The 115,343-nt window shown below is 43.3% G+C and carries 91 protein-coding genes (2 of these 91 running past the window's edge); 44 read left to right on the top strand and 47 right to left on the bottom strand.

Features of this window, described 5'->3' with window-relative positions:
* From ACXAFM_RS17335 to ACXAFM_RS17325, 3 genes are all read right to left on the bottom strand, one after another.
* Positions 1-1,314, bottom strand: partial view of a Na+/H+ antiporter NhaC family protein gene (locus tag ACXAFM_RS17335; protein ID WP_474835516.1) — the 5' portion only. Its footprint begins 33 nt before the window's first position; only the first 1,314 of its 1,347 coding nucleotides appear in the window; it begins with the start codon at positions 1,312-1,314; its stop codon lies off the left edge, out of view.
* 461 nt (positions 1,315-1,775) lie between these two features.
* Positions 1,776-3,092, bottom strand: coding sequence for a helix-turn-helix domain-containing protein (locus tag ACXAFM_RS17330; protein ID WP_474835515.1), 1,317 nt, complete (start codon positions 3,090-3,092; stop codon positions 1,776-1,778).
* A 62-nt stretch (positions 3,093-3,154) separates the two neighbouring features.
* Positions 3,155-4,066, bottom strand: coding sequence for a diguanylate cyclase domain-containing protein (locus ACXAFM_RS17325; protein ID WP_474835514.1), 912 nt, complete (start codon positions 4,064-4,066; stop codon positions 3,155-3,157).
* Between the two features lie 374 nt (positions 4,067-4,440).
* On the opposite strand from ACXAFM_RS17325, the gene ACXAFM_RS17320 reads away from it, so the two are divergent.
* From ACXAFM_RS17320 to ACXAFM_RS17310, 3 genes are all read left to right on the top strand, one after another.
* Positions 4,441-7,146 carry a TonB-dependent receptor gene (locus ACXAFM_RS17320; RefSeq protein ID WP_474831232.1) on the top strand — a complete coding sequence of 902 codons (2,706 nt, stop codon included), beginning with the start codon at positions 4,441-4,443 and terminating at the stop codon, positions 7,144-7,146.
* Between the two features lie 81 nt (positions 7,147-7,227).
* The gene (locus tag ACXAFM_RS17315; protein ID WP_474835513.1) at positions 7,228-8,343 is read left to right on the top strand and encodes a metallophosphoesterase; all 1,116 of its coding nucleotides are present in this window, start codon (positions 7,228-7,230) and stop codon (positions 8,341-8,343) included.
* An 8-nt stretch (positions 8,344-8,351) separates the two neighbouring features.
* Positions 8,352-10,583 (top strand): phytase, encoded by a 2,232-nt coding sequence (locus ACXAFM_RS17310; RefSeq protein WP_474835511.1) that lies wholly within the window; start codon positions 8,352-8,354, stop codon positions 10,581-10,583.
* 227 nt (positions 10,584-10,810) lie between these two features.
* On the opposite strand, the gene ACXAFM_RS17305 is transcribed toward ACXAFM_RS17310, so the two are convergent.
* The 3 genes from ACXAFM_RS17305 to ACXAFM_RS17295 form a co-directional block, all read right to left on the bottom strand.
* Positions 10,811-11,230 (bottom strand): CBS domain-containing protein, encoded by a 420-nt coding sequence (locus tag ACXAFM_RS17305; protein ID WP_474807327.1) that lies wholly within the window; start codon positions 11,228-11,230, stop codon positions 10,811-10,813.
* Between the two features lie 181 nt (positions 11,231-11,411).
* Positions 11,412-12,476 carry an isoaspartyl peptidase/L-asparaginase family protein gene (locus ACXAFM_RS17300; RefSeq protein WP_474835509.1) on the bottom strand — a complete coding sequence of 355 codons (1,065 nt, stop codon included), beginning with the start codon at positions 12,474-12,476 and terminating at the stop codon, positions 11,412-11,414.
* A 124-nt stretch (positions 12,477-12,600) separates the two neighbouring features.
* A complete protein-coding gene (locus ACXAFM_RS17295; RefSeq protein ID WP_474835507.1) occupies positions 12,601-16,362 on the bottom strand; it encodes an ATP-binding protein in 3,762 nt (1,253 codons plus the stop codon).
* 233 nt (positions 16,363-16,595) lie between these two features.
* Here ACXAFM_RS17295 and sbcB point away from each other — a divergent pair, with 233 nt between their 5' ends.
* Both sbcB and ACXAFM_RS17285 read left to right on the top strand, forming a co-directional pair.
* Positions 16,596-18,026, top strand: coding sequence for an exodeoxyribonuclease I (gene sbcB, locus ACXAFM_RS17290; protein WP_474835505.1), 1,431 nt, complete (start codon positions 16,596-16,598; stop codon positions 18,024-18,026).
* A gap of 125 nt (positions 18,027-18,151) precedes the next feature.
* On the top strand, positions 18,152-19,807 hold the full coding sequence (locus tag ACXAFM_RS17285) for a FapA family protein (RefSeq protein ID WP_474835503.1): 1,656 nt from the start codon (positions 18,152-18,154) through the stop codon (positions 19,805-19,807).
* 78 nt (positions 19,808-19,885) lie between these two features.
* On the opposite strand, the gene ACXAFM_RS17280 is transcribed toward ACXAFM_RS17285, so the two are convergent.
* From ACXAFM_RS17280 to ACXAFM_RS17265, 4 genes are all read right to left on the bottom strand, one after another.
* Entirely contained in the window at positions 19,886-21,319 is a 1,434-nt protein-coding gene (locus ACXAFM_RS17280) for a diguanylate cyclase (RefSeq protein ID WP_474835501.1), read from the bottom strand.
* Positions 21,320-21,422: 103 nt separating this feature from the next.
* The gene (gene kynU, locus ACXAFM_RS17275; protein WP_474835499.1) at positions 21,423-22,658 is read right to left on the bottom strand and encodes a kynureninase; all 1,236 of its coding nucleotides are present in this window, start codon (positions 22,656-22,658) and stop codon (positions 21,423-21,425) included.
* Positions 22,648-23,808: an alpha/beta hydrolase family protein gene (locus ACXAFM_RS17270; protein ID WP_474835497.1), complete on the bottom strand. Its 1,161-nt coding sequence runs from the start codon at positions 23,806-23,808 to the stop codon at positions 22,648-22,650. The genes kynU and ACXAFM_RS17270 overlap by 11 nt, the downstream gene beginning before the upstream one ends.
* A 93-nt stretch (positions 23,809-23,901) precedes the next feature.
* On the bottom strand, positions 23,902-25,077 hold the full coding sequence (locus tag ACXAFM_RS17265; RefSeq protein ID WP_474835495.1) for a thiolase family protein: 1,176 nt from the start codon (positions 25,075-25,077) through the stop codon (positions 23,902-23,904).
* 351 nt (positions 25,078-25,428) lie between these two features.
* Between ACXAFM_RS17265 and ACXAFM_RS17260 the strand changes: the two genes are divergently transcribed.
* The 7 genes from ACXAFM_RS17260 (at position 25,429) to ACXAFM_RS17230 (ending at position 33,879) form a co-directional block, all read left to right on the top strand.
* Entirely contained in the window at positions 25,429-25,836 is a 408-nt protein-coding gene (locus tag ACXAFM_RS17260; RefSeq protein WP_179983106.1) for a MerR family transcriptional regulator, read from the top strand.
* On the top strand, positions 25,833-27,002 hold the full coding sequence (locus ACXAFM_RS17255) for an isovaleryl-CoA dehydrogenase (RefSeq protein ID WP_474831217.1): 1,170 nt from the start codon (positions 25,833-25,835) through the stop codon (positions 27,000-27,002). Before ACXAFM_RS17260 ends, ACXAFM_RS17255 begins: the two co-directional genes overlap by 4 nt.
* Positions 27,003-27,255: 253 nt before the next feature.
* Positions 27,256-28,863: a carboxyl transferase domain-containing protein gene (locus ACXAFM_RS17250; RefSeq protein WP_474831215.1), complete on the top strand. Its 1,608-nt coding sequence runs from the start codon at positions 27,256-27,258 to the stop codon at positions 28,861-28,863.
* Between the two features lie 11 nt (positions 28,864-28,874).
* Positions 28,875-29,675, top strand: coding sequence for an enoyl-CoA hydratase/isomerase family protein (locus tag ACXAFM_RS17245; protein WP_474835493.1), 801 nt, complete (start codon positions 28,875-28,877; stop codon positions 29,673-29,675).
* Positions 29,665-31,671 carry an acetyl/propionyl/methylcrotonyl-CoA carboxylase subunit alpha gene (locus ACXAFM_RS17240; protein ID WP_474835491.1) on the top strand — a complete coding sequence of 669 codons (2,007 nt, stop codon included), beginning with the start codon at positions 29,665-29,667 and terminating at the stop codon, positions 31,669-31,671. The genes ACXAFM_RS17245 and ACXAFM_RS17240 overlap by 11 nt, the downstream gene beginning before the upstream one ends.
* Positions 31,619-32,572 carry a hydroxymethylglutaryl-CoA lyase gene (locus ACXAFM_RS17235; protein ID WP_474835489.1) on the top strand — a complete coding sequence of 318 codons (954 nt, stop codon included), beginning with the start codon at positions 31,619-31,621 and terminating at the stop codon, positions 32,570-32,572. Before ACXAFM_RS17240 ends, ACXAFM_RS17235 begins: the two co-directional genes overlap by 53 nt.
* Before the next feature lie 293 nt (positions 32,573-32,865).
* Complete coding sequence (locus ACXAFM_RS17230) at positions 32,866-33,879, top strand: transposase (RefSeq protein ID WP_474831286.1); 1,014 nt, start codon at positions 32,866-32,868, stop codon at positions 33,877-33,879.
* Here the strand turns inward: ACXAFM_RS17230 and ACXAFM_RS17225 are convergent.
* A complete protein-coding gene (locus tag ACXAFM_RS17225; protein ID WP_474831207.1) occupies positions 33,848-35,002 on the bottom strand; it encodes an MFS transporter in 1,155 nt (384 codons plus the stop codon). The two genes, ACXAFM_RS17230 and ACXAFM_RS17225, sit on opposite strands and share 32 nt — an antisense overlap.
* 74 nt (positions 35,003-35,076) lie before the next feature.
* On the bottom strand, positions 35,077-35,610 hold the full coding sequence (locus tag ACXAFM_RS17220) for an SRPBCC family protein (protein ID WP_474831205.1): 534 nt from the start codon (positions 35,608-35,610) through the stop codon (positions 35,077-35,079).
* Positions 35,611-36,258: 648 nt separating this feature from the next.
* On the opposite strand from ACXAFM_RS17220, the gene glgC reads away from it, so the two are divergent.
* Positions 36,259-37,545 carry a glucose-1-phosphate adenylyltransferase gene (gene glgC, locus ACXAFM_RS17215; RefSeq protein ID WP_474831203.1) on the top strand — a complete coding sequence of 429 codons (1,287 nt, stop codon included), beginning with the start codon at positions 36,259-36,261 and terminating at the stop codon, positions 37,543-37,545.
* Positions 37,546-37,668: 123 nt separating this feature from the next.
* On the opposite strand, the gene ACXAFM_RS17210 is transcribed toward glgC, so the two are convergent.
* Both ACXAFM_RS17210 and ACXAFM_RS17205 read right to left on the bottom strand, forming a co-directional pair.
* Positions 37,669-38,481: an alpha/beta fold hydrolase gene (locus ACXAFM_RS17210; RefSeq protein ID WP_474831201.1), complete on the bottom strand. Its 813-nt coding sequence runs from the start codon at positions 38,479-38,481 to the stop codon at positions 37,669-37,671.
* Between the two features lie 71 nt (positions 38,482-38,552).
* Positions 38,553-39,875, bottom strand: coding sequence for a spinster family MFS transporter (locus ACXAFM_RS17205; protein ID WP_474835487.1), 1,323 nt, complete (start codon positions 39,873-39,875; stop codon positions 38,553-38,555).
* Between the two features lie 169 nt (positions 39,876-40,044).
* On the opposite strand from ACXAFM_RS17205, the gene ACXAFM_RS17200 reads away from it, so the two are divergent.
* A complete protein-coding gene (locus ACXAFM_RS17200; protein ID WP_474835485.1) occupies positions 40,045-40,860 on the top strand; it encodes an acyl-CoA thioesterase in 816 nt (271 codons plus the stop codon).
* A 37-nt stretch (positions 40,861-40,897) separates the two neighbouring features.
* On the opposite strand, the gene ACXAFM_RS17195 is transcribed toward ACXAFM_RS17200, so the two are convergent.
* Positions 40,898-41,743, bottom strand: a complete 846-nt coding sequence (locus ACXAFM_RS17195) for an HDOD domain-containing protein (protein ID WP_474835483.1) — start codon at positions 41,741-41,743, stop codon at positions 40,898-40,900.
* A gap of 490 nt (positions 41,744-42,233) precedes the next feature.
* Between ACXAFM_RS17195 and ACXAFM_RS17190 the strand changes: the two genes are divergently transcribed.
* Positions 42,234-43,532 carry a glycosyltransferase gene (locus tag ACXAFM_RS17190; RefSeq protein ID WP_474831194.1) on the top strand — a complete coding sequence of 433 codons (1,299 nt, stop codon included), beginning with the start codon at positions 42,234-42,236 and terminating at the stop codon, positions 43,530-43,532.
* Positions 43,533-43,551: 19 nt separating this feature from the next.
* Here ACXAFM_RS17190 and ACXAFM_RS17185 read toward each other — a convergent pair whose 3' ends face one another.
* Together ACXAFM_RS17185 and ACXAFM_RS17180 are read right to left on the bottom strand one after the other, a co-directional pair.
* Positions 43,552-43,944 (bottom strand): SufE family protein, encoded by a 393-nt coding sequence (locus ACXAFM_RS17185; RefSeq protein ID WP_474831192.1) that lies wholly within the window; start codon positions 43,942-43,944, stop codon positions 43,552-43,554.
* A gap of 16 nt (positions 43,945-43,960) precedes the next feature.
* The gene (locus tag ACXAFM_RS17180; RefSeq protein ID WP_474831190.1) at positions 43,961-44,356 is read right to left on the bottom strand and encodes a DUF2750 domain-containing protein; all 396 of its coding nucleotides are present in this window, start codon (positions 44,354-44,356) and stop codon (positions 43,961-43,963) included.
* Between the two features lie 274 nt (positions 44,357-44,630).
* Here ACXAFM_RS17180 and ACXAFM_RS17175 point away from each other — a divergent pair, with 274 nt between their 5' ends.
* The 5 genes from ACXAFM_RS17175 (at position 44,631) to ACXAFM_RS17155 (ending at position 49,753) form a co-directional block, all read left to right on the top strand.
* Complete coding sequence (locus ACXAFM_RS17175; RefSeq protein WP_474831188.1) at positions 44,631-45,311, top strand: heme oxygenase-like domain-containing protein; 681 nt, start codon at positions 44,631-44,633, stop codon at positions 45,309-45,311.
* Between the two features lie 230 nt (positions 45,312-45,541).
* Positions 45,542-46,351: an exodeoxyribonuclease III gene (xthA, locus tag ACXAFM_RS17170; protein ID WP_474835481.1), complete on the top strand. Its 810-nt coding sequence runs from the start codon at positions 45,542-45,544 to the stop codon at positions 46,349-46,351.
* A gap of 42 nt (positions 46,352-46,393) precedes the next feature.
* Positions 46,394-47,035, top strand: a complete 642-nt coding sequence (locus tag ACXAFM_RS17165) for an energy-coupling factor ABC transporter permease (RefSeq protein ID WP_474835479.1) — start codon at positions 46,394-46,396, stop codon at positions 47,033-47,035.
* Positions 47,036-47,138: 103 nt separating this feature from the next.
* Complete coding sequence (locus tag ACXAFM_RS17160; protein ID WP_474835477.1) at positions 47,139-48,314, top strand: FIST signal transduction protein; 1,176 nt, start codon at positions 47,139-47,141, stop codon at positions 48,312-48,314.
* Positions 48,311-49,753: an ATP-binding protein gene (locus ACXAFM_RS17155; RefSeq protein ID WP_474831181.1), complete on the top strand. Its 1,443-nt coding sequence runs from the start codon at positions 48,311-48,313 to the stop codon at positions 49,751-49,753. The genes ACXAFM_RS17160 and ACXAFM_RS17155 overlap by 4 nt, the downstream gene beginning before the upstream one ends.
* A 23-nt stretch (positions 49,754-49,776) precedes the next feature.
* Here ACXAFM_RS17155 and ACXAFM_RS17150 read toward each other — a convergent pair whose 3' ends face one another.
* Positions 49,777-50,340: a phosphoribosyltransferase gene (locus tag ACXAFM_RS17150; RefSeq protein ID WP_118489551.1), complete on the bottom strand. Its 564-nt coding sequence runs from the start codon at positions 50,338-50,340 to the stop codon at positions 49,777-49,779.
* 77 nt (positions 50,341-50,417) lie between these two features.
* Positions 50,418-51,740: an FtsX-like permease family protein gene (locus tag ACXAFM_RS17145; RefSeq protein WP_474835475.1), complete on the bottom strand. Its 1,323-nt coding sequence runs from the start codon at positions 51,738-51,740 to the stop codon at positions 50,418-50,420.
* 192 nt (positions 51,741-51,932) lie between these two features.
* Here ACXAFM_RS17145 and ACXAFM_RS17140 point away from each other — a divergent pair, with 192 nt between their 5' ends.
* The 4 genes from ACXAFM_RS17140 to ACXAFM_RS17125 all read left to right on the top strand — a co-directional run bounded on the left by ACXAFM_RS17140 (position 51,933) and on the right by ACXAFM_RS17125 (position 58,550).
* Positions 51,933-52,535, top strand: coding sequence for a PilZ domain-containing protein (locus ACXAFM_RS17140; RefSeq protein ID WP_474835473.1), 603 nt, complete (start codon positions 51,933-51,935; stop codon positions 52,533-52,535).
* A 58-nt stretch (positions 52,536-52,593) separates the two neighbouring features.
* Positions 52,594-56,091: a transcription-repair coupling factor gene (gene mfd / locus ACXAFM_RS17135; protein ID WP_474835471.1), complete on the top strand. Its 3,498-nt coding sequence runs from the start codon at positions 52,594-52,596 to the stop codon at positions 56,089-56,091.
* 1 nt (position 56,092) lies between these two features.
* Positions 56,093-57,853 (top strand): CsiV family protein, encoded by a 1,761-nt coding sequence (locus ACXAFM_RS17130; protein WP_474835469.1) that lies wholly within the window; start codon positions 56,093-56,095, stop codon positions 57,851-57,853.
* A 181-nt stretch (positions 57,854-58,034) separates the two neighbouring features.
* Positions 58,035-58,550 carry a cob(I)yrinic acid a,c-diamide adenosyltransferase gene (locus tag ACXAFM_RS17125; protein WP_474835467.1) on the top strand — a complete coding sequence of 172 codons (516 nt, stop codon included), beginning with the start codon at positions 58,035-58,037 and terminating at the stop codon, positions 58,548-58,550.
* A gap of 130 nt (positions 58,551-58,680) precedes the next feature.
* On the opposite strand, the gene nagZ is transcribed toward ACXAFM_RS17125, so the two are convergent.
* A complete protein-coding gene (gene nagZ, locus ACXAFM_RS17120; RefSeq protein WP_474835572.1) occupies positions 58,681-59,691 on the bottom strand; it encodes a beta-N-acetylhexosaminidase in 1,011 nt (336 codons plus the stop codon).
* A gap of 98 nt (positions 59,692-59,789) precedes the next feature.
* Here nagZ and ACXAFM_RS17115 point away from each other — a divergent pair, with 98 nt between their 5' ends.
* Together ACXAFM_RS17115 and ybaK are read left to right on the top strand one after the other, a co-directional pair.
* Positions 59,790-62,267 carry a penicillin acylase family protein gene (locus ACXAFM_RS17115; RefSeq protein ID WP_474835466.1) on the top strand — a complete coding sequence of 826 codons (2,478 nt, stop codon included), beginning with the start codon at positions 59,790-59,792 and terminating at the stop codon, positions 62,265-62,267.
* Positions 62,264-62,734: a Cys-tRNA(Pro) deacylase gene (ybaK, locus tag ACXAFM_RS17110; protein WP_474831174.1), complete on the top strand. Its 471-nt coding sequence runs from the start codon at positions 62,264-62,266 to the stop codon at positions 62,732-62,734. Before ACXAFM_RS17115 ends, ybaK begins: the two co-directional genes overlap by 4 nt.
* Before the next feature lie 60 nt (positions 62,735-62,794).
* On the opposite strand, the gene ACXAFM_RS17105 is transcribed toward ybaK, so the two are convergent.
* The 5 genes from ACXAFM_RS17105 to pheS form a co-directional block, all read right to left on the bottom strand.
* Entirely contained in the window at positions 62,795-63,388 is a 594-nt protein-coding gene (locus ACXAFM_RS17105; RefSeq protein ID WP_474835464.1) for a hypothetical protein, read from the bottom strand.
* A gap of 473 nt (positions 63,389-63,861) precedes the next feature.
* Positions 63,862-64,407 (bottom strand): hypothetical protein, encoded by a 546-nt coding sequence (locus ACXAFM_RS17100; protein WP_474835462.1) that lies wholly within the window; start codon positions 64,405-64,407, stop codon positions 63,862-63,864.
* A 114-nt stretch (positions 64,408-64,521) separates the two neighbouring features.
* Complete coding sequence (gene ihfA / locus ACXAFM_RS17095; protein WP_012518129.1) at positions 64,522-64,821, bottom strand: integration host factor subunit alpha; 300 nt, start codon at positions 64,819-64,821, stop codon at positions 64,522-64,524.
* Between the two features lie 3 nt (positions 64,822-64,824).
* Complete coding sequence (pheT, locus tag ACXAFM_RS17090; RefSeq protein WP_474835460.1) at positions 64,825-67,212, bottom strand: phenylalanine--tRNA ligase subunit beta; 2,388 nt, start codon at positions 67,210-67,212, stop codon at positions 64,825-64,827.
* A gap of 14 nt (positions 67,213-67,226) precedes the next feature.
* Positions 67,227-68,207 carry a phenylalanine--tRNA ligase subunit alpha gene (pheS, locus tag ACXAFM_RS17085; RefSeq protein WP_015066912.1) on the bottom strand — a complete coding sequence of 327 codons (981 nt, stop codon included), beginning with the start codon at positions 68,205-68,207 and terminating at the stop codon, positions 67,227-67,229.
* Positions 68,208-68,445: 238 nt separating this feature from the next.
* On the opposite strand from pheS, the gene ACXAFM_RS17080 reads away from it, so the two are divergent.
* Together ACXAFM_RS17080 and ACXAFM_RS17075 are read left to right on the top strand one after the other, a co-directional pair.
* On the top strand, positions 68,446-70,488 hold the full coding sequence (locus ACXAFM_RS17080; protein WP_474835458.1) for an acyltransferase family protein: 2,043 nt from the start codon (positions 68,446-68,448) through the stop codon (positions 70,486-70,488).
* Between the two features lie 11 nt (positions 70,489-70,499).
* A complete protein-coding gene (locus ACXAFM_RS17075; RefSeq protein WP_474835456.1) occupies positions 70,500-71,633 on the top strand; it encodes a glycosyltransferase in 1,134 nt (377 codons plus the stop codon).
* Here ACXAFM_RS17075 and ACXAFM_RS17070 read toward each other — a convergent pair.
* Positions 71,619-72,731 (bottom strand): glycosyltransferase family 4 protein, encoded by a 1,113-nt coding sequence (locus ACXAFM_RS17070; RefSeq protein ID WP_474835454.1) that lies wholly within the window; start codon positions 72,729-72,731, stop codon positions 71,619-71,621. The genes ACXAFM_RS17075 and ACXAFM_RS17070 overlap by 15 nt on opposite strands.
* A 211-nt stretch (positions 72,732-72,942) precedes the next feature.
* Between ACXAFM_RS17070 and ACXAFM_RS17065 the strand changes: the two genes are divergently transcribed.
* Positions 72,943-75,039 carry a right-handed parallel beta-helix repeat-containing protein gene (locus tag ACXAFM_RS17065; RefSeq protein ID WP_474835452.1) on the top strand — a complete coding sequence of 699 codons (2,097 nt, stop codon included), beginning with the start codon at positions 72,943-72,945 and terminating at the stop codon, positions 75,037-75,039.
* An 88-nt stretch (positions 75,040-75,127) separates the two neighbouring features.
* Here the strand turns inward: ACXAFM_RS17065 and ACXAFM_RS17060 are convergent, their stop codons facing one another.
* The 10 genes from ACXAFM_RS17060 to ACXAFM_RS17015 form a co-directional block, all read right to left on the bottom strand.
* Complete coding sequence (locus ACXAFM_RS17060) at positions 75,128-76,246, bottom strand: sulfotransferase family protein (protein ID WP_474835451.1); 1,119 nt, start codon at positions 76,244-76,246, stop codon at positions 75,128-75,130.
* Between the two features lie 475 nt (positions 76,247-76,721).
* On the bottom strand, positions 76,722-77,378 hold the full coding sequence (locus ACXAFM_RS17055; RefSeq protein WP_474831166.1) for a hypothetical protein: 657 nt from the start codon (positions 77,376-77,378) through the stop codon (positions 76,722-76,724).
* A 189-nt stretch (positions 77,379-77,567) separates the two neighbouring features.
* Positions 77,568-79,034: an oligosaccharide flippase family protein gene (locus tag ACXAFM_RS17050; RefSeq protein WP_474835449.1), complete on the bottom strand. Its 1,467-nt coding sequence runs from the start codon at positions 79,032-79,034 to the stop codon at positions 77,568-77,570.
* Between the two features lie 137 nt (positions 79,035-79,171).
* On the bottom strand, positions 79,172-80,128 hold the full coding sequence (locus tag ACXAFM_RS17045; RefSeq protein ID WP_474835447.1) for a hypothetical protein: 957 nt from the start codon (positions 80,126-80,128) through the stop codon (positions 79,172-79,174).
* Between the two features lie 70 nt (positions 80,129-80,198).
* Positions 80,199-81,032, bottom strand: a complete 834-nt coding sequence (locus ACXAFM_RS17040; protein ID WP_474831162.1) for a glycosyltransferase family 2 protein — start codon at positions 81,030-81,032, stop codon at positions 80,199-80,201.
* A gap of 5 nt (positions 81,033-81,037) precedes the next feature.
* Positions 81,038-81,919 (bottom strand): sulfotransferase family protein, encoded by an 882-nt coding sequence (locus ACXAFM_RS17035; protein WP_474835445.1) that lies wholly within the window; start codon positions 81,917-81,919, stop codon positions 81,038-81,040.
* The gene (locus ACXAFM_RS17030; protein ID WP_474831158.1) at positions 81,912-83,024 is read right to left on the bottom strand and encodes a glycosyltransferase family 4 protein; all 1,113 of its coding nucleotides are present in this window, start codon (positions 83,022-83,024) and stop codon (positions 81,912-81,914) included. The genes ACXAFM_RS17035 and ACXAFM_RS17030 overlap by 8 nt, the downstream gene beginning before the upstream one ends.
* Positions 83,025-83,591 (bottom strand): serine O-acetyltransferase, encoded by a 567-nt coding sequence (locus ACXAFM_RS17025; protein ID WP_474835443.1) that lies wholly within the window; start codon positions 83,589-83,591, stop codon positions 83,025-83,027. It lies immediately after the preceding gene.
* Positions 83,581-84,900 carry an O-antigen ligase family protein gene (locus ACXAFM_RS17020; protein ID WP_474831154.1) on the bottom strand — a complete coding sequence of 440 codons (1,320 nt, stop codon included), beginning with the start codon at positions 84,898-84,900 and terminating at the stop codon, positions 83,581-83,583. The genes ACXAFM_RS17025 and ACXAFM_RS17020 overlap by 11 nt, the downstream gene beginning before the upstream one ends.
* A 2-nt stretch (positions 84,901-84,902) precedes the next feature.
* A complete protein-coding gene (locus ACXAFM_RS17015; protein WP_474831152.1) occupies positions 84,903-86,042 on the bottom strand; it encodes a glycosyltransferase in 1,140 nt (379 codons plus the stop codon).
* A 393-nt stretch (positions 86,043-86,435) separates the two neighbouring features.
* Between ACXAFM_RS17015 and ACXAFM_RS17010 the strand changes: the two genes are divergently transcribed.
* The 5 genes from ACXAFM_RS17010 (at position 86,436) to ACXAFM_RS16990 (ending at position 91,618) form a co-directional block, all read left to right on the top strand.
* The gene (locus tag ACXAFM_RS17010) at positions 86,436-87,095 is read left to right on the top strand and encodes a transglutaminase-like cysteine peptidase (protein ID WP_474831150.1); all 660 of its coding nucleotides are present in this window, start codon (positions 86,436-86,438) and stop codon (positions 87,093-87,095) included.
* Positions 87,095-89,029, top strand: coding sequence for a bifunctional diguanylate cyclase/phosphodiesterase (locus ACXAFM_RS17005; protein ID WP_474835441.1), 1,935 nt, complete (start codon positions 87,095-87,097; stop codon positions 89,027-89,029). The genes ACXAFM_RS17010 and ACXAFM_RS17005 overlap by 1 nt, the downstream gene beginning before the upstream one ends.
* A 121-nt stretch (positions 89,030-89,150) precedes the next feature.
* A complete protein-coding gene (locus ACXAFM_RS17000) occupies positions 89,151-89,720 on the top strand; it encodes a hypothetical protein (RefSeq protein ID WP_474835440.1) in 570 nt (189 codons plus the stop codon).
* Between the two features lie 38 nt (positions 89,721-89,758).
* A complete protein-coding gene (locus ACXAFM_RS16995) occupies positions 89,759-91,177 on the top strand; it encodes an O-antigen ligase family protein (protein WP_474835438.1) in 1,419 nt (472 codons plus the stop codon).
* Between the two features lie 30 nt (positions 91,178-91,207).
* Positions 91,208-91,618, top strand: a complete 411-nt coding sequence (locus ACXAFM_RS16990; RefSeq protein WP_474835436.1) for a 3-phosphoshikimate 1-carboxyvinyltransferase — start codon at positions 91,208-91,210, stop codon at positions 91,616-91,618.
* 78 nt (positions 91,619-91,696) lie between these two features.
* On the opposite strand, the gene ACXAFM_RS16985 is transcribed toward ACXAFM_RS16990, so the two are convergent.
* From ACXAFM_RS16985 to ACXAFM_RS16965, 5 genes are all read right to left on the bottom strand, one after another.
* Positions 91,697-92,410, bottom strand: a complete 714-nt coding sequence (locus ACXAFM_RS16985) for a VpsP family polysaccharide biosynthesis protein (protein WP_474835434.1) — start codon at positions 92,408-92,410, stop codon at positions 91,697-91,699.
* 45 nt (positions 92,411-92,455) lie between these two features.
* Positions 92,456-93,184, bottom strand: coding sequence for a tyrosine-protein phosphatase (locus ACXAFM_RS16980; protein WP_474831137.1), 729 nt, complete (start codon positions 93,182-93,184; stop codon positions 92,456-92,458).
* 9 nt (positions 93,185-93,193) lie between these two features.
* On the bottom strand, positions 93,194-95,410 hold the full coding sequence (locus ACXAFM_RS16975) for a GumC family protein (RefSeq protein WP_474835432.1): 2,217 nt from the start codon (positions 95,408-95,410) through the stop codon (positions 93,194-93,196).
* Positions 95,411-95,436: 26 nt separating this feature from the next.
* Complete coding sequence (locus tag ACXAFM_RS16970; protein ID WP_474831133.1) at positions 95,437-95,898, bottom strand: polysaccharide biosynthesis/export family protein; 462 nt, start codon at positions 95,896-95,898, stop codon at positions 95,437-95,439.
* A gap of 83 nt (positions 95,899-95,981) precedes the next feature.
* On the bottom strand, positions 95,982-97,187 hold the full coding sequence (locus tag ACXAFM_RS16965) for an outer membrane beta-barrel protein (RefSeq protein ID WP_474835431.1): 1,206 nt from the start codon (positions 97,185-97,187) through the stop codon (positions 95,982-95,984).
* A 680-nt stretch (positions 97,188-97,867) separates the two neighbouring features.
* Here ACXAFM_RS16965 and ACXAFM_RS16960 point away from each other — a divergent pair.
* Positions 97,868-99,322 carry an undecaprenyl-phosphate glucose phosphotransferase gene (locus ACXAFM_RS16960; RefSeq protein WP_474835429.1) on the top strand — a complete coding sequence of 485 codons (1,455 nt, stop codon included), beginning with the start codon at positions 97,868-97,870 and terminating at the stop codon, positions 99,320-99,322.
* A 412-nt stretch (positions 99,323-99,734) separates the two neighbouring features.
* Complete coding sequence (locus tag ACXAFM_RS16955; protein ID WP_474835427.1) at positions 99,735-100,106, top strand: glutathione S-transferase N-terminal domain-containing protein; 372 nt, start codon at positions 99,735-99,737, stop codon at positions 100,104-100,106.
* Positions 100,107-100,257: 151 nt separating this feature from the next.
* Here the strand turns inward: ACXAFM_RS16955 and rplT are convergent, their stop codons facing one another.
* The 4 genes from rplT to thrS all read right to left on the bottom strand — a co-directional run bounded on the left by rplT (position 100,258) and on the right by thrS (position 103,517).
* A complete protein-coding gene (rplT, locus tag ACXAFM_RS16950; protein WP_012518092.1) occupies positions 100,258-100,614 on the bottom strand; it encodes a 50S ribosomal protein L20 in 357 nt (118 codons plus the stop codon).
* A gap of 18 nt (positions 100,615-100,632) precedes the next feature.
* Positions 100,633-100,830 (bottom strand): 50S ribosomal protein L35, encoded by a 198-nt coding sequence (rpmI, locus tag ACXAFM_RS16945; RefSeq protein WP_012518091.1) that lies wholly within the window; start codon positions 100,828-100,830, stop codon positions 100,633-100,635.
* A gap of 118 nt (positions 100,831-100,948) precedes the next feature.
* Positions 100,949-101,488 carry a translation initiation factor IF-3 gene (infC, locus tag ACXAFM_RS16940; RefSeq protein ID WP_179985174.1) on the bottom strand — a complete coding sequence of 180 codons (540 nt, stop codon included), beginning with the start codon at positions 101,486-101,488 and terminating at the stop codon, positions 100,949-100,951.
* Between the two features lie 112 nt (positions 101,489-101,600).
* Complete coding sequence (gene thrS / locus ACXAFM_RS16935) at positions 101,601-103,517, bottom strand: threonine--tRNA ligase (protein WP_474835425.1); 1,917 nt, start codon at positions 103,515-103,517, stop codon at positions 101,601-101,603.
* Positions 103,518-103,988: 471 nt separating this feature from the next.
* On the opposite strand from thrS, the gene ACXAFM_RS16930 reads away from it, so the two are divergent.
* The 3 genes from ACXAFM_RS16930 to ACXAFM_RS16920 all read left to right on the top strand — a co-directional run bounded on the left by ACXAFM_RS16930 (position 103,989) and on the right by ACXAFM_RS16920 (position 107,064).
* Complete coding sequence (locus tag ACXAFM_RS16930; RefSeq protein ID WP_474835423.1) at positions 103,989-104,873, top strand: fructosamine kinase family protein; 885 nt, start codon at positions 103,989-103,991, stop codon at positions 104,871-104,873.
* Between the two features lie 62 nt (positions 104,874-104,935).
* Positions 104,936-105,697: a pteridine reductase gene (locus ACXAFM_RS16925; protein WP_474835422.1), complete on the top strand. Its 762-nt coding sequence runs from the start codon at positions 104,936-104,938 to the stop codon at positions 105,695-105,697.
* 101 nt (positions 105,698-105,798) lie between these two features.
* Positions 105,799-107,064: a DUF3080 family protein gene (locus tag ACXAFM_RS16920; RefSeq protein ID WP_474835570.1), complete on the top strand. Its 1,266-nt coding sequence runs from the start codon at positions 105,799-105,801 to the stop codon at positions 107,062-107,064.
* Positions 107,065-107,110: 46 nt separating this feature from the next.
* Here the strand turns inward: ACXAFM_RS16920 and ACXAFM_RS16915 are convergent, their stop codons facing one another.
* The gene (locus ACXAFM_RS16915; RefSeq protein WP_474835421.1) at positions 107,111-108,589 is read right to left on the bottom strand and encodes a mechanosensitive ion channel family protein; all 1,479 of its coding nucleotides are present in this window, start codon (positions 108,587-108,589) and stop codon (positions 107,111-107,113) included.
* 47 nt (positions 108,590-108,636) lie between these two features.
* Positions 108,637-109,263, bottom strand: a complete 627-nt coding sequence (locus ACXAFM_RS16910; RefSeq protein WP_474831116.1) for a CPBP family intramembrane glutamic endopeptidase — start codon at positions 109,261-109,263, stop codon at positions 108,637-108,639.
* Positions 109,264-109,690: 427 nt separating this feature from the next.
* Between ACXAFM_RS16910 and ACXAFM_RS16905 the strand changes: the two genes are divergently transcribed.
* From ACXAFM_RS16905 to ACXAFM_RS16885, 5 genes are all read left to right on the top strand, one after another.
* On the top strand, positions 109,691-110,524 hold the full coding sequence (locus tag ACXAFM_RS16905; RefSeq protein WP_474835419.1) for a MurR/RpiR family transcriptional regulator: 834 nt from the start codon (positions 109,691-109,693) through the stop codon (positions 110,522-110,524).
* Positions 110,525-110,677: 153 nt separating this feature from the next.
* The gene (locus ACXAFM_RS16900; RefSeq protein ID WP_474835417.1) at positions 110,678-111,241 is read left to right on the top strand and encodes a DUF924 family protein; all 564 of its coding nucleotides are present in this window, start codon (positions 110,678-110,680) and stop codon (positions 111,239-111,241) included.
* A 274-nt stretch (positions 111,242-111,515) separates the two neighbouring features.
* The gene (locus ACXAFM_RS16895) at positions 111,516-112,799 is read left to right on the top strand and encodes an amidase (RefSeq protein ID WP_474835416.1); all 1,284 of its coding nucleotides are present in this window, start codon (positions 111,516-111,518) and stop codon (positions 112,797-112,799) included.
* Positions 112,800-112,991: 192 nt separating this feature from the next.
* Complete coding sequence (locus tag ACXAFM_RS16890) at positions 112,992-114,569, top strand: gamma-glutamyltransferase family protein (RefSeq protein WP_474835414.1); 1,578 nt, start codon at positions 112,992-112,994, stop codon at positions 114,567-114,569.
* Positions 114,570-114,765: 196 nt separating this feature from the next.
* On the top strand, positions 114,766-115,343 hold the 5' portion of the coding sequence (locus ACXAFM_RS16885) for a sulfite exporter TauE/SafE family protein (RefSeq protein ID WP_474835412.1). Its footprint extends 241 nt past the window's final position; 578 of the gene's 819 nt are visible here — the first part of the coding sequence; it begins with the start codon at positions 114,766-114,768; its stop codon lies beyond the right edge, outside the window.

Genomic DNA, 115,343 nt, shown 5'->3' with positions numbered 1-115,343 from the left:
CGTTTTAAAACGGGGAAAACCAAACCAAATGGCCGCCACACCAAACACAAAAATAAGCATGGGGTACCAGCAATAAGGCGTAATGGCCAAAGGTGAAATGCCCACTACGGCCGCTGCACTCAAAAGCTGCGCACCGTAAGGTACCAAGCCTTGAAAGCTGCACGAAAAGATATCCAAAAGTGATGCGGTACGGCGTGGGTCTACGCCGTATTTTTCGTTCAGGTCTTTAGCAATTGGGCCTGCGGTAACAATCGCAATAGTATTGTTTGCTGTCGTAATGTCTAGAAAGCTGACCAAGCCAGCAATACTAAATTCCGCGCCTTTCTTAGACGTGACTTTACGGGTTAAGCGTTCGATTAACCAAGTTATACCGCCGTTAGCGTGCATTAATGCCACAATGCCGCCTATGGTTATGGCAATCATCGCCAAGTCCTGCATCCAGCCCATCCCTTTTTGAATGCTTTGCATCATAGAAAGTGGCGTAAAGCTACCCTGAACCAGACCGACTACGCAGGCACTGGCAATACCCACTGCAAGTACGCTAATGACGTTAAACCCTGTAAGCGCGAAAGCAATAATGCACAAGTACGGCACTATGCGCCAAAAATCGTAACTGCCGCCTTCAACAATGCCAGAAGTATCAACATCGACCATAAGCAGTAATGCCATGGTTACGATGCAGGCTGGCACGGCCACCATTAAGTTTGCCTTGAACTTGTCTTTAAGCTGTACACCTTGGGTACGTGTTGCTGCAATGGTGGTGTCTGAAACAAACGAGAGGTTATCACCAAACATAGCGCCGCCCACGACAATACCCAGCGCCATTTCCACCGGCAGCCCTAAATTTGTGGCAAGGCCTGCACCTATGGGCGAGAGCGCGGTAATAGTGCCCATGGACGTGCCCATTGAAAATGATATGAAACAGCAAATCAAAAACAGGCCTGGCAAAATAAGTGCAGAAGGCACAAATTGTAGCGCCATGTTAACCGTGGCATCTCGTGCACCAATATCAATAGTCACGGCATAGAATGCACCGGCTAACAGGAATATCAGCACTAAGAGAATAATGTTCTTGTCGCCACCACCTTTACAAAAGGTTTGTACCTTTTCAGAAAAGCTGACCTTTTTACCTTTCGGATTTAAATATAGTCCATACCCAGCGCTGATAAAAAACGCCACCAAAATAGGCATCGCAGTAATATCGTTTGTGGTAATGCCTGTCACTACAACAAGAATTACAAAAAGCAAAATAGGCGTTAAACCTAACGGATTGGGTACGATAGAATTTGGTGCAGTGTCGTTATTTTCGTGCACAGAAAACTCTCTTTTGGTTTTAATTGCGTAACAGCAAAAGTTTAAAGGCTACGCTGAACAGCCACCTTGAGGGTGCGAGTGCGTAAAACAAGCTTCAACAAGACCATATCTTTTTGGTCTTTGACGATGCAAAGCTAAAGCTACAAAGGATAAAAGGTTTTAAGGATATTGAAAAGACATTTACTTTCCAATGACTATGTCATATCAGGCCTAACAGATTATTACCCTCTCAATGAGACTTACAAAGTTTGTAATTGCTTCGTATTACGGCAGGTACAGTAGTTCTACGTTAAGCTGACGCGACAAAGAGTATTGCGTTGTTTAAAGTGAGACTACAGCCATCTTGTTGTTAAGGGCCAGCGTCACATAATTATATCGTAGGATTAATAGTGCACTGAGATGTCAATTACAGAGGTCTTATGCTCGACAAATAAGGGGTGAACACGCTTTACAGTTTCTGATCAACTTCTAAGTTCGCTAGGGGTTTTCCCTGTTAGTCGTTTTACCGTACGACGAAAGTTGGGCAAATCGTTAATACCCATTGCGTTGGCCGCAGCCTCGTTACTCACCTTGTGCACCGATAAAAGTAAAAGCGCGTGATTGCGCTGAACTTCTTCGGACAGAGCGCGATAGCTAGTGCCGTACTCTTTTAATTTACGTTTTAGCGTAGCTACGCTGACGTCTAGGGTTTCCGCCAATTCAGGCAACCCGATATTTGGCGACTGCGTATTGGTGGATGTACAAACGTAACGCCTCACAAAATCAGGTAAAGACAAACGGTTTTGCTGTTCAATAGACGGCCGTTTCTTCGTTTGCGTTGCGCTGTTACTCAATAAACTTTCTAAAGAAACGTGCGGTTTAACAGAGTCTGTAGGCCGAGCCGTCAGCCCTAAGGGTTGGCTTACTACACCTTTTTCAATGCAAATACTGTTGAAACGGCTATTAAACGATAATTTAAGCCCAAGGTGCGTTTCATAATCAGCAATATTTTTCGGTCGACTGCCTGTGAAGGTAAAAGACAAAGCTATTCGCTTATTCGCAATATTTTTAATGAGCGCCACCAGCGTTGCAAATGCCACTTCGAGAGTGAACTGAAGCTGTTTGCTACTTGTGCCTGTAAACTGAGGCACTAATATTATTTTGTCGGTACTTTCAAACCGCTGAAACTGACATAGCGGTAAGCTACACCACCTAAATGTTTGGCGTTGAGTAAGGTGTAAAAGTAGCTGCTCAATATTTTCACATGTTTTAAGCACATGTAGCGGACTAGTAAGCCACTGCGAAGCGAAAGCACCACCCAGTAAAAAACTGACATCGTTACCTTTGGTTTGGCTGTGAACATTGGCTAACAGCGATGAATATTGGTTTATGCTTACTAACGAATTGTGTTGTAACGACTCCTCAAAAATACCTGTACCGCGCAAGAGCTTATTCTTATTACCGCCACGAGAGAGCGCTACATTGAGTACTGCCTGTACCAGCCAATACCCAGCGATCACTTTATCTTGGCTAGACATCACTACATGATAGCTACCAGCACTATCACTACCGGTGACATCCATGCTAAGCCCATCAGCATCACCATTTACAGAGACACCCACCGCTAACTCACCAACATCACCATTTACAGAGACACCCACCGCTAAATCATCAACATCACCTTTTGCAGAGACACCCACGCTAGATACACGTGTTGAGTGACACCGCTCAGCACCTACAACTGTATCTTCGTTTGCAGAATCTCGTAGTGCGTTGATTCGTGGTAACGTTAAATCCATTAGATATTCACCGCAGGTATCTTCGTGCAAATACACCAACTAGTCTCACCAAACTGTCCAAACTACGCTGCACTGTCATGAGAACGCTCAAGCTCTAACAGCATGGTGTTAAGCACAGTCGCAAGGCGCTGATTAGGTAACAGCGTCACTTGAGCACTGCGTGCGGTGGTGTAAATAGCGTTGGCATTGAGGCTATGTCTAAAAGACAAATGCTGAATACTTACTTTGATATCATTCAGAATAACATCGGCCTGCATGGGCGAGACGTCTGGCATCAAAATAGCAAACCTATCACCAGCGTAACGGCACGCTAGATCTTGCTGGCGCAAATTCATGATCACCAATTGCGCAATGTCGTGCAGATACCTGTCGCCTTCTGTATACCCGTGCTTTTGGTTAAACAAAGAGAAGTTATTGATATCGATGATGGCAATTACAGCCGACTTCCCGGATTGCTGTAATTTATTTATTTGTGCTTTCCAATACTCTGCACGGTAAAGTTGAGTAATAGGATCGATAGCATCGTGATCCCGAACGTCCCATTCACGACGTCGCAATTGCAAATTTAACGCACGCTGCTCTAGGTGCCATTGATAAAGTGCCGCGGTCATCACTACCATCCCCACCGCAGCAGGGTAAGACTCAATCATACTTATCCAGTAAGCGGATTCGGGGTAATGAAAAAATTCGTCTAAAAAATCTAAACTGACAGAAAACAAGAAACAGCCTAGCCCTATAATAAGAAGGCTAGTTACTTTTCCAGGAGGACGGCTAGCGAGCGCTGCTAGCATCCACGCAAGCGTTAAAAAGGCGATGCTCCCCTCCCCCACAATATCTAGGCCAGATATCACGGTGCTTTCTTTTGCATTGCCAAATATAAAAGCTAGGCAAACCGCCAAAGTTACCACGCACAACGTAAATACCAACCAAAGCTTGTGATGTCTAAACTGCGTTGAATTTGTAAAGGTAAACATAATGCTCTCTTTGGATATCTCTAATATTGAATACATCACGCGCCAGTCCAGCGGCTTCCAGCGCTTAAAACAAAACGAGAGTCTTGCCCAAATTTGATGAAACTGTCGAGGGTCAGTTTGGCTCATCAATGTGACATATTGATGGCAACCTAATCAAAGAACGCAAAAAAACAAGCAAAAACCATACAAAATCATAAACTTAAGCCAGGGTCAATTTAGCTCACCGATTTGAGAATTAGCGACATTTGCCGTAAGTAAGCCCCATGTTCCACTCAATCGTCATATAACTGTCATGGAGCATTCTTAGGGTACTTAGTCATTAACTTAGCACTTACTTCACACTCCTATTGACTGCTTAATTGATTGGAAAATAAATGAAAATTAAAACCGCGTACTCTTCTCTTACACTTGCCTGCGTAGCGGCGCTAGGCCTTAGCGTTGCGTCGCCTGCTTTAGCGGCGGATGGTGTCATTATTGGTTCAGTAAAAGACGCCGCCAAAGCACGCAGCTATACAGGCGCACAAATTAGAATTGTCGAGCTAGGACTTGTGACCGAAGCTGGCAGAGACGGCACGTTTCGCTTCCCTTCTATTCCTGAAGGCACTTATACCTTAGAAATCTCTTATCTTGGTGAAGATACCGTCACGCAAACGATTAACGTGACAGATAATGGTATTGCCCGCGCTGCCGTCGAATTTGGTAGCGGCGATACCATCGATGAGATTCTGGTGCGCGGCCAACGAAGCGGACAGGCAAGCGCCATTAACCAGCAACGCGTATCTGACCGTATCTCGTCTATTGTTTCGGCAGACGCTATTGGTCAATTTCCTGATCAGAATGCTGCGGAATCGCTACAACGTTTGCCCGGCCTTTCTATAGAACGTGACCAAGGCGAAGGTCGCTTTGTGGGAATTCGCGGTATCGATCCAAACCTTAATAACGTAACCATTAACGGGCTTAATATTCCCTCGCCGGAGTCAGGCGTGCGCTCTGTTGCCCTTGACGTTATTCCCTCAGAACTTATTCAAACATTAGAAGTATCGAAATCTGTAACCCCAGATATGGATGGCGACGCCATTGGTGGCTCGGTGGCGGTAAAAAGCGTAAGTGCCTTTGACAAAGCCCGTGATACAGCAAGCGTTACCGTACAAGCAAGTCAGAATGATTTAGTGGATAAAACCAGTCCTAAACTGTCTGGCACCTTTACTAAAAAGCTTTCATCTGAATGGGGCGTGGCCGGTGCTATCTCTTACTTTGACAGAGACTTTGGTTCAGATAACGTTGAAAGTAACGGAGATGATGAGCTTGAGCAACGTGACTACACAATTACTCGCGAACGTTTAGGTAGTGCGCTGAATATTGATTTTCGCCCCGACTTCAACAACCAGTATTTCCTTCGCACACTTTACAGCGAATTTTCTGATGACGAATACCGTCAAGGCAACATTTTCACTTTCGACGGTGAAGACTCGGAAATAGAAAGAGAAAGTAAAGATCGTTACGAAAGCCAAAGCATCTTTACTGTGGCACTAGGTGGTGAGCACCAGTTAGAAACGTGGAGAGCAAACTGGCAACTTGGTTATGCAAAGTCTGATGAAGACGAACCAGACGCTTTGTATTATGTATTTAAAACAGAAAACGACAGCATTGATGCTGATCTAAACACCATGCGCCCAACGGTTTCGCAAAACGCTGATGCCATGGACTTATCTACCTACGAGGTAGATGAAATTAGCTTTGAAGATAACTACACGAAAGATACCGAAACCAGTATTAAATTTGACGCATCACGACCTATAAACCTGGGTGGGTACATTGGTGAATTCAAATTCGGTTCAAAATACCGCAGCCGAGAAAAAGACAGAGACAGCAGCATCACGATTTTTGATGGTGACTTTGACGGGCTAGATGCCTCTCAGTTTGGTACTGCTAGCCCAGAGTATGCACTCGGTGACTTCGGTCCAGGGCTTAATCGCGGCGTAATGCGCAGCTACTTTAACGATAACCGCTCAAGCCTTGAAGTAGACAGCCTTAATTCAGAAGTTGAATCTCGCGGTGCCACATATGTAAACGAAGAAGATATTTTTGCGGCCTACGTAATGGGCAGCGTTGATATTGAAAAGCTTCACTTGGTCGCCGGTGTTCGCTATGAGCGCACCGACTTTTCAACGTCAGGCATGCGCGTCGAGCTAGTTGAAAACGAACAAACTGATGTAGAAGAAGTGGTCAACACACCATGGGAAGCTGAGCGTGATTATGACTACTGGCTACCGAGTGTAAACGCCAGATATACGTTTTCTGACAAGCTACAGCTTCGTGCCGCCTACACGCAAACCATTTCACGTCCAAAATTTGAAGATGTGGCTGCGTTTCAAATTATCGAAAGTAAAACCGAAGAAGACGACGGCGTATTTGTAACTGAACGTGAGGCAGAAGTGGGCAACCCAGAGCTTCAACCTTATGAAGCGCAAAACGTTGATTTGTCAGTTGAATACTACCCTGGTGACATTGGCGTAATTTCAGCAGGATTGTTCTATAAGAATATCGACAACTTTGTTGTGTATGCAGATGTTGCAGGTACCACTGGCTGGGAAGGTTTTGAAGAAGTTATTCAGCCAATAAATGGTGACTCTGCTGATTTGACGGGCTTAGAACTGTCTTGGGTCAAAGCCTTTAACAACGGGTTTATTGTATCTGCGAACGCAACGTTCACGGACTCTGAAGCCACCACATTCTTAGACGGCGAAACTTTCGAAACTCAGTTACCTAACCAGTCAGATCGCATTGGCAACTTAACCATTGGTTACGAAGCGAATGATTTCAGTGTACGACTTGCTACCACGTATAAAAGTGAAAACTTCGAAGAAATTGACGGTGACATGCTGAGGTTTGAAGATGACCATGTACAAATTGATTTCATGGCCCGTTATTACATTAACGACAGCATGCAGGTGTATTTTAACGGCATAAACCTAGGTGACGAGCCTTTCTATAACTACTTTGATACGCGCAGTCAAAACGCGCAGTACGAAGAGTATGGCCGTACTTTCGAGCTAGGTTTTACTTGGCAGCTAAATTAATCACTTTTATTTGTTGTTAATGTTCAGATGTTCGCAAGCTTCTAAAATGGGGCTTGCGTCATCTGCTTTTGAGAGTCTTTCATGCACGGTTTACCCAAACTCGCCCCAACCACAAAGCCAACATTCGCAACCTTGTTTGCGGTTGCGTTTTGTTTCACCTGCTGCCTTACCTCAGATTTTGTAAAGGCAGAGCAAACAAGCCCCGCTTACTCCGCGGCAAAAACTAACGTAGCTATTGAAAATGCGAAGGCTACCAACGAGCAGTATTCACATAGTTACTATGCGCACACCACGATTGAAGGTTTATCGGTACCGGATGACGCGGTTTCTTTTTTAACGTTAGGTGATTGGGGCCGCAACGGTCACTTTTATCAAAAACACGTTGCTAAATGGCTAGATATTGCAAGTTACCAACTAGACGCAGAATTTATCGCAACCACCGGCGATAACTTCTACGACAATGGTGTTGCCTCAGTTGACGACCCTTACTGGCTGTCTTCTTACGAAAACATTTATCATCAACCTCATTTATTCATCGACTGGTACCCTGTGTTGGGAAACCATGACTATCGAGGAAACTGGCAGGCGCAAATAGATTACAGCACTAAGAGTCGACGTTGGGAAATGCCGGCGCAGTATTACAGTAAGACGTTAAAGCTTGACGATGGAAGCTCAGCTCTCTTGTTGTTTATCGATACGTCTCCGCTAAACCCCGACTATGCAGGCGAAGCTAAATACCAAGAAGCTTACTCACAAGGAGCATCTAAACAGCTTGATTGGATAAATACTATGTTAGGCAACGATCAACACACCTGGAAAGTTGTCGTAGGCCATCATCCACTTTATTCAAGTGGTAAACGCTACGGTAAAACAGACGCTATCAAAGACGTGTTAGAACCCCTTTTCCACGAACATGGCGTGAACCTTTACATTGCCGGACACGAGCACGATCTTCAACACAACCAATTACCCGGGGATGACCTAGTGCACGTAGTGTCCGGTGGCGGCTCAGAAGTGCGCCCTGTTAGTAACTACGACTTTACACAATTCGCAAAATCGACCGGCGGCTTTGTCAGTGTGAGCATGACAGCTAAAAACATCTTCCTTAATTACATCGATCACAATGGGAAGACGATTTACACCCACACAATGAATAACGCCCGCACAGTATCTTCGCCGACCACGATTCAGGATTAATGATGACAATGAATAACCAAAAAACAAAAGGGCTACACCGAGCAGTAGCAAAGACCGTCGTTTTTACCGGTGCTCTAGCCACACTCTTTAGCTGTGCAGCTCAAAATGCAACAGCCTCAAAAACCCAATTCGAGCCCACAGCCACTGTACTTACGCTTACACACCTTAAAAAAGGTTTTGAACAAACGCTTTATTACCAAAACATTGATCAAGCTAACGCTTACAAAGACACCCATGCTAACAGCGCAAAAAACACAGCGCTTACAAAGACACCCATGCCAGCAGCGTCTTACAATGACACCCATGGCAATCATACGCTCAAGGTAGCGTCGTCAAAGAAAAGTCACTCTTACGAAGACACCCATGCTATTGACCTTCAAATAAACGAGCATAAAGGCATTTCACTTACTAACAGCCAAGGTACAACTCAATTTATTGAAGGCAGCTACGCGTTTGCCCACGCTGAAGTAGCTAACGCTACGAACAAACAATGGGTGTCTTTGGTAGTGTTTAATAACAACACGCAATATATTGAAGCGTATCGCATATCTGTTGACACCCTGGCAGTGCAACAGCAGCTTAGCCAACCCGCCAAAGGCTCTGAGGCCATTTGCGCAGCAATGAGTGCGCAAGGACACCCTCACATTATCAATGTGGATGCCACAGGCACCCTTAATCAATATGAACTGCACCATGATCAGTTTTTATCACTACGCAGTTTCGCCATAGGCCCTGGCATCAAAAGTTGCAGTGTTGACCTCGATACACAAAACATCTATTTGGCGGACGAGTTCGCCGGGGTATGGAAGATTAACGCCCATATAGAAAGTGAGTTAGAGAAAACGCTTATCTTTCATGACGCAGATACACCAGTAGAAGGCGTGAGCGTCTTACCCTCTACAACCCTAAATTCAAATAGCAGCCTTGTCGGTTGGGTAAGCCCAGATAAAAGCGGCGTATGGCTTCAAAGTCAATGTCATGCTGAGTTCGTAACTTTGTTGCGCGATGAAGATGGGACCGCAGAAAGCATAGAACCTGAATTTATTCAGTTAGCTACTTTTGCAAATAAAGAAGGGCAAGGAATCTCTGTGGTAGTAGATGATGATGCATCGGGCAGGGTTTATTCTGTAGAACTGCCGGCTAGTTTGGCCGCCGCATATTTTAACGATGGGTGTCTTGCTAAAAAAGACGATGATGCTCAAAACGGTTCCGATACTTCTGCCCAACATAAGGTGGCCACTGTTTTACCCTTAGCGCAAACTCAGCCTGTGCAAAACTATGGTGATGCAGCTGACGACCCTGCTATTTGGGTTAACTCACAGGCCCCTTCAGAAAGTCGCATAGTTGGCACCGACAAAAAAGGCGCATTGAATACCTACGATCTTACCGGCAAGCAACTTCAGAGCCTGCCGATAGGAAGAGTCAACAACGTTGATGTTGGGTACCGGGTTGCGGTAAACACTGTGAACATTGGCAGTAAAAATGAGTTTACTGATATTGCCGTTGCTTCAAACCGAACACATAACAGCTTGTCTGTTTTGGAAATAGATCATAACGGTAACCTCGCCCATTTAGGTGAGATTAAAACAACGCTTAGCGACATTTATGGTATGTGCCTTTTTGTCAATAACGGTATAGCTCATGTATTTGCGAACGATACCAGTGGTCGTTTCGAGCGATATGAATTATCAATCAACCAAGGCAAAGCAGTTGAAGGAAAGTTGAGTCAGAGCTTCTCTCTTCCCTCACAGCCAGAAGGCTGCGTGGTAGACACCCACACAAATACCGCTTACCTTGGTGAAGAGGCCACAGGCATCTGGGCGCTGGATATCAGCTCTACTGATAATACACCTACATTTATCTCAGCAATAACAACGCCCGTTGAAGCTGATGTAGAGGGCTTGGCACTATTTACCGTTGATGGCAAGAAATACCTCATTGCATCAAGTCAGGGCAATAACAGCTACGCCATCTATTTCATACATGAAGAAAACCCTGAAACGTTAACACTTATGGGGCTAATTAAAATTGCCGCTGACAACGCAAAGCAAATTGACGGGGTATCGGAAACTGACGGGCTAGAAGCAACAAATGCCAACCTTGGCGGGGCTTTTACTGAAGGACTGTGGGTAGTGCAAGATGGCCGAAACGTAATGCCAAGCCAAAAGCAAAACTTTAAACTTGTAGCAGGTACGACGCTCAAAAACGCAATAAGAGATTTAGTAAACAGACAAGGTTAAAGGCACATGGTGTGAGTAACCATCAACACCCACGCCGATAATAGAGAAAGGGGGAAGTTTAAAGCTTAACCTCTCCCTTTACTCTCAAAACTTGCTGACTTATCGCTGTAGTTTAATTGCGCTTAAGGTTGCATTACCTTAAACATTACAAATACCACCTTAGATTTTGTAGACAGCCTTAGGTTTTGCAAACAAACTTACATAGGCAGCGCAAAATCTAATGTCAACTAGCCTGCTCGCTGATAGCCATCATTTAATTGAACGTCAATGGCGCGAAGCACAGCCGTTCGGTTAATTGAGCCCAAAAGAACACCATCATCATCTACTACCGGGTAAACCCGCGGCTTCTCTTTAAGCAGCAATTGCGCTAGCTCTATCACCGACATATAGGGCTTCACGGAAACCACGGGCGTTTTCATGATTTCCCCTACCCTACAAATTTGTTCGCGATAGTAGCTTGACGCAATCATTTGAGCGATACAGTCTTGCTCGGATAAAAAGCCCACGACCTTTCCCTTTACATCAAGCACTGGCCCACCACTTTGCCCACTGGCTAACAACGCTTCGACAGCCTGCGCAACGGGCATATCGACATTAAGCTTCACTGGGTGAGTATTCATATAATCACTGACTTGCAACGATTCCATTTTCAATTCTCCAGCCGTGGCGCCTAATGTGACCGATACTGCGACTTATTGGGCGTTACGGCACTTCAATTATTATTAACCACATGTGAAAGCAATTTTCCCCCACACTTTAAGATTAGACCTTTCGTTGCCTACAAGCCAGCACATTTAACATTAAAATAACAATTAGATTTTACAGTGGTTAATCTTTGTAAATTGCCACTTTCACATTACCATTTACATCGATGCTAGCGCGGTACATACCCGCTGAATTAAACGGCATTGCAACGTTACCTTTTGCGTCAATAGCAATTACACCGCCATCACCACCAGCTTCAACTAACACATCGTTCACCACTGTATTTGCAGCGTCGTTTAGTGTTAACCCTTGATACTTCATCCGCGCGCAGATATCTGCTGCTACGTTGTATCGTATAAAATACTCACCATGTCCGGTCGCCGATACAGCACAGCTTTCATTGTCGGCATAGGTGCCAGCACCAATCACCGGTGAATCACCAATACGCCCATATCGTTTAGCCGTCATTCCGCCGGTGGATGTTCCGGCCACAATGTTGCCCTCGCCATCTAGTACCACTGCCCCTACGGTTCCAAAACGCTCGTTGCCCTGCTGTAAACCATAACCATTTGAAGCCTGCTCCATACGGGCTTTCGCTTTATCTAAAGCCTGCTTACGAAACTCAGTATCGAAAACCGAATTGTCCACTTGATCAAGGCCGTTTTGTTTTGCGTAGTCTTCCGCTCCTTTACCGGAAAGCATAACGTGTGGAGATTCGTTCATTACCAGCAGCGCTGCCTCTATCGGGCTTCGAATTGTCTTAACACCCGCAACCGCACCTGCGTTTTTACTTCCGCCATGCATAATAGACGCGTCGAGTTCATGCTCTCCGTCAAAGGTATACACGGCGCCAATGCCCGCGTTAAACAAAGGTGAGTTTTCAAGAACTTTAATGGTTTCTACCACCGCGACTTCACCTTTTACACCGTCTTGCAGCAAGGTATAACCGTGCTGTACTGCTTGCGTTAACACCTTTTTATACGCCGCCTCTTTTTCAGCCGTCATCGAAGACTTTAAAATAGTGCCGGCTCCGCCATGAATGGCGATGGCAACCCGTGAGCTTTCTTGGTGAGTATCAGCCGCTGATGCGTTAGCACTAACGAGCGTTAGCGAGGCTACTAAGGCACTGATTACACATAAGGTATTTCGAACTTTATTGGACTGACGAAAAATGCGAGGAAGGTTCAAACGGTTAACTCCTTTAAAAGTTATAAAACACCGCTTAGTTCCGTGGCAGATGAAACCAACACAAACGAGCGATGTGATTATCGTATTTATAGCGAATTAAGATGACACACTAAAAGATGATAATCTAGGCCACTTCAAGAAGTTCTAAAAAGGTATTAAGATCGTCGCCGATAGATGGAAGCAACGCTTTTACTTTCTCCCAATCAGCTACTTTTGATAACTCCCAAAGTGATTCAAAATCTTTTTGTAGCTGCACGGCACCTATATCAGCAGACATTCCTTTGAGTTTAAGCGACAGAATTTGTATTTGTGAAAAGTCTTGGTTCTCTACAGCCCTTTCTAAAAGTTTAAATTTTTCAGGTGCGCTTTGAGAATAGAGCTCACAAACCCGAGAGAATAAAGCTTTATCACCCATAATTCGTGCTATAGCATCCTCTTTTTCCCAACAGCCGTCACTTACTGTATTCGTTTTCTCGATAGAAATAACTTCAGGCTGACCTAATGCGTCGGTAGCCTCAGAGTGAACAAGAGTATTAGCGCTTTCCTGTGAATCGATTATTTCATTCATAGACTCAGTACTTTGTTCTAAATCTCTATCAATAGCGCCAAGCAAGCTGTCTACTAAGGGGGGCAACGACGCGCTATTACTTGTGCTATTGGCGGGTTCTGCATAAGAAGTTTTGGTGCGCTCAGCGCTTTGTGAATCAATATCTGAATTTTCAAGCTCGGTGCCAGCCACCTTGGTAACTTGATTTACTAGCCACTGCCTGACTTTTGGGATAAGTACATCTGCAATAACCGGTTTAGTGGCAAAGTCGTCCATCCCTGCTCCTAAGCACTTTTCCTTCTCGCCCAGCATAGCGTTTGCTGTCATGGCTATAATGGGAACATCGGCATGCATTGCTCCAGCTTTTCCCTCGCGAATAGCACGAGTCGCCTCGTAACCATTCATTTTAGGCATCTGGCAATCCATTAAAATACTATGAATACGACGGCCTTTTTCATCGCATTTACGCAGAAAAGCAACGACTTCTTCACCGTCTGCGCAGGTATATAATTTACAAGGTAAACACTCTAGTACGCCCTTAGCCACTTCCCTATTTATCATATTGTCATCAACGATAAGTAAGCGAGTATTATCAATTGAAATGTGTGATTTAATTTGGTCTTCAGCCCAATTTTTTTCGGCTTCTGGTGCACTATTATGGCTGTCTTCAGTGATGACTTTTTTAATCAAACCACCATATTTAACAACATCTAACCCTTGCTTTACCGTTATAAACGTAGAGCGGAAAAGGGGTTTAGGTAGGTACAGAGGCGTCAAATGCGTAAACGCATAGGGTGCTCCCTCTAGCTTTTGAAGAATATAAACCACGGGCATTTTGCTATCCTTTCCGCCCTTTTCACTTCGCTCCCATTCTCTGTCTATGTCACCAATTAAAGCGCTGGATTCATCAAGTAAAAGTACATTGTAATCTTGCCACTGAATAGCACTAGCGGGCCCATCTAAGACTTCAGGAGTAGCGCCTACGTATAACGCAAGTTTGCAAATATGCGTTTGTAGCGGTAAATAAGCAGATGAAACGCCAACTTTAACCTTACTAAGAAGTGACTTCTCGTCTTGTTCAATTTTGTCAAAACTTGCTTCATTGTCCGATGTAGTATCGGGAAGTGAAATGTAAAACGAAAACTTACTCCCCGTTCCTAACTCCGACTCAAAGGTAATATCCCCACCTAATAATTGGCATAACTGCTTGCAAATAGATAGTCCTAGCCCTGTACCGCCGTATTGTGTCGCCACTGAGGCATCGGCCTGGGTGAACGCAGAAAAAAGCTTGGGCTGATTGTCTTTTGCTATCCCAACACCTGTATCTTCAACACTGAAATGTAACTGCAGAACGTCAGACACCGATTCGCTTAAAAACAGAGTAAGTTTAACGTGCCCTGTTTTGGTAAACTTAATCGCATTGTTAAGTAGGTTACTCAATACTTGGTTAATTCTGTGAGGATCTGAGTTAATTTCTATCCTGGGTACTTCTGAGGTATCCACCAGTAACTCTAGTCCTTTGCTTGCCGCTTTAATAGCGAACACTTTAGCAATAGACTCGATAAGAGAGAGTATTTCGAAATTTTGCTGGTTAATATCTAGTTTACCCGCCTCTATTTTTGAAAGATCTAGTACATCATTTATAAGCACGTTTAAGTTGTTACAGCTGATTTCCATCATGGAAACCAGCTGCTCTGCCTTCTCGTTAAGCGGTTGGCGTTTTAATAAAGCTAAAGAGCCAACTACCCCGTTGAGGGGCGTGCGCATTTCATGACTGATATTAGAAATGAATGAACTCTTCACCTTACTTGCTTTACGCGCTTCTTGTGTTGCCTCAACCAACTCTTTTGTTCTACTTACCACTTTCTCTTCAAGTTTTAAGTTGACTCGCTCAATGGCATCTTTCGCTTTTTGTTCATCCGTAATGTCTCTAATTACTACAGCTACGCCAGAAAACTGTGAATGCTCGCCCCATATCGTTGAGGTAGTTATCAATAGCGAATGCTCATTTTTATCATCATCGACATAAGGAGTGGTGAAAGTAACTTGCTTACCACCTTTAACAAGCTCATCCTCTAACCCTGATAAGGATAGTGGTTCGAAAGACGAGTAATGTTGATTGAGGATTATTTGGGAGGGGATCCCAAAAAGTGACTCCGCAGCTTTGTTCCAACTTTTGACAATACCCGTAGAGTCCACACTAAAAATGGCATCTTTTGAAATATCGACAATAGCGGCTGATTCACCACGCACTTTGGCTAACTCAATATTCTTTTTATTACTGCGATATACAAAAAGTAGAATGCTTACAAAGATAATAGAGATGACACCAATCACGCTGTAAACGCTCAGCCGTTTTTCATTTATCAGCGCACTCACTTGAGATTGCGGTAGTAATATGTGCAAGTAAAAGCCTGAGCCCTGACCTTTCGCTCCTAGTGTGAATGCCCTTGAAACAGCGTAATGTACGTCCTGGCTTTCATTTTTGGCTGTAATCTTGTCGCGCCCGTTGAATTGAGATACTGAGAATTCGCTTTGCCATGTTACAGACGGGTTTAAGTCTTTAGAAAAGGACTTTTGGCTATCGGGATGTACTACAAAATAGCCATCACGGTCAGTGACGTAGAGCGAATGGTTGCTCGTTAAGGATTGGGTCATTTGAGAAAGCATGTACTGCGCGTTAACGTTCATAATTAACATTCCGTAACGCTCGCCACTTTCACTAAAGATTGGTAAGGAAAGCCGAATGACGCTTTTGTAGGGGTATTCTAATTTTCCATATTCCCGATTCAAGTTGATATTAGATATGTAAAATTGTCCTTTATTACTTTTAGCGCTTTCAATGAAATAATTTCGTGTTGCTTTGGTCTGTAAATCAGTATTGCTGGCGATTAAAACACTCCCACCTTCGCGCTCGACCCTTAAGAACTCGTTCCCTTCTTCATCCGCCTTAATGACTCTTAACTGATCGATTTCGCTGTTATTTTCGATAAAAGCAACGAATATAGTTTCTAAGCGGTGCTTCCACTGATCAAGCGTAGTGCCATCTTTAGGATCTAAATTATTGTTCTGCGTAGCTCTAACTATTCCGCTTATCGGCGGCGTTTGGTGCAAAAAATTAAGGGCGTTGAGATGTTTGACTAGCTGTGTTTCGGCGACATTTTCCGCGCTTAAGGCGCTTTTCTCTAAGGCCTCAAACGCCTGACTCTCCGCCGTCGCTTTTATGTTGCTTTCAAACAAACTAACAACCAACACAATCAGTAAGGTAGCAAGCACAATAGCCAATATAAACGTACTTTTAGCTTCGTTAAACGCAGGTTTAGATGGAAGGACTGACAAGCCAATAATTTCCGTATAACTTGTAATAACCTAAAACTAGTCAGAGATGGTTTGTTTAGCAAGTTTACAGTTTAAAAATTTCATATAAAAAACAAACAATAAAACCGTAAGTTACAACGTCACGCCAGCCTTTCAAGTGGCTGAATTATTGGGCATAAAACCAACAGCATTTGGTATTAAAATTATCGCAGTGTACACTGCGTGCAAGGTTTTTCTATTAAGCAATGGTGGTTATGCACGCACCTACATTTTTGTGGCACGATTTTGAAACGTTTGGCACCAGCCCACAAAAAGATCTTCCCTGCCAATTTGCCGCGGTCAGAACAGATATGGATTTAAATGTTGTTGGAAAACCCATCAACATTATGAGCGCCATTGCTAATGATTATCTACCTCACCCAGAGGCATGCTTGGTTACCGGCATTACGCCACAGCAAACCATAAGAGATGGTTCGAACGAGGCAGATTTTGCAGCGCGAATTTACCAAGAGATGTCTACCCCAAACACCTGTAGTGTAGGGTTTAACAGTATTCGCTTTGACGATGAAGTGTCGCGCTATTTGTTTTACCGTAATTTTTACGACCCCTATTCACGGGAGTGGCGAAACGGGAACAGCCGCTGGGATATTATTGATGTAGCAAGAGCGTGTTATGCGCTTAGACCGGAAGGAATCAATTGGCCAGAACGAGAAGATGGTACGCCTAGCTTCAAATTAGAATCGCTCACTGCAGCTAATAACATTGGCCATGAAAATGCACACGATGCGCTTAGCGATGTCTACGCAACCATTGCTTTGGCAAAGCTTATTAAAGAAAAGCAGCCTCGTTTATTTGAGTATGCATTGTCGCTTCGCAATAAACATACGGTTATGCAGCAAATTGACCTAAGCAAACCTTCGGTACTTTTGCATATATCTTCTAAATTACCTGCCTCTCAGGGGTGTTGCACATGGGTAATGCCCATTGCTAAACATCCAACCAATTCGAATGCGTTTATAGCGATAGATTTATCCCATGATATAGAGAGCGTGGTAAACGACTCAGCCGAAGAAATAAGACAGGCGCTTTACGCGCCAGCGGATACGTATTCAGATACAAAAGAACGACCTGGTCTTAAACTTATCCACATTAATCGCTCCCCTTTTATTACCAAAGCAAAAGCAATGACTGAGGAAAACGCCGCTAGGTTAGGTCTTGATCGCGAACGTTGCCTAGACAATTACAAAACACTCGCAAGCACTAACGAACTCGCGGCTAAACTTGTGGACGTATATGATGAAGAACGTGAAAGTACAGAGCATGACGTAGACCACGCCTTGTATAGCGGTGGTTTCTTAAATGACGAAGATAGACGTTGGTGTGAGCGTGTTATTGATGCAGCCCCTGATGACCTTGCCACCTTGGCCGATGAAACACAGCATGAAAGATTGCGCAAACAACTGTTTCGTTATCGTGCGCGCAACTACCCCAATACACTTACCGCTGATGAGATGACGAAATGGCAGTATCACCGTCAGGCTCGACTAACAGACTCCGCATTTGGCGGCTCGATTACACTAGAAAATTACATGATGAGGCTTGAAGCGTTAGCTCACGAGCACAGCGACAACCCCGACAAGCAGGCCATACTGCGCGCCCTGTATCAGTATGCTAAAAACCTTTGACGGAGGTTTTATAACATCATAAATTAATGATAGTTGAACTAAGGCGGTAAAGGATAAAACGTAGTCAAGGAATTGATAACCTCCGCCGATAATAACAATACACGCGCGTAAGGGAATAAGTAGTCATGAATGGCGTTACAATAAACTTCGACAAATCAAGAACCTATATAAACATTATGCTCAATCCTTCTGAATTTACATCAGAGGTGGATATTCGTGATGTTAGACAGCAGTTGGAAAGTGGCGAAACCAAGCGTCTGTATGTGTCAGAAAAAGCGTTAAAATCAGCCTGTGAAACGGCCAACCATTACTTTAAAACAGGTGATGGTACTGTGGTTCAAGAACGCATTGGCGAACGCAAAAACGCCGAAGTTGAATTTCGGGTGCCTGAAGACGGCATGATTGCGAATTTGGTCCTTACTACCCCCTATGGCGGTAAACTCCCATCCCTTGCGACAGTTAAATCATTAGCAGTCAAAAATAGAGTGATTCGAGGTGTTAGCGCTAAAAAAATAGACGCCATGCTAAAAGCCGCAAGAAATGTGGCGCCTGGCACTGTATTAGAGGAAACCATAGCTAAAGGGCTTCCTGCTCGAAATGGGAAAAACTCTAAATTTATTCCCCTTGTTCCGAACGCACTTGAACGAATACTAAGACCGCAAACGAACGAAGGTGAACGCGTTGACATGCGCAACTTAGGCGACGTGATATGCGTGAAAATAAATACGCCTGTTTTGCGCCGTACTCCACCTACAAAAGGTCGTTCTGGCTTTGACGTGAAAGGAAACACGATCTCAGCCGCTCCAGGTGAATGGGTAGACTTTAAAATGGGATCAGGAACGATGGTGTCTGACAGCGACGCAAACCTATTAATGTCTTCCATTTCAGGAATGCCTAAATACCGTGACCAAGTTATGAATATAGATGATACCTTTATTTGTAATGGCGTTAACGTTGGGTCAGGGCATGTAAATTATGAAGGCGCTGTATTGGTCAATGGCGATGTCACCGAGAAAATGCAAATTAAAGCGGCCGGAGACGTTACTATTAACGGTTTCGTAGAGTCGGCTTACATTGAGTCGGGCGGCGACATCATTATCACTGAAGGTGCAATGGGCAAGGTAAACGATAAGCAAGGTGACTACCAATGCAAACTCGTTGCCGCAGGAAGTATTCACGTACAGCATGGCCAAGGCATCGATATCCAGTGCGCTGGGAATATAACTGTCGGTAGACAGCTTGCATACAGTCGTCTGCGCTGCGGTGGAGCTGTGATTGTAGGGCAAATTGATAAGCCAATGGGCAATTTGTTTGCTTGTGACATTATCAGTCAAGATAGGGTTGAAGCAGGAACGCTTGGCGCTGTTTCTGGAAGTACGTTGAAAGTTGATTTCAGCCCTGGTTTTAATCAGTTGCTAGAACGCAAAGATTCCCTTGATGAGTTATTAAGGCAAATTCGCGAAAATAACTTAAAGCACAAAGAAAAAATCGACCTTATTCAGGGTAAAAAAATTCCTAAAGAGCTACAGCGCAAGGCTGCAGAAGCGCTTGAGCTTTTTAACAACGAAAGCGCCCTTCTAGAGTGGTTAGAGAATAAAGCTAACGACGTCAAAGCCGCAAAAGAAAACTATCAAACAGATATAAAACTTATTGCAAATAAAAGGCTCTATCCGGGCGTATCTGCCAAATTAAATAATCGAAACTGGCGTTCTGAGCGGGAGTATGATCGCGCTCAAATCCACTACGACTCACACCAATGGCATTACGAACCAATTATTTAGATGATGTTAAGGCTAGCGAAGCCGGCATTTCAGGCTTCGCACATCTGCCTTTCTATTTAGCTGCAGGATAATCCAATTTTACTGAGCAATTGTCACATTGCCGTAGCCTTGCCGCTTAGACTGATAAAGTGCCTTTATAGTGCGCTCAAGCCAATCAGGGAACTCTTCTGAGTCTCGCAATTCAGCCATGCCAATAGCAATTTTAAACTTATCGCTTAGCAGATAGTGAGAACCCATGCACTCTAACAGCCTATCTGCGAGAATCTTCGCTGAGTCTAATTGAGTCTGTGGACAAAGGACAATAAACTGCTCTTTGTTGAATCTTGAAACAATGTCAACCTCTCTTACAGTATTAAGGCAGTTTTGGGCTGCGGTCTTTAGCACCTCTTCTCGACTAGAGGGGTCGTGAGAAAATAAATCTTCATCAACAGGTGTTAGGTCTATAGCGATCAATGTGGCGGAAGTATGAAACCGATGGAAGCGTGATATCTCTTCTTCCGCTCTCTGTATTATGTGGTTGCGGTTGTATAGGCCCGTGATTGTATCGTAAGCCGAAAGAAATCCTAATGTTTTGTTTTTCTCTAACAAATTGGCCTGTAGCGCATTTATCTCTTCATTTTTTTGTTGGATTATACGCTTGTAGCCCCCCACATGTCGGTTTTTCGAAATAAGCCATAGCAACATTATCAATACAATAACCGAACTCAGTATCATTACAGTGTAATTGCGACTATAGCGGATTTGCACGTTATTCCACTGCTTGTAGATTTCTACTTTCTTTGCCTCTGGAATACGCTCTATTGCAACATTGAGTTTTTCTACTAAATGGCTGTACGACTTATTAACACCAAATGCGAGAGAATCAAACGGTTCGGCGTAACCAACAATGTGTAAATCTTCGAGTTCAAGGTTATTGATGTGCATATTCACACTCATTAGTGAACCTACCATTACGTCAAATTCACCATTTGCGAGTTGCTTAAGGCCCTCTTCCTCAGATGGGATGAGTTCTAGACGCAACCCTGGGTAATGACGAGAGATATATTCGACTTGGCGGTACCCCTGCACAATACCTACTGTACGATTGCCAATACCTGAATAGCCCTGCAGCATGGGCGTTCCCGTTCGGGCAACCAATACATTAGGCGCCTCAAAATACGGCACACTAAAATCTAAAAACTGCTTGCGATAATCAGACGTGTTCATCATGGGAATGACTTGGCACTTACCTTGTTGAACAAACTCTAGACTTTCCTGCCAGCTCTGTGTAGAAACAAGCTTGAACTTAAGCTCGCTGAGTTCAGCAATAAGCTGCATGTACTGAGCTGAAATACCCACGTGGATGCCATTTCTTATCGCTTCATAAGGCGCCCAATTGGGGTCGATACAATAGGTTACTTCAATTGAATTTTGAGATGCTAATGGTTGCTCAGGCGCCGCTTGCAACAACGCGCTAAAAGCGGATCCTACAAACAACACTGTGCAAAGCAGGCCTTTTCTTATTTTTCTCAACTGCACACCCAAAAGAATAGTTACATCAATAACAAGTCAACCGCGAAGTATTAAGGTTAAACGCAAAAAATGCAATAAATTCGACTATTTAGTCACTATTTAGCTATGTGACACTCTGCTGTTGCTTGAATTCTTCGCGGTCATAGCGCTTTTCACTTATGATAGCAGTCAATGCTGCTACCGCTTTTTCAATATCGGCAAAGCTCAAATACAGCGGCGCAAAGCCAACACGAAGTATGTTTGGAGCACGAAAATCAGCAATGACGCCTTCAGCTATCCACGCTTGGCAAATGGCATAAGCATCATCGTGTGCGAAAGCGATCTGGCTACCTCGATTATCTAGAGAAGGGCTTACCACCTTAAGCTCGTCTAATAACCCAGCCCTTTTAGCTTCAGCGATAAAATAGGCTTGAAGCTTTTTAGATTTTTCATCAATGGCTCTAATTGAAACGCCTTCGAACACATCAAGGGCAGCATCTAGAATGCTCATGCCAATAATGCCTGGCGTACCGCACAAGTTTTGTTTTACTGAGGTATCAGGGGTGTAGTCGGGTGAGAATGAAAATGGCGAGCTATGGCCCATCCAACCTGATAGAGGCTGTTTATAAGCGTCTTGATGTCGTCGGGCAACATAAATAAATGCAGGAGCACCTGGGCCGCCGTTTAAGTATTTATAAGTACAACCCACAGCGAAGTCTACATTGCACTCATCTAGGTCAACGGGAAACGCGCCCGCACTGTGCGCCAAATCCCATAACGTGAGAATTCCTTTATTGTGCGCCTGCTCAGTAATGCTCTTCATGTCGAGCTTAAGGCCGCTTCTGAAGTTTACCTGCGTCAGCATGAGCACAGCGATATCTTCATCAAGCTGGGCACCAACACTATTTTCATCTATGTACCGAATACTGTATTCATTGCCCAGCAAACCGAGTAAACCTTGAACCATATAAATGTCGGTGGGGAAATTGTTTCTTGTTGTGGCGATGACTTTTCTTTCAGGGTGCATTTTTAAGGCAGCACTAAGCACCTTAAACAAATTGATTGATATCGAGTCGCAGCATATTACTTGGCCTTGCTTTGCGCCGATAATGGTACCAATTTTGTCGCCTACCTGCTGTGGAAGTGAAATCCACTGATGCTTGTTCCAGCTTGTAATAAGGCCCTCGCCCCACTGTTTTTTTACGACCTCCCTAGCACGCTCTTCCGCTTTCTTGGGTAAGGGGCCAAGAGAGTTACCGTCAAGATAGATAGTATTGTTTGGCAACGAGAATTCGCCCGCCTTGCTAAAAAGCGGATCTTTTTCATCAAGTTGCTCAGCAGAAAAAACCTTATTCATCATGTTGACTCATAACCTCAAGTAAAGCATCAAAGGACGTTGATTCTGGATGTAGCCAGTCGAAATGACCACCGTTTGTTATTATTCTACTTTTTGCGCCGGGCATTGTAGCGTGGTGTTCGGGTACAATACTATCTTCGTTGCCTTGTATTAATATTACCGAGGGCTTGATTTTAGCTGCGTCTGGCGTAGCCATTTGGTATTCACGTTCGTTTTCAGCTGGCATGCCACCCATAAACTGTGGCGTGGCTGACTGACAGCTATTTTCACCAAGGGCATAACTTTGCACATTTGTTATAGCGGCAAGGCCTATTACTTGTTTAATGCCTGTACCTACATCGCTACTCGATAGTTGCTGTGCGGCAAGTAAGCCAAGGTGCCCGCCTGCAGAGTGACCTACCAAATATATGTTGCCATTATCGCCTGTAGCTTCAATATTCTCGATCGATGCTTTCACAGCACTTATTACATCTTCCAAACTACCAGGCCAGCCTCCACCTTCATCACCAACACGCCTATATTCCATTGCATAGACACCCATCCCAAGCTCTGCCAAGGCATGATAAAACCCTTTAGCATGGTCGTAGCCGTATGCGTTAAGCCAACACCCACCATGAACGAAGATGAATGCGTCCCCAGCAAACTCATTTTCATCCCCACCGCGGCCATGCCATAAATACACAGTCTGAAGCGGGTCATTCCCATAGCTGAATTGACTATCATGCTCTGACGTTGGCAAGACACCCAACGCAGAATATGGCACTTGGGTTAGTGTGCGAGAGTACTCATTAGAATGGGCGTTTACATTAATATTTGCATGGGTGTCATTCGAAGCGTTTTTCGGGAAAAGGTTCGGTACGTTATCGTGGGTGTCTTTGTAATTCGGCGTTGATCGGGTGACACCCATCGTTAAAGATAACTCTTGCGAGTCTGCATGAAACTTCGAGTTCGCATGGGTGTCATTCGAAGGCACCCTCGAAGCGGCATTAGATGCTAAATGTCGTTCATTCGCATGGGTGTCATCGTAAGTTACATTGTTATTTACAACATTACCTTCATTCGGAAGTGAAGTCGCTTGAGTATTTACAGCGGGCAACAGCGTCGCTAATACAGCTAATGTGATTGGAGAGATACCTTTGATAGAAGATTTCATATTAATAGTTTTTATTTCAATTAAATCATAGAGTACCAAGTAAATGGTGGCACTCTATGATTAATTTTTTGACATATTATCGCCGGGCTCTGCTTAGATTATTTCAACAGCCAGTGCTACGCCTTCGCCACCGCCTATACATAAAGATGCAATACCTTTTTTCCCGCCACGTTGCTTAAGCGCATGCAGCAGAGTTACCAAAATACGTGCGCCTGATGCACCGATTGGGTGGCCCAATGCACATGCACCACCTTTCACGTTCACTTTACTTTCATCAAGCCCAAGTTTCTTGACTGCCAGCATAGTTACCATTGCAAAAGCTTCATTAATCTCAAACAAATCAACTTCTTCTTTTGTCCAGCCTGCTTTATCCAACACTTTTTCCATTGCCCCTACAGGTGCCACAGTGAAGTTTTCAGGTTCAATAGAATTTGTAGCGTGAGCAACCACGCGCGCAAGCGGTGCGAGACCCAGCTCTTTTGCTTTGCTTTCGCTCATTACAACCAGTGCCGCTGCACCATCTGAAATCGAGCTTGAGTTAGCTGCCGTGACCGAACCGTCTTTTTTAAAAGCAGGTCTTAGTGTTGGTATTTTTTCAGGGCGAGAGGAACCTGGGCCTTCATCGGTATCAACAACAGTATCGCCCTTACGAGAAGAAACTGTAACAGGTACTATTTCATCAACGAATGTACCGCTATTTATTGCTTCATGTGCCTTTGAAAGCGAACTTAATGCAAATTCATCCATTTCGCCGCGAGATATATTTTCTTCATCGGCAGTATCTTGCGCAAAACATCCCATTGCTTTCCCATCATAAGCATTTTCTAGCCCGTCTAGCATCATGTGATCTAGCACTTGACCATGGCCCATGCGATAACCCGTTCTTGCTTTAGGCAGCATGTAGGGGGCATTACTCATGCTTTCCATTCCACCCGCTACAACTGCTGTCGCACTGCCAGCTTTGATTAAGTCATGCGCCATCATTACCGCTTTTAAGCCCGAGCCACATACTTTATTAATGGTTGTTACTCCCGCACTTAACGGAAGCCCCGCCCCCAGTGAAGCTTGTCGTGCAGGTGATTGACCAAGGCCAGCGGGTAATACACACCCCATAATGACTTCATCAATTACAGAGACATCCACCGCTTCACAGGCTGCTTTAATCGCAACTTCGCCGAGTTTGGTCGCAGCTAGTGAAGACAAATTACCGTTAAATCCACCCATTGGTGTGCGCTTGGCAGCGACAACAACCACTGATTCTTTACTCATAACTGTGCCCTTAAAATTTATTTAAATCATAATGTTAAGTGAAAAGTACTACACAGATGTATACAAAAGTAAACACCTCAAATAGCGCCTAAGCTTTACCTTCACCGTGAAAAATTGACGTTAGCAAAATGTTACTTTACCTTAACGTAAAATGTAATTAACGTTAACGTAAACCTGTACCAAGTGTGTGTCAACCTAACACTACGCTTTAGCATAGTGGTGTAAAAAACACACGGCTCCAAGTCAATAGTGCAATTACAAAGACATCCACCGAGTACAGCAAACTTAATTACAAAGACACCCAAGCTAAGATAAAGGGTGTTAAACAGCGCTAAAAACAAGGTACGTGTAATGAGCAAGTACGAAGACGAAACAACATATGCTATAGGTGAACTCGCGCGAGAGTTTGACATTACTCCTCGTTCAATTCGTTTTTATGAAGAGCAAGGGCTAATGTCGCCGTCCAGAACTGGGCAGAATCGTGTTTATTTAAACAAAGACAGAGTGCGCTTAAAGCTTATCTTGCGGGGTAAACGCTTAGGTTTTTCCCTTGCTGAAGTCAAAACACTGTTCGACATGTACGACACTAACCCCAACTCGGCCATTCAGCTAGAGGCTATGCTTGAAATGACTGAGCAAAAAAGAGCAGTGCTTAAACAACAATTAGAAGATATCCAGATGTTAATGACAGAGCTGGACGATGTTGAAGCACGTTGCCGTGAAGAACTCGCAGAATTGAAACGAGGAAATATCGCATGAACACCTCCTACCCTACTTTGAATTTTGGACTTGGTGAAGACATCGAGATGTTACGTGACCAGGTCTACCAATTTGCACAGAATGAGATTGCACCTCTGGCTGAACAAGCAGACGCAGATAACCAATTCCCAAATCAACTGTGGACTAAGCTTGGTGATATGGGCCTATTGGGTGTGACCGTGTCAGAGCAGTACGGTGGTTCTGATATGGGCTATCTCGCCCACACTATTGCGATGGAAGAAGTTAGCCGCGCTTCAGGTGGTATCGGATTAAGCTACGGCGCTCACTCAAACCTTTGCGTTAATCAAATCTTCAAAAACGGTAACGACGCACAACGTGAAAAGTACTTGCCTAAGCTAGTAAGCGGTGAACACATCGGCGCGTTAGCAATGAGTGAGCCTAACGCAGGTTCTGACGTCGTTAGCATGAAATTAAAAGCTGAAAAGCGCGGCGATAAATACATCCTTAATGGAAACAAGATGTGGATCACAAACGGTCCTGATGCACATACTTTTGTTATCTACGCTAAGACTGACCCTAACGCAGGGCCTAGAGGGATCACAGCGTTTATCGTAGAGCGCGATTTCCCTGGCTTTAGCCGCGCACAGAAACTCGACAAACTTGGTATGCGCTCATCTAATACCTGTGAGTTAGTTTTTGAAGATTGCGAAGTACCTGCGGAGAATATTCTTGGCAATGAAGGCGAAGGCGTTCGTGTACTAATGAGCGGCTTAGATTACGAGCGTCTTGTTTTATCCGGCGGCCCACTCGGCATCATGCAGTCGTGCATGGATATTGTTGTTCCTTATATTCACGACCGCCAGCAGTTTGGTCAATCAATTGGTCAATTCCAACTGATACAGGGCAAAGTCGCTGACATGTACACGCAAATGAATGCTGCACGCGCGTATGTTTACACCGTTGCACAGTCGTGCGATCGCGGTGAAACAACGCGAAAAGATGCTGCTGGCGCCATTCTTTACTCAGCAGAACTGGCAACCAAAATGGCGTTAGATGCCATTCAGCTGTTAGGTGGTAATGGTTACATCAACGAATACCCAACAGGTCGCCTATTACGTGATGCCAAGCTATACGAAATTGGCGCGGGAACGTCTGAAATTCGCCGAATGCTAATAGGCCGCGAGCTATTCAACGAATCGAAGTAAATCGGGATTACGGGTGGAAGGCTAATTCTACTGAACAATGAAAGATTAAACGCTGTTTGTTTTATAGAAATTAGCAAGACACCCACCCTAAGATTTATTAGGACATTTACGAAAGCTGAACTTTATTTACAGGCCAATGAATTACAAAGACACCCATCGCAACGAAAATGCTTGGCATGGGTGTCTTGCTAATCGTCATGCTAACTAGTGGCTCAGCGACAGCCGTCGCCAATGCCCAATACAAGGAGGGGTTATGCCCGTTCTTCGCTCAAGTATAAACACGAAATCTGAAACATTTATCTCAAACGCCGAGCACATGCAGGCTCAGGTAAATGATCTAGTCGAAAAAATAGAACAAATTTGCCAAGGTGGCGGCGAGAAAGCGGCTGAGCGCCACGTGTCACGGGGAAAACTTCTACCTCGTGACCGAATCAATGCACTGATTGACCCAGACACGCCTTTTCTAGAAATAGGCCAGTTGGCTGCATGGGAAGTGTATGAAGACTATGTACCTTGTGCAGGGGTAGTTGCCGGTATAGGTATTGTAGCTGGCATCGAGTGCATGATTGTAGCTAATGATGCTACTGTCAAAGGCGGGACTTACTACCCTCTTACGGTAAAAAAGCACCTTCGCGCTCAAACCATTGCAGAACAGAATAACTTACCTTGTATTTATCTTGTAGATTCAGGTGGTGCTAACTTGCCACGCCAAGATGATGTATTCCCCGACAGAGAACATTTCGGCCGTATATTTTTCAACCAGGCAAATATGTCTGCTAAGAATATCCCTCAAATTGCTGTAGTAATGGGTTCCTGTACAGCTGGGGGGGCTTATGTTCCCGCCATGGCTGATGAAAGCATTATCGTTAAAGAACAAGCGACTATTTTTCTGGGCGGACCACCACTTGTTAAGGCTGCAACAGGTGAAGTGGTAACTGCAGAAGAGCTCGGTGGCGGTGATGTCCATACTCGTATTTCCGGGGTCGCTGATCATCTTGCCAACAATGACCATCATGCACTTTCTCTAGCTCGAAATGCTATCTCTAGGCTAAACCGAAAGAAACCTGAAGACTTAGACGTTGCTGAGGTGAAACCACCGCGCTACGACACCAAAGAAATTTACGGCATTGTGCCTGCCGATAGTCGCCAGACTTACGATGTAAGAGAAATCATTGCGCGTATTGTGGATGATTCAGATTTTGACGAATTCAAACCCCTCTATGGCACTACTCTTGTCTGTGGTTTTGCGCGCATTTTCGGCTTCCCAATCGGCATTGTTGCGAACAACGGCATACTTTTCGGTGAAAGTGCGCTCAAAGGTGCTCATTTTGTCGAGCTTTGCGCCATGCGAAAAATCCCTATCGTGTTTTTGCAAAACATCACAGGCTTTATGGTCGGTAAGCAATACGAGCACGGCGGTATCGCAAAACACGGAGCAAAAATGGTAACCGCTGTAGCATGCGCGAATGTTCCAAAACTCACTGTGCTTATCGGTGGAAGTTTTGGTGCGGGTAACTACGGCATGTGCGGCAGAGCCTATGACCCACGGTTTCTTTTCATGTGGCCAAATGCTCGCATCTCTGTGATGGGCGGTGAGCAAGCAGCAGGTGTTCTCGCACAGGTTAAACGCGACCAAAAAGAGCGTTCTGGAGAATCTTGGAGCGCAGAAGAAGAGAAAGCATTTAAACAACCCGTTATTGATACCTACGAAAAGCAAGGACATCCATACTATGCATCTGCGAGGCTTTGGGACGATGGCGTTATCGACCCAGCGGATACACGTTTAGTGCTCGGGCTATCGCTTTCAGCGGCGCTTAACAAGCCTATTGAAGACACCCAATTTGGCATATTTAGAATGTAGGAGTTCGGGTTATGGAAAAATCAGTTATTTACAGCGTAGATGAAAGAAACATTGCCACTGTCACCTTAAACAGGGCTGATAAACATAATGCCTTCAACGACGAAATGATAATCGAGCTGACTCGTTTGTTTAAAAAAGCGGGCGAAGACGAGAATGTGCGCGCGCTTATTTTGAGGGCAGAAGGTAAAAGCTTCAGCGCTGGCGCCGATCTTAACTGGATGAAAAAGATGGCCAGTTATACCGAAGCGCAAAATGAAAGTGACGCTCTTGCATTAGCAACCATGCTGCAGACGCTTTATAAAATGCCAAAGCCCACAATAGCGAGAGTACAAGGCGCAGCTTTTGGGGGCGCAGTCGGTTTAATTGCCTGTTGCGATATTGCTATTGGAAGCAAGCTCAGCAAGTTTTGCTTAAGCGAAGTAAAAATAGGCCTTATTCCAGCGACGATCAGCCCTTACGTTGTTGAGGCAATGGGGGCACGTGTATGCCGACGCTACTTTCAAACAGCTGAAGTGTTTTCTGCGCGTAGAGCACGACGACTAGGTTTATTAAGCGAATCTGTTACCGAAGATGAGCTAGACAGCACGATAGATGACATTGTATCAAACATACTGAAAAACGGCCCCCAAGCAGTGGCGAAAGCTAAAGACTTGGTGCAATGGGTGTCTACGCAAGAAATTGATGATGTCCTTCTCACACAAACGAGCAAACTTATTGCACAAGTTAGGACTTCTGATGAAGGTCAAGAAGGTTTGTCAGCCTTTTTAGAAAAGCGCAGTGCGTCATGGGTGGAGGTACAAAATGATAAATAAATTACTAATTGCAAACCGTGGCGAAATAGCCTGCCGCGTTATAAAGACAGCCAACGCACAAGGTATAAAAACCGTAGCTGTTTATTCAGACGCAGATGAGAATGCACTTCACGTGCAAATGGCTGACGAAGCAGTTTATTTAGGGCCATCTCCGTCAAAAGAAAGTTATTTACGTGGTGAAATCATTATTGAGAAATCGAAAGAGCTTGGTGTGGATGCTATCCACCCGGGTTACGGCTTTCTCTCTGAAAATGCAGAATTTGCAAATCTGTGCGCAGAAAACAACATTATTTTTGTAGGTCCACCCGCATCTGCAATAGAAGCGATGGGTTCAAAATCTGCCGCTAAGCATATCATGGAAAAAGCAGGCGTTCCATTGGTTCCAGGCTATCATGGTGACGAACAAAGTGAAGCGGTGTTGAAAGGTGCTGCCGATGAGATGGGCTACCCGGTGCTTTTGAAAGCCGCAGCTGGTGGCGGCGGTAAAGGCATGCGCCAAGTGTGGAGCGAGAAAGAATTTTCTCAGGCTTTAAACGCCGCTAAACGTGAATCTATGGCCAGCTTTGGTGACGACCATATGCTGGTTGAAAAGTACCTAACTCGCCCTCGTCATGTTGAAATACAAGTTTTCTGTGACACCCACGATAACGGTGTATACCTTTTCGAGCGTGATTGCTCGGTTCAACGCCGTCACCAAAAGATTATTGAAGAAGCACCAGCGCCTAATATGTCTCAGTCAGTGAGAGAAAAAATGGGCGAAGCGGCGATACTGGCGGCGAAAGCAATTAATTACGTAGGTGCAGGAACTGTAGAGTTCTTACTTGATGAAGACGATTCATTTTACTTTATGGAAATGAATACGCGCTTGCAGGTTGAACACCCTGTTACAGAAATGATTACCCGAGAAGATTTGGTTCACTGGCAATTAATTATTGCTGAAGGTAAGCCCCTACCTAAGCAACAAAAGGAACTAACGTTAGCAGGACACGCATTCGAAGCTCGTATTTATGCTGAAGATCCTAACAACGAGTTTCTACCTTCCACCGGCACGCTGTGCCTGTTACGCACACCAAAAGAAAATGACGTAGTTCGCGTTGATACTGGCGTTGTCGAAGGCGATGAGGTAAGCGTATTTTACGACCCTATGATTGCCAAACTTGTGGTTTGGGGAGAGAACCGGGAGGTAGCCCTCAAGCGCCTAATTAGTGCATTGGGCGATTACTATATTGACGGTGTAAGCACAAATATTGACTTCCTAAAGCGCGTCGCTACCCACCCGGCATTCGGTGCTGCTGAGTTGACAACTACATTTGTTGAAAAGCATAACGATTCGTTGTTTAACCATGTAGCTAGCGAAGACACCCATTCTAATATCCCGGTAATGGCATTACTTTCCCTAGTAAGTAGAAAAGTTACCTTGAGTAATCGCACACCTGAAGTATGGTCCACTGCGGGTGCGTGGCGGTCTAATGGAAATCACCAAGAAACTCTAACGTTGCTTTGCGGCCAAGAAGAGGTCGGTGTTGAGGTAAAACATCTACTACACGGGAATCAGCCTGTCTGGGAGCTTACGGTAGCTAACGAAAGCTTCGAAGTAAGTGGCAAGATCATAAATAACACGCTGAAAGCGACAATCAATGGATACAAATCAACTTTTCCGTTTTCAGACAATGATGGGGTGTTTACTCTTTTTAACAAAGACACCCATGCTAAGTTTAGTGTAGTTTCGCCCTCGTTAGGTGCTGATAACAGTGATAGTGATGATGCCAATTTAAGTGCTCCTATGAATGGAACAATAGTCGCGCATTTAGTTGAGAAAGGTCAGCAGGTTAAGAAAGGTGCTCCAATTTTAGTCATGGAGGCGATGAAGATGGAGCACAGTATTATTGCTCCACATGACGGCTCAGTAGAAGAATTCTTCTTCAACCCAGGTGAATTAGTGGATGGTGGGGCTACGCTATTGGCGTTTTCGACTAAAGAAGCAACCGAGGTTTAATGTGACGTTTCCTAAAGAAGTAAGCATTGTCGAAGTCGGCCCTCGAGACGGCCTTCAGAATGAAAAACATACCTTAAGTGTCGAACAAAAGGTAGAGCTTATAAAGCTTCTATCAGAAACTGGTCTCAACCGTATAGAGGCTGGTAGCTTTGTTTCGCCCAAATGGGTGCCTCAAATGGCGAATTCAGGTGAGGTTATTAAAGCGCTAAATTCAAAGGAGAATATCCGTTATTCTGCGTTGACACCCAACCTTAAGGGGCTAGAAGCGGCCGTAGAGTCAGGAGTGAAAGAGGTTGCTGTATTTGGTGCAGCCTCTGAGTCTTTTTCACAAAAGAATATCAACTGCTCAATTGGCGAAAGTTTAAAGCGTTTCGAAGGCGTGTTTAAACTAGCCAACCACCATAATATAAAAGTGAGAGGTTATGTTTCATGTGTAATGGGCTGCCCCTATGAAGGTAATATCTCTCCTAATGCCGTTACACAAGTAAGTAAGGAACTGATTGACATGGGATGTTACGAAGTTTCACTAGGCGATACCATTGGAGTGGGCACACCAAAAGCTACCAGCTTGTTGCTTGATGAAGTACTAAAGGAAATTAGTGTTAGCAAGGTTGCAGCCCACTTTCATGATACTTATGGACAAGCACTAGTTAATTTGTACACGGCGCTAGGATATGGTGTTTCTATCATAGATTCGGCTGTTGCAGGACTAGGAGGTTGCCCTTATGCCAAAGGGGCCAGCGGTAACGTCTCAACTGAAGATGTCCTGTATATGTTGAATGGCATGGACATTTCCACAGAAGTGGACATGAACAAGCTGCTTGTAGCCTCGTCGTACATTTCTGACGTTTTGGGTCGCTTGCCCGTATCGAAATCAGCCAACGCACTTTTGGGTAAATAGCCTTCAGTTACGGGCCCATGGATTCATGTATCCGTTTTATGAAGACACCCACCCTAAAGACCAAAAATTTTTTAAGGTGGGTGTCTCTACAAGCTCTCGCTATACAAAGCTCTGTAGAATGGATGTCACTACTAGCTGCTACTTCTTTAGGATGGATGTCTTTGTATGCTTCTTTGTAAGCTGTCCCACCATTATTGACACGTAATCATAAAAACCGCGCTATTGTTCAGGTCACAGAGCAACACCTCAGGTGTTAAGGTTTGATCAAGTAATATGATTTGCCGGATGAAAAAGTGGCGCAAAGCAGAAAATCCCTTATTAGTCTTCAAGACACGCCCTATTATCACTGTATATCTCGATGCGTAAGACGTAGCTACCTTTGCGGGTACGATCGACATAATAATGTTAGTTACGAGCATAGAAAATCTTGGGTAGAGAAAAGGCTTCTATTTTTAGGTAAAGTTTTCTCCATAGACATTTGTGCTTATGCGGTTATGAGCAACCATGTCCATGTCGTTTTATCAGTAAATAAAAATGTTGCCCTCGCTTGGTCAGTAGACACTGTTTTAAGGCAATGGCATAAAATGCACAAAGGCACCCTACTCACTCAAAAATATTTGAAGGGCGAATTACTTAGCGATAATGAATTAGATGCGGTCAAAGCTACGGCTGAAGTTTATAGAAAACGTCTGTTTGATATTAGTTGGTTTATGAGAAACTTGAATGAGTTTATCGCGAGGAAAGCCAATGAAGAAGATAACTGTACTGGCAGATTCTGGGAAGGCCGATTTCGTTCACAGGCTTTATTGACTGAGAAGGCACTATTTTCCTGTATGGCCTATGTTGATTTAAACCCTATTCGAGCGAGATCAGCTACGAATCTAAAAGACTCGTTGTATACAAGCATGTATACCAGGCTGGCCTCACGCGCATTGAATAATCAACCTGTCAATGGATTAATGCCGTTTAAAACTAATAGAATAAATGACTGCCACCGCTGCTTAAATCTCACTCTAAGCGACTATTGCGAACTTCTTAATAACTCTATTAAGTTACTTCTTGATGGCAGTGCACAAGCGGCTAAGCAAGAAAATTGTAGCAATGTAAATTTAATTGGCCTCGGAGAAGCTCAATGGCTCAAGGTTATCAATGATTTTGAGAACATTTTTTCCTTTGCTGCTGGAGACAAAACATCTATGCAAAAATTCAAAGAGCGCACTAATAGAAAGCGAATGGCTAAACAGAGATCAGCATCGCTCTGCTTCGACCTTAAATCTACTTCTCAGAAGGTAGAATTACAGTCATAGCAACTGCGATCAAAAGCACTGCTGCCATGATATACACCACAGAAAACGGTAAAACAGGCGTTAGCGCAGCGTAGAGAGCGCCAAACGCTAGCAAAATTACTCCTATCGCAGTGTTAGAAAAACCGACTAACTCAGTTCGCTCTTGGCCATCTTTAACATCTAAACTATATGTCTTTCTTCCTGTTCTTACGCCTGTATGAGCTATTGATAGCAAGAAGAACAGAAAAGCTGATGTGGCAATTGAGGCTGATTGCCAATAAAGAAGCCCTCCACACGCGCACAGCGCGAGCAGACCTGATAGTTGCAGCGTTAACTTCGCACTTTTATCAGCAAGCCTCCCCCAAACGATCGAAGATAAAAGCGCAGCCGAAGCCTCAGCACCTATATATATCGGTAGCAACTCTTGCGCATCACCATTATTTTCGATCATAAAATAGGGAGCAACAAGCGCCGAATGCACAAAAAGCCCCCTTACAAAAATAAATTTATAAATGGTAGGATCAAAGTTAATACTAAACGCTTTTCCGTCGTCGCTGCCAGTGTCCACACTTGTCTTGATGGGCCACACACATACCAAAGTCAAAATAAAAGAAAGCAAACTTCCACTTAAAATTAGCAAAAGTACATTTGAAGAAAGGTTGTCATCTATAATGACCAGGGGTATTGAAATTACGAGTGTAACCACCCCAGATATAGTAGATGCCAATCCTATCAAATTGCCACGCTCTCCTTTATCGGCGACATCTGCTTCCATATCTTTAACAGTTAACGAACACGCAGAACGGCCCAAACTAAGAAGCATAAGAGAGATAAGTAGTAGAGTTCCTGCTGTGAAGCTAGAAAAGAATATCACCGAAAACAGCATGCCAAGCACAGCAAATGCTTGTATTGCCATGCCAATGCGCCATACGATATGCCGCTGCGAATGTTTTCGAAGATAAATACTAATGAGTACTTGAGGAAGAAGTGCACCCGACTCTCGGATAGGAACTAACCACCCCACCATCCAAACTGGAGCACCGACACTCAGAAGAACTGCCGTTAGAGTTGTCTTAGCTGATATCAACAGGTCGGCAAGCTTATTAAGCGAAAGGCCAGCGATGAGGAGTTTTTTTTCTTTCATGGTCGATGGCATGTACCGTATAAAATCCGGTATATACGGCACTTATATGTTTTAAGATCAGAAAGTTGCGCATATTACCTGTTGTTTTCAACCAACACCTTTAGGTTTTCAAGGCCCATTTCAAAATCGGGTCCAATCATACCATCCACCATTAATGCAAAATATTTGTTGATTGGATTATTATCTACTGTTCCTTCATCTCTCCAAATGACCAAAGAGCCGTCGACCGTAGGTACAATTTCAACTACGCCTGAAGAGCCTACGTCAAACTCAGGGAAATACAGTTGATAGAGAACTCGCTTGTTGTGTTCTAGTTGCGTTATTTCCATTTCGCCATTCCCTTCCGTCTCACTTATCCACTCCGAACGCATTCCAATCGCCCTGTCAGGGCCAGAATAGTCAAGCTTCATTTTCGGGTCGCGTTTGAACCACACCCCCCACTTTTGCCATTCCTTTAGGTCAACAACATAAGGATATATCTCAGATGGCTTAGCATCGATACTGACTCTTCTTTCCACGCTATACTTATTTGGAATAAAAAAGCTCATACCGACAAACAATAAAATTATTATGCCAACCACAACTAAAAGTTTTTTCAGCGCTTCCATCTAAGACTCCATAAAATGACCAGTCGCTCAAATATAACATCTAATTAACAAATGTCACTTATTGGTGTGGTTACCACTTTTCCGGAATTTGCGTTAGATAGACACCCATCGAATCATTTTTAACGGAATTAAAAACGTTTCGATGAGCTAACATCTTTAATAACTTGGTCGTTTAGCTGGGTGTCTTCATAAATAGTTCGATAAAAACTGCAAACCTATCGTTTTATGAGTGAAGTGGATGTCTTTTCAAGATGCGATCGAAAAACTTATGCTGGATGTCTTTCTTCACCTATCTACACCTTGTGATAATGAGTGCGTCGACTATTGTTTATAGGTATGCGTTTTATGAGTGGGTGTCTTTCTTAGCTCTTTCAATGAAAAGTTCGATGTTACGTTGGGTGTCTTGCTTAGAATCTTGCTTAGAAAAATCGCAAAATAACATGATTTTTAAAAATTTAACCATTTCATCACAAAGCAAGAAAATCGCACTGTTATTCTAAATTATCTTGTGTAATATGGGTTTAGGTTATCAGCAAAGCCTGTTCACTTGGGCGGCTCACGGATAGCGCAGCAAATCGCAACACCTCGTTTTCTCTTTATATTTCTATTGATACACGGTTATCGCTTTTTTACAGGAGTTTTTAGAAAATGGCAGATCAAAGTTCTCGTTACATCAGTAACCTCACCCGCGATACATATGCGCTTATCTTAGCTGGGGGAAAAGGTTCAAGACTACACGAGCTCACTACTTGGCGAGCCAAACCCGCGCTTTATTTCGGCGGTAAATTTAGAATCATCGACTTTCCCCTATCAAATTGTGTTAACTCAGGCATTCGAAGAATTGGCGTTGTCACTCAGTACAAGTCTCACTCCTTAATTCGCCACTTGGTCAGAGGTTGGGGGCACTTCAAGAAAGAACTCGGCGAATCAGTTGAAATTCTTCCGGCGTCTCAGCGCTTCTCCGACAGTTGGTATGAAGGCACCGCCGATGCTGTTTTTCAAAACATCGACATCATCCGTGATGAACTGCCCAAATACGTAATGATCCTATCAGGTGACCATATCTATCGTATGGACTACGGTGATTTGCTCGCTAAGCACAAAGAGTCTGGTGCCAAGATGACAGTATCTTGTATGTCAGTTCCATTAGAAGAAGCAGCGGGTGCTTTTGGTGTGATGTCCGTAGATGAAAACTACCGTATTAATGGTTTTGAAGAAAAACCTGCCAACCCTACCCCGCTTCCGAACGACCCCACGCGCTGCCTAGCCTCTATGGGCAATTATGTATTCGACACCGAGTTTTTATTTGAACAACTGCGAGTAGACTCTGAAAATATGGGGTCTCAGCGTGATTTTGGTAAAGATATTATTCCATCGATAATTGCTGACCACCCGGTATATGCCTACCCATTTGAGAAAAGTGGCGGAGATAACGCTTACTGGCGTGACGTAGGTACAATTGATTCGTTCTGGGAAGCCAATATGGAGATGGTAGCGCCAGTACCTCAGCTTAATTTATACGATAGAAAATGGCCTATTTGGACGTACCAAGAACAACTACCGCCTGCTAAGTTTGTATGGGAAGATCACGACAGACGTGGTGAAGCTATTAACTCTGTTGTATCCGGTGGCTGCATCATCTCTGGCTCTACCCTTCGCTCTTCTATTTGTTTTTCTAACGTACGTGTACATTCATACGGGTTAATAGAAGATGCCGTCATCCTTCCAGACGTTGAAATTAAACGCCATTGTAAGTTGAAAAAGGTGATTATTGATCGCGGCTGCGTTATACCGGAAGGAACGACCATTGGTTACGACCACGAACAAGATACAGCACGAGGCTTCCGTGTCTCAGAAAAAGGTGTGGTACTTGTAACACGTGAAATGCTAGGCCAACCTGTGGGTGGGCTAAGCGCCTCGAGCAAACAGAATTAATAAAGGTTTTAAACGTCTAAAAGATTGATTTTGGCGCCTACGGTCAAAATCAATCTCAGATAAACCGGCTAAACCTTTAATAACTTAGCCCAATTTATGTAACCAACAAGCGAAACCACCCGCTTACTCCGCCTCGTTGCTCCACCTTATAAGGGTTTGCTCAATAAAGCTCGCTACCGCTTCAGGATGCTCTAACGGGAACATATGACCACCATCTAATACCACATGTTCAATTGCATTATGCTTCATTAGTCGCGAGTACATTTCAGGCTTACATACATTACTGCTGCTCCCCGTCGCCAATACTGCAGGGCACTTAAGCTTTCCTTTGTATTTCCCGAGGTTATGAGGCACGTTACGGAATAAATCAGCTTCCACGTCCGCCCGAAATGTAAGTGAGATATTGCCTCCTTTACTCTCTGTAACAGACTTCACGTAGTCACGTACGCATCGTTTATCCATATCTCTAAAAAGTGCTTTGCCATGAAAGTACGCAACCATATCGGTATTGCTTGGCCAACGTGTATTACGCGTTTGTGCGAGTTTTGCAGGCGTTAGCTTATTAATTAAAGGCGTATGTTTCGCAAATTTAAAGAAATAACTCAGTGGGCCAACCACTAGCGGAGGGTCGAATAAAATAACGCCCCGAAATAGCTCAGGCGCCTCACACGCCGCCATGTAGGTAATGACGGCGCCAAACGAATGCCCTACACCGTAAACACCGCGTGGATCTTTGTTTTCTTTCTTAATATGTTTGATGAGTTCTTGAACCTGATTTCGCCAGTTGCCATTTACGGGGAGCTGAGGGTCGTGCCCGAATCGCTCAACGTGCAAACGGTTGAAGTGGCTGGGTAACGCCGAAAACATGGCATTATAGCTTCCTGCAGGAAACCCGTTTGCATGGGCAAAATGAAAACTCAACTCTGACGACGACACCAATACACTCCTTCACATTCAAACAATAAAGGGGCCTATAATCAGCCCCTTACAATGGAATATCGATAATACTACAAGCCCCTAGATTCTGCCATTTCCCAATCTTTTACAATCTTCGTGCTTGTCCATAAGAACACAGCAATTGAGATGGCGTAAGGAACTACTAGGTAAATCAAAGCTTGCCTTAATGCCTCAGTCTCGCCTAAAGACGGCACCAGCGCTTGGCTTATAATACCGGTAAGTGTAGGCCCGCCGCCTAGCGCAATTATATTTAAAACAAAGAAGAAGAGTGCCGTCGACATTGCCCTTACGTTTAGTGGTGCAAGGGTTTGTGCCATCGCAAAACTAGGCCCTAAGTAAGAGCCACTTGTAAATAACAGCAGCGCCATAAGCCCAACCGACAACCACAAATCTTGAACTTGTAGCGATGCATAAAAGGCAGGCACCCCGATAATAAGCGCGATAGCAGGTAGTAATGCATAAGCTTTCTTATTGTGCTTGCCCCACCTGTCAGCTACATAGCCACCTAACCACACACCCAATGCATACGCAGTACCGTTGATGATGCCAAATACAATAAGAAGTTGTGTAATATCTAGCCCTGCAAATGCTCGCACGTAGTAATCTATGACCCAAGTCGATATTGCATAGTTACCGAACGAACCAAATGAAATACCCAATGCCATTCCCCACCACGTAGGTATTTTTAGCAGCATTTTCAATGACGATTTAACACTTGGCTTATTCGCGTCATCTGCACTTGGCGGAGAAACTGTTCTAGCAGGCTCTTTTACCGTCAACTTCAGCAAAATAGCCAGTATTACTCCAGGTATACCCACGCTGTACATTACCGTACGCCAGTCGGCAGATCCGCCCTGTAAAAAGAACGCTGAGGCAAAAAACGCCAGCATTACACCAAATGGAATGCCTAAAGAATAAATAGCCAGAGCTCCAGCGCGTTTTTCTTTAGGAAAAAGGTCAGAAATTATACTGTGCGATGGTGGGCTGCCCCCAGCCTCACCTATACCTACACCAATACGAGCAATAGCGAGTTGCATATAATTGGCTGCTAAGCCTGATGCCGCAGTAAAGCCACTCCACAGCGTTAGTGATATTGCAATAATGTTAACTCGGCTATAACGGTCTGCAAGCCAAGCAATTGGAATACCCATTACGGTATAAAGTAGCGCGAAGTAGATGCCTTTAAGCCACCCCAACTGGGCGTCATCTAACCCCAGATCGGCTTTAATGAAAGGCGATAATATTCCGATAATTTGCCTATCTATAAAGTTAAAGGCATACACTAAGGTTAATATGAACAGAACGTAATTGCGGTAACTTCTAGATGTTCCAGCTTCGTTAGCGGGAATACCTTCAACGTGCGTATGGGCCATAACAGTCCTTTTGAGTGACGATATCCCAGTCTACGCAGCTGGTAAAAAAATACACAACTAATTGTTACTTATTTGTTAACATAACGAAAATTTCTAACTCAGGCTTTTCGTTCCGCAGCGCTTAATGTACGATGACTCCCACTTAACTCATCAGACCAGACAAGCCAATATGACAGTAGATGAATTGCTCAATATTCCCCAACTATCACAAACATCAGAAAATACTTGGAAAGTTGACGGGCTAGTTATTCCTCAAACTTGGGGTCAAGGACGAACGGCGTTTGGCGGCATCTCTGCCGGCATGCTATATAGCGCTGTGAAGCAACAAGTAACTGATAGTCGCGTGTTACGCTCTTTTACTACTAACTTTGTTGGTCCGTTGTCCCTCGAAGCCCCCTTCTCTATCGAAGTTACCCTATTAAGAACGGGTAAAAATGTTTCGCAGTATACCGCGCATGCCATTCAAGACGGCAAAAGCTGCGTTTTTTCCCAAGCTTGCTTTGGGGTTGCTAGAGAATCTGGCATTAAGGTAGAGAATACCGAAAAACATGATATGCCTTTGCCTAATAAGGCGAAATTCATCCCACAAATACCTAAAGTTACGCCAAAGTTTTTACGTTACTTTGACTTAGCCATTGAAGATGGCGGTATTCCTTTTACGCGCAGAAAAACAAGCCACTACCACGGTTTCATGCGGTTTAAACAAGCTCCTGCGGCGATAACTGATGCACACATTATTACCATGATTGATGCCTGGCCGCCTACACTATTGCAAATGATGAAATTGCCGGCACCGGCTAGCACGGTTAGCTGGAATTTAGAATTTATCCACCCGCATAAGCCGGTAAGCCCAACTGATTGGTTCGGCTATAAAGCCCATACTAGACAGGCAGCTGACGGTTATGGACATACGGAAGCGACAATTTGGGATAAAGATAACGAAGTCATTGCAATAAGCAGACAAACCGTAGCGATTTTTGACTAATCCCTACGGCATTAGCTATGTCTGAAGGCGTTTAGCCTTAATAGAGCATAAACGCGTTAGGATTAAACAAGGAAATAACCGAAATACATTGAAGGTTAGTTATATCTAGCGCGTCTTCCAAATCCTCGCGATTAAGCGACAACGCCTCGTGCATTTCAGGTTTTAAATTGTGATAGCTTGGATAAATTTCTGGGTTTACGTTATCTAGTGCTAACACGTAAGAAAGCTGTAGAATTTTATCTTCTACATTTGTCTCTACATCTTCGCCTTTGTGAATACTGGCAATAGGCGTATAAATTGAACTAGGGATTTCCCATTTTTCAATCAGTCTTGCCGACAGATCTGCGTAAGTAAATCCTAATACGCCAAATTGAAGCTCTGCTGGGCTTACCTGTGCATTAAACGCCTGACAACGGGTTGCCGACTCAGGCAAAAGCGAAACGGTAACTAGCTCTCCAATATTGTGAAGCAGCCCGGAAACGAAAAGTCTTTCGGGCTCTCTAATATTGCGCATATCGGCAAAATACTTGGCCAATAACCCGCAAGAAACGCTTTGTTCCCAGAACTTGTCTAAGTCTATAGCTTGGCCATTTACTTCACTAAATGCCTGACTTACACCATAGGCCAACGCTAAGTCGTAGGTAGAACGGGTTCCCACAACCTGAATAGCCCGTGTTATCGTGTCAATTTTATTGGGAAAACGATAGAGTGCTGAGTTTGCCACTCTAAGTAGCTGGGTAGCCAATGACGGGTCGAAAGCAATGATATCGCCAATATCGTCAATGCTTGAAGCTTCATCGTCCATACAAGCTTTAAGTCGCGTTACCGAGTCTGGTAAAACAAAGAGGTCTTCCGCTTTCGAAACTAATTCATCTAAATTCATTCGTGCACTCTCTTCAATGCAGTCTTTGTCATTATCGTGTTCAAGGCACCTCCATTCGCCATGAGCCTCATTAAGGTATAGGCGTTAAACCTAAATAGGTCAATTAATATCGCCTAGTAAGAAAGTATGATTTCTTTACTAATCAGGTAGTTAAAAAACTCTTAAAAGAGTAATTATTAATTGATGTTCTTTTGTAAGTATAAGCTGTTTTTCCAACCCTGAGCATTATCAATTTTGGTAATACGCTAGACTACAATACACCTCTGTAGTTCCTCGAACATGCCGGAACGTCGTGTATTATAACGAGCAGCTTGTTTTTACAAACCTAAAATTCTTTTTCAAAGAAAAACTTAGGGTAATTACCTATAAGAATTAGAATTTCTAAGGCAGAGCCCCTTTAATTAATGACGTGCGCAGTTTTGTGATAGCATCTGCCGCAAAATAACCGTGCAGTTCAGGCACAATTTAAATAAGAGTTGTAATTCGTACCATGTTAAATGTTGTTGTAGTCGGCTATGTATGGCCCGAGCCTAATTCCTCAGCAGCGGGGCAGAACATGCTCTCTATTATTGAGCGTTGCTTAGCCGCTAACTTCAACGTGACTTTTTTAACAGCCGCCACCGATAGCGAGCACAAAGCCGATCTTCTAGCCATGGGGGTAAATGTTCAGCCTGTGGCGCTAAACTGCAGTTCATTTAACACTCTTATTGCAGACATAGCTCCAGACGTGGTTATTTTTGATCGCTACATGACCGAAGAACAGTTTTCCTGGCGAGTAAAAGAAGTTTGCCCGAATGCGCTAAGAGTGCTTAATACTGAAGATTTACATAGCCTTCGCCAAGCGCGACATGAAGCGGTAAAAAAGCATGGCGATGCAAAACTAGCGCATCTACATAGCGAACTGGCCCAAAGAGAAATTGCCTCGATTATTCGAAGCGATCTAACCTTGGTTATTTCAAAAAAAGAAATGGCCTTATTGACTGAACACTACGGTGTACCTTCAGCGCAACTTCAGTATCATCCTCTTATAGTTGGCCGTTCTATTAGCCATACCCCATCTTTTGAGCAACGCTCGCATTTTATCCATATTGGTAACTTTCGCCATGCGCCAAATTGGGACGCTGTTTTGCAGTTAAAGCAGCATCTGTGGCCTTCAATCAAAAAAGCATTGCCTCATGCTGAATTGCATATTTACGGCGCTTACCCACCTAAGAAAGCAACGCAACTTCACAACGAGAAACAAGGCTTCTTAGTAAAGGGCTGGGCCAACGATGTTGAGTCTGTAATGATGAATGCTAAAGCTCTTATTGCTCCCTTGCGATTCGGCGCGGGGATAAAAGGAAAATTGCTGGATGCAATGCGCTGCGGTACGCCTAGTATCACGACCTGGATTGGCGCAGAAGGTATTATTGAAGATAGCGTTGATGTAAATAGCGAGATGAGCGCCAAAGTCGAACACGAGGTTAAAAATCTGCAATCGGCACAATGGCCTGGTGCTCTATGCGGTGCCGATACTTCTAATGCGGCCGTTATTCAAGACTACGTTGAAAAGGCTGTAGCGCTGTATGAAGATGAGAAGATATGGAGTTTAGCCAATAATCACGCAGTTAGCTTGCTAAACGTATTTAAACAGCAGCAGCCAGAAGTGCCGTTTATTGAAAGAATAAGTGAGTTAAAACAAGGGCTAGATAAACATAGAGATGCTTTGTTTATGCAAAGTTTGTTGTGGCATCAAACGCTTGCAGCAAGTAAATATATGAGTCAGTGGATTGAAGCAAAAAACAAGTAGAGGGGCGAGAAAGAAGCGCCTATACGCACTTCAACTTTGTTATCACCGACTTTATTCCGTTGCCTCGCGACTGGCTTAGATAACGCTCTAACTGGCAGCGAGACAAGTAACTTTCGAAGTCAAAACTTTCACGCTGCGCTTCGGACAAGGTATTGGCTTTTTCAAGTAATACTGCAAGTACACCCCGAATCACCTTACTTGGTGAGTACGCCATTATGCCGCCTTGTTCCGTTGAATATGCCATCCACACAGGGCTCTCACACCCTTCAACTGCTGTGTCTGAAGTACGTTCGTCTAAAGGGAGTGGCGTTAAAGATTTACCCGCTAACATAAGTGTGCGAGTGAAATCATCCCACCCTTTCGAAGCGGCAAGCGATGAAGCTAAAGGAAGCAAAGTTTCATCCGAATTCATCTGCTATAAGCCCAGTTCAGTTGCCGTTTAGTTCGGCAGCTAAATCTTCTGCGGTCATAACTAAGTTTTCAACGTCGCTTGTTGTTGGAAACATAACCAGTTCCACACCATTTTTTGTGAGACCAGGCAACCAAGTTTCTGTAAATTCAGCCAATTCAACGCTTACGCATTGGCCTTCTATTTCATTTATTTCTACGAACTTTTGCGCCAAGTCGCGATGTGGGAATACGGGTAATTGAACACTCTCGCCGCCTTCGAACATAACAAAGCCTTCACTGCCCTGTATCATCCATATTTCTTTTGCTTTCGCTATATAGCTAACAACAAGTTCTTGTCGTTCTTCAGCACTTAGCTTCATTGCCTGCTCAATGACCGCATCGTTCAACTTGTCTGCAATTGTTTCTGGAAACACGCTTATTCACCTATCTCAAAATTTGTGGCAAGTATACCCGCACCAGCAAAAGGCGCAATGCAATAGTCACCAAAACCTCTCTTACAAAGACACCCACGCTAAAGGCAGCATAACCATCCTTACAAAGACACCCATGCTAAAAGCAGCATAACCATCCTTACAAAGACACCCACCCAAACCAACAATCAACCAAGCTCATTTGAAATTATTTAGCTTTTCTTCAATTCACTACCGGTTACAGAGACACCCATGCTAAAGTAAAGCCCAATCGATAATGACTACTCAGCAACAACGCCAAGACACTTATACCATGCGCAACCTTTTCACTGCTCTTAAGCAAGACACCCATGCAAACCACGATATTTTGGAAAACACCTTCCCATTTTCTATCTATCACAAAGACAGTTTGTTCGATGAAAAGGCATACCTCGCTATTTTAAAGATCATGAGTAAGTTCCACCAAGTAGCGGCAAACGCTGTTCAGCAAGCTGAATTCAAAGTTCCTGCCCTTGAAACAGTGGCTTCGATGATAAACAGTGGCGTAATTCAAGATGCGCTAAATCAAGACATTGTTGCGCTTACCAAAGATTCACTTAACAAAGACACCCACCACAACAGACCATCTATGCCATTCAGCAGCTCGCCCACCAGCCAAGCTATTTCAGCTATATACGTATGGTTAGGCTCATCGATGGGAGCGAATATTATTGTTCGTAGGTTAAATGCCATGGAGCGCGACATACCTACAAACTATTACCAAGCAATGGCTGGGTGTGCGAAAGCATGGGTGTCATTCAAACAAGAAGTCGAAAAGTTACTCCCTGAACTCGATTTAGAAAGTGAAAGCTTTGTTGCAGATGCAGTAAAAGATGCGAATGCATGGTTTGAATATTTGATTTCATTAGCTGATGCTGAAATGCACAACAGCATAAGTCAGGCTGCTGGAGCTAGCTAGCATAGCGCTTTTAAATACAAAGACTACTTCCGCAATAAGTAAATATCGCGCGGTAATTAGTTTCAATCACACCCACCGGCATCACCGGGCGGCACGCAAGCTTCATAGCTATAAATAAACTTAATCCATCCAATCGACTGGATGCATTAATATAACGGCAGTTCTTCGTTAAGCGCTTGCTTAGTTTCTGATAGACTTAACGCAACGTTGAAACAACAAAAAACATAAACATGAAAGTAATCTCATTTAATATAAACGGTATACGCGCCCGCTTGCATCAACTACAAGCGGTTATAGACGCTCACCAACCTGACATTATTGGTTTGCAAGAAATTAAGGTCCACAACGAACAGTTTCCATTAGAAGCCGTTGAAGCCATGGGCTATCACGTTTATTTCCACGGGCAGAAAAGTCACTACGGCGTAGCGTTTTTAGCAAAGAAAGAACCCCTTTCTGTAGCGAAGGGGTTTCCTACCGACGAGGAAGATGCCCAGCGTAGAATGATCATCTTGAAAACCACTGATGAATCTGGCGAACCGGTAACTATCCTCAACGGCTACTTTCCACAAGGTGAGAACGAAAAGCACGAAACAAAATACCCTGCTAAGCGCAAGTTTTATAAAGATTTAATGACGTATTTGAACGAGAACCACACGCCAGATGAGAACGTTATAGTGATGGGCGATGTAAACATCTCCCATACAGATTTAGATATTGGCATTGGTGAAGAAAACAAAAAGCGCTGGTTGAGAACAGGCAAGTGCAGCTTTTTACCGGAAGAGCGTGTGTGGTTGAACACACTTATCGATTGGGGTTTTGAGGATAGCTTTAGAACTCTCAATCCTGAAACTAATGACAAGTTTTCGTGGTTCGACTATCGCTCAAAAGGTTTTAACGACAACCGCGGCCTTCGCATAGACCTGATACTGGCTACAAAAACTTTGCATTCACGTCTGCACGATGCTGGCATTGATTATGAATTAAGAGGCATTGAAAAGCCGTCCGATCACGCCCCAATTTGGGCTGAATATAAAAAGTAGTTGGCCGTTAGCGTATAAAGTAGCCCCAGATAAGGAGTACTAGTGAGTTCATTACAGTTGTTGGCATTGCTAATCTATGGCGCGTTTTTGTTAGGCGCGGTTAAGCACATCGACTTTACTCACTTTGCTCGCAACAAACAGCAGCAACACCTTATGTTCGGCACAGCTGCTTCTCTATTTGTGCTTTGGTTGTTTAAAGCGGGGATTTTTGAAGGCTTAGATGTTCATTTTCTAGGCCTTTCTGTCCTAACCCTTATGTTGGGCTTTAGAAATGCAATTATTGCCTCGTTTATCGCGCTTTTGGGGGCAAACTTAATAGGTTACGGCACGTGGGAAAATTTCGGTGTGAATGGTCTGCTTGGAACTATTTTACCAATTGGAACAACTTACCTTTTCTACATGTTGTCTTTCCACCGTATCCCCAGACAACTGTTTGTATATATCTTTGTGTGTGCATTTTTTCCTGCCGCACTATCAATCGCTCTTAAAACCTTATCGCTAGGCGCCTTCTATTATTTTGAAGGTACGTATACTTGGGACATCGTTTTCGATAACTATATTTTACTCATTCCGCTATTGGTGTTTCCAGAAGCTCTTCTAAACGGAATGGCTATTACCCTACTCGTTATTTACCAGCCAACTTGGGTGTATACCTTCCACGACAAATTTTACCTCGACAATTAAACCCTTTACCTCTTCAAATCACTTCACTTATTAAACTAAAAGTTAATAAGCTTTTTCTAATTTCAATCTATGATTAAAGAGTGAAGTCGAGTGGTAGAGCTAAATGAAAATTCAGACATTTGCATTACAGTGCGATGGTACTGCAAGCGTAACATCGCAACTAGAGAGTATTTTAGCCGATGAAAGGCCTTCACTACTCATCGGTTACGGCAATGCCGATTTATCATTAGATACATTTACAAGAACTATAACCGATACAGCGCTACCATTTTTCATCTCTAGTTCTTGCTTAGGCGCGTTGCTTTGCGATAACAACATAGCCTCCCCCAACTGTGATTTAGCCTTGTTCTGCATTAACGATGAGAACGGGGCATACGGTGTAGGCAGCGAGGATATAACTGAGTGCGACCCATTTAAAGCGGGAGCAATTTCCTTGCAGAAAGCATTAGCAAACGCAGAGAGGCCATACGAAAGCCCAGCCCTTATCTGGTGCTCGCTTCCCCCTGGCAATGAAGAAAGCATACTCGAAGGTTTTGCCAGCGTTGTAGGAACAAAGGTTCCTATCTTCGGGGGCTCAATGGCAGATAATACTGTTTCAGGCAATTGGTGCACAGTAACAACGACTTCCTCAGGGCCTCAAACCGTTGCCGTAGCAGTTCTATACCCTTCAACACCTTTGGGTTTAAGCTATAGCTCTGGTTACAAACCTACTGAGACTGTGTTTAAAGCCACTACTGCCAAAGGCCGACAACTTCACCAACTCGATAATGGTAAAGCCAGCACTATCTACAATAATGCGACTAATGGCTTGATTGCACAACAGCTTAACGGCGGGCGAATATTAGGTCTTACTTCAAAAGCGCCTTTGGGTAAGCCAGTTGCGTTGGACAATGGTGCAGTAAACTATCTTCTCTGCCATCCCGACTCGGTAGACGACGATGGGACCCTTCATGTTTTTTCCGAAGTACAAGAAGGCGAAGAGCTGGTTTTAATGGAAGGCAATATTACAAGCCTCACCTCTCGTGCAGAGCGTGTTATCAATAATGCAATAATGCTGCTTCCGGAAAACAAAACGCCCGTTGGCGTATTGATGATTTATTGCGCCGGATGCCGGTTAATGGTTGGTGATGAGATAAATGCGATGTTGAACTCGTTACAAAAAACGTTTCTATCGCTACCTATTTGTGGCCCATTTACGTTTGGCGAACAGGGGCGCTTTTTAGACGGCAAAAACAGACACGGTAACCTTATGATATCAGCGGTAGTGTTTTCTCGATGAATAAAGATTACGAAAATGTTTTAGAAGATCTAGCCCTTGTTTACCGTTTGAAGCAACAAGCTGAGGCCCATAAAAAAGAAAGCGATGTCTTGCTAGAGGGCACGCGGGTGCTGCTTACTGCTGAGGATGAAACAGATCTTTATAAGAAGATGTTTAGCGTTTTTAAGGGGCTTTACAACTACGAAGTATGCTTTGTTCTTCAAAACGAAAGTGCGGGCAAAATGAGGTGTATAAATAGCACGCATGATGCTTTATATGATACGGTTTGGAAGATAGACGACACCCTTTCTCGCGCAGTCAAAAGTGAACCCGTTGCATTATTTAATATTCAACAACAACCTACTTGGCAACAGCACCTAGCCTTATTTGAATCTCCTGTCACATCGGTGCTCTACTGCCCATTTAAAGTACATCAGCAACAGGCCGTTATTGTTTTTTGTCATCAATCTCTGGGTTACTACACCCAGGAATACGTAGATATGGCCAATAGATACCGTACCTTTACCGAGCAAATGGCAATGGGTATGCAGGCAAAATTAATGACGCTGGAAACAGTCAGGCTGAAAGAAGAAAAAGCCAAAGTAGAAAAAAGCCTTATCGATTCTGAAAAAATGGCTTCTCTAGGGTTATTGGCAGCAGGTGTGGCCCACGAAATAAATAACCCAATAGCGTTTATCAACAGTAACATTCACTTTTTAAGAAACGTATTGCCTGCTTTATCTCAGATGCAGGACATAGTGCTGCAGTTGGCATCAAGTGCTAGCGATAAAGAAAGGTTAGAAATAGCGCAAAAAGCAATCCTATGGCAATCGCACAATAAGTTAGATTCACTAAGTGATGAAATTGCAGATATTTGTGGGGAATCTGAAGAAGGCTTAAAAAGAGTCACTGACATAATCACCAGCCTTCGTTCCTTTTCTCATGATGCCGACATCCCTGATGATGAAACTATTAATGTAAATGACTGTATTGGGCATGCCTTAAGGTTAGTAAATAGCGAATTAAAACACCGCATCAAAATACAACAGCACTTAACAGAAGTCCCGCTAATTAAAGGTAAAACCGGAAAGTTAAATCAGGTGTTGGTGAACCTTTTTGTCAATGCTGCGCAAGCGATGGATGATGGAGACAAGCTAACCATCTCTTCTTTTGAAGAAGATAACCATACTGTTATCACCATCAAAGATACGGGTTGTGGTATAGAAAAACACGCTCTGCAAAAACTTTTCGAGCCGTTTTACACCACTAAGCCTACAGGTAAAGGAACGGGTTTAGGACTTTATATTTCTTTTTCTATCGTTGAGGCCATGGGCGGCACTATTGCCGTAGATAGCGAGGTTAACGTGGGTACTACGTTTACGCTCTCGTTTCCAACGAATTTAGCCAATAAAAAAACCGCACAATCGTGCGGTTTAGATACGTTCGATAGCGATTTGTAATCGCTATTAAAGCTATATGGCTGTTACTTCTGGAATAAAATGTCCATAACGTCAGCTAACTCGCCCTTTCCTTCACGGATCTCTTCTTCTGACAGACCTGCAATTTCGTGAGGAAACACTAGCCATTCATCACTTTCGTTTACGTAGTAATCTGGCACGATATCAGTAGTGTTGTTTTGAGGCTTATACCAAGGGCACGCAATGCGAATATCTTTTGGCATGTTCAAGCGCATAAGCTTGTTAATTTGCTTGATAAGCGCGTCAACACTTCGACCTGAGTCAAAAACATCATCAACAATCAATAACTTATCATCAGCGTTGGCATTTTCGACCAAGTAATGTAATCCGTGCACACGGATTTCTTTCGACTGTTTATTGATTCCATAGTAAGACGAAGTACGTACCGCGATATGGTCGGTCGACGTATCTTTAAATTCAAAGAATTCTTGAACTGCGATACCAATTGGAGCACCACCACGCCAAATACCAATAATAAAGTCAGGGCGGAAGCCGTCTTCATACACCTTTGCCGCTAAGCGAAAGGAATCCTGTAGAAGCGATTGCGAGGTGATAAAATTCTTGTTCATGACGTCTCACTGAGCAAATTTTAAAAGACCGCGAGTATAGTGAATTTCGCGGTCTTTTGCACGGTAAATTCAACTATTTATTCGTTTTGAAGAGCCTGAGACGGTGCAATTTTCATCGCTTTGCGTGCAGGATAAACGCTGGCTAAAACGCACAACAATAACGACAGCAAAGTAATGCTTATAATTTGCACTACGTCCATTTCAATGGGCAGCCCTCTTCCGTCAGCCGCTAGCGCCAACGGTGAACCTATTGCATCCAGAATATTATTTAGCTGAAGCGTTATAAAGACACCCAAGATAAGCCCAATACCTGCGCCTTTTATGCCATTAAATAAGCCATTCAAAACAAAAATCCACATTACCGTACTCGGCAACATACCTTGAGTTTGAAGTACCGCAATATCGCCCTGCTTTTCGGTTACTACCATTACCAGTGCAGACACTATGTTAAATGCAGCTACAGCGATAATAAGTAACAACATGAGTGTCATCATATTCTTTTCCATTTTTACTGCATCAAACAGCGGTCCCTGGCGCTCCCGCCACGTCCTAATATTATTTACAGAGACACCCACCCTATCTGTTAACTCATCAACCACCGCTTGGTAGTTGAACGCATCATCCAGAAAGAGACGCAATGATTGTTCACTGCCTTTGGGGTCTCTCATTAAGCGATTCACATCATCAAGGTTCATGTACATCACCTTGTCATCCATTTGCGAGCCCATATCGAAAACACCCACTACAGTCACAAGCCTCTGACTTGGCATTCTACCAAACGGAGTATAAACACTGGCACCTGCAACCATAACTCGCAGCCGGTCGCCTACACGCGCATCAAGCTTTATAGCCAGTGAACGCCCAATGATGGCGGCGAAACTACCTTTAGCAAGGTCACTGAATCGACCTTGCTCCATATGGTTTGCAACTAAGGTGTGCTCAAGCATCACATCTGGCTGAACACCGTGAACCTGCACGCCGCGCAAGTCTGAGCGTGACTGCACTACGGCTTCAGCTTCTCTGTAGTCCATACTGGCAACAACGCCTTCGATGGGTGTCATGCTAATTTCATTTTGGGTGGGTGTCTTTGCAACTTCTTTTTGGTTGGGTGTCTCTGCAACTTCTTTTTGCTTGGGTGTCTTGCTAAGGCTGTTGCTTGCTATGGGTGTCTTTGTAATTTCAGTCTTTGTAATTTCAATGTGGGGGACTATCCCTAATATGCGCTGTTTTAACTGCCCTTCTAGGCCATTCATTACGGATACTACGATAATAAGCGCCATTAGCCCTAGCGCGATGCCGGCCACTGAAAATCGGTTTATAAATGAGACAAAACTGGTTTGGCTTGCTTTGTTAGACTTGGCATAACGATAAGCAATGAATGCAGAAAGAGGATAAAACATAGCGCCTTGCTTTTCAGTAATACGGTAATCTGCCTTACATTTAGCTAAGCTTAGTGAATAAATAATTCAGATAAGTAGCCCAAAGGCGAGATGACGGGTTAACCCCAAAATAGTAAAGTGGGTATACTACATGTGACCGGTATACTACTTATAAGTTATTAGCGGCACAAGAAATAGTGGCAGAGGAATGATGTGAGCGAACTTAGCCTAGAACAAAAAAAAGCCCAATTCGATGAGTATTTTTCTATTGCGCACAGCATAAATGCCAATGTGCGCCCGTTAGGTGACAATGAAAAAGTACCTGATGAGGACAACCTTGAAGACTCGATGCCCTATGCATTTCGCATTGCCAGCGAAATGGCCGCGTTAGAAGCGCAGGCAATTCGCCCTTTAAGAAACTTAGGTGATCACGCCGAAACCTTGGCGGAATACCTAAATCATCAGTCGCGAAAAATTGACCTGATGATGTCCTTTGTATTGCATCAACAAGATGAGCCCGAATACCGTTTCAAAACCGTAAAACTCGGTGGTGGTGGTGTAATTATTGAATCGTCTGACGCGCTGAACGTAGGTACTAGAGCAGAGCTAAAGCTTTTTCTTGATGCCGAAGCCGCAGCAATTTTTTGTTTTGGTGAAGTAATTACTTGCGAGCAAGTTGAAGATAGTTACCATATCGCCTTTATTTTTAATACCATTCGAGAGCAAGATCAAGAGCTTTTAGTTCGCGCCAGTTTGCATATTCAAACACAGCAACTAAGAAAACGGGCGAAAGAAAAAAAAGCGGGATCTGAATAGCTCCTAACAACAGTATATAAGCCGTAAAACTCATCTTGCATTTAAAAAACAGGACGTCATGACAGCCACTTTATTATCGCTTCCATTACCTGCGCCTAAAAAAGAAGCCTCATCACAAGATCACAAACAATGGGGCCAACTGCAAGGCAGCAGCGCCGCGCTATGTATTAGCCAAACGCTAAACCAATACAAAGGCCCTATTGTATTAATCACCGCCGATACGCCATCGGCAATGAAGCTTGAAAAAGAAATAGCATTTTTCTTAAGCGATAAGCAAAAAGATACGCCCATTACCCTGTTCCCAGACTGGGAAACGCTGCCATACGATTCCTTTTCGCCTCACCAGGATATCGTATCGCAAAGATTAGAAACCCTGTTTCGCTTTACCCAACAAGTCGAAGGCGTTTTTATTGTTCCTGTTAACACGCTAATGCAGCGCCTTGCGCCTACCGACTATTTAGCAAAGTACCTACTGATGCTAAATAAAGGCGACACCTTAGACAGAGATCAATTCAGACGCAACTTAGAACAAGCTGGCTATCTTCACGTTAGCCAGGTAATGAGCCATAGCGAATTCTCGGTACGCGGCAGCATTATCGACCTATTCCCAATGGGTAGTGACCAGCCGTTTCGAATAGACTTGTTCGACGATGAAATCGACTCTATTCGCTATTTCGATACTGAAACTCAGCGCTCTGGCGAAGCGGTAAATAAAATTCGTTTATTACCGGCTCGCGAATTCCCAACAGATAAAGAAGCGATAACCCTTTTCCGCCAGCAGTTTTTAGAAAAATTTGACGCCAACAACGCCTCTGAAAGCGTCTTTTCGCAAGTAAGCAAAGGCACCATGCCAAGCGGTGTGGAATATTACTTGCCTTTATTTTTCAAACAAACCGCGACTTTGTTCGATTACCTTCACCCGAAAAGCCTGCTGTTACTTCACGGCGATGTGCAAGACGCCAGCGAGTTCTTCTGGGCCGATGTGCAAGAACGTTACGAGCAGTATCGTTATAACTTAGCTCGCCCGCTACTGGCGCCAGATGAACTATTCTTACCCATTAACGAGCTGTTCGGGGCTATTAAACAGTGGCCTCGTGCGTCGCTTTCCAGCAAGGTACTTGAAGAAAAACAAGGTTCTACCAACCTTCAGTGCGAAAAACTGGATGACATTGCGATTAACTCGCAGAAAAAAGTACCTGCTGAACGACTTATTAAAGCCGTAAATCAGGCTACTGACAACGGGGCTAAAGTACTGTTTTGTGCTGAAACCCAAGGTCGCCGAGAGGGGTTGCTTACGGTACTTGCCAAAGCTGGCATAAAACCAAAAATTGTTGATAGCTTTAGCGACTTCATCGCAAGCCACGACAGTATTGGTATTACCGTGGGTATGGTTGATAACAGCTTTCGCTGGCAAACCCAGGAAGGCGAGCTGTTATTTATCACAGAAACGGAGCTATTAGGCCAAAAAGTAAGTCAGCGCCGTTTACGCGATAAGCGCTCCGCCACCGATGAAAGCGCGATTATCCGCAACCTAGCCGAGCTTTCTATTGGCCAACCTGTAGTGCATTTAGACCACGGCGTGGGCCGTTACCTAGGCTTGCAAACGCTAGATGCAGGCGGTGTTGCAACCGAATACTTGTGTATTGAGTACGCCAAACAATCAAAATTGTACGTACCCGTTGCGTCACTCCATTTAATTTCGCGCTACACGGGCGGAGACGCAGATAGCGCACCAGTAAGTGCTTTAGGTTCTGACGCCTGGACGAAAACCAAGCAAAAAGCCGCTGAAAAAGTCCGTGACGTTGCCGCAGAACTATTGGATGTATATGCACGCCGCGCTGCTAAACCTGGCTTTGCTTACAATATAAACTGGGACGACTACCAAGCATTCTCAGACAGCTTCCCCTTTGAAGAAACGCCCGACCAGGCGCAAGCTATCGCTGCGGTCATGCACGACATGGGAAGCCCATCAGCGATGGATCGCCTAGTATGCGGCGACGTAGGCTTCGGTAAAACCGAGGTTGCCATGCGTGCGGCATTCCTAGCCGCAAATGCAGGTAAACAGGTAGCTATATTAGTGCCTACCACCCTGCTAGCGCAGCAACACTATGAGAACTTTAAAGACCGCTTCGCTGCCTGGCCGTTTGAAATTGAAGTAATGAGCCGCTTTGTAAGTGGTAAAGCGCAAAAGTCTGTGGTGGAGCGTATTGGCGAAGGTAAAGTCGATATCGTGGTAGGCACGCATAAGTTGCTATCTAGCGATATTAAGTACAAAGACTTAGGCCTTGTGATTATCGACGAAGAACATCGCTTTGGTGTGCGTCAAAAAGAGAAGCTAAAATCTTTACGTGCAGATGTAGATATTCTAACCCTTACCGCTACGCCTATTCCTCGTACGCTAAACATGGCGTTATCTGGCATGCGCGACTTATCTATTATTGCTACAGCGCCGGCCCGTCGTTTATCAATTAAAACCTTTGTGCAGCAGCGCAATAAAGCCGTTATCCGTGAAGCTATCATGCGTGAAATATTACGTGGCGGTCAGGTTTACTTCCTTCACAATGAAGTAGAAAGCATTGCACGAACGGTGGAAGAGATTGCCGAAATTGTTCCCGAAGCACGTATTGCAATGGGGCACGGTCAAATGCGCGAGCGCGAACTAGAAGGCGTAATGAGCGACTTCTACCACCAGCGCTACAACGTGCTTGTTTGTACCACTATCATTGAAACAGGTATCGACGTACCAAGTGCAAACACCATTATTATGGACAGGGCCGACCATTTAGGTTTAGCACAGCTTCACCAACTTCGTGGTCGCGTGGGTCGTTCACACCACCAAGCCTACGCTTACCTGTTAACACCGCATCCAAAGCGCATGACCAAAGATGCAGTGAAACGCTTAGAAGCCATATCTCAACTTGAAGATTTAGGTGCAGGTTTCGCCCTTGCTACCCACGACTTGGAAATTCGTGGGGCTGGTGAGCTTTTAGGTGACGACCAATCAGGGCAAATCGCCAGTATTGGTTTCAGCCTTTACATGGATATGCTCGATAAAGCCGTTAACGCCCTTAAAGATGGTCGTGAGCCGTCGTTAGACGATGCAACATCAGGGCACACTGAGGTAGAACTGCGTATTCCTGCTCTATTGCCTGAAGATTATATTGCCGACGTCAACACCCGCCTATCGCTATACAAGCGTTTGGCAAGCTGTACTAACCAAGACGATATTGATGAGTTCCAGGTAGAGTGCATTGACCGTTTCGGTCTTTTACCAGAACCAGCTAAAAACTTGATAGAAGTAGCTGAAATTAAACTAAAAGCCCAAGAGTTAGGCATTCTAAAAGTAGACTTGTCGGCCCAAGGCGGTACCATAGAGTTCAAAGAAAACACTAAGGTCGACCCAAGCTTTATTATTAGCTTGGTACAAACCAAACCCAATACCTTTAAGTTTGAAGGTAGCCAAAAACTGCGTTTGGTGAAAAAGACCGAAACAGCTAAAGAACGCATCGCGTTTATTAGCGATATTATTGCCGATTTTGCAAAGGAGTCGCGATAACATGAAGTTATCTCGCTGGTGCCCGTTAGTCGCATCAATAAGCGCCGTATTTTTAACTACAATTTCGACCACAGCTTATGCCAACGATAACTGGTGGTTCGATGTGGAAGTGATTGCGTTTAAGCGCAATGTGGCACTGACTGAGTTAGAAGAGCAGTTTTCGCTAGCCGACAACTTAAACGCCCCTCGCGCTCAGGCAGACATCATTAGCGATGTAATTGCACCCGACATTAGCTATTTAAAGCAAGGTTTAGCCGTTTGCGGTGAAGCCTCTACAATCAAATGGCCAAACGAAACCCTTTTTGAAATTCCATCGAAAGATGTAGATTTTTTGTCGCTATCTACCCAATCTAGCACACAAAATAGCGTTAAGACTAAGAGTGCCCAACGCAATGATACACAGGGTGTATCGCACTCTGACGCGATAAGCAGCACCTACGGTGATGCTTCAAGCTTGGCGGCAGGCGTCTCGTCTCGCACTTCAGATGAAAATAATCAAAGGGAAACGGCGTTTAACAAACGCCAAGATAACGTAGTTTATTCATCAACTGGGTATACCAGCAACGCAGATTATTCAAATGCCGAGACCGCAGGTAACACACCAGATGCAACAACTATCGCTAGCTACTGGACATCGTTTTTTGGGGTAAAACAAACTACGCCCGTTGCTGTTCCCAAGTTTAAATATTGCGAAGAAGCAAAACCTTGGCTTAGCGCAGAAATTACCACTGTACTAAACGTTATGGCCTCGACAGAGGGCGACGTGAACAGTAATACAATAACAAGCGCTATTTCAGATAACACGGGGGCAATTCAGTCTGCACTGAAGCCGGCAATTGTTTGGAAGGTCAACAAACCAGACAACAGAATGCCTGCCCCTGCTAATCTACCCATTATAGTTGAAGGGCACGACTGGCCACTAGCCTCAAAAGCTCACCTGCTTACCAGTAATCAACAGGCGCTATCGTCTATATCTCGCCAAATTCGCTCGAACCGACAGCTAGAACGCTTATTTCATGCTACCTGGCGTCAGCCCGTTATGTTTGGCAAAAATAAGGCTTTTGATGTACGCCTCTACGGTGGCCAAAACTACACGCAGCAATTCGATTTAAATGGCGACATGCGAGAGCAAGTGCAGTCCACCGCTGATATTAGCCAATCGCAAAATGGCAAGTCGGAATTTGGATATGATGTAACCGCAGGTTTAAGCGCTAATAACACATCAAATTCGCCAAACGACGACGCATTTAGCCCCGTAAGCACAAGCGAAGATGCGAATAGCGCATACAATACTTCAGCATTGAGCGATGGTGAGTTAGCTAGCATGTCTGATATTTTTGCTGACTTAGACCGCCGGCTTTCAAACCCACAAGCTATAAAGTATGAAGCGTTTAAGGCGCTAGATACCGCCATAATTGTGGAGCAAGGCGACGACAGCGCCCTAGACCCATCGCTTAGAACACCCATATGGGAAATTGACGGTACAATAAAAGTATTTCTTAAATACATCAATCGCGTGCCGTATCTTCATGTGGATGGCAAGATGTTCTATCGCCAGCCAGTGCCGCTAAGTTACTTTAGTAGTGAAGAAAGTAACGCTGCATCAGCTGACCAAGCAACACCAACCGAATATAAGTTAGTGTCAGTTCCGCTGGCCGAGCAGCGACGCGTAATAAGCACTCAATTACACTATTTCGACCACCCCTTGTTTGGGTTTGTAGTTCAGGTTCGCCGATACAACCGCCCTAACGTCAGTGAGTAGCGTTTTTCGGGCCTGGCATAGCAATAGCGCTTCCAGCTTTATGGTTGCTAACCGATGGTTGCTGGTCGCTGGTTGCGAGTTGCGAGTTGCGAGTTGCGAGTTGCGAGTTGCGAGTTTGCAGCATTTAGTGGCATAACGCGTAAAAGCAGAACAAGAAAAGAGTTAAGAAAATAAGGTTTTTATGAAAATTTACACTCGCTCTGGCGATAAAGGCAGTACGCAAATTTATGCCGACAAAGCCGTACGTGTTGATAAAGACGATTTGGTTGTACAAAGCTACGGTGACATGGACGAACTAAATAGCCATATTGGTTTGCTAGCCGCTTACGTTGCTGACGAACATAAGCCAATGCTGCACGACATTCAGCGTAACCTGTTCCAAGCTGGCTTTGCCATCTCTGCAAGCTCTACATTGAAGCAAGCCGACGTTGCAAGCTTAGAAAGCCTGATAGACACCATTACTAATAAAATGCCGCCCAATACTTCGTTCGTACTGCCCGGTGGCTGTAAAGCTGCTGCACAAGCTCATGTATGCCGAGCCGTATGTCGTCGTGCTGAACGTGCTGTTATCAGCCTTGCCAAACACTACGACGTACCCGAAGTGGTGCACGCGTACTTGAACCGCTTGAGTGATTTCCTTTTCACCTTTGCGCGCTTTATGAATGTAGAAGCCGGGGTAGAAGAAACCGAGGTGTAAAGTGTCGGTGTCGATTTACCAATGATGCGCCAGGGGAAACAGGCAGTCATAAAATCAGCTATAAAGCAGGCAAACGTACACCGAGATAACTTACTAGCATAAATGAAGAATAAAACGGTAGGTATAACACCTACCGTTCGCTCAGACGCTTAACCATTTCAACAGCACTGTCGTAATTATCATTAAGCCCTACAGGCATAACCCGCCCGTATAGCGCCATAACCCGCTCTTGCTTCTGTGAATCGCCTTCGCTTAAGTTAGAAAAGCGCGCTTCTAATCCATCCAGAATACTCTCGGCCCCTTCGGGATTGTTACAGGCAAGTACCATGTCGCAGCCAGCATCCAGTGCAGCTTCAGCGCGCTCCACATAGCTTCCGGCAACGCTCGCGCCATGCATAGACAAATCGTCAGAAAATACGGCGCCACCAAAACCCAAATCACGCTTAAGCACATCTTGCAGCCATTTTGGTGAAAACCCAGCTGGCTTATTGCACACCTGATTATAAATAACATGGGCAGGCATAACGCCATCAAGCATAGCCCGCTCAACTAAGCGTTCAAACACCACCATATCAGTGCTTCTTATCTCATCGAAATCACGCTCATCTACCGGCAATGCGATATGTGAGTCGGGGGCAACACTGCCGTGCCCAGGAAAATGCTTTCCAATAGCGGGCATATTTACGGTTTTTAACCCTTGTATAAGGTGGGTAGCAAGGCGTATCACCTCGTTCGCATTATCAGCAAATGCTCTATCACCAATAACTTGCGATACACCGTTAATATCAAGCACAGGCGCAAAACTAAAATCAATATCTAAGGTTTTAAGCTCGTGTGCCAATACTAGCCCACACGCCTTAGCATAGGCTGCACTTTCATCCTGATGTTCTGACTGCTTCAGAATACTGCCCATCGCAGGTATAGCGGTAAAGCCCTCGCGAAAGCGCTGAACGCGACCCCCTTCGTGATCAACCGCTATCAGTACGGGGCGTTTGGCATAGCGTCTTATATCTTGAACAAGCGCAGAAAGCTGGCGTTTATCATGATAATTACGACTAAATAAAATTACGCCCCCTACCACTGGATGGGCTAACTTTTCCTTTTCTTCAGGCGCAAGTTCTTCAGCCTGACAATCCAACATTAATGGTCCCACAGCACCGCCTTTGTATATGTCATAAAACATCACTTCAATTTTGCTAGTTCTGTGGTTAGGATAGAGAAAAATAGGGAGTTTTACACGTGATAAATTGGTTCAAGTGGTTGGTTTTAAGTGTTTTAACATTACTTTTAATAGCGGCTTTGGGGCTTTATATATCGCTTCGGCTAAGCTTACCCGCACTTGATGGCAATAGTGCCACCTATCACGTAAACGCACCTACTGAGTTAAGCCGCGACGGCTTAGGTCATGCTGTCATTAACGCCGACGATATTTTCGATGCTGCCTACGCTTTAGGCTTTGCCCACGCACAAGACCGCTTTTTTCAAATGGATCTTCAACGCCGCGCCGCGTCGGGTGGTTTGTCGCAGTGGGTTGGTGATGTAGCACTAGACATTGATAGAAAAGCTCGCTTTCACCAATTTGAAAAACGAGCAAAAGTCGTATTCAAGAACCTGCCTTCAACACAACAAGATTTGTTAGTACGCTACGCTCACGGTGTAAATGACGCACTAGATGAATACACTTTACCGCCGTTCGAGTACCTCGCAGCAGGCGTTGACATAAAACAATGGCAGCCCACCGACAGTATTCTAGTCATCTATAGCATGTATTTGGACTTACAAGGCACCCAAGTAGAGCTAGATTTAGCAAGAGAGGCGCTGCTTTCAACTTTCGGAAATGATATCTATAGCTTTATTACCCAGCCAAGTAACTATCAAGCCGCATTAGATGCCAGCGAAATTCCCTTACTCGAGGCTGAAATACCAGACTACCCTGCCTCCCTTCGTACAGATATAACTGTACCAGCTAGTAGCATTGACGAGCGCGCTGAACAGGGCTCAGACAACAAAACAGTTGAGCCCATAAGCGATAACCAAAGTGAAAATTCAGCATCTATCGAATTTTCACCCCGTAAATATGGCAAACCTGAATCTACACCAAGTAAAATCATCAATAAAGACACCGCAATTGCTCGTGCCGAATATAACGGCACTGAGCTACCCGACATCGGCAGTAACAACTGGGCAGTAACAGGGAACTACACATCAACAGGTGCAGGCCTTTTAGCCAACGACATGCACTTAGGCTTACGTGTGCCAATTATTTGGTATCGCGCCCAGCTTAACTACCAGGAATCGGGTAGCGATGTGCAGGTAACAGGTGTTTCTTTACCTGGCATACCTGGAATTGTAGTGGGTACCAACGGTCATATTGCGTGGGGCTTTACTAACGCAAATCTAGATAATGTGGACTGGATTGAATTAGAGGAAACAACGCCTACCGATACTGTAACAGAGCGTATCTCCCTACCCGATGGCGAACATGAATTCACATTTGAAGTAAGCAAATACGGCCCTGTAAAAGAGCTAAACGATAAACGATACGCGCTCAATTGGGTTGCGCACCACCCTTTTGCTGCCAACTTGAATATTATAAATTTCGGCACGGCCAAGAATGTTCAGACCGCAATAAATACAGCCAAGCGCATTGCCATTCCAACACAGAATCTAGTAGTTGTAGATGAAACTGGTAATGCCGCGTGGCTACCTGGTGGCGCGGTGATGGATAGGCAAACGGCGTCGTTCACCGCCATAAAACAGCAAGATGCAATAGAACCAAAGCGCGCTACACAACTTCCAATGTTAGTAAACCCTGAAATGGGAAGAATATGGACAGCCAATGCCAGAGTTATATCAGCTAAAGATTTCAAAGTATGGGGCGACGGTGGCTATGCCCTTGGCGCCCGCGGGCAACAAATAAGAGACCGACTCTTTGAAAAAGACACGTTCAGTGAAACCGACTTTTACGCTATTCAGCTAGATAATCACGCCCGCTTCCTCATTCCATGGCAGCACCTATTGTACGGCTTGCTTAACATGCAAGACATTGAGTTTAAACCAGACCTTGCTTATTTAAACGCGTGGAAAGAATGCGCCTGTGAAGACTCGGTGGGCTACACCTTAGTTAAGCATTTTAGGCGCGAAGTAATACAAACCCTTTTTGGTGGCATGCTTTCACACTTAGACCAACAAGGCGTAAACAGCCGTACTCTGCTTAGAGGTATTGAGCCTGCCGCTTGGCAGCTTATTCATAGCCAGCCTGATGCATGGCTACCTGCCGACACTGAAAATTTTGACGAGTTATTAGTAGATGCTTACAGACGCGCCAAACACAAATTATTAGATAAGTATTCCCCAGTAGAAGCTAACATGGAAACCTTAGCTTGGGGCAAGGTCAATGCACTATCTGTAGAGCACCCTTTCGCTAGTCAAATTCCACTAGTTGGAAGCATGTTAAATATGCAGCAAGTGGAAGGCTTTGGCGATACTTACATGCCCGCAGTGCAAGCGCCTAATTTTGGTGCTTCTGAGCGATTCTTTGTAAGCCCTGGTCATTTAGAAGATGCCATTCTGACCTTACCTGGTGGGCAGAGCGGACACCCGCTGTCAGAGTTTTTTACAGCAGGTTTTAACGACTATGCCACCCACGCGGCAACGCCTCTACTACCGAGTGAACCTATACATAGCCGAACATTCTATAAAAAAGAGGCTGAATGACACCTGCAATCACACTACTTACCAAAAAGCGTATAGCCCATAAGGTATTAAAGTATGACCACGATGCAAATGCGGCTTCCTACGGACTTGAAGCGGTTGAAAAGCTAAACCTTAACTCCGATACCGTGTTTAAAACCTTAGTGGTGAGTACAGATACCAAAAAACTGGCTGTTGCTGTAGTACCGGTAAATACCAAGCTAAGCGAAAAGAAAATGGCGAAAGCATTAGGTGTGAAAAAGGTAGAAATGGCCCATGCAAACGCGGTAATGGTTGCCACAGGCTATGTATTGGGTGGAGTAAGCCCGTTGGGGCAAAAAAAACGCTTACCAAGCGTTATTCACAAAAGCGCTGAAAATCTGCAAACTATTCACGTAAGCGCGGGAAAGCGAGGGTTAGAAGTGGCGCTTTCCTCTGCCGATTTAGCTTTGCTGACAAGCGCTAAATTTGCAGATATTTCGGTAAATTAACTTAGCGCAATTTAGAACCTCGTTAACTGCGCTAGCAAAAACTAACTGCGCGGTATTTGGTTATGCAACTGCCGCCATTATATTCTTAAGGTTTTCGATTGGTTTGAGCCTTTTTTTAATCAGCACATCTTCGTTTATCTTGAGGATAATACCTTTCAGTAAATCAGTGGTGTTTTCTATGTGCGATAGTGACTTAAGATGCTCTATGTCTTCGAAAATCTTACGCCCTTTAATCGATAGGCGCTTTTCTGATCTACCTTTTGCCAAGTCACTTTGAAGGTAACTCGCTATCTTTTTTGCTGACTTTTCATCTTCAGACAATGAGTGAATGTAGTACTTCATCATGCTTGGAACAAAGTCTGTAGTTGCACCGATTTCCATTGTCGCTAAATTGAGAATATCGATTAAATGCGCAGGTAAACGCCCTTCCACTGGCTTTCGCTTTGCTTCATATTGACGTTTAACCGCAGGTGTGGATTGGTGAGGTAATACAGTCACACTTTCACACTTATCACATACCCCTACCAAAACCTTTTTAACCACACCCGTACCATCACTGAAAGGAACATCTCTAAGTTGAAATGTCGCATTTTCAAATGACTGGCACGTGCTGCATGCCGCTTTCTGCGACTCGCCTACTTTGAAAATTTTCATATCTTTTCCTTAATGATGGACGCTAATAAAAACGCTATTCGGCTCTACGAAATACCATTTAACATACCAATTATGACCGGCTCGCCTCGTCTTAATTATGTGTACCGTAATGCTGCTATCATAATGATGAGGGCTGGAAGAATAATCGTTTCCTCGACTTCGACCTATAATTTCGGCAACTTCCTCAAGCGATACTTGCCCAATTGCCAATAGATTTTTAACATCAATATCGTTTCTCTGCTCATGGGAAACGTATCCTTTATTTAGACAGTCAATGACCTGCCGCTTTATTTCCTTGTAACCCCCCCTGCACTCCACATGCACGTCAAATGTACGCCAAATTGCGTACATTTTCAAATTAAGCTTTCAATAAATCTATAGTATGAAAAGTAGGAAGGGGTATGAAGCTGGTCTGCGGTATAGGTTTCTGATGAGTGTTTGAATGCAGCGCGAGCAATAGCCTAAAACATAGCCTAATTACCCGCCTGCGCTAACCACTGCTTGCGCGCTTCCTCAAGCGCGGCTTCATCGGGCTGTTCGTTGCCCGAAATAGCTACGGCAATTTGCTGAATAATTTCATCGCGCTTTTTAATCAACGCATCAGTGCGAGGGAAGAGATCTTTAGCTTCAGGATACTGTTCTTTAAGCACGTCTACATCTTCTAGCGCGTAATAGCGCGCTTCAAAGGCTTCGTTATACAGTTGACGTTTAGCATTAAATACCACGTAATCTTTCGCGGTTTCCGAATTAAGATAATTCATATCTTCTGAAGATAAACTAGCAGCCTGCCCTACTTCACGGGCTTGCTCCATCCATGAATCTACAGCTTCATCATTTCCCTCTTTAACAGCTTGCTTTACGCCCTGCTGCAAATCGCTGGCGTGAAGAATTTCCATAACTGTAATAAGCGGAACTTGCGCAGCGCTTTGGTCTCGCTTGTCTGCATCTAGCGACAAATAAGCAAACCATGAAAAGGTAGCGGCAATAATAATAGCAAGAACGACAAGTGCTTTTTTCACACTTTCCTCCAAAAACATTGCATATAGAAATCAGTGCGAGTGCACTGTAAAAAAGAAGCAATACAAAAAGAGCGAGAGATCTCGCCCTTTTTCAGTATTGTAACGACCTAAAGATTATTGGTCGACAGGCTCAGAGTTTTCAACTCGGCTTTTAAGTTTTTGACCCGGGCGGAATGTAACCACGCGGCGCGCTTTAATTGGAATGTCTTCACCGGTTTTAGGATTACGGCCAGGACGTTCGTTTTTATCACGCAAGTCAAAGTTACCAAAACCCGACAGTTTTACTTGCTCACCAGATTCCAGAGCGCCTTTAATCTCTTCGAAAAAAAGCTCTACCAGATCCTTCGCATCACGCTTGTTAATGCCTAGTTTCTCGAATAGGTGTTCAGCCATCTCGGCTTTGGTCAATGCCATAGTTTACTCTCTTAACGCGGCCCCAAACTCAGATTCCAGACCTTTAACCACAGTATCTACAGCTTGCTGAATCTCAGCTTCTTCCAAGGTTTTATCCGGATCTTGTAAATGAAGTGACAAAGCAAGGCTCTTATAGCCAGGCTCAATTCCCTTGCCTTTGTACTCATCGAACAAGTTTAGAGCAACTAGTTGATTTACGCCAATATTTTCTATGTAAGAAAGCACATTTCCTACACGCACTTCATCTTTAACCGTAATAGCAATATCACGGCGATTCGATGGGAAGCGCGATACTGGTACAGCTGACGGTAATTTGCGATCGGTAATGGCATCTACCACTAGTTCGAACACAAATACGCGGCCGTTAACACCAAGCAATTTAGTAAACTGCGGGTGTATAGCACCAATATAGCCAACTTCTTCATCATTAAGCAAAATTTTTGCCGTCATACCAGGGTGCAACGCACTATGCTGCCCTGTAACGAACTGGAACTCACCGGTTTTACCTGTAAGTGCCAACAACGCCTCAACGTCGGCTTTTGCATCGAAGAAATCAACCGGGCTGTCGCCCAAGTCCCAATGTTCTTCATTACGACGCCCTGCTACTACACCACCAATTACTTGCTGTTGCAATACACCATTAGGCGCATCTTGTTGAGGAATAAAGCGTAATCCGGTTTCAAACATGCGAACACGTTGTTGCTGACGCTTCTGATTATATGCAGTAGCACCTAGCAAACCCGGCCATAAACTTACGCGCATTACCGACATATCAGATGAAATTGGGTGTGGTAACACCATGCCTTTCACGTCTGGGAATAATGCGTTTTGAATTTTAGGGTCTACAAACGAATAAGTAATCGCTTCATTGTAGCCACGGCTTAAAAGCAACGACTTCATAGTGTTTAGCGGCAGCTTAGCTTCTTGCGAAGGTAGCATTGCCAAGGTCGCTTTTGGCGCCACGTTTGGAATGTTATTGTAGCCGTAAACCCGGGCGATCTCTTCAATCAAATCTTCTTCAATTGAAATATCGAAACGATAGCTTGGCGCAACCGCTTCCCAGCCTGCTTCAGTTTGTGTAACGTCTAAACCAAGGCGGTTAAGCATTTCCGTTACTTTTGCATCATCAATGCTAATACCCAGTACACGCGCTAAACGTTCACGACGAAGCGTAACCGTTGCCTGCTTGGGTAGCTTATCTTCAGCCACAGCTTCAACAACAGGGCCAGCTTCACCACCACAAATTTCAAGAACGAGTGCAGTAGCGCGCTCCATGGCTTTACGCTGAAGTAGCGGGTCTACACCACGCTCATAGCGGTGCGAGGCATCGGTATGCAAGCCATACTGACGGGCACGGCCCATAATGGCATCACGGCTAAAGAACGCACTTTCAAGCAAAATATCTTGGGTTTCAGTCGTTACACCAGAGTGTAAGCCACCGAAAATACCCGCCATCGCTAACGCTTTGTTGTCATCAGCAATAACTAAAGTGTTGCTTTGCAGCTTAGCTTCGGTTTCGTCAAGTAGCGTAAGGGCTTCGCCTTCGTTCGCCATACGCACGTTAATGTTGCCTTCAATGCTGGCAAGGTTAAACGCGTGCATTGGCTGGCCAAGCTCTAGCAATACAAAGTTAGTCACATCTACAATGGGGTCGATGCTGCGAATACCGCAACGACGAAGCTTTTCAACTAACCACAGTGGCGATGCTGCTTTTACGTTAACGCCTTTAACCACACGGCCTAAATAACGCGGGCATGCGTCATCAGCGCTTAACGTAATTGATAATTTATCATCAATAGTAGCCTCTACAGATGCTACTTCAGGCTCGCACACGTCAAGGTTATTAAGCACGCCTACTTCACGGGCAATACCGCGAATACCCAAACAATCTGCACGGTTTGGTGTAAGGTCTACTTCAATAGCGTTATCATCAAGACCAAGGTAATCGCGAATGTCTTCACCAATAGGTGCATCGGCTGGAAGCTCGATAATACCGTCGTGGTCGTCGCTAATACCTAGCTCAGAGAAACTACATAGCATACCGAATGACGGCTCGCCGCGAAGCTTCGCTTTCTTAATTTTAAAATCGCCTGGCAATACAGCGCCAACAACCGCTACCGCTACTTTAATGCCCTGACGACAGTTAGGTGCACCACAAACGATATCTAGTAGTTCATCGCCACCTACGTTAATTTTAGTTACGCGCAGTTTATCGGCATTCGGGTGCTGACCGCACTCCACTACTTCACCTACTAGCACGCCTTTAAAATCGCCTGCTACTGGCTCAACGCCGTCTACTTCAAGGCCAGCCATGCTCAACTGTTCAGACAGCTCATGTGCCGACAGCGACGGGTTAACCCACTCTCTTAGCCATTTTTCACTGAATTTCATGTGTACTCTCTGCCTTAGTTGAACTGCTTAAGGAAACGAAGATCGTTTTCAAAGAACGCGCGCAAGTCGTTAACACCGTAACGAAGCATAGTTAAGCGCTCTACGCCCATACCAAAGGCAAAACCTGTGTACTCTTCTGGGTCGATACCCACTGCTTTAAGTACATTTGGGTGCACCATGCCGCAGCCTAGTACTTCAAGCCACTGACCGTTTTTACCCATAACGTCTACTTCAGCTGAAGGCTCGGTAAACGGGAAGTACGACGGACGGAAGCGAATTTCTAGCGACTCTTCAAAGAAGTGATGTAAGAAGTCATGCAAAATACCTTTAAGGTCGGTAAAGCTAACGTTCTTATCAACCATCAAGCCTTCCACTTGGTGGAACATTGGCGTGTGAGTTTGATCGTAGTCGTTACGATACACGCGCCCCGGCGAGATAATACGTAATGGCGGCTTTTCCGCTTCCATAGTACGAATTTGAACACCAGAGGTTTGCGTACGAAGCATCATGTCTGGGTTGAAATAAAAGGTGTCGTGATCGGCACGCGCTGGGTGATTCGCAGGAATGTTCAATGCGTCGAAATTGTGAAAACCATCTTCAATTTCAGGGCCGGTCTTTACCGAGAAACCAAGCTCGCCAAAGAAAGATTCAATACGCGCAATTGTGCGGCTAACCGGGTGCAAGTTACCTGGCTTTTCAGTGCGACCAGGCAAAGTTACATCAATGGCTTCTTCGGCTAGCTTTTTGTTAAGCTCTTCAGTGCGTAAAAACTCACCTTTTGCAGAAATAGCTTGCTGAATAACCTGCTTAGCTTGGTTAATCTTTTGGCCGGCGGCAGGACGTTCTTCGTTCGATAACTTTCCAAGCCCTTTAAGTAAGTCGGTAAGTTTACCTTTCTTACCCATGAATTCGACCCTAACTTGGTCTAATGTGGCTGCATCTTGGGCAGCGTCAATCTGGCTTTGTGCCTGATTGATAATAGCGTCAAGCTCCATGTTTTCCTCAATTTACATGATGACTGCATGGCCAAAGCATAGGAAGAATTTTTCTGTGCGCTAAGGCTTGCCTGAAATAAAAGCGGTAGTTTACACGAGTGACAGACATTACCGCTACCCTATATAGCTGATAATGGCGAAATTTTGCTATATCTGCTCTACTTACAGTCATTTTTTATAAACAGATAAAATAAACGGTGCGTTTCGCCACGTTCTGCTGCTAACGAGCATTAATATTGTGCCGGCAGCTTCATCTATAAAGACGGCATTGTTTACTCAAAACCAATCGTCTATTGAAATTAAAGTGTTATATGCAAGGGCCGTTGATGTAAACTTACGACCTTTTAAAGTAAGACGGCTAATTTTTACGTTGAAACGCTTCAATACTGCAACATTAAGTTATCGCCCTGAAATCGATGGATTGCGTGCAATCGCTGTGCTTGCTGTTGTTTTATACCATTGTGGCTTTAACTTTGTTTCTGGTGGTTTTATAGGTGTCGATATATTTTTCGTCATCTCAGGCTTTTTGATTACTTCGCTACTAAGCAAAGAGATACTTGGCGGCAACTTTTCACTTAGCACTTTTTATGCAAAGCGTATTCGACGTTTATATCCAGCACTATTCTTCACCATTGTGCTAACAATAATTGCTGGCTACTTCGTCTTTATGCCAGATGAACTAAAAGAATTAGGACAAAGCACTGTTGGCGTAGTCACTTATTTAGCGAATGTCTTTTTCTATTTGAAAAGCGACTACTTCGATGGCCCCTCTAACCTTAAACCTCTCTTACATACTTGGTCTCTAGCAGTTGAAGAGCAGTTTTACATTCTTTTTCCCGTAATCATATTGGTATTAGCGAAACTAAAAAGGCACATAGTTTTAATATTCGCCATCGGGCTTTTTTTGCTTTCATTTGTTGGCAGTATTTTATTTTTAAAAATTGATAACAGCGCCGTGTTTTTTCTTACACCGTTTCGAGCGTGGGAATTTATGATGGGAGCAGCTTGTAGTGTAATAATCCGCTATTTTCCAGAACACAAAGCTCAGAAGCATGGTGCAACTGCTTATTTCGGTTTTGTACTCATAATTGCGTCGCTTATCGCTATAAATGATGAAACTTCTTTTCCTGGTCTTAGCGCTTTACCAGTTACTTTTGGAACAGCCCTGCTAATACTCTTTGCCCCCCAACAGCCTTTGCTAATGAAGCTACTGGCGAATAAACCTGCTGTCTATATAGGTAAAATCTCATATTCTACCTATCTCATTCATTGGCCGATAGTTGTATATTACAACTACGCTATAATGAGAGTCCCAACACTATTAGAACAGACAGGCCTAGTGTTCGCATCATTTGGTGCTGGCTTTATGTTATATCAGTTAATTGAAAATAGATTTCGCCTAAAAGCCTTATCCTCTAAAGAAGTGAAAACCACTTTTGTAGGGACATTGGTTGCAACGCTTTTTGTTTGCGTGCTTGGTGGTGTAGTGCACATTAACGAGGGCTTTAAGGATAGATTCGTAGTTGACAACAAGGATATAAAAACAACGCCCCATATTCTTTCTCCTAAAGGGAACTGCTTTCTATCTACCAAAGAGTCTTTTGAGATTTGGAATGGAAAACGTTGCTTCATAGGCGATTATGATAAAGAGAAGAAAACCACTTTGCTGTGGGGTGATTCACATATTAATCACCTAGTCTTTGGCATAAATACGCATAAAGAAAGGATACAAAATAACGTAATTGTTTTTGCAAGTGCTGGTTGCGCACCGATATTTCAAGAAATACCAAAAAGTCGCCCAAACTGCGCTAGAAATAATGCGCATTTGTCAAAAATTTTAGAACAGTTTAACGTCACCAAAGTTGTTTTAGCTTCAAACTGGCAATACGCCAAGACCCAAGGCGTTGATATTTTCCGGTTGCGTGAGACGGTTGAAGAGTTACATCGCCGCGGGTTAGAGATTTCTATCATTAACCAACTCCCCGTATACCCAGTTAACAACCCGCTATATTTAAAATTACGCTTGTCCAATAGCTCAGAAATAATCCACGAATGGACAATTAAGCCTGCGAAGGGCAAAAAAGAACAGAAAATTATAGCTTCAATCGAATTCCCTCCAAATGTTAAAGTAATAAACCCATTCGATATCTTTTGCAAAAAAGGCACTTGTTCCATAATCAAAAGCGCTAACCTTATGGTTAAAGATGCAGTCCACTTATCGAATGCTGGAAGTGAGTTGATGATTAATAGCATTTTGTCGAAAGACAAGGATTTCTTTTAAGTGAGAGTTAGGTGAAAAGAAAAGTTGTATTTTTAATCAACTCTATTAAGTTAGGTGGCGCGGAACGTGCACTTGCAAACTTGCTGAGCAAGCCAGAGTTTTTCGAAGAATTAGATGTTTCTATCTTACTTCTTGATGATGAACCTCTTGAACGCGAAATGCCCAGTCACATACCATTAAAAAGTTTAAACAGCGATGGCTCGTTGATTAAAAGTGTGAACGAGCTATATACTTTTGTTAAACACTCAAAGCCTGATTTAGTAGTAAGCTTTTTAGTGCGCTCTAACGTTGCCAATGCATTTCTGCGGCTTGTGAGAAAAATCCCCAAGTCGGTATTGTGTGAACGCATGCACCTTAGTAGTCATTTAGACAACCAGTTTTCTGGTTTAAAGCGTAGTTTTGCATCCTTACCGCCAACTCTTTTTTATCGCTTTGCAGACGCTGTAGTGGGTGTATCCACTGGTGTGACAAATGATCTAGTTACTCATTTTTCTGTGCCTAAAGAAAAAGCTTTTACGGTATTTAACCCCTACAATATCAAAGAAATTTCCACCAAAGCACAGGCTCCTTCAGAAATAAACACTCCTCCTGAATTCATTATCAGCACTGGCCGACTAACACCCGCTAAGAACTTTAAACACCTTATTGACGCGTATCTTGCTTCCAAAGAACTAGCCCCCCTTTGCATACTTGGCGAGGGAGAACAGAAACAAGAGTTGCTAGACTTTATTCAAGCTAAAGGTGCTTCAAATAGAGTCATATTGTTAGGCTATGCCAAAAACCCCTTTTCTGTTCTTGCCAAAGCGAAATACTATATTTCAGCATCTACTAACGAAGGCTTTCCCAATGCGCTTGTAGAGGCGATGGCAGTAGGTTTGCCGGCAATAATGACAAACTGTCCTTCTGGGCCAGCGGAAATATTAGAGGGAAACGAAGCGTTTACCAATGAAACCATGCACCTGGGAAAACACGGCATACTGGTTCCGTTAAACAAGCAAAGCGAGCTCACCGCCGCAATAAACTATCTTCAAGATAATAAGCTTAGAGAAGTTTACAGTGTTAAAAGTCTACGGCGAGCTAGTGATTTTCATATCGATAAGATAGCACACGAATATTGGCAATTTTTAAAGTCACGACTTCAATAACGACTTAAATACGTCTATGTGCTTACGTATATTTACGTCCCACGTATTCTGTTGTTGTAGATTTTCGGCGTGTGCGCTTTTATAAACAAGATAGCTTTCAACGTTCAACTTTGCAGAAAGGCTATACACATCCCCCCGCTCAAAGTAGCTCTCCTTATTAAGCTCGAACTCTTTGTGAGGTGCAATATCACTAGCTATTATGGGAGTTCCGACGGACAAGGCTTCCGCAAGCACCAAGCAGAAACCTTCCATATATGAAGGGTTCACTAATAATGCAGCATTTTTGTATAGCTCGGTGAGCTCTTCATCCACTCGAGTACCCGCAAACACTATGCGTTCACAAGCATGTTGCGTTAACGACTTCACATATTCATCTTCGACATAATTAGAGCCAACGATTACCAGCTTTAAGGTTGCGACATTGCTCATATTAAAAGCCGCAATTAAGTCATCAAAACCTTTGGTTTTATCTAAGCGCCCCACTGCCAGTATATAATGGTTAGCTGCTATACCAAGTTCTGAAAGTACTTCACCATGCCCGCTTCTGTTATTAATAAGAGAGCCCGCATTTCTTATAACCATGCGTTTTCTTTTTAAAAACGTATATTTTTCGTTTACCTCTTCAAGAACAGACTGACTCACACAAATAATACGATGCGCAAACAGTACCGTTAGCAGCTCGCCCAGCTTCAGAATGAGTTTACCATGCCAACGCCACTTGGGGCGTTTATAGTCAGGCGAATGGTGAGTGACTATTGTTTTGAAACCAAAGATGCGAGAGATGACGCTGAAAAAACCAGGGCCAATTCCGTGTAAATGAATAATATCAGGGTGAATAAACAGTCTAGCGTAAACCAAAGCAAAAAACGTGTGGATAAACGTCTCTAATCCACTGATATTTAGAGACTTTAGCACTTTAACTCTTACACCTTCATACTCATAATCCGTTTTTCCCTCATATGCTATTCGGCTAAGCACAGTAACATCAAAATCACTACACGCCGTCACTATTCCGGGGTAAAGGTGTTCACATATGGTCTCTATTCCACCAACGAAAGACGGAATGCCTCTGGTGCCGATAACACAAACGTGTGGCATTTAAATTCCTTTATATTTGCTTTGGGTGAAGAGCTGAAAATTCACATACTGTAGAAAAAGCGCAGGTTAGATGCATATAATTGCTTACTAGTTCTTATATTTTATTAGTATTTAATGGAATAACCAACACCTTGCGGGTTTAAAACTGAAAAACTAAACTTTTGTTTATATCTTCTTGCGATTATCGCTTCTCTTCTTTAAGGCTTATCCTATGCATTTACGCCCACTTTACCACCTTATCGCTATAATAAGCTTACTTACCATTTCAGCGTGTACCAATACTATTTCTGAAACACGGCAATCGCAAACGGCGCAGCAAACCGGCGACAAGTATGAACAACTCATTAGTGACATTTACGCAAAAAACAAAGTAAATATAACTCCAGAAAGAGCCGTTGAATTAATAAGCAAAAGCAACTCGCTTGATAGAGTTGAAAAACAGATATTAGAGGGGTTTGGTACTAATATAATTCAGCTTTACGAGCTGGGACTGCTTACAAATACTGACGAGCTTAGTTTATCTCGAGCGATGCCTTCCCTGTCAGAGAATGAGGTATTGCTCCACGCGTTATTGACGATATTTCCTATCGATAGTTATTCCATTATTCGAAGCGTTCGTAGAACAGACGTCATTGATAAAGAGCAGCTACTTAGTGCTATTTTGCAAGCAGGCCTCGACCCTACCCTTGCAATGGAAGTAACAGCCACAGGTCTAGAAAACATAGTTACGCCGCTCATCCACTCGGCAAGTATAACCCTTTATAACCAGGTTGAAGAGAACACCAGTGAAGTTAAATACAGACAAGTTGGAACAGAAATTTGGGAAGAAGGGCTATCATTTTCTTGGGACCCAATATACGGTGCCTTATCAGGAAGCATTTTTAATTTAAAAGCTGACAGCACCTATGAGGTTGAAATACGGGTTAATCAGAGCGATGAAATAAAAGACTATAGCTTTGAATTTACCACAAACCCAGACAGCCCTCCTATTGACCCCAGCAAAGTCTACTACCTTTCTGAGATATACGACGGTGGGCAATTAGATCTCGAAGCGCTAAATATATTTGGCTCCCCAGGAGGATACGCAAAAATAATTGGTGACGGCGCGATCATAAGCCCAGACGAGGGTGACTTAGCTGCAGTGAACATTGGCCGACAGTCATACGTTATGTTAGAAAACCTCACTATTCGAGGAGGGTTAAGGTATGGAATTTTCGCCGACCGAACTCACAACATTTGGATAAAAGGATGCGACATTGCTGAATTCGGCAGAACGGCATACGAGTACCGAGGAGGAAAAGCCTACTCTAGCCCTGAAAGTTCATCTCCAATAAATTATGACTCTGGGATCTATCTTGAGAAGTCTGGTATTGCCGTAATTGAAGACTGTGAAATTCATAATCCTAATTTAGGGGCAAATCACTGGGGCAACGGCCACCCTAACGGAGCAAATGCTATCCAAATGTGGGCATATCACCCTGATGTTGAAAAGCGCGGACAATTTATCATTAGAAATAATAGGCTTTATGGGAGTGATGATAAGCGTTTCAATGACGTGATAGAAGGCAGAAAGAATGCTTGGCGTGTTGGCGGGTTTGTAAGAGATTCAGCTATTTATGGTAACTATATTGCCTATGCAAATGACGATTTAATAGAAATAGACGGCGGACAAAGTAATGTACTCGTTTACGATAATGAACTTACTCAAGGGTATGCGGGCATTAGTATTGCGCCCAATAGGCTTGGCCCCAGCTATATATTTCACAACCTTATTTACAACCTTGGCGATGAGAGAGGTCGCGAGTGGGCGTCGATAAAAGCTGGAGGTCTCTTAAGCCAACCAGCTGGTGTCACGCGAGTTTACGAGAACGTAATTTTAACCAACCGTAATGGTATTGCTGCTTCTAGCTTTCAAGGAGATAAGACATTTTGGATTGAAACGCAGAATAATGTGATTATAACTCGAAACAACTCAAACATGGTGGGTTACGGCATATATGACGAACAACAATTTCTATCCTCCCACTTTTTCAACGATGTAATTTACAATATCTCAATGGATGATACCAAAGCACATGTTTCGCCGGAGACAATTTCCACACTCGACGTAGCGGTTAATAAAAGTGCAGTTCAAAACTTTGCCCCTTCTCTCACAAAGATACTGCAAGTAGATAGCGCAAACCTAATACCTAATATTTCTATTGTTGTTTCAGAAGATGATGAGATAGATTCAATGCAGTTATTATCTGAGGAATGTATATCGAACTGCAGTGAAAAGTTGTTTATAAAGGTGGGGAGTGGTGATTAGTATTCTGGAATGCCTGTTCTGTTTTAAGTACAACATTAGAAGTTAATGTATGTACATTCACATCCATGTGAAGTATTTAAAGTACCAATTAGTTCAAATACCGGCCCAACATGGAAAGAAACGTGTTCTTTTTTCCTAAAAGATATAGCGAGTCATTTCTTGTCAACTTAAGCTTTATAGCAGCGATACACGCTCTAAAAACTAGACCCTCTTCAACAAATAATAAGGTGTCGTTAATATCATTAACATAGGAAAGCTTGAAACCGTGATCGTTTAATACTGATGCGAAACTGTCTAGCCCTTCAAATTTTTGTTTTTTTAGCTTTTTAAGTCGAAGGGGGTTGAAGGTTTTTGTGGTTGTAGCTTCGTAGCCGTACTTACCGAGCAAGTTGCCAAGTATGCCTTCAGTTTGCATTAAAAGGTCGCCTTGTAGCTTTCCCTTCCACTTTGAAAGGTTCTGATTGTCTATTTTTTGACAAACATCTTGCTTCCAAGGCTCGTTTTCGGTTGTTACTGCGTTAGCCCCCTTTCTTTCAAGAATACCTTTATCAAAGGGCTCTTCAATGTAGGAAAACAATTTCCTTAGCTCTTCCTCTGGACTCATGACTAACTTTTCATAGCTTTGAATATAGACATCGTCAGTGTTGAGTTCTTTTTCAGCGCTGTTATACCAAGAATGAATTAATGCAGCGTTTTCAGCTACTGAACTAGAAGCCCAAGGCAGTTTTGGTATAGATGACGCGCTATCCCTAAAATCGCGGTGTATTAGTATGATTTTTGCGACAGGAAAATGCACTTTGATATCAGAGATATGCTTTAGATGATTAGGTGTTTTTTCAAGCCACCTTTCCTCGCCGAGTTGTGCACGTTTACTTGATACAATTGATTCTAACATTGCACTAATTGAGGGAGTTCTAGATTTTAAAAAATTTATTACTTGTTCCCGCTCCCTGCCATAGAGCGATAGTACGCTTTGGCCCGACAATGTAAGCCGCTCATCCATTAGGTTTACAGCTTGATACGGCCAATTTTCATTTTCTAAGGCCTGTTTAAGCGCTTTACTTCCTAACCCTATTTTATTGAAAAATTGCGTTTCTGGTCCAGAACCTATTCCACTATGTGATACTAAAAAACTTGTTAAAAGCGTGGTTCCAGACCTGGGTGCCCCAACTATGAATATTGGGCTTTTTCCTTGTCGCGTTGTCATTGTAGTTTAGTTCTCTCGTCTATTTACTATTGTGAAAGCAAAATATCCGCCAACTGCGGTGGAAACTTTCCAATCCGTGCCTTTAAACTCAAGTAACATTAAACATTAAACATTAAACATTAAACATTAACGTTAGCTTATATTATCAGTAAGCACGGTGAAACGCGCATATTTCTGGAAGAGATTTTTTAAATATCAGCGTAACTAGGGTTTGTGAAGACAATATTAAAATATTAGAGATCTTTGGTGTCGCCGTACGAGCCTATCGTAATTTAGCTGCTACTTGGGGGCATACATTAAGTACAGTGGCGTAGCTATCTTATGAATTGAACATGAGAATTAGCGAACCAAGTTTCTAATTAGAGGAAAGAAGGACTTGCCTTTTGTGTAAGCTAAACGAGAAATATTGTAAAAAGTGGCGCTAAAACTAAAAAGGCCAGCTTAAAAGCTGACCTTTTACAAACGCTTCAAACTCTTAGAATTTGCGGCGTGATGCTAGAAGACATACAACCGAAAGAGCGAAAATCATCAAGGTTGATGGCGTGCTCACTGAAACGCTTGAGCTTGGGAAAGAAGTAAGCGTTAAGTTATCAAGGCCAGTACCAGAAACAGCAGCACTGCTGTTACCCGCAGAGTCGAACGTTAAGAACGAATAACCGTTAATACCAGTAAAGCGGTTGAACAAAATATCTAAGCTCCATAGGTCACCGACGAAGTCAGCGTAGACTAAACCATCTGTTTTACCGGCAACATATGAAAATGAAACGTTAGAGCCTGTTGCAGTTGAAACAACAGGATCACGACCATCTGGGTCATCAACGAAAATAACGCTGCCATTACTGCCATTAATGTCGAAGTTGATAGCACCTGCAGAACCTGTAGGGCCACTAAAAATCATATACAAACCTAACTCGTCCGCATCGTTAGTTGCAAAAAATGCAACTAATTCGTTTGCTTGTTCAAAGCCTGTGTTTGCGCTCCAATTGTTGAAGTCGTAGAACGACTCAAAAGACTCACTAAGTTGCAACGCATTTACTTCAGTTGACCCGTTAACAATTAGTGCAGCATTTGCACTTAAACTAGCGCTGACAAGCATTACTGCAGCAATAGCTTTATTAAAAAACTTCTTCATTTTAACCTCAATTCTCTATACAGCTAGATAATTTAAAACCAACTAACCGTGATAAGCAAAACTTGATCCACAATTAAATAAATCAATTAAATCAACAACTTACTCAAACTTAAACTGACTTAAAGTTTTGACATGTAAAATACTCTGACACTCAATTTAACGACTCTATAGACCTTTAGGTATCAATGGTTACTCTTGAACAGCAGCCTTCGGCTTCCTTGCCAACGTTCGAACTTCAGCCAATATTTTTTGCAGGTAAGTCCTAAAAATTAACAATAGAAATAACGGATAAAAGATAGCTCCACCGACTGACAATACCAAGAGTATTATAATCTCATTCTGTATCACCTCTGACAGGTAACCTTTTAAACTTAATACTGCAAAGAACATCATTAATGCGCTAATAACTGGAGGTAAAATTTCCTTAACTACCGACCATAAAGGCAATACGATGTGTTTGTTAACAATCAACAGCCTCACAGGAAGAATAAAACAATTACCAACAACAATACTTATCAACATTATCTTTATTCCAAACCAAATTGTTGCCCCTGCTATCAAAACACTGCTTACTATATTGAGAAGGGTTAAATTGAATGCGTCTTTAGTTTGGCCCACAGAAATGAGTAAATTCGGTAAAAACCATGCAATTACAGAAGGAAACATTCCAAAAGCGGAAATTGTCATATAGACAGCACTGGGTGCAAATTTTTCTCCGAATACTACCGTTATGAAGGGGGTAGCTATAGCTGCTAAACCCATGAATATTGGCAACACCAAAAGAGATGTTATTGAAACCATTTTTATATAGTGATGTCCAAGTTTACTTTTATCCTCAACTCTAGAAAAACTTGGAACGACCATCGAGTTTATAGAGCTCATGGTAACCTGGTTGATGACGCTCTCCCCTTTCTGTGCAGCAGCTAGTAGAGCAAAGCTAGCGGGCCCCAACACTAAACCGGTAAACATATTACTAGACTTTCTATGCAAGAAGTTCAATACAGCCATTCCCAAAAGCGGAAAACAAAAGGATATGAGCTCTTGGTTATCTTTTTTGTTAAAAGCAAAATATGGCCTATACTTAGCCACGAAGAGCATAAAGATGTATTGGAGGATGGCATTAATTAGCTTGCCGATTATTAGAGACCATAGCCCTAATCCATTTTCAGCCATCAAGACAATAAGGATTGAAGAAATAATCGTACCACAGAGCCTAGCCATGCCCATTTGCTTATTTTTGAACTCTCGCTGCAACTTTCCGCTTACTACAACTTGAAAACTTGTCAATATAGTTAATGGGGCTAAACACATTACAACCCATGCGGCCAGTTCCGAGTGATTATAATACGCCACTGGGAATCCTATCCCGACAACGCCCAATACTGCTATTAGCCCGAGCCCCGCAACAAAGGTCATCGTGCTCGCAGCGTACCTCTCTTCCCACTTAGCTCTTTGAACTAAATTTTGGTTTACACCCGCATTCACCAAAGTATTGGCAAACTCAATAAACAAAAAGCAAAATCCCGCAAGACCAAACTCTTCAAGCGTCAACACTCGCGCTAAGTATGCATAAACAACAAAATCAACTATGTTTATCCCAACTCGTGTTAGGGATGTCCACAAACTTCCGCTTGTAGCTTTTCTCTTAAGCGACATTAAAACTTCTCGTCATTGAAATGATTAAACAAAACACAGATTTAATAGATTTGTGCCAACAAAGGAAATAGATAAGGACATTTTATTAACTAAAAAATAAGCGCTCGCCTGGATGCGGCTTTACAGACTATCAATATTTAGTGCAAAAGTAACTGTCGCCATTTTTCAGACAATTTATAGCGAGAATACTCCTTCTTTGCCTCTATTTTAACTTTGTTTTTACAAACGTAGCTAGCTTCGATTTTGGGGAGGTCGACATTCAAATCTCTAAAAATATGAACAAATTGGTGCTGCTTACTTTTTGCTATAGTAAATTTCGAAGGTGCTGCAATAACGTTACACCCAAAACTTATTGCATGGTAAAAACTGCCAGAAGATATCATTGTATTATCGAGGTGGTTCATTAATACAAAGTCGGCGTCGCTTAGTTCTTTGTTTAAATCCTGAATTGGTAAAAATGTGTTGTTCCATGTTACTTTGAGACTTCGTTGGGCAATAATGTGGCGAAGAGCACTTTCATACTTTTTATCATCACACTTTCCCAAAATTTTCAAATGCTTATTATTCGGCCAAGAATTTAGAATAATATCTAAACCTTTATAGGGTTTGACAGCGCCAAAAAATATATAGTTTAAGACCCTATTATTTTTTTCTTCTACAAGTACGTCCATCGCTTCATCATCAAGATAAAGAGGGTGAACTAACCCACCCCCATCGTATAATTCCAACGAAACAAACTTGTAACCTAGCCCTCGCATTAGCCCCCGAAGAACGCTGAAATAAAACCCGCGCCCCTCGATATTATGCGGTTTGAAGTTGTGTTTTACAGAAATTTTAATAGAAAAAAACACAGCGCCAGCAACGACTAACCCTAAACATTTTATAAAGGTGATAAAACGCTTAAGCTTATTCAGTTTAGAGCCGTATGGCTTATCCTCAACCCAATTAAGCACCAAAGGGTAACGGCGAAACAAAGATGCAATCAAAACCTTGAAACTAAAAGCCACGGGCTGTAATTCCAAAGCCCTAATCGCTTCTTTGTTTATCTCTATATAATCATTATTGTGATTAAAAGGTACGAAAACCACTCTCACTAAATTAGTCCCTTTGTTCCAACTGTCGCCATAAGTTAATTAGACTGATAAGGTACAGATAATGGATTGCTTAAAACATGAATTTTCTATAAAAAAAGTGAACCGTTGCTGTTAATCCAGCCTGCTTTAGCGAATTCATAACCCACGATAATTTATTATTTTTGTACTTGAGCGAATAAAGATACTGTTGAGCGATTCTTCGCTTATACCATTTTTCGCCCAAAAACTGGCGGTGCTTTTTCGCAGATGCAAGCCTAGATTCGATATTACTTGGATCTAGCTTTCTAACCTTTGCACCAATACCGTCAAGATTTTGGAATCTATATAAATATATGGGGTTTGGTATATTAGCAAATCGATAGTCACCAATGAATAAACGAACGTATATATCCCAGTCTTGCCCATTGCCTAATGCCTCATCAAACCCGAGTTCCTTGATTAAATCCCGCTTACACGAAAACCCACTCATACCGCAGTAGCTGTTTCCTTGGACAAGAGAAGACTTTGTAACGACATTATCTGTATTTATGCGTATTTCTTTTTCATCACCAAGGTGTTTGAAGCCAGAAACCACTGCATCTGCACCATCGTCATACTTTTTCTTATGCTCTTGTAGGTAATGTGGAAGCCATATATCGTCGTCGTCTAAAAACGCCACTAGATCATATTTTGCCTCAGTTACGCCTTTATTCCTGGCAACGTTTGCACCACCAGATACGCATTGCTTTATATAGCGAAGTTTTGGGTCATTGAATTTTGATAACACATCACTATAGTCTGCGCTGGAATTGTCGTCGACAACAATAATTTCTTTCGGCTGTAGCGTCTGTTCAAGTACACTTTGCAATGAATGAAAAAGATAATCTGGGCGATTATATGTGGTAATAACTACGCTAAAATCCAATGTACCTATCCTTTTAGTAGTACGTAAAACTTTTTCGCGGGGCTATATAAGTAGCGAATATATGCAGAATAAAACCGCCATTTTAAGTTTGGTTTACCTTGCACTTCATCGGCAGAATATCCCATCATTTGCGACAAAGAAATTACCGAACTAGAAAAGCTATATCCAAAAAACGAAGATTGCTTAGCGGCTTTCCCTTTTCTCGCTTTTTCTTTAATGCTTAATGCATTTTCAAGACCGACTTGTCTGCATATTTTGTCGACGATTTCCATTTGCTTCGCCACTAAATCTTCGTAGCGAATTAATATATGGCTACTGCCAACTTGCTTAGTAAAAGAAAACCAATTCATGTAGTTCACCAGCCATTGATTTTCCAACAACGGTAAGCTGACATTCCAGCGGCGGAACTGAGATAAGAAAACATCTTTTGGGTTTCTGACTATGCCAATGTAGTGACACTGCACTTCGCTTTCGTACTCTTTCTCAAAGGCTCTCATTAACTCCAGTACACTACTTTGCAGAAGATGATGAGGAGATTTTTCAATAAATACTGGCCCAAATTTTTCTATTAGCAGAAACCAACCTTTGAAAATAAGCTCTTTGTCGTTTTTGTGTACGGGTAGCTCACCAAGATTTTCAATCAAAAATGTTTTTATTTCTTTAAGAGCCTGAGCTTGACTGTAAGGCACTGCACTAGCCAACATTTTAAGTTGCGGCAGACAGAGAACTGAAGCCGCTTTAGTCCAATACAGCGTTTCTGACTCAAAGTGCTTCGTTTTCGGGTAATTATCAATGCCAAGTGCATTCACTAGGCTTCTGTGCAAAAAGCTAGAGCCCGATGACTTTTCTGACAGGATATAGATTACGCTTAGCTTTTTATTATCCATTTTTGGGCGTATCCATAATTTCGCGATATACATTAAGTGTACTTTGAGAAATTGACTGCCAGTCGTATCTTGCTAAAAACTCTGTTCGACAAACTGATAAGTTGAGTGACTCTACATCACTCAATTTCTGAGCAAGGCTTTGAACATCACCTACCTCAAAGTAACAATCGTTACAAAGCGCGAGATCTAAATTGGGTTCAATATTCGATAAAATCACATCAGTTCCCGCACTGATTGCTTCCAAAGCTACAATTGGATGCCCCTCATGATAACTCGGCAGCACGAATACTCTCGCATGTTTGTAAAGGCTTTGTAGCGCCTTTCCCTTTCTGCGTCCAGCAATAATCACGTTTTCACTCGCAGCGCCTTTTATACTTTGAGAGTACGAATCACTGTGGTCTGCGTCACCAACGATAACTAATTTCAGCGAAGATTGGCTTGCTTTAAATGCATCAATTAAATCATGAAGCCCTTTTTCTGGAACTAGTCGAGCTACAGCCAAAACGTAGGACTTATCTTTCAAGTTTAAATCAACAGGTAAGTCTGCAGTAGTACAGTCCTGTCCAAAGTGCGTCAATGTACCGTTCGGAATAAAAAGGATCTCGCTAGAATGTTTTGCAAATTTGCTTTTTAGCTCATCTGTCAGCGTACGACCTACAACAATAACGCGGTTTGCAAACAAACAGGCCATTCGCTCACCAAACTGCAAAACAAATTTAGCAAACTTATTCCATTTCTGGCGGTTATAGTCTGCACCGTGATGAGTAACAACCACTTTCATCCCCAATATACGAGCTAGAGGCGTAAATAAAGCAGGGCCGATAGCGTGAATATGTAGTATGTCGGGACGCACCACAAACCCTGCATACAGTATTGCAATAAAAGTATGCAAAAATGTTTCAAGAAATTTATTCTGTACCGACCACAGACCAATAACGCTCACACCTTTATATTCATAAGACTTTTCAGTTAGATAAGGTTTCCTACCTATTACTGTCAACTCTACGTCTTCTTTGCTGATAATAGGGTATATATTTTGACAATGCGACTCGATGCCGCCCATCACATCTGGAATACCACGCAAGCCAACAATAGCTACCTTCATCTAATTCTGGCTCCTATATTCTGACGGCCCAACATCTTTAATAACTCGTGCAGGCGCACCTGCAATTGTTACATCACTACCAAAACTTTTGTTTACAACTGCATTGGCGCCAATGCCCACATTATTTCCCAGAGTGATACCGCCGAAAAGCTTTGCCCCAGGGCCTATGTAACAATTGTCGCCGATAATAGGCGCTTTACTTCCGTCTGTTATATCTGCGCCTATGTTTACACAAACATGAATACGGCAATTCGCGCCAATTTTTGCATTGGCGTTAACGACAATAGTGCCCGCATGGGCTATCGATAGGCCAGGTCCAAACACATTTGGTGGTATGGAAAAGCCCAGCTTTCTTCCCTTATTACGTAATCTTAGCCGCAGAAATTGGGTATATACTTTAAAGACCAGCCCTCGTTTGCAATTAATAAAGAATTCAACTTTTCTTAATAATTTTTGGAAGTGCCAAATATCGTGAGTCAGTTTATTTTTAAGGGTTGTTTTTATACCTAGCGCATCAAGATCGGCTTGTAAAAAAGCGTTATAATCACTTTTATCTTTAATTTGCATTGACAGTGCTCTTTATATTAATGGCATAGCCACGACGGGCTTCAGAATTTGGGTTGGCGAATATGATTGCGTTAAAAATTGCGAAAAATATTAACCCCTCTATATTCCATAAAGGCATGGTCGCCATATTCATTGCGATGAACCCAGCAAAAGAAAACAGCATTACTTTCGATAGCTTTTTGTCATAAAGCCGAAGCGCACCGATGACTATAGAGCCGCATACAAAAACAAAGCTCATGAATCCAAGCACACCATATTCGTAAATGTAAGAGACAAAAGTATTGTGCGCATACAGCTCAAATCTCAATTTCCAAGCGTCTGGACCAAAGCCAAGGAATTGCTGCACCACATTTGCGTTTCTAAACGCATCGATATACTGGCTCCAAATATATACGCGAGAAGACATGATATCGCGATCTGATTCGGAAAAGTACATTGGGGCCTTGAAGACCAAGTCTAGGTTACCTAGCAGTATACCAATATCAGCAAAGCGCTCTCTCATCGAAAAGGACAGAACGAGAAAAGCGACGAAAAAAATCATTGCAAAAACAATGAGGACTGGAACTTTCTGCGCCGGCTTCAAACGCTGTTCAACTAATGTGAAATAGAATGCCGCAGCAATTGGCAGCACTGTAAGGATTGACGTTCGATAGTTAACCAATATCAATAGCAGTACGGAAACAGAAAAAAGTACTGTTCTATATCTAAGTCTGCCGCGTTCAATGAGCCCGACCACGAAAATGAAGGCTACAATTACCATAGAAAACGCCGCTTCGTGATTATAACCGCCGATATAGCTGACAGAGCCGTCTGATTCCGTCGCCTTAGCATACCCGAGCGCAAACGACATTATTTGCAGCGCTACTGGCATGAAAAAGGCGACAAGAAGTTTTTTAAACGTTTCATTTTGCCCTTGAACCCTTAACGATAGGAATAAGGCACCCGCAAGCACCAAAAAATAGCACCATTTAACCAACACATTTATAGTGCCTGGCAACTTCATATTGACAAAGCCACTAACTGCGACGCATACGAAAAACAAATAAAACGGAAATAGTTTTTTAAGTGCAAAGATCCCTTTGGGCAAGAAGAAAAGCCCTAAGGCAGCAACACTAATGCTGCCCAGCGCATTGATAGAGAACCCTGCAACTAAGGGTGGGTAGGTTATCGTATGGAACGCAGATAAGAAAAAGCGAAGCCATATTGCACAGATAGCAAATGCCAAATATTTGTTACAATTTCCCACAATAGTGCGGTACACCAGCACTAGACTAATAAGCCCTATTACCACTTTTACTGCGTCGAACATGCCTACTCAGTTACCTGTGAGATGAGTTGAATTAACTTATTTTCAAACGCTTTGTATGAAAAATTTTCGGCACACTGCGAACTTCTAGACGCGAACGAGTGACGTACCGACATACATTTAAACTTACCCAGTGCCTCTGTAACGCCTTCCACACTGTTCAGCTCACACAAAATACCGTTTTTTTCCTCACTTGCACCACTTACTCTGTAAGGGTATTTTTCTGCAAGGATCTCCGCAGGTCCCGATTCACAATTCGTCGCTATCACCGCTTTTCCCAAACACATAGCTTCAACAATGGCATTGGGGAACCCTTCTGCATTCGACGTACTCACAAAGTACTCTGCGTTAACTAAGTATGGGTAAGGGTTAGCTTTAAACCCAAGGAACTGTATTTTATTTTCAATTCCTAGTTCTTTGGCTAACGCTTTAAGAGTCGTTTCTTCATCGCCCACGCCCAGAATTAATAAGTTTTCTGGTATGTTAGCTTTTGCGTAGGCCTTAAGTAGTAAGGAAAAGTTTTTATTTTTGACTAATCGCCCCACCCCAATAATGTAGGGCTTTGCTGGCAAATCGGTCACGCTATCAGATGCCTGGACCTGCAGCTGTTCAATATCGTAAGGGTTGTATAACACCGATACTTTGTCTCTCGATACCGCATAGTTATCGATAAGATCCGCTTTTACGCCTTCAGATACAGCTACAACACTGTTCGCTTTATTGTATAGCAAACGAACTAACAAGCGGCTCACACCATCTTTTAGCCCCCCAGAAAGGTGACTTGTTGTGTTAACCCGCTCGCTTATTATCGATTTAAACTTTAAACGCTTCGATAAGGCCACGTTTAGAAAATTACTTCTTGTTAAAAAGCTAAAACAAAAAGCTGGATTTAGTTTTGCTAAAACGGGTTTTAGCTGTCTATAGCCAGTTACCAAGCTACCTTCGGAATTCAGCACTATTTTGTTTACATAACTCGGGCAAACCTGAGATTCGGGCAGATTATCAAGAAGAATAAGATGAACAGGAATGTTTTTTGAATCGAAATACGCTTTCATTATGGTTAATAATTTAACCATAACTCGTTCAGCGCCACCGCCTTCAAGTGAGTTAATGATAAACACCGCCGGACGCGCTGAGTAACCCATGAATGTTCCTTCTACTTTTAACTAAACTGCAGTTAGGCTTATATGATAACAGTTGTCGTTATCCAGTACAGTCTGGCATTGTATTATTTTGCTAGATAAAACTTTGTGGCCTTTATAGCACCACGATTCCTGCATTGATTATTAAACACGAACCATGCCAATAAGTATCATTAAACGATTAAAGCAAAAGGTATTGCTTAAAAACCTTTCAAGTTTCTAATAACTTTGAGATTATAACGCTACTAATTCGCAAGCTACTATACGCGGTTGTGGTGAAACATTTTTTACACTTATTTCTTATCCATTACATAAAGTACTTACGGTTTGCATCAAGAAAGTCACACTAACTCAGCTTTTAAAGCCTCAAAAATCTTGCGTTTTAAGCGTAAAAGCATGTGCGTTGGTTTACTCGTAGCCGGTGTTTTAGCGGTACTAAGTTCCTCCATTGCCCAACAAAAAAGCATATTCACCGAACAGGTGTATTCTAGAATAAATACAATTTACGGTAGGGATGCTAGTGAGAATGTAGCTAAATGGCGACAACTTGTAAGCGAATTACAAGCCGAAGATATAGATGAGCAACTGTTTGCAGTAAATCGTTTTTTTAACCGATTCGATTTTGTTGACGACCTTGTTCATTGGCAGCAAAAAGATTACTGGGCCACGCCAATAGAATTCATTTCCACAGGCGCAGGCGATTGTGAGGATTATACGATAGCGAAATACTTTTCGTTAATTGAGCTAGGTATCCCTGAATCTAAGCTTCGTTTGATGTACGTCACAGCTTTGGAATTGCGCCAGTCACATATGGTTTTGGCGTATTATGAAACCCCAACCTCTATTCCACTTGTTTTGGACAATATAAATAGGCGTATATTGCCTGCGAATAAAAGAAGAGATTTGTCACCCATTTATAGCTTTAATGGTAACGGCTTGTGGGCCGCAAAAGCTATGGGAACGGGCCGTAAACTGAGGGGAAGCGGACCGATGAAGATGTGGGACGATATGGTAGAGCGGCTAGACCGCGATATGTACGGAGATAAAAAAGAATAATGAGACTATCTACCCAACTAAGTACAAGCTTACTCGTTTTTTTGATACTGGTTTTTGCTGGTTCATTCATTATTAACGTGAAGCTAACCAGAGAATATGTAAACGAGCAGCTTGCTACTCATGCGCAGGATACCGCCACTTCTCTAGGGCTTTCAATTACTCCACACTTGGGAGAGGCCAATGGTATTGCCGTAGCCGAGACAATGGTAAACGCTATTTTTGATAGAGGGTTTTATCAATATATAACCATAACCGACATGGAAGGCAATTTACTGATTGAAAGACGTAACCCTGATACGGTCGATACTGTTCCTACCTGGTTTACAGATATTGTGGAAGTGACTCCACCCGTTGAGAAAACCGAACTAAATAATGGCTGGACGATGGCGGGAGAACTGGCGGTTCAAAGTCACCCAGGGCTTGCCAATAAAACCTTGTGGGAAAGCGTGAAGCAAAGCGCCTTTATGTTTTTTGCCGCATTCGTTTTTGCCTATATTGCGTTGCTTTTCATTATAACTGCAATCACAAAACCACTTCGCATTGTAGTTGATAAAATTGATGACATTCAAAACCAAAAGTTTTCCCACATCAACTATAAGCCTTTCACTAAGGAGCTATCCTTTATAACTAAAGCAGTGAATCGGCTGTCTTCATCTGTTGAGGTTATGTTTAAAGAGCTTACTCAAAAGGCTGAGCAGTTTAGAGTTCAGGCTTATGAAGATAGTCTTACTGGACTGCAAAATAGAAATGCCTTTACACGGCATATGAACGCGCTTCTCAGTAAAACGGCCACTACTGACGAAGGCTACGTGATATTGGTACGCCTTGCGCAATTAAACGCTATTAACATGACATTGGGTGCGCAAGAGGGCGACAGCTACGTAACCAAAGTGGCTAAAGAACTGAAAAGCTTTACTTCCAGCATTCAAGAAAGTGCTTTTTTATTTAGGGTGTCGGGCGCTGATTTTGTTCTAGTTACAGAAGCAATGACTAAGCAAGATTGCGAGGCGCACCTACAAACATTAAGCCTTAACCTATCCCGCTGCAACCCGCTTAAAGATGGCAGTAAAGCCGTTTGGATAGGTGCAGCACAATTTAACGACGAGCAGTCCTTTTCTGAAATCATGGAAAATGCTGACAGCGCGCTTATGGCGGCAACTAAACAACCCAACGGTTGGCAGTTCGCCTCTGAACTTTCCCTCATCCACAGCAATACCGCGTGGAAAGAGCGTTTAAACCACATATTGCGGCAACAGTACGCCGACATAGTCATTCAGCCTGTTATGGATGTTAAATTAAACTCACCGAGCTACTGTGAAGCCTTTGCGCGCTTTAAAGAAAAAAGTAGTGGTAATGCAATACCCATGTCGCAACTTATTCCAGCATCAGAGCGTTTAAACTTGATTCCTGAAGTAGATAAGCTGGTGGTAAGCTTAGTGGTTCAAAAATTAGCATCAAACAAACGCGATATTGCTATTAACATAGCGAACGCATCGTTAGCTAATGCTGCTTTCAGACAATGGCTACTTAGCTTATTGAACCAAAATAAAGCACTCTGCACACATTTAATCTTTGAACTAGAAGATTCAGCTTTAATTCATCACAAAGACGAAGCGATATCCTTATGTAAGTCGTTGGTAAGTTTAGGATGTAAGATAACGATTGAACACTTTGGTGAAAACCTTGCATCGTTAGCTGGGTTAAGAGCTATACAACCTCATTTTGTAAAAATATCTGGCAAACTAACAAAAGAGATTCACGCAGATAAAGACAGTCAGTTATTTGTAACAAGTTTATTAAGCATTGCTCGTGGGTTAAGTATTGGTGTTATAGCAGAACTTGTTGAAAATGAAGCAGAGTCGGTGGCGTTAACTCGATTAGATGTTGTCTACCAACAAGGTTTTTATTTTGCAAAACCCATGCTGTGGCAATAATATTCAACTAATTTTGAAAAATGATTAATAAAAAAGAGATCTAACTCGTTCACTTGTTGTACAATATAAAGATATGGCGTTAGCAAGAAGCTAGCCCGATGTATTTATTGAAGGATAAGGTATGCGTAGCAACATTTTATTATCTGTGCTTTTTTGCGCTTTTATCGCTGTCTCAACAATTTCTTTTGCTCAAGAAGAAAACGTTCCGGGCTTGCAGATAAGAAGTATCTTACTGGCAGACATTGAAAAAGGTATTGCCGTTAAACAAGCCGCTTCAGAAATAAGTCAGACAGTGCTCGACGAAGGCATGTTTTTTGATGCAGCCGGATTAACCTACCTAACTGACAACAATGCCGAGTATCAATCAATGGTGGCGCTTCTAAATGATAACGCTAGCGGATTTGAAATCGCAATAGCGGGTTTTGGTGAAATGCCCGAAAAACCATCAGAAGTTGTTACCATCGCTATATTGATGTTTCCTGAAAGCGCCGATGAAATTTATAACATTGCGCTTCAAATGCAGGTTATCACAGAAGAAGATGCGTTATTGGCGGTTATCAACGCGGGTATTGACCCAAGCACATTAACAGCTACGGCAGCAGGTGGAGCGGGCAATGCTTTTTCACCGCTAGGCGTAGGCACTGGTGCAGCTGGTGCTGGTGGCGGCGATACTACGATTTCAGCTAACTAAGCAAGTTATACTCAAGTTTCACAACTAGCGCTTTGTAAGTGGTTATATTTAATTTTCAGAAAACCGAAAAGTTTCTTTTCGGTTTTCTTTTATTTACCTTATTTTGGCTTCCCCTATCGTTAGGCGCTAACCGCCCTTGGGCATGGGCGCTAATGCAAATGTCGTTTTTTTTCATTGGCGGCATTTTGTTAGCTACTCACCAATCGCTCCTTTCAAAGCTATATGCACAATATAAATCGCTAGTAATTATTTGGCTGGCGTTCTTAGCTTGGCAACTTATTAATATAGTCCCCCTCCCCTTTTTTGTCGTTGAAGCTATTCGCCCAGAGCGGGTTCATATTCTACTGAACGAAAATATGGGGCAATTAAAAGATATAAAGTCACAATGGCTTTCGTTAAGTTTCGATGTTGGGCAAAGCGACATAACGTTTTTTAAATCCCTGGCCTATTGCTTCTTGTTCTTTATTTCGCTAACACTTATTAACACGGCTAAACGCCTTAGATATACCTTAATAGTGATAAGTGCTGCTGGAGTTTTTCAAGCTATTTATGGCTCACTAGAGGTTTTGTCTGGTTTAAAATACAGTTTGGTTTTTAAACTTCCTGTTTCTTACATTGCTACTGGAAGCTTTGTTTACAAAAACCATTACGCTAACTTTCTACTTCTTTGTTTAAGCGCAGCAATTGGCTACATGATAGCCAGCCTGCGCATACAATTAGGTTCTAGCCATAGAGAGCGATTACGCCGAATAGTGCATTTTTGGCTAAGTAATAAAGTACTGTTTCGTATAGGTATTATTATTATGGTTATTGCCTTAGTTATGTCGCGATCGCGCATGGGTAATAGTGCATTTTTTATCGCTATGACTATTACAGCTACGTTAGGTCTAATCTACTTCAAACCCCGCCAAAAAAACTATGTTGTTTTATTTATTAGCATGTTGGTGATAGACATTCTTATCGTAAGTAGCCTTTTCGGCCTTAAACAAGTTCAGCAGCGCCTTGAGCAAACAAATTTAGCACAAGAAAGTAGAGATGAAGTAATTACTGACGCGCTTCCTATACTTAATAAGCACGGCATTTTGGGAACAGGCGGCGGTACTTTTTATACGGTATACCCACAATTTCAAAGCGACACTATCCAACACTTTTACGATCATGCCCATAACGAATACCTTCAGTTTACTATTGAGTTTGGTCTAGTCGGTGCTGCACTACTTGCTGCATTGGTATTGCTGTGTTCTAAAAGCGCATTAAGTGCCATTCGTCATAGACGTCACCCGTTACCAAGAGGTGTTGCCTTTGCCAGTGTTATGGCTATCATCGGCATGGCTTTACACAGCACTGTCGACTTTCCTCTACAAGCACCGGCAAACACAGCTATATTTATAGTGCTACTAGCGCTAGGTGCGCTAAGCCGCGATATTTCTATGGGAAGAAATAAGGTAAGTAAATAAGTACTGTCTTAACAAGATAAGAGGCTCTGCGTGGTATTGAAGATTAAGCGACCGATAAAAGAAGAACCTAATGTACAGCATATGCTCACACGCATGCCTAAAGACGTAGCCGATTCTTTTACCGATGATCAACTGTTTCACTTAAATACCGCACTCGCTGGTCGTCGCTGGGGAAACCATAAGGTTGATGTAAGAGGCACTATAGGGCTATTACGAAGCCGGTATTATTTTGTTTTGCTAGCGGGACGAGACAAACGCGACCTTTCACGAACTGAAAGTAGAATTGGCAAGCTGGTAATGGCAGCCTTTATTGCACTATTTCTGTGTGTGTCCCTAGTGGTAGGGTTAGTACTTCTTTATATATTAAAAAGTTGGCTTGGCATTAACTTATTTGAAGGTTTTTCTCTAGGCTTATGGGACTGGCTGAAGGGCAATGGTTAGCTGGATAACTTATATGCCCGAAATATTTTTTAAATAGCCCTCACAGGTATCAAACAACACGTTCTTAAACAAAGTCAATTAGTCGTAACTTATGCAATCTGGAATTCGTTTTCTAACTGGGTAACTGGCATCACGTAACCATCTACAAACGGTTTCATTAGCTTTGTAATTTTCAATAGTTTTTAGCACTAAATCTCTACTAAGAGGGTTTTGAATCCCTAAATCTAAATGGTGCTTCAATAGGTCTTTGGTTTTAACGTAGTGAATGGATCTTGAGTTAAACATCTTTAAACCAAACTCTACTATAAACTTGTGTACTATAGCGTCCTGAGGACCTACTCTCTTCGCATTTTCAAGGTGTTCATAAAATACACTATCTATTTCATCTTGCCGAAGTTTTACCGAAGCTAATCCAACCCAACTACCGCTCCAAGTCGGTCTTAGTTTCAGGCTTTTTTCGTAACTAGCCGCTGCTTTTTGAAGATCAGATATCTTACTTTGCGAGCCAGCATTCATGCTATATAAGCTTTTTTCTCTCATTTTGGTAATGGCCTTCCACTCGAATAACTGGCCCTGCATTTGATAGTACAACGCATTATCGGGGAAGTAAGTAAGAGCTTTGTTGATTCTATTTATGGCGTAATTAACCTCCTGTGTCGAGGCTTTCTCTGGAGACAATTGCCATATCTCAATATCATTTTTTGCGCTGTAGTACGCGTTCCCCGCTTTAAATAACTGCATACTCCATACGAAGCTGTATCCAGCAATTAAAAGCATTATCCATTTAATCATCGCTCTGGGCTCTGTAAGCAAGTTAAGTAAACGGTTATACATTATTTACTCGCTATCACTCGTAACCGACACAATCGCACCGGGCCTTGTGATAAAAACCTCGTTAGCAAACTCAGTACTGAATTCAGACACTACCTCAAAAGCTGCCTTCATGTCATTAGGGCGGCGAATAAGGTCGTGGGTATCTGACGCTACAACATGAAACGCTTTCCTTTCCATCATAGTTAACGCGAACCTTTCTACTTTCTCGCCAAAACGCCCTGTTAACGCGCCTGCAGTCACTTGGAACATGCACCCTAAGCGCTGCAACCAATTAAATTTATGCTGTTGAGCTAATAGTTCTCGGTTACGTTCCGGATGAGCAATAAGTGGCTGTACATTATTCTTTAAAAGCCATTTAGTAAGCGCATCTAACCCTTGTGGTATATGACTATGTGGCATTTCGAGTAAAAGGATATGCTTGCCATTGTAATGGCCTAAAAAAGGTAGAGCGTTTTGCTTATACCAAACAGGAATCAATTCGTTTACACGAACTTCCGCGGCATAAGACAGAGAAAGTGGAATAGATGCGTCAACAACTGCTTTATGGAATTGCTTAAAAGCGTGCTCAATGGAGCTGGAAGTGTTGTCAAAATAACCTTTATGAATATGAGGTGTGCAAACCATATGGCGAACTCCGCCATCTACAGCCTGCTGTGCCATTTCTAAGGCTATATCTAACGACCTGGCACCATCGTCGATGCCAGGTAATATATGGCTATGTAGATCTATCAATAAATACTGCTAGCTGTTTTTATGACTGGTATATCCGTATTGGTCATAAAAACCAGCATACCTTTGTGCTGCTCCTGATTTGCGTAAGTCTACTTGATTTAGTACCACGCCATCAAGACGATGACCTACTTGTAAGAAACGAGATAGCCCATTATTGATTAGCTTTTCGCTGGTACTGTCAGCACGTACAACGTAAATTACCGAGTCACAAGAGTTCGCTATAACCATAGAATCACTTACCGCTTGAGTAGGTGCCGTGTCGATAACCACGTATTTGTATTGGGTTTTCAACTGTTGAATTAGTTCGTTGAAACCTTTGTCTGATAATAATTCTTGTGGATTAGACGGAATTGTACCCGCCGACAAAATATCAATATTTGATTCTTCATCTCTTACTAAGCACTCATCGAAAGTATGCGATTTTAAAATAAGATTTGCTACACCTGGCTGATAGTTAGGAATATTGAACTGTTTTCCAACACTAGGTCGACGCAAGTCTGCATCAATAAGGATAGTCTTATCTAGCTGCCCTAGTGCAAATGCCAAGTTAATAGAAACCGTAGTTTTACCCTCTTTAGGTACACTTGACGTTACCATTATTGCCTGTTGTTCCTTATCTAAGTTTAACAAAGACAAACTGGTACGTAGGGTACGAACAGATTCGGCAAACTGATGTTTTTTACCATCGAAGAAAGAGCGCACTGGCAAGTCGGTTTTCTTTTTATGCGGTGACCAAGGAATTAAGCCAAGCATACGCTGCCCTAGTTTACGCTCTACGTCCTCAACAGAACGTATACCGCTATTAAGTGTTTCCATTGCAATAGCTAAAAATACGCCAAAGCCCATGCTAAAAACAAAGGCAGCACCAATTAATAGCTTCTTATTCGGTTTGGAAGGTATATATTGTGGCAAAGCAGAGTCAAGCACTCGTGCATTGGCAGATTCGAAACCACCTAATTCGTCGGTTTCCTTTAAACGCGTAAAGAACGAGTTATATAGCTGCTGGTTAATGTCAACTTCTCGCTGAAGTGCTTTGCGCTGATTATCTAGTGCAGATAGGCTACGGAACTCGGCTTTCGCTCGCGTCACCTCTCTTTCCAACTGTTCAACCCTGTCTTCAGATACTTCATATTGAGTTGTGATACTTTGGATAAGATCACGTACCTGGCCGCTCAAAGTTTCTCTAATTGATGAAAGTTCTGCATTAGCAGCAATCATACGCGGGTGTTTGGGGCCAAATACGTTGCTCAATTCGCTAACACGCGTCATCGCTTTAGCTTCGTCACGGCGAGCGTCTCTTATTGTCGGGTGATTAAGTACTTCAGGTAAACGAGCAATATCGTCTAGTGAGACGTCATTTCGTGTTTGCTTGTAAATAACTGCATTTAATTTAAGTGCAGTTTGCGCATCCAACAATTGTTTACTTAATTGCTCTAGTTCTTCAGAGGCTAAACCAACAACACCATCAATGTTTACTACTTGATTTTCCTCGTAGAACCTTGCCAAATTTCGTTCAGCAACATCTAACTTTTGCTTCAAGCCTTCTAGACTATCAGTAAGGAATGACGTTGCCTTAGCTGTCATATCTAACTTAGCTTGAAGGTAGTTCTCAATGTATACGTCAGCAACCGCGTTAGCTAAATCTGCTGACAACTGCGGAGACTCGGTTGTAACGGTAATGCGCATCACCTGGGTATTATCAACCATTTCAACAGATAAAGCGCTCATTAACATAGACGTAGCTTTGCGCTTTTTAGCCGCTAAAATCTGCTCATCCGTGAGGTCTTTCGGTTCTTCCTGAGGCAAAAAAGGCAGTGCTTCCAAAAGACTAACCTTAAGTTTGTCAACAACTCCAGGCTCTTCCTGCGCGGGCATAAAGTCTTCATTAGTCCACAGCGAAAGACTTTCAACAGTTCGTTCTGCAATTTGACGAGATTGAAGTATTTCAAACTGGGTTTGCATATAGTCTTTGCGCTTTGTATCCAAGCCGTAGACTTCTTCAATTGAAACCACGTTTGCTTTGTCAGCTTCGACTAAAATAGTAGTGGTAGAGGTAAACATGGGCGTCATACGCATTACAAGCAGTGCCACTAGTATTGTGAACGCAACTGCTAGCGAAATAATACGAAATGCGTAACGCTTTATAATTCCAAGATAGTGAGCAATATCGATGGTTTCATTTTCAAACACACCGGCATTCAACTCTTCCCTGCTATTTACTGCCATTTTTTTTCCTGAACGCTACGTATAGATTAAAAGAAACGCTGATTGATGGTGATAATGTCACCAGGCTGGATCATATCGCTTACTGTTACAGTGAACTCGTTAGTTCGACCGTCTTTTTCTCGAATAATAGTGATTTTGTCACGTGCAGCGCGCTCAGTATAACCACCAGCTAAGGCAGCGGCTTTGTTAACCGACAAGCCGGGCTGGTAAGCGTAACCACCGGGGCGTTTCACTTCGCCGTCGATAAAAAACGGGCGATATTCTACAATGGCAACAGATACAGACGGGTTAATGAGGTAATCCCCAAGCAACCCATTATAAATGAGTTGTTCAACCTCTGCGGCTGTCATACCTACCAGTTTAATTTCACCTAAAAATGGATAGTTAATAGTTCCTACATCGGGTAAACGGACCTCCATAGAGAGGTCTTCTTGACCGAAGACGCTTATTTGTATTCTATCACCAGAGCCTAATTGATATTGGCTCATACTTAGGTTGCCTTCTTGGGCTATAGCAACATTAGAAAGAAACAAAGAGCAAATAAAGAAGAAACTAACAACTACACCTATCTTCACAACGTAACCTCTGCAGATAAACCTACTACGTTTCTATCGTAACCAATTAGTTCTCTATTACTGTCACGATCGGCTAATTGGTAAAATAACGAGAACCTCAAATAACGACGGGCCTGATAATCTAAAGACGCGGAGTAACGCATTAAATCGTCATCACGATTTTCTATTCCATCGTCATCAAGTACATACTCGTTCGTATCACGGGTAATGCTAACAGAGGAACTTAGGCGTTCTAACCACTCGTGTCTCCAAGAAGCAGAATAATCTCTGCCTCTAATAAAGTTTCCTTCACCGTTTGTTTCTCGAGTATCTGCACTGGTCGAGAAACGAAATGTTGAATATGAAACAGGTTCCCATTCCACACCAACTTCCCAGTCTGTGCCATAAAAGGTACTTCTGGAGGCAGATTCAAAATCTTTTTCTTTGTATCCTACTTTTGCAAAACCAGTAGTAGCAGCTGTCGATTCCCACCTCACACCAAGCAGAATGCGTGTTTCGTCACTGTCACGAGTTTCAATTCCAATTTGATTGTCGTATCTAACATAAGTCTGTGTTACGTCAAGAACGGCCGTAGTTGCCGAACTCACTCTGTATCCGAACTCTGCACCCACTCTATTCTTCACACGGTCTCGAATTAAATAAGCTTGCTCAGACCTATCATAATCAAGGGTTTCGCGATTTGCTTTTACCGTTAATGAGCCTTCTGATGTGACAGCTCCATACATATACTCGCCACCGAAGAAGGTACTTTTATATCTGTCCGGCGTAGTAATAGCTGTACCAAGACCTAACGAAAAACCAGTTCCTCGCTCTTCATGACCATCTTCATACTGTGCTAGCGCGCTTACGCGATGGCGGCTGCTTATATCGAAGTCGCCCGACGCCTCAATAAAATGGTCAGTGTAATTGTCATTGCTGCTAGAGAAATACTCGCCTCGCTCTAACCTGTAACCTAATTGAACTGGGTTGCCATCTACTTCTGTCGCGGCAATTAACTCAGGAGAAAGCGTAGCGCGCCAACTGTAGATTTCTGGGTCATCATCTCGAGCATAGGCGACGTTATCTACGTAAGCCATCGACGACGAAAATGAGGGTATTAAATCGAATTGCCCAGCTTGAATTCGCCCGGCTTCTTGAGCATACAATGTCGGCGTGGCGCAAACTACCGACAACGCTGTAATGCTTTTGGTCCATTTTCTCATGATTTTTCCTTTCTTCGATGACCTTTGTGTAAAATATAATGTGTTTTGAGACATGGTTTCTTCAAAATGAATTCGCCCTATGCTCACTTTTCCTCAAAGTGAGCATTCTTTGCAGTATTCTCGCTGTTGTTACCGAGATTCTGAAAGAAACCCTCCTAAGCATGCAATAGACGCGCCGCTTTTAAATTCTTTCAACACTAACTGATTGCATATGAAGCTAAACACCATAAGATGCTTCAGAACCTGGTTCTGTGCACATTACTAACTTAAATATGATGAAAAATGTTACTTACGCTTTGTTTCATCTATGTGTCTGAATGTTGCGCTATAATATAATGCTATCTCATTTAAGTAATTAATGAAAAGTGATCTATACATATTCTACTTGTTTTGCACCAAATTAGAACGAAATATATTGCTGATTGTAATAAAATTACAATCAGCAAAGAATATTGTTATCATTGATACGTACAGTCTCGAATCGAGTGAGTAAAACCTCGATAATACTAGGCAACCTCAACTCCTTTGACGTTGCCTAGACGAGGACAGGCATCAATATTGCTTAAAAAAGAAATCAGCATAATTTGTCTTTACTGCTTTTCTACAGATACGTCATGGCATGTTTTAAACAACCAACAGTATTCGCTAAGGGCATCGTATTTCACTTAGAGATAACCTAAATGGACAATAGAGTAGAATCTAACAAAGCGTTGAAGGCTCACCCTGTAGAGCCTAGCACGAGTGGGGGCTTGGTGGTTCGAAACCAAAGCGGCTTCTCTACTATTTACAGACTTATCGATCTTTCGCTAGTCACTATTCTCTATTACTCGTCTGCCGGCTACTATGGAACCCAGATAGACACCACAAGCTTAATTCTGCTTTTTATTAATGTTATCTGTTTTCAGATATCAGCTGAAGGTGTTGAGCTTTATCGTTCTTGGCGAGGACACAGAACGCCTGAAATGCTACGAGCTGCTGCAATAACTTGGACTTTGAGCGTTCTCGGCACCATGTCGTTGGGGTACTTCTTTGTTCAAGAAATTAAAACTCCCCCTCCAGCAATTCTATTATGGTTCGCTTCGTCATTTGTTGTACTAATAATGTGGCGTTTTGTAATGCGTAAGTTTTTATTTCGCATTCGTAAAAGTGGTTTGAACTCACGTCGCTCTATTATTATTGGTGCTACTCAACTTGGTGCAAACGTCGCTCTTCAGATACAACAAAACGAGCATTTGGGTATAAAGTTCAACGGGCTTTTCGATGACCGAGAACCTGAAAGATTACCACACGAAATGCAAGGTGCGGTGTTAGGGAATATAGAAGCAGCCATAGAGATGGCAAAGCGCAATGAAGTTGATTACATCTACATTGCCCTTCCGATGAGTGCAGAAAACCGCATTCGCAGCATTTTAGAGCAATGTAGCGACACCACAGCTAACGTTTACGTTATCCCTAACTTTTTCATGTACAACCTATTAAATGCCCGTTGGCAGACAGTAGGTAACGTACAAGCGCTTAGCGTTTATGACACCCCGTTCCAAGGCGCAAGTGACGTATTGAAGCGCCTTGAAGATATTGTTTTGAGTACCTTAATTTTAATGCTTATATCAGTTCCTATGCTAGCAATTGCGGCAGCGGTAAAACTAACTTCTAAAGGCCCTGTAATTTTTAAACAGAAGCGCTACGGGTTAGATGGAAAGCAAATTACTGTTTATAAGTTTCGCTCAATGACTACACAAGATAACGGTGCAGTTGTGAAGCAGGCCACTAAAAACGATGCGCGTTTGACAAAGATTGGTGGTTTCTTGAGAAGAACTTCTTTAGATGAACTTCCGCAGTTTATCAATGTTCTGCAAGGTCGCATGTCGATTGTAGGCCCTCGCCCACATGCGGTGGCCCATAACGAAGAATACCGAAAGATCATTACTGGCTATATGCTGCGCCATAAGGTTAAACCTGGAATTACAGGTTGGGCACAGGTGAATGGCCTACGAGGTGAAACCGAAACAACGAACAAAATGGTACAGCGCGTAGAATATGACTTAGATTACATACACCGCTGGTCTATTTGGTTTGATATCAAAATTGTGTTTATGACCGTATTCAATGGCTTTATTAATAAGAACGCCTATTGATAACGTACGCTAACATTTCACAAAAGCGGCTGTATGCCGCTTTTTTTATGCCCTTATAATATGATGCAATACACCGTGAAAGCACTTAATTGCGGTTTGAGGAAGCGACAGCGTTACTATCGATGACGCCCCTAAGCTAGTTACCGGCCTGTCTTTTACACAATTAAAACTTAAGTAGCTGTTTAGCCGCCCGAGATATGAAAATCTCTTAAGGGGCCTTACGAGCGTTGCTTTTTGGAAAAGGCACCATCGCCTAAATTAATCGTTAACTTATCAGTATAGGTTGTTGCGATTTACTTTATTGCTATGCCCTTGCACTTGGCGCGCATTTGCATTTCCCTTCATATAAGATCCTATATATAAATTTTGCTATACTACGCCGCTCTATTTCTCAACCTATAGAGACACAAAATTGCGCTTATTTATTTCCCTAATTCGTAACGGACTTGGCGGTGTTATTGCCTTAGTTGATTTAACAACTCGTGGCACTAAACTTAAACGATTGCCACAAGAACAGCAGCAAGTTGAAAACGCTGTACAAGAATTAACACTTTATCAATTTTTTGCATGCCCTTTTTGTATTAAAACACGCCGCGCTATGTATAAAATGAATTTGCCTATTCGTAAACGCAGCGTATCGAATGGGTCTCCGTATCGTGATGAATTAGCAGAAGGCGGTGGAAAAGTACAAGCCCCTTGCCTACGCATACAAACCCCTGAAAAGGATATTTGGTTGTACGAGTCTTCAGAAATTATTAAATATTTGCAGCAACGCTTTCAGTAAGTTGTCTATCTTCGCCGATTGAAGGAATACAAGATTGGCGACAAGGTAAATTTGCTTTGAAGAGAGTGAGTTATCTAAACCCCAAAAACGAAAAAAGGCGAGCATCCTGCTCGCCTTTTTCCGAAAGAACTTAAACTTAATTAGTTAATAATTAAGCTAATGCGCCTTTAGCCGCTTCGACTAATGCGCTGAAAGCTGCTTTGTCATGTACTGCGATGTCGGCAAGGATCTTACGATCGATTTCAACAGACGCTTTCTTCAAACCGTTAATGAAACGGCTGTATGACATACCATTTTGACGAGCAGCAGCATTGATACGTGCAATCCATAGTTGACGGAATTGACGCTTGCGCTGACGACGGTCACGGTAAGCATATTGACCAGCTTTAGTTACAGCTTGTACCGCTACGCGATATACACGTGAACGTGCGCCGTAATAACCTTTTGCCTGCTTGAGGACTTTTTTGTGACGAGCACGTGCGATAGTGCCGCGTTTTACTCTAGCCATTAATCAGTCTCCTAAGTCTTATACGTAAGGCAACATGCGCTGAACCAATTTGGTATCAGAGTCATGAACCAGTTTTTTGCCACGAAGGTGACGTTTACGCTTAGAGCTCTTCTTAGTCAGAATGTGACGTAAGTGAGACTGTTTGCTTTTAAAGCGGCCAGAACCCGTTTTCTTGAAACGTTTGGCGGCACCGCTTACAGTTTTCATTTTAGGCATTGCTAAAACTCCGCATTGTTTAATATCGGTATTTTTCGTGTTGCAGTCACTTCATACCGGCTAATGTTTAGCAGCAAGGTGTTTAAGGGTGCAGATTCCTTAAAACTTTAGACCGTTACTACTTCTTATTTGGGGCTAGCACCATGATCATCTGGCGGCCTTCCACACGACGTGGGAAAGACTCGCAGGTAGCGATGTCTTCCAAATCACCTTTAACGCGATTTAGTAGATCGATACCGATGTCTTGGTGCGCCATTTCACGACCGCGGAAGCGGATCGTAACTTTGGCTTTATCACCACCTTCAAGAAAGCGACGCAGGTTGCGCAGTTTTACCTGGTAATCGCCTTCATCAGTGCCAGGGCGAAATTTAATCTCCTTGACCTGAATTTGCTTCTGTTTTTTCTTCTGCTCTTTCTGAGCTTTACTTTTTTCGAAGAGGAATTTGCCATAGTCCATAACTTTACAGACTGGCGGCTCGGCATTTGGACTGATTTCTACTAGATCTAGGCTCGCTTCTTCAGCGGCACGCGTAGCATCTGCTAGCGAAACCACACCAACCTGTTCACCGTCTTTGCCAATTAATCTTACTTCTCTGGCTTTAATCTCATCGTTAATGCGGGCTTTGTCGCCCTGAGCCTTGTTGTTAGCGCCTTTAATGTGCTATTCCTCCAAACATTTAATTCTTTTGTCTGCTTCTGGGATGGTCGATTGACCTAAAGTAAAACCAAAAGCAGACACCTTACTTGTGCATTATACACAAATTGCTCAACTATTTAATTGTCTTTTCTACAACTTCTTGTTGAGCCATGGCAATAAAGTCTTCCAGGCGCATTTTGCCTAGGTCGTCACCGCGACGAGAGCGCACTGCTACTTCGCCCGCTTCCATTTCTTTATCGCCCACAACTAGCATATATGGAATACGCTTCAATGTGTGATCGCGGATTTTAAAGCCGATCTTCTCATTTCGCAAGTCAGACTTTGCTCTAAACCCTAAATCTTGCAGTTTTTTTACACAATTTGATGCGTAATCAGCTTGTTTGTCAGTAATGTTCATTACTACAACCTGCTGAGGTGCCAACCAAAGTGGGTAGAAGCCTGCAAACTCTTCGGTCAAAATACCGATGAAGCGTTCTAATGAACCCAAAATAGCGCGGTGAATCATTACCGGTACTTTGCGCTCGCCATCTTCAGCAACATAGGTAGAGCCTAAACGACCTGGCATTGAGAAATCTAGCTGTACGGTTCCACACTGCCATGCACGGTCTAAACAATCGTGCAGGGTAAACTCAATTTTCGGCCCGTAAAACGCTCCTTCGCCTGGCTGATAATCGAATTCGATATCGTTGGCCTTAAGTGCATCTGCAAGCGCAGCTTCTGATTTGTCCCAAATTTCGTCAGCACCTACGCGCTTTTCTGGGCGAGTAGACAGCTTAACTTTAATATTTTCAAAACCAAACGCAGCGTATGTCTCGTACACCATCTTAATACAGCCACTTACCTCTTCTAGGATCTGTTCTTCTGTACAAAAAATGTGAGCATCGTCTTGCGTAAAGCCACGAACACGCATTAGGCCGTGTAGTGCACCTGATGGTTCGTTACGGTGACAGCAGCCAAACTCAGCCATACGAAGCGGTAGGTCGCGGTACGATTTCAAACCTTGGTTGAAAATTTGTACGTGCCCTGGACAGTTCATCGGCTTAACCGCATATTCACGCTTTTCAGACTCAGTAGTGAACATGTTTTCAGCGTACTTGTCCCAGTGACCCGATTTTTCCCAAAGCGTACGGTCCATCATTAATGGGCCTTTTACTTCATCGTAGCCGTATTCGCGAAGCTTCTTACGTACGAAGCTTTCTAGTTCTGTATAAATTGACCAACCATCGTTGTGCCAAAACACCATACCTGGCGCTTCTTCTTGCCAATGGAATAGGTTTAAGGCTTTACCAATTTTACGGTGATCGCGTTTTTCTGCTTCTTCTAAGCGCTGTAGGTAAGACTTAAGCTGCTTCTTGTCAGCCCAGGCAGTACCGTAAATACGCTGAAGCATTTTGTTGTCGCTGTCGCCACGCCAGTAAGCGCCTGCCACTTTCATTAGTTTAAAGTGGTGACAGAACTTCATGTTTGGTACGTGAGGACCACGACACATATCTGTGTATTCTTCGTGGTGGTAAAGTGCTGGGCGGTCATCCTTGCTGATGTTCTCATCAAGAATTTCCATTTTGTAGCTTTCGCCGCGTGCTTCAAATGCATCGCGTGCTTCTTGCCAGCTCACTTTGTTTTTAACCACGTTGTAATTGGTTTTAGCCAGTTCAAGCATACGCTTTTCTAGTTTGGCTAAGTCTTCCTGGGTTAGGCTTTCTTCCATATCAACGTCGTAATAGAAACCGTTGTCGATAACTGGGCCGATAGCCATTTTGGTGTTAGGCCAAAGCTGTTTAATCGCGTGACCTAACAAGTGCGCGCAACTGTGACGAAGAATTTCTAACCCTTCATCGTCTTTTGCAGTAATAATTTGAAGTTGTGCGTCCGCGTCAATCATATCAACGGCGTCAACTAATTCACCGTTTACTTTCCCTGCAATGGTTGCTTTGGCTAAACCAGGGCCAATGTCGTTTGCAACGTCTAATACAGAAACAGCGTTATCGAAAGCGCGTTGGCTTCCATCAGGAAGGGTAATTACAGGCATTTTAATTCCTTTACAGTGGTGACGCCTACTCTGCGCCACATGCATTCATTTAATAAATTTAATCGTGCTTCTTAGCACTCGAAACTTGCTTAGCTAATACACGTTAGCGGTCTACGTTAGTTATCTAAGTTGGCGTAACAGTAGAACACACGCGCTGCGCTTGTTTAATAAGCTTTTATAAATCAAGCCGTGTTAAAGCAAGTGGTGGATTATAACTAGTGTATGGTCAACTTCAATATTGAAAAGCCTTAATTCACTAATTAGTGCGCCTTTGTATATGTTGAATAGGTTTTTAGTGAGATTTGATGTCGTAATTTATGCATTTCACCATTTTTAACCCATACTTTAGTTGAAGGCGATAACGGTGAATAAGCAAGCCCCTTGCATAAGCTTTAATTTGCATTAGACCAATAGTTGCAAAACACCCTTCCCGCCTTGGCCTTAAGCATTAAACTAAGCAGAGTATGTAATATGTGGCATTTTATTAGCGAGCATATTTCAGATGAGACACAGCAATTTTTTAGCTGCCAGAAGGCTGAGCGCGTAAGCGGTGGCGACACTCACGAAAGCTACATCATAAAAGATGAGACTCACAGGTATTTTGTAAAAACGAGGCGCTACGACGACACCCAGCAACTTTCCCATGAAGCGGAAGGGCTTACTGCTATTGCCAACACACAAACCATTTGTACGCCTAAGCTTATTTGTCACGGTATTACAGCTAACGAATCGCCCAATATGGAGTATTTAGTACTTTCTCATATTCGATTTATTGAGCCTGCCGTAAGCGATTATTTTACGCTAGGGCAACAGCTTGCTGCGCTACATAGCGTTAACGCTTACACCAGCTATGGGTGGCCCCACGACAACTTCATAGGCGCCAGCGTGCAAACCAACGGGCGCATGGCATCGTGGGCCGACTTTTTTGCCGAAAAACGCATTGGCAGTATGTTAGAGCGCTTGGCATTGAATGGGCTATGGACAAAACATAACGGCGATATTGATAATATCGTTACGAAAATAAAACACTTATTAAGCTTACATCAACCCCACCCTGCGCTGCTTCATGGCGATTTATGGGCGGGTAACGCAGGCTTCAACAAAAAAGGACCCGTTTTGTTCGACCCTGCCGTGTATGTTGGCGACGGTGAAACTGACCTTGCTATGGCTGAACTGTTTGGTGGTTTCCCTGACACCTTCTTTGATGGCTACCGCCAGCACACGCCAATTGAAAAAAATTACGCGTTAAGAAAACCAATTTACCAGCTTTACCATATTTTAAATCACGGGTTATTATTCGGCGCACATTATATTGCGCAAGCCGAACAAATATTAGAAGACATCTACAGGCATTAAAAAAGCGCAGTACACAAGCCTTATAACCGCCAAACGATTTAAAATAGAGAGTAGCTTTTATTATGACGAATTCAGGCTCTGTAGCGCATCCTGTTGCACTGATTACTGGGGCAGCTAAACGAATAGGTGCCGCTATGGCGTGTAAGCTTCACAGTGAAGGCTATCGCGTTATCATTCATTATGGGCATTCTAAAGACGATGCTTTTGCGTTGGCTGAAAAGTTAAATAATCAACGAGCGGATTCTGCCACCTGCCTGCAAGCTAATCTCTGTGATTCAGACGAGGTAAACGCGCTAGGTCAAAATGCGCTAGATGTATGGGGTCAGCTAGATGTGTTAGTAAACAATGCATCAAGCTTTTACCCTACGCCTGTGGGTGATATTTCAGAAAATGATTGGGAGTCGCTAGTAGGAAGCAACCTAAAAGGCCCCCTGTTTTTATCACAAGTGCTCGCCCCCGCTTTACAAGCTAACAAGGGCTGCATTATCAATATGGTCGATATGCATATTGACCGGCCGCTTCCAAAACATAGCGTTTATTTAATCGCTAAATCTGGGTTAGCTTCGCTTACCCAATCGTTAGCTATAGACTTAGCCCCTAACATACGTGTAAATGGTATCGCCCCTGGCGCCATTTTATGGCCAGAGCGGGAAATGGATGATGCAGAAAAAGACAAACTGCTATCAAGCATCCCATTGGGCGAATTAGGTACACCTGAAGATATTGCTAATACACTGTCGTTTTTAGTGTCGGCACCCTATATCACCGGGCAAATCATTTATGTTGACGGTGGCCGTGGCCTTCATACTGGTGCATCAGCATGAAGGCTTTACGCAACCTGCCTTTCCGATTTAAAAGCGCCTGCGGCTATGGGGATAAAAGGGCCTGCGTCTTTGAAAGTAAACATACTTACGGCACGGATTGTATGGGCATAAGCGGCGGTAAATTTACAAAGCTCTTTCGCATTGGCGTTTTTAGCGCTGGCTTAGTGACCTTGTTCGGATGCTTTGGAGGCGATACGGTAAAGCAGAGTATTGAAGATTATGCAGAACGGCTTTCTAGAGTACTAGACAAACCCCTACCCGATACATTCAACGACAAGATCACTACCCCACTTCCTAAACTGGCCGACTCGGCCACGCTAAAACACACTATAGAGGGTGTTAGCATTAACTTGCGCGAGTTTTATGCGCTGCAAGATTGTGAGCTAGGCACTGTGGTTGCCGAGCGCAATACTTCGTTGGGAAAAAGCCAGTTACCGTCTCAAAGACTAGCTTATGAAAGCAAGCTGCTTAGCGTATTGAAAAGCTGTGAAGCAGCACTAACGGGAGGTAGCGGTGCAGGTGATAGTGCAGGTCAAAGCCCAAATGAAAGTACGAATAAAAACGTGGCTAAAAACAATCAGGCACTGGCCGAAACCATTGCTTCGTGGCGTGAACAAAAGTCACAAGATTACAGCAAAACCTGGGCGAACCTTATCCAAGGAAGCCAAGAATTACGATTGGCGCTAAATACACCTGAACGCCTGTTTTCCGTTGAAAGTAATAAAGACGCTCTTTCTAGCGTTAATGCGCTGTTTTACTTAAGCAGTTTGAACAGTATGCAATTTTCTTATGACGAGTCGAACTCAAAAAGCCTTTCTAAAACTGAAGCGGCGAAAGAGAAAAGCGCAGTCAACGCTTCTAGCGGCTATAATGTAAGCGCTAGCGATAAGGTCTTTGATAAGAAGTCGATTAGCAGTGATGAAAGCCTTATCGACAGCAGCGAGTTAGAACAACAACTACAAATTATACGTTCAGCTCGATTACCCGCTACGCTTTGGCATACACAGCAAACGTTAACGCAAAACCTTTCTTTACTAACTAACATGCTAACCGCTGAACTGGATGCCGTAAGCTGCCCGGAAGGCCGGGCGAGTGATAAAGCCAAAATACTGCGCAACGTGTTTTATTTATTTTTTATTGAAGAAATACAGCCTGTAGGAAGCTTGGTAAACCAGTACCATTACAAGCTAGCCCCCTTGTGGGAAGACTGGCTTAAACAGCCTTCGTTACATGAAGAGTTCAAAAACTATATCAGGCAGCAATCACAAGCCGGTTTTGATGAGTACAGTCGCGCTATGAAAGCCCATGTTAACCTGTGGCAAGGTTTTCTGGGCAGGTGTAACCTCTCACCAGTACCACCAGTTTAACGGGCAGAGCTACCCGCTTGCCGCTTAAACCAACATAATTACATTGCTACAAAATGTTTTCCCCAGCTTCTGGGTCTCTCGACTTGCGAGCCTGCTCTCTTATTTCATGTGCTTCTGATGATACGTCATCTTGACCTGATGTTTGTTGTTGGCCATTCTCTTTGTGCTCATTGCTTAAGTGATCATCGGTTTGACTATTTTTTTGTTCGTGCCCGTTCCTTGGTTCGGTAGTACCGTTAGGCTCAACTGTATAATCGCCAGCGGCACTGTGACCTAACGGGTTCTTGCTCTGGCTCTTATTCCGACTCTTACCCTGACTCTTATTATTAGCAGCGCTTTCGCTGTCTTTAGTTCGACTGCTATCAACGGTTGCATCATTAACATTGCCTTCACGAGAAGATTCTTTTCCACCAGATAACCCTGTAGATGCGCTTTCGCCGTCTTGGGGGCTTAGTTCTTGGCCTAGTTCTTGGTTTTGTTCTTGGCTTAGTTGTGAGCCGTTTTCTTCTCGGCATTGCGAGCCTGACTGTTCGTTTTGTTCAATGCTAAGGTGCATACCCTCTGGAAATATACGCTCTCGAGCATCATCAGGCATACTAATATTCGCGTCTAAGAACGCTTGCGTAATATTACGCATTAGCACAGAAGCCATTTTTAGCACGCTTGTTTTCTCTACATCTACCCAAAAGTAAACCTTTACGTTGTAAGTAGAAGCGCCTAATTCATCAATAAGAATTTGCGGTTCAGGGTCGCTCAAAACATTGGCTTGCTCTGCTGTAACTTCTCGGGCAATTCGCTGTGCATCTTGTATGTCGGCGTCATAACCCACACCAATAACAAAATGGCCCCGCATAAGCGGGTTAGCTGTTAAGTTCTTAATCACGCCTTTATAAATAGTCGCGTTGGGTATTTGTATGTGGTTACCGTCAAAATCCACCAGCGTTGTCGCACGTGCCGTCACTTTCTGAATAATGCCGGTGAAGCCATTAATTTGTACTATATCGCCTATTCGGAACGGGCGTTGAATGGTAAGCAGAAGGCTTGAAATAAAGTTCTCTGCAATATCGCGAAACGCGAAACCAAGAATAAGCCCAACGACACCGGTACCGCTCACTACCGCAATGGCAAACCCGGTAAGCCCGGATAAAAACAAAAACAGATAAATACCCAGTAGTATTAAAAGCAAGCTGACGCTTCGTTGAATTACCGAGCGCAAAAGCGGAGATGTGGTAGTACGCGTTAACGGTTTAACTAAAACCTTTGCTACGTGTGGCGCTAAAAGGATGAACGCCACCATAATAACTATGCCTAGCGCCATGCCTGGCAAACGATAAATAAAACTATCCCACAGCTGCGAGAGCAACGACTGAGCGCTCGACAAGCTAGTTATCGCACCAGCGTCATCATCTTGCTGAAGCAGAGTTTGTGTAAAGGGGTTGCCAAAGGATACGCCGCTGGGAAAAAAACTATTCTTTAAGCACTTATCTGCGATTGTTGCTAGCAAAGTTTGCAAAGCACTGAACATAACCCGACTCCTTGGTGTTCATGCGTGATTGTTATTAATAGGAATGATTACGAAGCAATAACTAAATAAGATCCCAACCCAATGGTGAACAAGAAACTTCCCCATATGGCATGTTCAATAACCACAACAGGCGTTGAGTTTGTATGCATGTACCTGTAGCCAAAAATAGCACCGCCAATCCAAGAAACTACGACTGCAATCCAGTTACCATATACCAAATGGGCTAGCCCAAATAGAAAAGTACTTAGCGCCCACCTCGCGTATTTGGAAGGCAAAATACGCTTGTAGCGGTGAAAGAAATAGGTACGAAAAATAATCTCTTGAGGAATAACTGACACTATGGGGTAAATCAGCAAAGTCGCTACCCACATCCATGGCTGATTCATAGGCCAATGCAAAAACAGCTCGGGTTTTAAAAAGTAGACCACAAGCGCGAGTAAACTCGCCCACGGCAAAAATAGCCTGAGCGTACTTTTAAAATGTATTCGATAATCTTCCCAATGCCACAATTTAATACGTTTAAATTGTTTATCTGCTAACAAGACAGCCAAACAGCAAAGCCCCATCACCCCTAAGATAGGCATGAGATAATCTGCAAAATGCTTAATCCAGTAAAGAACGGCAAAAGGAACTGCTACAAATAGCAAGATCAATTCAGACCACAGCTTTGCCACAACTCACCTCTTTCTTTAGACCACGCTGAACTCGCTGTAGGCCTTTCCACTGAACCTGGTGTACCTGAAAAAACAGCTAAGCCAACAAAATAATTACTAACTGATGACACTTTCGTGAATTTTTACCTTTAGTATGTATGAAAGTGTAGTGCCAAAATGTATGGCTTGAAGAATTAATTAGCTGCAACTTTAGCCCAATACAACGCTTCGTTTATGTAAACCATTATTGGCTTTAAAGTTTTTAAATTTAGTTTCGATAAATAAAGTGTGAAGGTCGGCCTTAAATGACCTATTTATTCGTTATTCTCGCTTTTATGTTCGTAACCCTTGGTAATTTTCAGTGGAATTGCTTGGTAGATTTCACGTTGTGTTTGTATATCGAACAAAAGTCGTGAAATAATTGCACAAGATGTATAAGGCGATACCAATGACAAAAAGTAGCCCTAGCGACGTTTTAAAACAGATCGAAAAACACTATGCCGCGTTGTCGCCTTCGGGCAAATCCATCGCGCATTATATTCAGCAAAACCCCATTGCCGTGTTAAGCCAATCCACATCACTTATTGCCGAAAAAACAGGAACGTCAAAAGCTACTGTAAGTCGGTTCTTTCGTCAGCTAGGCTTCGAGTCGCACCAGCAAGCAAAAGACGCATTAGTGCAACTACGAGAGCAAGGCGTACCTGTGGTAAACCTCTCTAGCAGAGTTTTACAGCATGAGAATGATAGTAAAAATTTAGCCAATACGTTCGAAGGTACATCACCCGAGGCATTAAGAGATATCGCGAAACTGCTTGCCTCAGCAGATCAGGTTACTTTAATTGGGTTTCGCAACGCTTACCCTATTGCCCTTCATTTTAGACAGCAGCTTAAACAAATTAGGGCATCTGTTCGCGTGTTGCCCCAGCCTGGGCAGACCCTAAGCGAAGATCTAATTGATCTCACTGAAAACGACCTAGTGGTGCTCTTCGGCTTCCGTCGCAGGACCCGCCAATTCAAGTTTGTTCTAAACAACATTAAGCACTGCAAAACGGTACTTATAACCGACCCTACTGGCCAAGGTTATCGAAACGATGTCGACCACTTTGTTATAACCCACATCGGCAGCGACTCTCCTTTTGATAGCTACGCTGCGCCAATGAGTTTGGTGGCATCACTATGTAACCTGACTTATGAAGCTTTAGGTAGCAAGGCTGCCGACCGTGTCGACGCCATTACTGATATCTACATTGAGATGGATGAACTAGAAAGCCCAAAGCGTTAATACTTCCCTTGAAACACTTTTTAAGCAATACTATGCGAATGCTTTAGCAGAATATTGTTATTTTGCAAGAAAAAATGAATTTTTTTTAATAAAAAGAAGATTAGGCCCTAGTGGCTTAAATTTTATTGCTGTAAGCGTGTTGTTGAGGTTGAAATGGAGAAAACGCAAGTGGTCATGGAAGAAGCAAACGGTGTACTTGACTTTTGGTTTGGTGAATTATCGCCTGAACAATGGTTTGAGGAGGATGCCGCACTGGACAAAACTATTGCTTCACGGTTTTCTCAATTGAGAGCAGTTGCTGTGCGCGGTGAACTTTGGCCTTGGCGTGCTACGGCAACAGGCAGACTAGCCGAAATTATTGTTCTCGATCAATTTTCACGAAACATCTATCGTGGCCATCCTGACGCATTCGGTGCCGACAGTATCGCACTAGTGCTTGCTCAAGAAGCGGTAAGCGTAGAAGCCGACAAAGTGCTAACACCGCAACAACTTGCCTTTCTTTACATGCCATTTATGCACAGTGAATCTCTAGCTATTCACGATGTGGCAATGGAGCTGTTTTCTCAAGAAGGATTAGAGCGGGAATTTACGTTTGAAAAACGCCATCAACAAGTTATTGAAAGGTTCGGGCGTTACCCCCACCGAAATGAGATCCTTGGACGCGAGTCCACCCCTGACGAAGTTGATTTTCTGAAAAGAACGCCTCAAGGTTTCTAATACTACTTTTTATTGGCTTTGAAGTTATTTTTGTTTTTGGCGTCAAGCCTTGACGCCAGTTAATTTCACGAACCCTCGTCATTTGTTTTAGAAATCTCGACCCGCCGTTTTACCGATTAGGGTTACTTTTTCATTTAGATATCGGTTGATGCGATGGGATGGCGCTTAGTCACACATTGAAAAGTAACAATCGTTTCTCTTGACTTTCTTATGAAACAGTTGTTTCATTAAGTCATCATAAATAAAGAAACAATAATTAAATAAGTAACGCGCTGTGAGCTCTCCTTTTGTAATAAAGTCCTGTGATACAAAGTTCACACAGGCAATTAAAGATCTTGAAAAACACTTTGGTGGCACTAGTAACTGTGAAGGCAAGGCGTCTTCGTCAAATAGTGCAGCAAGCCAATGGGGAACCAAAGGTGTAACGGTCGCGCGTTGTGAAGTAAAGCCCCTTAGCGGATTAGGCCTTGCTGTGAAAGATTTGTTTCATATTCACGGTTTGCCGACAGCAGCAGGCAACCCAGATTGGTTGGCAACGCACTCAATACCCGAAAATACCAATAGTTGTGTAGCGAATATACTTAAAGCAGGTGCCTCGTTTAAAGGTAAAACCATTACCGATGAACTGGCCTATAGCTTACATGGGCAAAATAAGCATTACGGCGCTCTGGTAAACCCCGTGGCACCGGCCCATATTCCGGGTGGTTCTTCGTCGGGCTCTGCGGTGGCGGTTAGCGCCCACCTTGCCGACATTGGCCTTGGTACCGATACAGGTGGCTCTATACGCGTACCGTCTAGCTACCAAGGATTATGGGGGCTTCGCACCACCCATGGGGCAGTCACTTGTGATAATATGGTAGCACTTGCGCCCTCTTTTGATACTGTAGGCTGGATGACCCGAGACCTAGACACGCTAATTAAGGTTGCAAGCGTTTGCATAGATAGCGTTACGCAAAGCACAATATCAGAAGCACCAAAATTTGGTATACCAGCACATTTGTTCGAACAAACAGCTCACAATTCGCTATGCAAAACCTGGCTTTCGGCGCTTGCTGAATACAGCGACTGTATTGAGTTGTCAGAAGCACAGCTAAATTTAAATACGTTAGAAACCGCCGCTACATTTCGCACCTTACAAGGCGGTGAAATTTGGCAGCAACATGGCGAATGGATTGAAGATACTCAACCCGATATCGCTGACGACATTATGTTGCGCTTAGATTGGTGTAAAACCATAACAACCCAAGATATACAACACGCTAAAGCGCAACAAACCGTGGTAATAAATCATTTAAATGCGCTCTTTGAAAAAATAGATGTATTGGTTATTCCCACAACACCCGGTATTGCACCTCGTTGCGATGCTGATGAAACGACTCTGGCAAATGATAGAAACGCTTTGCTTGCACTTACTGCTATAGCAGGGCTTGCAGGTTTACCTCAGCTTCATTTGCCGTTGTTTACCCTACACAACGCCCCGTGCGGATTATCGCTTGTGGGCAAAAAAGGCAACGATCTTGCACTTCTCGCGTTGGCAAAAAAGCTAACCTCTCGCTAAACGTGCACAGTGTGCTGGTCTTACTTGAGTCACAGTTAAATCGCACTTAAATAAGGCATAAAGCGCACTATCGCACTCAAGTTGAAAGTAGAAAGCGGAAGTAAGACCTAAATGCGCGTCAATTTACCTAGCTCTTGTCTAACTAGGGCTCAAGCTGACGGCGTGGTTGCTGAGTTTTAGAAGGAAATAAATATGAGTGAAAAACCAAACATCGCGTTTACTGCCCCTCACTTTGCTGCATCGCAAGTGGGTTTAAACATACTAGAAAAAGGCGGTACTGCGATTGAAGCTATGGTGGCGGCTGCTGCCTCTATTGCGGTTGAATACCCGCACATGAACGGTATGGGCGGTGATGGGTTTTGGCTAATTAGTGAGCCAGGCAAAAAGCCTATTGGTATTGACGCATCTGGCGTAGCAGCAAAAGGTGCAACGCCATCTTTTTACGAAGGATGCGATGCCATCCCTAGCCGAGGCGGTAAGTCTGCATTAACAATGGCCGGCGCCGTTGCCGGTTGGAAAGCTGCCCTTGAGATAAGTCACGAATGGCAAAGTGGTTTGCCCTTAAGCACATTGTTCGATACTGCGATAAGCCAAGCAAATTGGGGAATTGAAGTTACTCAAAGTTTAGTTGATGCCAGTAACAAAACCTTCGACGAGCTAAGCGCCGATGAGAACTTCGCCCAGTTTTTAATTAAAGGTAAGGCGCTTAAAAAAGGCAAAATTTTAAAGCTGACAAAGCTGTCTGAAACCTTAAAACACTTGGCGGAAAAAGGGCTGGGTGATTTTTACCACGGTGAATTAGCTTCAAAACTGGCTGAAGATTTAGAAGCAGCAGGCTCCCCCATTCGCCTTGAAGATTTCAACAATTATAAAGCAACGATTGTTGAGCCATTGTCAGTATCTATCAGCAAAGGCAAGCTTTATAACCTGCCTGCACCAACCCAAGGTGTCGCGTCGCTTATTATTTTAGCGCTTTATGACAGAGTTCAGCATTTAGGCAATACCGACGCCGACATGGTGCACTTACTTATTGAGTGTACGAAACAAGCCTTTATTGCCCGTAACGCAAACGTAACCGACCCATCTCGCACGCCGGTGAGTTTACAAAGCCTACTAAGCCATGACGTGCTTGATGAGATGGTAAAAAACATTTCGTTAGACAAAGCTCTGCCATGGCCTCATGAAGCCAAGCACGGTGATACCATTTGGATGGGCTGCTGCGATTCAGAAGGGCGCATGGTCAGCTACATACAATCGCTTTATTGGGAATTTGGTTCGGGAATAGTAAGCCCGCAAACGGGTATCGTTTGGAATAACCGAGGCACCTCGTTTTCGCTAGACCCGAACAGTAATCAATATTTAGCGCCGGGGTTGAAACCATTCCACACTTTAAATCCAGCGTTTGCAGAACTTATCGACGGACGCCGCATGAGCTACGGAACCATGGGCGGTGAAGGTCAGCCCCAGACTCAGGCTGCACTTTTCGCCCGACATATTTACCACGGACAGCCTATCGACAAAGCGATTTCTCTTGGCCGCTGGTTGCTTGGTCGAACCTGGGGTGATCAAAGTCACAATTTAAAAGCAGAGCGAGACCTAGTTGAATATGTGGGCGAGAGCTTACTGGCAAGGGGCCACGATATGGTGACGGTAGACCCTTGCAACGAACTTATGGGTCACGCTGGGGCGATTATTCGGGACACAGAAGGCACCGTAAGCGGCGCGAGCGACCCACGAAGTGACGGTAAAGCTTACTTGGGTCATCGCTAGATTCGTGCTTACAGCTAAATATAACGTTAAGACGCGTTCATTAGCATGCACAGGCTAACCTGCGTCAATTAACGCCCCTCAAACTGGGGTGTTGTCTAAACCGCGTTAACTTGGATGCGCCTACATGGGCGCATCTGCAACAGCTCGACGCTTACAAATTCGCTAAAGCAACAATTGTTAGAGAGAAAGAAATCACATGCAGTTTTTAATGGATAACCTAACGGTTATATTATCGCTCGCAGGAACGGGCGTATTTGCCGGCATACTAGCTGGTATGCTTGGCGTAGGTGGCGGCATTGTAATTGTGCCGGTACTGTTTTTCTTATTTCAAGCGCTTGGCGTGTCGCCTGAGAGTGCCATGGTTATTGCTACGGCCACATCGCTTGCGACTATCGTGCCTACTTCGGTTAGTTCTATTCGCGCTCACCACAGTAAAGGCAACGTTGACTTTGCGCTGCTAAAAGCGTGGGCAGTATTCATTTTAATTGGGGTACTTGCGGGAAGCTATGCGGTAACCGTGGTGAACCCAACATTCCTTACCCTGCTGTTTGGCATTATCGCAACCTTATCAGCCATTAATATGCTTATTGGCAAAAAAGATGCGCTATTTAAAGGGCTACCGGGCCGTGCAGGTCAGTCAGTAATGGCAACGTGTATTGGTTTATTTAGCTCTATGGTGGGTATTGGTGGCGGTACGCTAACCGTGCCTACACTCACTTTTTGCAATTACCCAGCGCACAGAGCTGTGGGAACTGCTGCAGCGGTAGGCTTAAT

It is taken from the genome of Alteromonas sp. ABD4_190 (genome assembly GCF_056160105.1).
The sequence above is the reverse complement of the archived record's forward strand: the minus strand, read 5'-3'. Positions and strand labels throughout refer to the sequence as shown.

Excerpts from the sequence above, each read along its gene's own strand:
- ACXAFM_RS17330 (WP_474835515.1), bottom strand. The coding sequence starts at position 3,092 with ATGGATTTAACGTTACCACGAATCAACGCACTACGAGATTCTGCAAAC.
- ACXAFM_RS17325 (WP_474835514.1), bottom strand. The coding sequence starts at position 4,066 with ATGTTTACCTTTACAAATTCAACGCAGTTTAGACATCACAAGCTTTGG.
- ACXAFM_RS17320 (WP_474831232.1), top strand. The coding sequence starts at position 4,441 with ATGAAAATTAAAACCGCGTACTCTTCTCTTACACTTGCCTGCGTAGCG.
- ACXAFM_RS17315 (WP_474835513.1), top strand. The coding sequence starts at position 7,228 with ATGCACGGTTTACCCAAACTCGCCCCAACCACAAAGCCAACATTCGCA.
- ACXAFM_RS17310 (WP_474835511.1), top strand. The coding sequence starts at position 8,352 with ATGAATAACCAAAAAACAAAAGGGCTACACCGAGCAGTAGCAAAGACC.
- ACXAFM_RS17305 (WP_474807327.1), bottom strand. The coding sequence starts at position 11,230 with ATGGAATCGTTGCAAGTCAGTGATTATATGAATACTCACCCAGTGAAG.
- sbcB (WP_474835505.1), top strand. The coding sequence starts at position 16,596 with ATGCACGCACCTACATTTTTGTGGCACGATTTTGAAACGTTTGGCACC.
- ACXAFM_RS17285 (WP_474835503.1), top strand. The coding sequence starts at position 18,152 with ATGAATGGCGTTACAATAAACTTCGACAAATCAAGAACCTATATAAAC.
- kynU (WP_474835499.1), bottom strand. The coding sequence starts at position 22,658 with ATGATGAATAAGGTTTTTTCTGCTGAGCAACTTGATGAAAAAGATCCG.
- ACXAFM_RS17270 (WP_474835497.1), bottom strand. The coding sequence starts at position 23,808 with ATGAAATCTTCTATCAAAGGTATCTCTCCAATCACATTAGCTGTATTA.
- ACXAFM_RS17265 (WP_474835495.1), bottom strand. The coding sequence starts at position 25,077 with ATGAGTAAAGAATCAGTGGTTGTTGTCGCTGCCAAGCGCACACCAATG.
- ACXAFM_RS17260 (WP_179983106.1), top strand. The coding sequence starts at position 25,429 with ATGAGCAAGTACGAAGACGAAACAACATATGCTATAGGTGAACTCGCG.
- ACXAFM_RS17255 (WP_474831217.1), top strand. The coding sequence starts at position 25,833 with ATGAACACCTCCTACCCTACTTTGAATTTTGGACTTGGTGAAGACATC.
- ACXAFM_RS17250 (WP_474831215.1), top strand. The coding sequence starts at position 27,256 with ATGCCCGTTCTTCGCTCAAGTATAAACACGAAATCTGAAACATTTATC.
- ACXAFM_RS17245 (WP_474835493.1), top strand. The coding sequence starts at position 28,875 with ATGGAAAAATCAGTTATTTACAGCGTAGATGAAAGAAACATTGCCACT.
- ACXAFM_RS17240 (WP_474835491.1), top strand. The coding sequence starts at position 29,665 with ATGATAAATAAATTACTAATTGCAAACCGTGGCGAAATAGCCTGCCGC.
- ACXAFM_RS17235 (WP_474835489.1), top strand. The coding sequence starts at position 31,619 with ATGGTGGGGCTACGCTATTGGCGTTTTCGACTAAAGAAGCAACCGAGG.
- ACXAFM_RS17225 (WP_474831207.1), bottom strand. The coding sequence starts at position 35,002 with ATGAAAGAAAAAAAACTCCTCATCGCTGGCCTTTCGCTTAATAAGCTT.
- ACXAFM_RS17220 (WP_474831205.1), bottom strand. The coding sequence starts at position 35,610 with ATGGAAGCGCTGAAAAAACTTTTAGTTGTGGTTGGCATAATAATTTTA.
- glgC (WP_474831203.1), top strand. The coding sequence starts at position 36,259 with ATGGCAGATCAAAGTTCTCGTTACATCAGTAACCTCACCCGCGATACA.
- ACXAFM_RS17205 (WP_474835487.1), bottom strand. The coding sequence starts at position 39,875 with ATGGCCCATACGCACGTTGAAGGTATTCCCGCTAACGAAGCTGGAACA.
- ACXAFM_RS17200 (WP_474835485.1), top strand. The coding sequence starts at position 40,045 with ATGACAGTAGATGAATTGCTCAATATTCCCCAACTATCACAAACATCA.
- ACXAFM_RS17195 (WP_474835483.1), bottom strand. The coding sequence starts at position 41,743 with ATGAATTTAGATGAATTAGTTTCGAAAGCGGAAGACCTCTTTGTTTTA.
- ACXAFM_RS17190 (WP_474831194.1), top strand. The coding sequence starts at position 42,234 with ATGTTAAATGTTGTTGTAGTCGGCTATGTATGGCCCGAGCCTAATTCC.
- ACXAFM_RS17185 (WP_474831192.1), bottom strand. The coding sequence starts at position 43,944 with ATGAATTCGGATGAAACTTTGCTTCCTTTAGCTTCATCGCTTGCCGCT.
- ACXAFM_RS17175 (WP_474831188.1), top strand. The coding sequence starts at position 44,631 with ATGACTACTCAGCAACAACGCCAAGACACTTATACCATGCGCAACCTT.
- xthA (WP_474835481.1), top strand. The coding sequence starts at position 45,542 with ATGAAAGTAATCTCATTTAATATAAACGGTATACGCGCCCGCTTGCAT.
- ACXAFM_RS17160 (WP_474835477.1), top strand. The coding sequence starts at position 47,139 with ATGAAAATTCAGACATTTGCATTACAGTGCGATGGTACTGCAAGCGTA.
- ACXAFM_RS17155 (WP_474831181.1), top strand. The coding sequence starts at position 48,311 with ATGAATAAAGATTACGAAAATGTTTTAGAAGATCTAGCCCTTGTTTAC.
- ACXAFM_RS17150 (WP_118489551.1), bottom strand. The coding sequence starts at position 50,340 with ATGAACAAGAATTTTATCACCTCGCAATCGCTTCTACAGGATTCCTTT.
- ACXAFM_RS17145 (WP_474835475.1), bottom strand. The coding sequence starts at position 51,740 with ATGTTTTATCCTCTTTCTGCATTCATTGCTTATCGTTATGCCAAGTCT.
- mfd (WP_474835471.1), top strand. The coding sequence starts at position 52,594 with ATGACAGCCACTTTATTATCGCTTCCATTACCTGCGCCTAAAAAAGAA.
- ACXAFM_RS17130 (WP_474835469.1), top strand. The coding sequence starts at position 56,093 with ATGAAGTTATCTCGCTGGTGCCCGTTAGTCGCATCAATAAGCGCCGTA.
- ACXAFM_RS17125 (WP_474835467.1), top strand. The coding sequence starts at position 58,035 with ATGAAAATTTACACTCGCTCTGGCGATAAAGGCAGTACGCAAATTTAT.
- nagZ (WP_474835572.1), bottom strand. The coding sequence starts at position 59,691 with ATGTTGGATTGTCAGGCTGAAGAACTTGCGCCTGAAGAAAAGGAAAAG.
- ybaK (WP_474831174.1), top strand. The coding sequence starts at position 62,264 with ATGACACCTGCAATCACACTACTTACCAAAAAGCGTATAGCCCATAAG.
- ACXAFM_RS17105 (WP_474835464.1), bottom strand. The coding sequence starts at position 63,388 with ATGAAAATTTTCAAAGTAGGCGAGTCGCAGAAAGCGGCATGCAGCACG.
- ihfA (WP_012518129.1), bottom strand. The coding sequence starts at position 64,821 with ATGGCATTGACCAAAGCCGAGATGGCTGAACACCTATTCGAGAAACTA.
- pheT (WP_474835460.1), bottom strand. The coding sequence starts at position 67,212 with ATGAAATTCAGTGAAAAATGGCTAAGAGAGTGGGTTAACCCGTCGCTG.
- pheS (WP_015066912.1), bottom strand. The coding sequence starts at position 68,207 with ATGGAGCTTGACGCTATTATCAATCAGGCACAAAGCCAGATTGACGCT.
- ACXAFM_RS17070 (WP_474835454.1), bottom strand. The coding sequence starts at position 72,731 with ATGCCACACGTTTGTGTTATCGGCACCAGAGGCATTCCGTCTTTCGTT.
- ACXAFM_RS17065 (WP_474835452.1), top strand. The coding sequence starts at position 72,943 with ATGCATTTACGCCCACTTTACCACCTTATCGCTATAATAAGCTTACTT.
- ACXAFM_RS17060 (WP_474835451.1), bottom strand. The coding sequence starts at position 76,246 with ATGACAACGCGACAAGGAAAAAGCCCAATATTCATAGTTGGGGCACCC.
- ACXAFM_RS17055 (WP_474831166.1), bottom strand. The coding sequence starts at position 77,378 with ATGAAGAAGTTTTTTAATAAAGCTATTGCTGCAGTAATGCTTGTCAGC.
- ACXAFM_RS17050 (WP_474835449.1), bottom strand. The coding sequence starts at position 79,034 with ATGTCGCTTAAGAGAAAAGCTACAAGCGGAAGTTTGTGGACATCCCTA.
- ACXAFM_RS17035 (WP_474835445.1), bottom strand. The coding sequence starts at position 81,919 with ATGGATAATAAAAAGCTAAGCGTAATCTATATCCTGTCAGAAAAGTCA.
- ACXAFM_RS17030 (WP_474831158.1), bottom strand. The coding sequence starts at position 83,024 with ATGAAGGTAGCTATTGTTGGCTTGCGTGGTATTCCAGATGTGATGGGC.
- ACXAFM_RS17025 (WP_474835443.1), bottom strand. The coding sequence starts at position 83,591 with ATGCAAATTAAAGATAAAAGTGATTATAACGCTTTTTTACAAGCCGAT.
- ACXAFM_RS17020 (WP_474831154.1), bottom strand. The coding sequence starts at position 84,900 with ATGTTCGACGCAGTAAAAGTGGTAATAGGGCTTATTAGTCTAGTGCTG.
- ACXAFM_RS17015 (WP_474831152.1), bottom strand. The coding sequence starts at position 86,042 with ATGGGTTACTCAGCGCGTCCGGCGGTGTTTATCATTAACTCACTTGAA.
- ACXAFM_RS17010 (WP_474831150.1), top strand. The coding sequence starts at position 86,436 with ATGTGCGTTGGTTTACTCGTAGCCGGTGTTTTAGCGGTACTAAGTTCC.
- ACXAFM_RS17005 (WP_474835441.1), top strand. The coding sequence starts at position 87,095 with ATGAGACTATCTACCCAACTAAGTACAAGCTTACTCGTTTTTTTGATA.
- ACXAFM_RS17000 (WP_474835440.1), top strand. The coding sequence starts at position 89,151 with ATGCGTAGCAACATTTTATTATCTGTGCTTTTTTGCGCTTTTATCGCT.
- ACXAFM_RS16985 (WP_474835434.1), bottom strand. The coding sequence starts at position 92,410 with ATGATTAAATGGATAATGCTTTTAATTGCTGGATACAGCTTCGTATGG.
- ACXAFM_RS16975 (WP_474835432.1), bottom strand. The coding sequence starts at position 95,410 with ATGGCAGTAAATAGCAGGGAAGAGTTGAATGCCGGTGTGTTTGAAAAT.
- ACXAFM_RS16970 (WP_474831133.1), bottom strand. The coding sequence starts at position 95,898 with ATGAGCCAATATCAATTAGGCTCTGGTGATAGAATACAAATAAGCGTC.
- ACXAFM_RS16965 (WP_474835431.1), bottom strand. The coding sequence starts at position 97,187 with ATGAGAAAATGGACCAAAAGCATTACAGCGTTGTCGGTAGTTTGCGCC.
- ACXAFM_RS16960 (WP_474835429.1), top strand. The coding sequence starts at position 97,868 with ATGGACAATAGAGTAGAATCTAACAAAGCGTTGAAGGCTCACCCTGTA.
- rplT (WP_012518092.1), bottom strand. The coding sequence starts at position 100,614 with ATGGCTAGAGTAAAACGCGGCACTATCGCACGTGCTCGTCACAAAAAA.
- rpmI (WP_012518091.1), bottom strand. The coding sequence starts at position 100,830 with ATGCCTAAAATGAAAACTGTAAGCGGTGCCGCCAAACGTTTCAAGAAA.
- thrS (WP_474835425.1), bottom strand. The coding sequence starts at position 103,517 with ATGCCTGTAATTACCCTTCCTGATGGAAGCCAACGCGCTTTCGATAAC.
- ACXAFM_RS16930 (WP_474835423.1), top strand. The coding sequence starts at position 103,989 with ATGTGGCATTTTATTAGCGAGCATATTTCAGATGAGACACAGCAATTT.
- ACXAFM_RS16925 (WP_474835422.1), top strand. The coding sequence starts at position 104,936 with ATGACGAATTCAGGCTCTGTAGCGCATCCTGTTGCACTGATTACTGGG.
- ACXAFM_RS16920 (WP_474835570.1), top strand. The coding sequence starts at position 105,799 with ATGGGCATAAGCGGCGGTAAATTTACAAAGCTCTTTCGCATTGGCGTT.
- ACXAFM_RS16915 (WP_474835421.1), bottom strand. The coding sequence starts at position 108,589 with ATGTTCAGTGCTTTGCAAACTTTGCTAGCAACAATCGCAGATAAGTGC.
- ACXAFM_RS16905 (WP_474835419.1), top strand. The coding sequence starts at position 109,691 with ATGACAAAAAGTAGCCCTAGCGACGTTTTAAAACAGATCGAAAAACAC.
- ACXAFM_RS16900 (WP_474835417.1), top strand. The coding sequence starts at position 110,678 with ATGGAGAAAACGCAAGTGGTCATGGAAGAAGCAAACGGTGTACTTGAC.
- ACXAFM_RS16890 (WP_474835414.1), top strand. The coding sequence starts at position 112,992 with ATGAGTGAAAAACCAAACATCGCGTTTACTGCCCCTCACTTTGCTGCA.